The sequence below is a fragment of the Vibrio tetraodonis genome, from assembly GCF_003350295.1.
In the GTDB taxonomy this organism is placed as follows: domain Bacteria; phylum Pseudomonadota; class Gammaproteobacteria; order Enterobacterales; family Vibrionaceae; genus Vibrio; species Vibrio tetraodonis.
This window is the reverse complement of record NZ_QLYY01000010.1, coordinates 115,343-213,525: the sequence shown is the minus strand read 5'-3', so window position 1 is coordinate 213,525 and position 98,183 is coordinate 115,343. Positions and strand designations below refer to the sequence as shown.

At 41.5% G+C, this 98,183-nt stretch carries 91 protein-coding genes (1 of these 91 cut by a window edge); 31 read left to right on the top strand and 60 right to left on the bottom strand.

Annotation, left to right across the window (positions count from 1 at the left end; translation table 11 throughout):
* The 7 genes from DPF90_RS08130 to hutC all read right to left on the bottom strand — a co-directional run.
* Positions 1 to 213: transposase domain-containing protein (locus tag DPF90_RS08130; protein ID WP_205395177.1), on the bottom strand; the 213-nt coding region annotated here is incomplete at its 3' end.
* Positions 214 to 325: 112 nt separating this feature from the next.
* The gene (locus DPF90_RS08125) at positions 326 to 1,051 is read right to left on the bottom strand and encodes a DUF3581 domain-containing protein (protein ID WP_114785835.1); all 726 of its coding nucleotides are present in this window, start codon (positions 1,049 to 1,051) and stop codon (positions 326 to 328) included.
* 228 nt (positions 1,052 to 1,279) lie between these two features.
* The gene (hutH, locus tag DPF90_RS08120; RefSeq protein ID WP_114785834.1) at positions 1,280 to 2,812 is read right to left on the bottom strand and encodes a histidine ammonia-lyase; all 1,533 of its coding nucleotides are present in this window, start codon (positions 2,810 to 2,812) and stop codon (positions 1,280 to 1,282) included.
* 27 nt (positions 2,813 to 2,839) lie between these two features.
* The gene (gene hutU, locus DPF90_RS08115) at positions 2,840 to 4,537 is read right to left on the bottom strand and encodes a urocanate hydratase (protein WP_114785833.1); all 1,698 of its coding nucleotides are present in this window, start codon (positions 4,535 to 4,537) and stop codon (positions 2,840 to 2,842) included.
* A gap of 91 nt (positions 4,538 to 4,628) precedes the next feature.
* The gene (gene hutG / locus DPF90_RS08110) at positions 4,629 to 5,627 is read right to left on the bottom strand and encodes a formimidoylglutamase (RefSeq protein ID WP_114785832.1); all 999 of its coding nucleotides are present in this window, start codon (positions 5,625 to 5,627) and stop codon (positions 4,629 to 4,631) included.
* Positions 5,620 to 6,852, bottom strand: a complete 1,233-nt coding sequence (gene hutI / locus DPF90_RS08105; protein WP_114785831.1) for an imidazolonepropionase — start codon at positions 6,850 to 6,852, stop codon at positions 5,620 to 5,622. Before hutI ends, hutG begins: the two co-directional genes overlap by 8 nt.
* A gap of 103 nt (positions 6,853 to 6,955) precedes the next feature.
* Positions 6,956 to 7,669: a histidine utilization repressor gene (gene hutC, locus DPF90_RS08100; protein WP_114785830.1), complete on the bottom strand. Its 714-nt coding sequence runs from the start codon at positions 7,667 to 7,669 to the stop codon at positions 6,956 to 6,958.
* 201 nt (positions 7,670 to 7,870) lie between these two features.
* Here hutC and DPF90_RS08095 point away from each other — a divergent pair, with 201 nt between their 5' ends.
* Positions 7,871 to 8,614 (top strand): sporulation protein, encoded by a 744-nt coding sequence (locus DPF90_RS08095; RefSeq protein WP_114785829.1) that lies wholly within the window; start codon positions 7,871 to 7,873, stop codon positions 8,612 to 8,614.
* On the opposite strand, the gene DPF90_RS08090 is transcribed toward DPF90_RS08095, so the two are convergent.
* The 3 genes from DPF90_RS08090 to DPF90_RS08080 all read right to left on the bottom strand — a co-directional run bounded on the left by DPF90_RS08090 (position 8,611) and on the right by DPF90_RS08080 (position 11,046).
* On the bottom strand, positions 8,611 to 9,606 hold the full coding sequence (locus tag DPF90_RS08090) for a DUF3187 family protein (RefSeq protein WP_114785828.1): 996 nt from the start codon (positions 9,604 to 9,606) through the stop codon (positions 8,611 to 8,613). The two genes, DPF90_RS08095 and DPF90_RS08090, sit on opposite strands and share 4 nt — an antisense overlap.
* Positions 9,607 to 9,758: 152 nt before the next feature.
* The gene (locus DPF90_RS08085) at positions 9,759 to 10,226 is read right to left on the bottom strand and encodes an ASCH domain-containing protein (RefSeq protein WP_114785827.1); all 468 of its coding nucleotides are present in this window, start codon (positions 10,224 to 10,226) and stop codon (positions 9,759 to 9,761) included.
* 46 nt (positions 10,227 to 10,272) lie between these two features.
* Positions 10,273 to 11,046 (bottom strand): nucleotidyltransferase family protein, encoded by a 774-nt coding sequence (locus DPF90_RS08080; RefSeq protein WP_114785826.1) that lies wholly within the window; start codon positions 11,044 to 11,046, stop codon positions 10,273 to 10,275.
* A 316-nt stretch (positions 11,047 to 11,362) separates the two neighbouring features.
* Between DPF90_RS08080 and DPF90_RS08075 the strand changes: the two genes are divergently transcribed.
* From DPF90_RS08075 to DPF90_RS08065, 3 genes are all read left to right on the top strand, one after another.
* Positions 11,363 to 12,010 (top strand): thiopurine S-methyltransferase, encoded by a 648-nt coding sequence (locus DPF90_RS08075; RefSeq protein WP_114785825.1) that lies wholly within the window; start codon positions 11,363 to 11,365, stop codon positions 12,008 to 12,010.
* A 581-nt stretch (positions 12,011 to 12,591) separates the two neighbouring features.
* Complete coding sequence (locus DPF90_RS08070; protein WP_162813999.1) at positions 12,592 to 14,076, top strand: RICIN domain-containing protein; 1,485 nt, start codon at positions 12,592 to 12,594, stop codon at positions 14,074 to 14,076.
* 219 nt (positions 14,077 to 14,295) lie between these two features.
* On the top strand, positions 14,296 to 15,498 hold the full coding sequence (locus DPF90_RS08065; protein WP_114785823.1) for a cyclic di-GMP phosphodiesterase: 1,203 nt from the start codon (positions 14,296 to 14,298) through the stop codon (positions 15,496 to 15,498).
* 45 nt (positions 15,499 to 15,543) lie between these two features.
* On the opposite strand, the gene cdd is transcribed toward DPF90_RS08065, so the two are convergent.
* The 7 genes from cdd to DPF90_RS08030 all read right to left on the bottom strand — a co-directional run bounded on the left by cdd (position 15,544) and on the right by DPF90_RS08030 (position 22,547).
* Positions 15,544 to 16,431, bottom strand: a complete 888-nt coding sequence (gene cdd / locus DPF90_RS08060; RefSeq protein WP_114785822.1) for a cytidine deaminase — start codon at positions 16,429 to 16,431, stop codon at positions 15,544 to 15,546.
* Positions 16,432 to 16,678: 247 nt separating this feature from the next.
* On the bottom strand, positions 16,679 to 17,356 hold the full coding sequence (locus tag DPF90_RS08055) for a CidB/LrgB family autolysis modulator (RefSeq protein ID WP_114785821.1): 678 nt from the start codon (positions 17,354 to 17,356) through the stop codon (positions 16,679 to 16,681).
* Complete coding sequence (locus DPF90_RS08050; RefSeq protein WP_114785820.1) at positions 17,356 to 17,721, bottom strand: CidA/LrgA family protein; 366 nt, start codon at positions 17,719 to 17,721, stop codon at positions 17,356 to 17,358. Before DPF90_RS08050 ends, DPF90_RS08055 begins: the two co-directional genes overlap by 1 nt.
* Positions 17,722 to 17,867: 146 nt before the next feature.
* Complete coding sequence (gene sbcB / locus DPF90_RS08045; RefSeq protein ID WP_114785819.1) at positions 17,868 to 19,292, bottom strand: exodeoxyribonuclease I; 1,425 nt, start codon at positions 19,290 to 19,292, stop codon at positions 17,868 to 17,870.
* A 109-nt stretch (positions 19,293 to 19,401) separates the two neighbouring features.
* The gene (locus DPF90_RS08040; RefSeq protein ID WP_162813998.1) at positions 19,402 to 20,067 is read right to left on the bottom strand and encodes a substrate-binding periplasmic protein; all 666 of its coding nucleotides are present in this window, start codon (positions 20,065 to 20,067) and stop codon (positions 19,402 to 19,404) included.
* Positions 20,068 to 20,324: 257 nt separating this feature from the next.
* Complete coding sequence (locus DPF90_RS08035) at positions 20,325 to 21,698, bottom strand: L-cystine transporter (protein ID WP_114785817.1); 1,374 nt, start codon at positions 21,696 to 21,698, stop codon at positions 20,325 to 20,327.
* Between the two features lie 162 nt (positions 21,699 to 21,860).
* A complete protein-coding gene (locus DPF90_RS08030; RefSeq protein ID WP_114785816.1) occupies positions 21,861 to 22,547 on the bottom strand; it encodes an NAD(P)H-binding protein in 687 nt (228 codons plus the stop codon).
* Between the two features lie 672 nt (positions 22,548 to 23,219).
* Between DPF90_RS08030 and DPF90_RS08025 the strand changes: the two genes are divergently transcribed.
* The 3 genes from DPF90_RS08025 (at position 23,220) to btuD (ending at position 26,088) form a co-directional block, all read left to right on the top strand.
* Positions 23,220 to 24,248, top strand: coding sequence for a succinylglutamate desuccinylase (locus DPF90_RS08025; RefSeq protein WP_114785815.1), 1,029 nt, complete (start codon positions 23,220 to 23,222; stop codon positions 24,246 to 24,248).
* Between the two features lie 102 nt (positions 24,249 to 24,350).
* On the top strand, positions 24,351 to 25,346 hold the full coding sequence (gene btuC, locus DPF90_RS08020) for a vitamin B12 ABC transporter permease BtuC (RefSeq protein ID WP_114785814.1): 996 nt from the start codon (positions 24,351 to 24,353) through the stop codon (positions 25,344 to 25,346).
* Positions 25,333 to 26,088 carry a vitamin B12 ABC transporter ATP-binding protein BtuD gene (gene btuD, locus DPF90_RS08015; RefSeq protein ID WP_114785813.1) on the top strand — a complete coding sequence of 252 codons (756 nt, stop codon included), beginning with the start codon at positions 25,333 to 25,335 and terminating at the stop codon, positions 26,086 to 26,088. Before btuC ends, btuD begins: the two co-directional genes overlap by 14 nt.
* 61 nt (positions 26,089 to 26,149) lie before the next feature.
* On the opposite strand, the gene DPF90_RS08010 is transcribed toward btuD, so the two are convergent.
* Complete coding sequence (locus DPF90_RS08010) at positions 26,150 to 26,725, bottom strand: nucleoside triphosphate pyrophosphohydrolase family protein (RefSeq protein WP_114785812.1); 576 nt, start codon at positions 26,723 to 26,725, stop codon at positions 26,150 to 26,152.
* A gap of 169 nt (positions 26,726 to 26,894) precedes the next feature.
* Between DPF90_RS08010 and DPF90_RS08005 the strand changes: the two genes are divergently transcribed.
* Positions 26,895 to 27,944 (top strand): sensor domain-containing diguanylate cyclase, encoded by a 1,050-nt coding sequence (locus DPF90_RS08005; RefSeq protein ID WP_420855734.1) that lies wholly within the window; start codon positions 26,895 to 26,897, stop codon positions 27,942 to 27,944.
* A gap of 46 nt (positions 27,945 to 27,990) precedes the next feature.
* Here the strand turns inward: DPF90_RS08005 and DPF90_RS08000 are convergent, their stop codons facing one another.
* Together DPF90_RS08000 and DPF90_RS07995 are read right to left on the bottom strand one after the other, a co-directional pair.
* Entirely contained in the window at positions 27,991 to 28,557 is a 567-nt protein-coding gene (locus DPF90_RS08000; RefSeq protein ID WP_114785810.1) for a DUF1415 domain-containing protein, read from the bottom strand.
* Positions 28,558 to 28,602: 45 nt separating this feature from the next.
* Positions 28,603 to 29,817 (bottom strand): MFS transporter, encoded by a 1,215-nt coding sequence (locus tag DPF90_RS07995; RefSeq protein ID WP_114785809.1) that lies wholly within the window; start codon positions 29,815 to 29,817, stop codon positions 28,603 to 28,605.
* A gap of 115 nt (positions 29,818 to 29,932) precedes the next feature.
* Between DPF90_RS07995 and DPF90_RS07990 the strand changes: the two genes are divergently transcribed.
* The 6 genes from DPF90_RS07990 to DPF90_RS07965 all read left to right on the top strand — a co-directional run bounded on the left by DPF90_RS07990 (position 29,933) and on the right by DPF90_RS07965 (position 36,587).
* A complete protein-coding gene (locus DPF90_RS07990) occupies positions 29,933 to 30,802 on the top strand; it encodes a LysR family transcriptional regulator (RefSeq protein ID WP_114785808.1) in 870 nt (289 codons plus the stop codon).
* A gap of 125 nt (positions 30,803 to 30,927) precedes the next feature.
* Positions 30,928 to 32,142, top strand: coding sequence for an ABC transporter substrate-binding protein (locus DPF90_RS07985; RefSeq protein ID WP_114785807.1), 1,215 nt, complete (start codon positions 30,928 to 30,930; stop codon positions 32,140 to 32,142).
* Positions 32,143 to 32,165: 23 nt separating this feature from the next.
* On the top strand, positions 32,166 to 34,604 hold the full coding sequence (locus DPF90_RS07980) for a PAS domain-containing hybrid sensor histidine kinase/response regulator (protein WP_114785806.1): 2,439 nt from the start codon (positions 32,166 to 32,168) through the stop codon (positions 34,602 to 34,604).
* A gap of 339 nt (positions 34,605 to 34,943) precedes the next feature.
* A complete protein-coding gene (locus DPF90_RS07975; protein WP_114785805.1) occupies positions 34,944 to 35,279 on the top strand; it encodes a hypothetical protein in 336 nt (111 codons plus the stop codon).
* A complete protein-coding gene (locus DPF90_RS07970; RefSeq protein WP_114785804.1) occupies positions 35,245 to 35,619 on the top strand; it encodes a hypothetical protein in 375 nt (124 codons plus the stop codon). Before DPF90_RS07975 ends, DPF90_RS07970 begins: the two co-directional genes overlap by 35 nt.
* A gap of 11 nt (positions 35,620 to 35,630) precedes the next feature.
* Positions 35,631 to 36,587, top strand: coding sequence for an Imm49 family immunity protein (locus DPF90_RS07965; protein ID WP_114785803.1), 957 nt, complete (start codon positions 35,631 to 35,633; stop codon positions 36,585 to 36,587).
* Positions 36,588 to 36,660: 73 nt separating this feature from the next.
* Here the strand turns inward: DPF90_RS07965 and DPF90_RS07960 are convergent, their stop codons facing one another.
* Positions 36,661 to 36,888, bottom strand: coding sequence for a glutaredoxin family protein (locus DPF90_RS07960; protein ID WP_114785802.1), 228 nt, complete (start codon positions 36,886 to 36,888; stop codon positions 36,661 to 36,663).
* A gap of 112 nt (positions 36,889 to 37,000) precedes the next feature.
* On the opposite strand from DPF90_RS07960, the gene DPF90_RS07955 reads away from it, so the two are divergent.
* Positions 37,001 to 37,504, top strand: coding sequence for a M48 metallopeptidase family protein (locus DPF90_RS07955; protein ID WP_114785801.1), 504 nt, complete (start codon positions 37,001 to 37,003; stop codon positions 37,502 to 37,504).
* Positions 37,505 to 37,596: 92 nt separating this feature from the next.
* The gene (locus DPF90_RS07950; protein ID WP_114785800.1) at positions 37,597 to 37,797 is read left to right on the top strand and encodes a hypothetical protein; all 201 of its coding nucleotides are present in this window, start codon (positions 37,597 to 37,599) and stop codon (positions 37,795 to 37,797) included.
* Here DPF90_RS07950 and pilW read toward each other — a convergent pair.
* Positions 37,794 to 38,471 (bottom strand): type IV pilus biogenesis/stability protein PilW, encoded by a 678-nt coding sequence (gene pilW, locus DPF90_RS07945; protein WP_114785799.1) that lies wholly within the window; start codon positions 38,469 to 38,471, stop codon positions 37,794 to 37,796. The genes DPF90_RS07950 and pilW overlap by 4 nt on opposite strands.
* 121 nt (positions 38,472 to 38,592) lie before the next feature.
* On the opposite strand from pilW, the gene DPF90_RS07940 reads away from it, so the two are divergent.
* Entirely contained in the window at positions 38,593 to 39,399 is an 807-nt protein-coding gene (locus tag DPF90_RS07940) for an alpha/beta fold hydrolase (RefSeq protein WP_114785798.1), read from the top strand.
* A gap of 212 nt (positions 39,400 to 39,611) precedes the next feature.
* Here DPF90_RS07940 and metA read toward each other — a convergent pair whose 3' ends face one another.
* A complete protein-coding gene (metA, locus tag DPF90_RS07935; protein WP_114785797.1) occupies positions 39,612 to 40,553 on the bottom strand; it encodes a homoserine O-acetyltransferase MetA in 942 nt (313 codons plus the stop codon).
* 126 nt (positions 40,554 to 40,679) lie between these two features.
* On the opposite strand from metA, the gene DPF90_RS07930 reads away from it, so the two are divergent.
* Together DPF90_RS07930 and gad are read left to right on the top strand one after the other, a co-directional pair.
* Positions 40,680 to 41,057, top strand: a complete 378-nt coding sequence (locus DPF90_RS07930) for an ATP-binding protein (protein WP_114785796.1) — start codon at positions 40,680 to 40,682, stop codon at positions 41,055 to 41,057.
* A 95-nt stretch (positions 41,058 to 41,152) separates the two neighbouring features.
* Positions 41,153 to 42,883, top strand: a complete 1,731-nt coding sequence (gene gad, locus DPF90_RS07925) for a glutamate decarboxylase (RefSeq protein WP_114785795.1) — start codon at positions 41,153 to 41,155, stop codon at positions 42,881 to 42,883.
* 149 nt (positions 42,884 to 43,032) lie between these two features.
* On the opposite strand, the gene DPF90_RS07920 is transcribed toward gad, so the two are convergent.
* From DPF90_RS07920 to DPF90_RS07795, 26 genes are all read right to left on the bottom strand, one after another.
* On the bottom strand, positions 43,033 to 44,553 hold the full coding sequence (locus tag DPF90_RS07920; RefSeq protein ID WP_114785794.1) for a tripartite tricarboxylate transporter permease: 1,521 nt from the start codon (positions 44,551 to 44,553) through the stop codon (positions 43,033 to 43,035).
* Positions 44,554 to 44,564: 11 nt separating this feature from the next.
* Entirely contained in the window at positions 44,565 to 45,083 is a 519-nt protein-coding gene (locus DPF90_RS07915; protein ID WP_114785793.1) for a tripartite tricarboxylate transporter TctB family protein, read from the bottom strand.
* 149 nt (positions 45,084 to 45,232) lie between these two features.
* On the bottom strand, positions 45,233 to 46,207 hold the full coding sequence (locus DPF90_RS07910) for a tripartite tricarboxylate transporter substrate binding protein (RefSeq protein ID WP_114785792.1): 975 nt from the start codon (positions 46,205 to 46,207) through the stop codon (positions 45,233 to 45,235).
* A gap of 331 nt (positions 46,208 to 46,538) precedes the next feature.
* Positions 46,539 to 47,495, bottom strand: coding sequence for a glycerophosphodiester phosphodiesterase family protein (locus tag DPF90_RS07905; RefSeq protein WP_205395176.1), 957 nt, complete (start codon positions 47,493 to 47,495; stop codon positions 46,539 to 46,541).
* A 130-nt stretch (positions 47,496 to 47,625) separates the two neighbouring features.
* On the bottom strand, positions 47,626 to 48,366 hold the full coding sequence (locus DPF90_RS07900) for a protein kinase domain-containing protein (RefSeq protein ID WP_114785791.1): 741 nt from the start codon (positions 48,364 to 48,366) through the stop codon (positions 47,626 to 47,628).
* 1 nt (position 48,367) lies between these two features.
* Positions 48,368 to 51,751, bottom strand: coding sequence for a type VI secretion system membrane subunit TssM (tssM, locus tag DPF90_RS07895; RefSeq protein ID WP_114785790.1), 3,384 nt, complete (start codon positions 51,749 to 51,751; stop codon positions 48,368 to 48,370).
* A gap of 2 nt (positions 51,752 to 51,753) precedes the next feature.
* Complete coding sequence (gene icmH / locus DPF90_RS07890) at positions 51,754 to 52,959, bottom strand: type IVB secretion system protein IcmH/DotU (protein ID WP_114785789.1); 1,206 nt, start codon at positions 52,957 to 52,959, stop codon at positions 51,754 to 51,756.
* 5 nt (positions 52,960 to 52,964) lie between these two features.
* Positions 52,965 to 54,296, bottom strand: coding sequence for a type VI secretion system baseplate subunit TssK (tssK, locus tag DPF90_RS07885; RefSeq protein ID WP_114785788.1), 1,332 nt, complete (start codon positions 54,294 to 54,296; stop codon positions 52,965 to 52,967).
* Between the two features lie 20 nt (positions 54,297 to 54,316).
* Complete coding sequence (tssJ, locus tag DPF90_RS07880) at positions 54,317 to 54,799, bottom strand: type VI secretion system lipoprotein TssJ (protein ID WP_114785787.1); 483 nt, start codon at positions 54,797 to 54,799, stop codon at positions 54,317 to 54,319.
* A complete protein-coding gene (locus DPF90_RS07875) occupies positions 54,799 to 55,737 on the bottom strand; it encodes a type VI secretion system-associated FHA domain protein (RefSeq protein WP_114785786.1) in 939 nt (312 codons plus the stop codon). Before DPF90_RS07875 ends, tssJ begins: the two co-directional genes overlap by 1 nt.
* Before the next feature lie 4 nt (positions 55,738 to 55,741).
* Positions 55,742 to 56,410 (bottom strand): type 2 periplasmic-binding domain-containing protein, encoded by a 669-nt coding sequence (locus DPF90_RS07870; RefSeq protein ID WP_240314488.1) that lies wholly within the window; start codon positions 56,408 to 56,410, stop codon positions 55,742 to 55,744.
* A gap of 50 nt (positions 56,411 to 56,460) precedes the next feature.
* Positions 56,461 to 57,453 (bottom strand): ABC transporter substrate-binding protein, encoded by a 993-nt coding sequence (locus tag DPF90_RS07865; RefSeq protein WP_114785784.1) that lies wholly within the window; start codon positions 57,451 to 57,453, stop codon positions 56,461 to 56,463.
* A complete protein-coding gene (locus DPF90_RS07860; protein WP_114785783.1) occupies positions 57,450 to 59,999 on the bottom strand; it encodes an MFS transporter in 2,550 nt (849 codons plus the stop codon). The genes DPF90_RS07865 and DPF90_RS07860 overlap by 4 nt, the downstream gene beginning before the upstream one ends.
* 21 nt (positions 60,000 to 60,020) lie before the next feature.
* Positions 60,021 to 62,633: a type VI secretion system ATPase TssH gene (tssH, locus tag DPF90_RS07855; RefSeq protein WP_114785782.1), complete on the bottom strand. Its 2,613-nt coding sequence runs from the start codon at positions 62,631 to 62,633 to the stop codon at positions 60,021 to 60,023.
* Between the two features lie 61 nt (positions 62,634 to 62,694).
* Positions 62,695 to 63,624: a type VI secretion system baseplate subunit TssG gene (locus DPF90_RS07850; RefSeq protein WP_114785781.1), complete on the bottom strand. Its 930-nt coding sequence runs from the start codon at positions 63,622 to 63,624 to the stop codon at positions 62,695 to 62,697.
* An 18-nt stretch (positions 63,625 to 63,642) separates the two neighbouring features.
* The gene (gene tssF / locus DPF90_RS07845) at positions 63,643 to 65,394 is read right to left on the bottom strand and encodes a type VI secretion system baseplate subunit TssF (protein ID WP_114785780.1); all 1,752 of its coding nucleotides are present in this window, start codon (positions 65,392 to 65,394) and stop codon (positions 63,643 to 63,645) included.
* A complete protein-coding gene (gene tssE, locus DPF90_RS07840) occupies positions 65,387 to 65,809 on the bottom strand; it encodes a type VI secretion system baseplate subunit TssE (protein ID WP_114785779.1) in 423 nt (140 codons plus the stop codon). Before tssE ends, tssF begins: the two co-directional genes overlap by 8 nt.
* The gene (locus DPF90_RS07835) at positions 65,809 to 67,203 is read right to left on the bottom strand and encodes a type VI secretion system contractile sheath domain-containing protein (RefSeq protein WP_114785778.1); all 1,395 of its coding nucleotides are present in this window, start codon (positions 67,201 to 67,203) and stop codon (positions 65,809 to 65,811) included. The genes tssE and DPF90_RS07835 overlap by 1 nt, the downstream gene beginning before the upstream one ends.
* A 60-nt stretch (positions 67,204 to 67,263) precedes the next feature.
* Positions 67,264 to 68,742, bottom strand: coding sequence for a type VI secretion system contractile sheath large subunit (tssC, locus tag DPF90_RS07830; RefSeq protein WP_114785777.1), 1,479 nt, complete (start codon positions 68,740 to 68,742; stop codon positions 67,264 to 67,266).
* Positions 68,742 to 69,245 (bottom strand): type VI secretion system contractile sheath small subunit, encoded by a 504-nt coding sequence (gene tssB, locus DPF90_RS07825; RefSeq protein WP_114785776.1) that lies wholly within the window; start codon positions 69,243 to 69,245, stop codon positions 68,742 to 68,744. The genes tssC and tssB overlap by 1 nt, the downstream gene beginning before the upstream one ends.
* A 137-nt stretch (positions 69,246 to 69,382) precedes the next feature.
* Complete coding sequence (locus tag DPF90_RS07820; RefSeq protein ID WP_114785775.1) at positions 69,383 to 69,919, bottom strand: Hcp family type VI secretion system effector; 537 nt, start codon at positions 69,917 to 69,919, stop codon at positions 69,383 to 69,385.
* A gap of 33 nt (positions 69,920 to 69,952) precedes the next feature.
* Positions 69,953 to 71,341 carry a type VI secretion system protein TssA gene (locus tag DPF90_RS07815; RefSeq protein WP_114785774.1) on the bottom strand — a complete coding sequence of 463 codons (1,389 nt, stop codon included), beginning with the start codon at positions 71,339 to 71,341 and terminating at the stop codon, positions 69,953 to 69,955.
* Between the two features lie 290 nt (positions 71,342 to 71,631).
* Positions 71,632 to 71,934: a PAAR domain-containing protein gene (locus DPF90_RS07810; protein ID WP_114785773.1), complete on the bottom strand. Its 303-nt coding sequence runs from the start codon at positions 71,932 to 71,934 to the stop codon at positions 71,632 to 71,634.
* Positions 71,931 to 72,500 (bottom strand): DUF6931 family protein, encoded by a 570-nt coding sequence (locus tag DPF90_RS07805; protein WP_114785772.1) that lies wholly within the window; start codon positions 72,498 to 72,500, stop codon positions 71,931 to 71,933. Before DPF90_RS07805 ends, DPF90_RS07810 begins: the two co-directional genes overlap by 4 nt.
* Positions 72,501 to 72,504: 4 nt before the next feature.
* Positions 72,505 to 74,487: a type VI secretion system Vgr family protein gene (locus tag DPF90_RS07800; RefSeq protein WP_114785771.1), complete on the bottom strand. Its 1,983-nt coding sequence runs from the start codon at positions 74,485 to 74,487 to the stop codon at positions 72,505 to 72,507.
* A 172-nt stretch (positions 74,488 to 74,659) separates the two neighbouring features.
* Positions 74,660 to 75,457, bottom strand: coding sequence for a hypothetical protein (locus DPF90_RS07795; RefSeq protein WP_114785770.1), 798 nt, complete (start codon positions 75,455 to 75,457; stop codon positions 74,660 to 74,662).
* 269 nt (positions 75,458 to 75,726) lie between these two features.
* On the opposite strand from DPF90_RS07795, the gene DPF90_RS07790 reads away from it, so the two are divergent.
* The 9 genes from DPF90_RS07790 (at position 75,727) to queC (ending at position 86,593) form a co-directional block, all read left to right on the top strand.
* Positions 75,727 to 76,431: a GntR family transcriptional regulator gene (locus DPF90_RS07790; protein WP_114785769.1), complete on the top strand. Its 705-nt coding sequence runs from the start codon at positions 75,727 to 75,729 to the stop codon at positions 76,429 to 76,431.
* A gap of 12 nt (positions 76,432 to 76,443) precedes the next feature.
* Positions 76,444 to 77,331: a methylisocitrate lyase gene (gene prpB / locus DPF90_RS07785; protein ID WP_114785768.1), complete on the top strand. Its 888-nt coding sequence runs from the start codon at positions 76,444 to 76,446 to the stop codon at positions 77,329 to 77,331.
* A gap of 91 nt (positions 77,332 to 77,422) precedes the next feature.
* Positions 77,423 to 78,550, top strand: coding sequence for a bifunctional 2-methylcitrate synthase/citrate synthase (gene prpC / locus DPF90_RS07780; protein ID WP_114785767.1), 1,128 nt, complete (start codon positions 77,423 to 77,425; stop codon positions 78,548 to 78,550).
* Positions 78,551 to 78,766: 216 nt separating this feature from the next.
* Positions 78,767 to 81,358: a Fe/S-dependent 2-methylisocitrate dehydratase AcnD gene (gene acnD, locus DPF90_RS07775; RefSeq protein WP_114785766.1), complete on the top strand. Its 2,592-nt coding sequence runs from the start codon at positions 78,767 to 78,769 to the stop codon at positions 81,356 to 81,358.
* A gap of 8 nt (positions 81,359 to 81,366) precedes the next feature.
* On the top strand, positions 81,367 to 82,551 hold the full coding sequence (prpF, locus tag DPF90_RS07770) for a 2-methylaconitate cis-trans isomerase PrpF (RefSeq protein ID WP_114785765.1): 1,185 nt from the start codon (positions 81,367 to 81,369) through the stop codon (positions 82,549 to 82,551).
* A 60-nt stretch (positions 82,552 to 82,611) separates the two neighbouring features.
* A complete protein-coding gene (locus DPF90_RS07765) occupies positions 82,612 to 84,489 on the top strand; it encodes a propionyl-CoA synthetase (protein ID WP_114785764.1) in 1,878 nt (625 codons plus the stop codon).
* Between the two features lie 90 nt (positions 84,490 to 84,579).
* Positions 84,580 to 85,056, top strand: coding sequence for a GNAT family N-acetyltransferase (locus DPF90_RS07760; protein WP_114785763.1), 477 nt, complete (start codon positions 84,580 to 84,582; stop codon positions 85,054 to 85,056).
* Between the two features lie 161 nt (positions 85,057 to 85,217).
* The gene (gene queE / locus DPF90_RS07755; protein ID WP_114785762.1) at positions 85,218 to 85,886 is read left to right on the top strand and encodes a 7-carboxy-7-deazaguanine synthase QueE; all 669 of its coding nucleotides are present in this window, start codon (positions 85,218 to 85,220) and stop codon (positions 85,884 to 85,886) included.
* A 14-nt stretch (positions 85,887 to 85,900) separates the two neighbouring features.
* The gene (gene queC / locus DPF90_RS07750; protein WP_114785761.1) at positions 85,901 to 86,593 is read left to right on the top strand and encodes a 7-cyano-7-deazaguanine synthase QueC; all 693 of its coding nucleotides are present in this window, start codon (positions 85,901 to 85,903) and stop codon (positions 86,591 to 86,593) included.
* A 54-nt stretch (positions 86,594 to 86,647) separates the two neighbouring features.
* On the opposite strand, the gene DPF90_RS07745 is transcribed toward queC, so the two are convergent.
* Complete coding sequence (locus tag DPF90_RS07745) at positions 86,648 to 87,001, bottom strand: DUF2750 domain-containing protein (protein ID WP_114785760.1); 354 nt, start codon at positions 86,999 to 87,001, stop codon at positions 86,648 to 86,650.
* 80 nt (positions 87,002 to 87,081) lie between these two features.
* Positions 87,082 to 88,275 (bottom strand): class I SAM-dependent methyltransferase, encoded by a 1,194-nt coding sequence (locus DPF90_RS07740; protein ID WP_114785759.1) that lies wholly within the window; start codon positions 88,273 to 88,275, stop codon positions 87,082 to 87,084.
* Positions 88,276 to 88,450: 175 nt separating this feature from the next.
* Between DPF90_RS07740 and yccX the strand changes: the two genes are divergently transcribed.
* Entirely contained in the window at positions 88,451 to 88,723 is a 273-nt protein-coding gene (gene yccX / locus DPF90_RS07735; protein WP_114785758.1) for an acylphosphatase, read from the top strand.
* On the opposite strand, the gene DPF90_RS07730 is transcribed toward yccX, so the two are convergent.
* The 6 genes from DPF90_RS07730 to DPF90_RS07705 form a co-directional block, all read right to left on the bottom strand.
* A complete protein-coding gene (locus tag DPF90_RS07730; protein ID WP_114785757.1) occupies positions 88,718 to 89,047 on the bottom strand; it encodes a TusE/DsrC/DsvC family sulfur relay protein in 330 nt (109 codons plus the stop codon). The genes yccX and DPF90_RS07730 overlap by 6 nt on opposite strands.
* 128 nt (positions 89,048 to 89,175) lie before the next feature.
* On the bottom strand, positions 89,176 to 89,844 hold the full coding sequence (locus tag DPF90_RS07725) for a Bax inhibitor-1/YccA family protein (protein ID WP_114785756.1): 669 nt from the start codon (positions 89,842 to 89,844) through the stop codon (positions 89,176 to 89,178).
* Positions 89,845 to 90,041: 197 nt separating this feature from the next.
* Positions 90,042 to 90,788, bottom strand: a complete 747-nt coding sequence (locus DPF90_RS07720; RefSeq protein WP_114785755.1) for an amino acid ABC transporter ATP-binding protein — start codon at positions 90,786 to 90,788, stop codon at positions 90,042 to 90,044.
* Positions 90,789 to 90,809: 21 nt separating this feature from the next.
* Positions 90,810 to 91,907 (bottom strand): amino acid ABC transporter permease, encoded by a 1,098-nt coding sequence (locus DPF90_RS07715; RefSeq protein WP_114785754.1) that lies wholly within the window; start codon positions 91,905 to 91,907, stop codon positions 90,810 to 90,812.
* A gap of 1 nt (position 91,908) precedes the next feature.
* Entirely contained in the window at positions 91,909 to 93,111 is a 1,203-nt protein-coding gene (locus tag DPF90_RS07710; protein ID WP_114785753.1) for an amino acid ABC transporter permease, read from the bottom strand.
* Positions 93,112 to 93,175: 64 nt separating this feature from the next.
* Positions 93,176 to 94,204: an amino acid ABC transporter substrate-binding protein gene (locus DPF90_RS07705; protein ID WP_114785752.1), complete on the bottom strand. Its 1,029-nt coding sequence runs from the start codon at positions 94,202 to 94,204 to the stop codon at positions 93,176 to 93,178.
* 462 nt (positions 94,205 to 94,666) lie between these two features.
* On the opposite strand from DPF90_RS07705, the gene DPF90_RS07700 reads away from it, so the two are divergent.
* On the top strand, positions 94,667 to 95,602 hold the full coding sequence (locus DPF90_RS07700) for a precorrin-2 dehydrogenase/sirohydrochlorin ferrochelatase family protein (RefSeq protein ID WP_114785751.1): 936 nt from the start codon (positions 94,667 to 94,669) through the stop codon (positions 95,600 to 95,602).
* A 56-nt stretch (positions 95,603 to 95,658) separates the two neighbouring features.
* Here the strand turns inward: DPF90_RS07700 and DPF90_RS07695 are convergent, their stop codons facing one another.
* Together DPF90_RS07695 and DPF90_RS07690 are read right to left on the bottom strand one after the other, a co-directional pair.
* Positions 95,659 to 96,144, bottom strand: coding sequence for a YajQ family cyclic di-GMP-binding protein (locus DPF90_RS07695; RefSeq protein ID WP_114785750.1), 486 nt, complete (start codon positions 96,142 to 96,144; stop codon positions 95,659 to 95,661).
* Between the two features lie 17 nt (positions 96,145 to 96,161).
* Positions 96,162 to 97,214 carry a 3-deoxy-7-phosphoheptulonate synthase gene (locus DPF90_RS07690; RefSeq protein ID WP_114785749.1) on the bottom strand — a complete coding sequence of 351 codons (1,053 nt, stop codon included), beginning with the start codon at positions 97,212 to 97,214 and terminating at the stop codon, positions 96,162 to 96,164.
* Positions 97,215 to 97,428: 214 nt separating this feature from the next.
* Between DPF90_RS07690 and DPF90_RS07685 the strand changes: the two genes are divergently transcribed.
* Positions 97,429 to 97,908: a PaaI family thioesterase gene (locus tag DPF90_RS07685; RefSeq protein ID WP_114785748.1), complete on the top strand. Its 480-nt coding sequence runs from the start codon at positions 97,429 to 97,431 to the stop codon at positions 97,906 to 97,908.
* Here the strand turns inward: DPF90_RS07685 and DPF90_RS07680 are convergent.
* On the bottom strand, positions 97,877 to 98,183 hold the 3' end of the coding sequence (locus DPF90_RS07680) for a hypothetical protein (RefSeq protein ID WP_114785747.1). It continues 1,079 nt past the right edge of the window; the window shows 307 of its 1,386 coding nt (coding positions 1,080-1,386); the start codon falls outside the window, past its right edge; its stop codon occupies positions 97,877 to 97,879. The two genes, DPF90_RS07685 and DPF90_RS07680, sit on opposite strands and share 32 nt — an antisense overlap.

The window sequence follows — 98,183 nt, the reverse complement described above, 5'->3', positions numbered from 1 at the left end:
AACCTCTTTAATGGATTTATTTCTCTGCAATCCCATCCAAATGACGAGCCATACTGCTTGTTGGGCCGGTAGCCGACGCCTTCTGATACTCGCTTTAGATGTTTCATAGAGAGCTTGCTCTATCCATTCAAGTTGAATGGCATTAATTACAGACTCATAATTTTTGCCATCTTCAATAGTATCATGAGCTAGAACTAACTCTTCAGCCAACATAGAAAAATCCCCACTAACAAAGTTAGTGGGGATTATCATACGATCCCAGGATCGTTCAAGTCTCTAAACCGATCGGCATTACACATGTTTGTAGGACTTTTCTTTTGCTAGTTTAAGCTGCTTGGTTGAGCTGTGCTAGAAAGGTTTTTTTACGTTCGTTGAAACGAGATACTAGCCCATCGATATCGTCTTGATTGTATTCTTTTAGGCCGCTAGCGACCATTCTTTTGATGCCTTTCCCGACAACTTCGGTTTCTTGCTTAAAATCAAAGTTAAGCGTGACCACTCCACGCTTTCCTTCAACATCAAATGTTGCACCGTTAAACTCTACTTCTGGATTTGAGATATCTAAGCGGGAGAACTCTACTTCCATACTTTCGTAAATCACGAGTGGACGTTGGCAATTAATCATCATCTTTTGTTCTTGCATTAACGGAACCATGATGTGTGGAAAATTCATCCCCGAAAACTGGACGTAGTTTGTTACCACATGCTCGATGAATGCAGGATCACGATTGATATCGCCCTCGCGTGTCATTTGAAGGTACTCTTTACCATTGCAATCGACAACGCTCGCTTGCTTGTTGCATTTATTATCTATGTGGAGAGCAATGCCTTCACCGACCATACCTGAGAAATCAAACCGCATCTTCTGACTGACACCTTCTTTTTTTAGCAGGACAGCGAACAGAAGATCTCCGGGCACACAGAAGCGCTTGTTGTCTTCATCATGAATTGGATTGAAGTCACCAGCGACCACCTTAGCAAAGTGGCTTGCTTGCTGACGGGTGAATTCGAACTGTTTGTCGTTGCTTGAAAAGTAAGGTTTTAAAAACATGAGTTACGCTAATTTGCCAAAACTGAAGTGAATTATATATGAGGTTTTCAATTCAATGGTCCATCCAGTGACAGGTTGCATTTGTTACAATCTCATTTTACGTTGATTAAGGTCATACGTAATGAATTAAAGGTATTTCCGATTATTGTCTATCGAATTCAGGATTACGTTGTTTATAAACAAAATCGGCTGAGCAAATAGCTCAGCCGAAGATCCGTTTATTACTAGTTAAACGCTTGGTAAAATTTTTTCGGGTAGAAGGTGATTGTGAACAGCGAGTAAAAGGAGCTTGTTCGCTTGTTCGATATCTGGTGCAAAATAGCGATCCTTATCATAGAAAGACACTTTTTCCCGCAATATTTGCTTGGCTTCCTCTACTTTAGCTGATGATTTATTCGGCGCTCTAAAATCGAGCCCTTGAGCTGCTGCAAGATATTCAACGGCCAGTATACCACGAGTGTTTTCAGCCATATCACCTAAGCGTCTACTAGCAAAGGTAGCCATAGAAACATGATCTTCCTGATTGGCGGAAGTGGGTAGGCTATCCACAGACGCGGGGTGAGCAAGTGCTTTATTTTCGCTGGCTAAAGCAGCAGATGTGACTTGAGCAATCATAAAGCCAGAGTTAACGCCTCCATTATCGACGAGAAAAGGTGGTAGCTTGCTTAAAGCACTATCGATGAGCAGCGCCATACGTCTTTCAGATAAACTGCCCATCTCTGCGATTGCAAGAGCGAGGTTATCGGCAGCCATAGCTACAGGTTCTGCATGAAAGTTGCCTCCAGAAATAATATCACCGTCATCAGCAAAAACCAAAGGGTTGTCTGATACCGCATTGGCTTCAACTTCTAGAACGTCGGCAGCATTGCGGATCTGCTGTAGGCATGCTCCCATGACTTGTGGTTGACAACGAAGTGAATAGGGGTCTTGTACCTTCTCACAACCTGTATGTGAGTCACCAATTTCGCTACTGACATCTAATAACTCACGGTATGAAAGTGCAGCATCCATTTGGCCACGATGGCCGCGAACTCTATGAATACGTGGATCAAAAGGTCGACGGCTACCTAGCGCCGCTTCAACAGACATAGCACCACATGTGGTTGCAGATGCAAATAAATCTTCGGCAGCAAACAGTCCTTCTAATGCGAAAGCGGTAGAAGCTTGAGTCCCATTAAGTAATGCTAGCCCTTCCTTCGGTGCTAAGGTTATAGGTTCGAGGCCTGCAATTTTCATTGCCTCCAGCCCCGAAATAATTTTACCTTTATGACGAGCTTGACCTTCTCCTAGTAAAATTGTGCTCATATGAGCCAAAGGTGCAAGGTCGCCAGAAGCTCCGACAGATCCTTTTTGTGGTACACAAGGGTAGACTTCAGCATTGATTAGGTCTATCAAGGCTTGTATGACAGATAAACGTATCCCAGAGAACCCGCGTGCGAGACTATTGACTTTTAATACCATCATTAGACGGACTGTTTCATCCGACATTAATTCACCAATGCCAGCTGCGTGTGAAAGAACAATACTTTTTTGTAGGGTTTCAAGATCTTCTGGAGCAATACGAGTATTGGCAAGAAGCCCAAAACCAGTGTTTATTCCATAAACAGTGCGGTTTTCAGCAATGACTTGCTCTACGATTTTGGTGCTTTCTTCAATTGCGGGGATTGCTTCTGCATCGAGAGAAAGTTTTAGTGATGACCGACTTACATGGCGTAGTTGTTTTAAGCTAATGCTGCCTGGTTTTAGCGTTAAGTTAAACATTCTGATATTTCCTTGGTTCAACCTTTATTATTTGAGTTTGCTTAATTCTTCATTAAGCATCGGAAGGTCTAAACCTTGATCCGCTGCGCATTGTTTGGCAATGTCGTAACCTGCATCGGCATGGCGCATAACCCCTGTTGCCGGGTCATTATGTAAAACACGCGCGATGCGTTGAGAAGCATCTTCAGTGCCGTCACAGCAGATCACCATTCCTGAATGTTGTGAAAAGCCCATGCCTACGCCTCCGCCATGGTGGAGAGAAACCCATGTAGCGCCACCAGCAGTGTTAAGAAGAGCATTAAGTAGAGGCCAATCTGATACAGCATCTGAGCCATCCATCATGCCTTCGGTTTCTCTGTTAGGGCTTGCAACTGAACCAGAGTCTAGGTGGTCTCTACCTATCACGATAGGCGCTTTGAGCTCGCCGTTTTTTACCATTTCATTAAAGGCTTGGCCTAAACGTTCTCGGTCCTTTAAACCTACCCAACAAATTCGAGCGGGCAAGCCTTGGAATTGAATACGCTCTCTGGCCATATCTAGCCAATTGTGTAGGTGAGGGTTGTCGGGAATCAGTTCTTTTACCTTCTGATCAGTTTTGTAGATGTCCTCTGGATCTCCTGAAAGGGCAGCCCAGCGGAATGGCCCAATGCCTTCACAAAATAGAGGTCGGATGTAAGCGGGAACGAAACCGGGAAAGTCAAAGGCATTACCAACGCCTTCTTCAAGCGCCATTTGACGGATGTTATTACCATAATCAAGTGTCGCGGCTCCACGCTTTTGAAGCTCTAACATTGCTCTAACTTGGATGGCCATGGACTCTTTGGCTGCTTTGACCACAGTTGCTTGGTCTTTTAGGCGCATTTCTGCTGCGTGGTTCATCGACCAGCCAATGGGTAAGTATCCGTTCAATGGGTCATGAGCAGATGTCTGATCAGTAACAACATCTGGTGTGATGTTACGCTCAACAAGCTCTGGAAAGACATCGGCTGCATTGGCGTGTAAGCCGACGGAAATCGGGTGTTCCGACTCATAAATAATCGCAAGGGCTTCATCCAAACTTGTCGCCTTCTTATCGACGTAACCTGTACGCAAGCGGTAGTCTATGCGTGATTCATCACATTCTACGGCAATCATAGAAAAGCCCGCCATGGTAGCAGCTAGAGGTTGCGCTCCTCCCATACCCCCAAGGCCGCCTGTTAGGACCCAACGATTTTTTGCTTCGCCGCCAAAGTGCTTTTTCGCCACTGAAACAAAAGTTTCGTATGTGCCCTGGACAATGCCTTGTGAACCGATATAAATCCAGCTTCCTGCTGTCATTTGGCCATACATCATCAGGCCTTGTTTATCCAACTCATTAAAATGTTCCCAATTAGCCCAATGAGGAACGAGATTAGAGTTGGCTATTAATACTCTGGGTGCATTTTTATGAGTTGGAAAGACACCAACAGGTTTACCAGATTGAACTAGTAAGGTTTGATCTTCTTCGAGCCTTTCAAGCACTTCTACGATTTTATCGAAACACTCCCAATTGCGAGCTGCGCGTCCGATTCCACCATATACAACCAGCGCGTGAGGATGCTCTGCAACCTCAGGATCGAGATTGTTCATTAACATGCGAAGCGGTGCTTCAGTTAGCCATGACTTTGCTCTGAGTTTTGTCCCTTGTAGGGCTCGAATGGTACGGTTAGTATCGAGGCGTATATCTTCTGATTTACGTTCCGTCATAAGTTAATTCCTTGTGTTTCACTTTATTTATTTGTACGCGACTGACACAAAAGCAGTGCTTCTGTGTACATCAACCGCTAGTATCTATTGGTTATTTTTCAGAAAAAGCGTTAGCTATGTCCCAGCAAAGCCGTGCTGCAAGGCGAGCGGTTTGGCTGTCGACATCATAAGTAGGGTTATATTCAGCAATATCAGCAATCACTAATTTTTTTTTGTAGTGTAAGATTCGGTCAAGGAACAGAGCCATGGTATCCATACTTACGCCTCTGGCAGCCGGTGCACTAACCCCTGGCGCTGTTGCTGCTGGGAATACATCGAGATCGATAGTGAGGTAGATATAGTCACATTTGTCAATAAAGTGCTGCAACTGAGTAAGATGATAAATGTGGTTTAAGTGCGCTAGGTCTTTATCTTCGACAAACCATACTTTGAGGTCTTTAGCTCTTTCAAATAGGGCTTGAGTATTACTCGCACGGCTAACCCCTAAACATGCATAATGGAATGGCCAATTATTTTTGAGGCAATAATCATGGATCTGATTAAATGGAGTTCCTGAGCTAGGCTTGATGTCGGCGTTGTTACTTTCGAAGGCTCTCAAATCGAAGTGCGCGTCGAAGTTGATTATGCCAATTTTAGGCGCTTTGGTAGGGTTAAGGTATTCAAAGTAGCGAGCAAGTCCGAGAAACGATGCCCAAGCTACTTCATGGCCGCCCCCCAATGTAATGACAGGTGTGGAGTGTAAAGCTGCAGCAATGACATCAGCACATTCCGATTGATATTGTTCAAGTAAATCGTCTTCACACACTATGTTACCAAGGTCGATCACGGCACTCTCTTTGTGCCATGCCATATTGGCTAATGCTCGTCGAATTAAGTCTGGGGCTTTGCGGGCGCCAATGCGTCCTTTATTACGAGCAACACCGGCATCACACGCAAATCCTAATATACTCACAGCATTACGGTAGGGCTCTAAATCTTTGACTTGCAGCTGCTTAATAATGTGGTGAACACGTTTGCCTAAAGCACCATCTTCTTGGTCATGGCGACCTTGCCAATGAAACTCTTGATTTGTTATTGGTAGATTAGACATGATCAACTTCTCCATTAATGACTCGAGCTGACAGTCTTGCTATTCCCTGTTGATAGCTAAAATCTGCTGGATGTTCCACATCCCAAATGGTGAGGTCTGCGTCAAATCCATCACGGATCTGGCCTTTAACGTCTCCAAGCCCAAGTGCTTTTGCTGCATTACAGGTTACTCCGCGCAGCGTCTCTTCAGGTGTTAGCCCGAAAAGTGTACACCCCATATTCATCATCATAGTCAAATCTGAGAAAGGTGAGGTGCCAGGGTTCACATCAGTTGCAATCGCCATCGGAATCTTATGCTGACGCAGAAGTGAGATTGGAGGCAGTTGAGTTTCTCTTAAAAAGTAAAAAGCGCCAGGTAATAGAGTTGCTACGGTGTCGGAGTTGGCAAGAATTTCAACTCCTTCCTCGTCCAAGTATTCAATATGATCAGCCGATAGCCCTTTATATTGAGCTGTTAAAGCGGTTCCACCTAAGTTTGATAATTGTTCGGTATGACCTTTGACATCCAAACCATACTGTTTTGCTGCGATAAATACTTTTTCGGTTTGTTCTAAATTAAACCCAATAGATTCGCAGAAAACATCGACACAGGATGCAAGCTTCTCTTCTGCCACTAGCGGAATAATCTCTTGGCATATGAGTTGGATATAATCATCGGCCTTACCTTGATATTCGGGTGGAACAGCATGGGCAGCTAGCAAAGTAGTGACAATGTTAATCTTACGATGATTCTGTAATGTTTTTGCCGCTCTCAGCATTTTTATTTCATCTATTAAAGTCAGCCCATATCCGGATTTGACTTCAACGGTAGTCACTCCTGAACGAATAAGTCCATCAAGACGAGGCAATGCATACTCGACTAGTTCTTCTTGGGTAGCATTTCGAGTGGCTTTGACCGTAGAAAGAATTCCACCGCCTTTTTTTGCTATATCTGAGTAGGGAACACCGTTTAAGCGCATTTCAAACTCATTTGCACGATTTCCTGCGTAAACGAGGTGTGTGTGGCAATCGATAAAGCCAGGTGTAACGAGTTTGTTACCACAGTCGTAAGTTTTGATGTTGGGCGGGAGTCCGTTAGTTAACGCATTCAGTTTACCCGAGCTAATGTATAAATTTTGGGGTTGGGAAATAGAGTAGCCTTGCTCGCCCGGTATCATGGTAACTAGCCTAGCGTTAGTGAGTAACAGCTCTTGATGTTGCTTTTGAGATGTCGAGTTACCATGCATTTTGTTTTCATCCACAGAATTAAATGTATATACAAATATATTAAAAATATAAATTTGATCAACAAGGACATTGAAAAAGTGTGATCGAAAGATTTAAATTTTGTTAATTCAAGATGACTTTGGAACTCAACTTATAGCGAGTACCTGGATGATACAAAAGTGCTGAGCTGACAAGTCGGTTGTCACTCCAAGTTCTTCTGTTGAGTAATAAGCAGGGTTCATTAAGCCCTATTTTTAAAGCACTTCGGACATGATCACATGCAGCTATTGCTTCAACTGTGTGTTCTATTGCATTTAATGGACAGTTATCGGAAAGATATTCGTTGGGTGTGATTTGAGTAAAATCTTGATCAAGGTACCCAGGAGCATAGACGCTGTTGACCCAACGGAGCTCATATTGAATTGGTAAATCGTCTTCTAAATGAATAATCTCGCTATAGAAAACAGGACTGTTCAACATAACGCCAAGTTTTGTTGCAACGGAGTCATCCGCACGTAATGCGATTTGCTGAAGCACTTTACTGGAGTATGTTTTTCCTCGAACTTTGACTTCTTCTGCGATGTTTTGGATATCGAGTAAAGGTGACTCGACTTTATCGTCCGAGGTACAAACGAAGGTACCAAGTCTTGGTTTTCTCTGAAGTTTACCTTCTGCTACCAGATCACGTACTGCTTTGTTGACTGTCATACGACTCACTTTGAATTGCTCAGTCAGCTCTAATTCTGTTGGAATACGATGTCCTACGGGCCACTGTGAAGATTCAATTTTATCACTGATATACTGCTTTATTTGAAGGTATAAAGGTGACCGATTCATTATTTTATAGCTCAATTATATTTGACTATACAAATAGTGATTTATTTTTGAATAAATTGCAACTCTGTTGTTATTTATCCATTGATAGATTGATTATATGAATTGAATGTCTTTCTGATGTATCGATTAAATAAATCACTTGCGGTCAGTTTTCTAAACATGATAATCAAACATAACCATTATCATAAAAAAGGAAACATCATGTTTGGTCAGTTAAAAGCATCATTAGGTATTGGTGCTGCAAAGGTTGATACAGTTCTCGATAGTATGTCTTATGTGCAAGGAGATTCTTTGCATGGGACAGTATATATCCAAGGCGGAGATGTGGACCAACAGGTTGATGCTATTAATTTAAAGCTTTGTACGGAAGTAAAAGTAGAAAATGAAAATGGCACGAGCTACCAGAACTTTACCCTAGGAACTTTGCAGGCTGTACAGCCATTTACGATTCATGCTGGTGAAAATAAGCAAGTGCCATTTCAGTTCAATCTTGATCCTGAAACACCCATCACATCTCTTAATACGGTAAACAATCAATGCCATGTGTGGCTTGAAACCAGTCTTGATATTGACTTTGCTATTGACCCTAAAGATAGAGATTTTTTTGAAATCAACCCCTTACCTGTCGTTGCTAATCTCATTTCTGCAATTGAGAACTCGGGTTTTACCATGGTTAAAGCTGATGTTGAAAAAGGATATTTAAATGGAGGTAACTTTTCATCAAAATCGGGCTGTTATCAAGAGATTGAATTTAGAAATAGCGGCATGATTAACAAAAAAGAAATAGAACTGTCCTTTATATTGGATATGAATACTGTTCACTGTCTAGCAGAGGTTGATCGTTCTTTAAGTTTTCGTGGTGACCAGTATATTTCTTTTTCGCTAGATCGAAATGCAAGTGACTCAGAGATACTCTCAGCAGTAAATCAAATTCTGTCAGTTTAAGGGTGCTCTGATAAGCTGTCGTCTCGGGAACCAAAACGGTAGCGATATCCAATACCGAATGCGATATCGGTACTGTTGTCCGCATTGAACATGTTTTCAATCGCGGTCAATTCTAGTGAGGAGTTGTCCATTTGGTACCGATATCCAAAAGTAAACTCAGTTGAGGGTTTGGAAAATTCATCGTCGCCACTTGATATGCCTTCATGGACTGCCAATTGGCCAATCAGGTGGTGTTTCTCGAAAACCTTATATCGATAGCTGGCTCCAACAGTCCACGTGCTTGGCCGGTAGGGCATTTCTTTGAACACCGTCGGCGTGTTCCGGTATGTAAATGCAAATATGGCATCCAAGGAGTGTTTATTCCGGCGATATCCATAGTTCAACTGGACGGCTTGCTCAAACTCTGAAGACGAAAAAATACCGTGGTTGGTATTGTTGTAATATAGAGATACCCCCACAGACAGGCCATGATGCTCTTTTGTTGTAATTTGATATTGTACATAACTTGTTAAAGCGTGGCTTAAGCTCTCGCCGCGAAAGTCTTCAAGATTAATCCCATACTCTGGTATATCGATAGTGAACTGATCATTGTCTACATCTTCACGACCATTTTGGTCAATGTTAAACCAATCGTGAAACGAGATGGTAAGGCGATCCAGATGGTTATTTCCGGCATAGTTCCATCGGTAATTCATTTCAAACTGCCACTCTTGGTGAAGTTGCCACTTGCCACCAATCGCTATTTGATTTTGGTAATAATCGAGTTTGTACTCTGGTGTTACTGCCCAGATACTTGAGATGGTTCCAGTTCCGAACAACTCCACTTGGCTTTTGTCCATTGAAAAGCCCGATCGAATCTGAGGAGAGAGGCTGTTGGTATGAAATGGAGACTGGGTGTAACTTTGTATCGGACCGTAATCAATGTTTGACGCGTGTCCATAATATGCCAGTACTGCAAGAAGAAAAAAGCAAAACGTCTTTATGCCATTCATGTGACCTGTTCTAATTCTTATTCTACTTCTATAAGATTAGTGTAGCTTGCGGACGTTTGCTTATTTGATTGATTTATTATTAATGATTTTAATAGTCGAACTATAAGTAAAGTTAATTAACTTTGTGTTTTAACGATGGGAAGACTGTCTTTTCACAGCGGATATACTTTTTCAAATCGCTCTAATATAAGCACTGATTCTGGCGTAAAGCTAGCTCCCACTTCTTTTGCATAGCTTTTGAAAAACTCAATATGTGCATCATGCCACCATTGGTAACTCAGATCTCCTTCACCCTCTAGGCGCGCAAACTCTTCCGTCACTTGATTGAAAGGACAAATAGAAACGTCGGTTAGTTTGATAATGCAAACTGGCTCTTGGTGCCAATTTAACACAATACTCAATCTCCCGACTTCTGGTAAGGGCTCACCTTCGATATCGTATGCTTCTTTAAGGCCACATGATGCTGTTTTTATGCCTTGGTTGATGAGTTTTGCGCACTGATTTGCGTTGTACTCATCAGCACAAAAATGTTCAGCAATGGTATCGGTTCTTGTTTCACGTTGGTCGCTTGGAAGAGAGGCTAGATATTGATTAAGAAATGCTTCCTGTTGCGGTGTCATGTATTGTTCCTTTTTTTAACAACTAAAATCCAGTGTATTGGTTAAATTAAGCAGCACTTAGATGAGTAGTGATATACGGCTGCCAAGCATTTTGATAGAGTGCTTTGGATTCAGTTCTCATAGAGCGAATTTGCGCTAATTCGAATTCACTCAAGGTGCGATTTTGAAGTGTCACTTGACGTTCAATCGTTTGGATACTTTCATAAAGGTCATGTTCTGGCCCGTTCTTTACATCAGCAATCGCTTTTAGGTGCAATTGTACTTCTGCAATCAGATTGGTTTTAGGTAACTGAACGAGTATGTTTAAGTCGCGATACCCTGATGCAGTTGGATTTTTAAACCGGTTTTTAGTTTTGACTATGGTTGTTTCGCGGTTCAGTACCTCATAAAGAGAGATCAAACCTTCAATATCATCAGCCACTAAGGTGGCTCTGGCGAGATCTGTGATTCTGTCCACTTGCCCATCGAGTTCGAAGGCTATCTTTTCACTTGCACGATGAGAAGATTTAACCCCTGAAAAATAGGCTTGTGTAGAGGTCAGCATTGCCGCACTTTTACAGATCATTTCAAGTTCAGCTTGAGCTTGATGTGCTTTGCTATACAGAACATCGAAGTCACTGTAAGGTTGAGTTGGTGTGGTCGATGTAGTTTGAATGCTGTATAAACCACTTAGGTTGTGCTTGAACGCTTTTGAGCAAACTTGGTTTTGATCAGTTGAGCAATTTCCCTCTACATTGGATTCGGCTTGAACGGTGGCGAAGGCGGGTGCACGGCTGAGCATTAAAAGCATCAGTGCAGTTGTTCGCAGAAATAAGCTCATTGACTCTCCTTGGATTCATCGCTGCTTGGACATAAGAAAAAGAAAAAGGTTAACGTCTCCAAAAAAGCATTTATCCTATGTATCTAGATGTGGTGTCAGTGTGACAAAAACAATGAATACTCAAAGTATTAGTAAAATTAGTTGAAATAAATCACACTTAATATTAATTGCTTACATCAACACATTCCATTTAACGTACCACAAGTATAATTGTTCAACCTGAACCTAATCTGAACAGATGATGCAGCAAAAAAAGTACCGCTGTAAAAGAGTTTCAGATAGGCTAAGGAGGTTGAAAATCATGAGAGGGAAGGGGATGAAAGATCCAGAGTTTTGGCATAGTCGATGGGCGGCAAATAAAATTGGTTTTCATCTGCAAGATGTCAATCCGTTGCTTGTTGAGTTCTGGCCAGCGACTAACCCAAGTCGATCTGATCGAGTGTTTGTGCCTTTGTGTGGTAAAACTGAAGATTTAGTATGGCTTGCTACTAAACACACACATATTCAGGGCGTTGAATTAAGTGAAATTGCAGTCCGTTCTTTTTTTGCAGAGCACTTCTATACACCTATGGTGACGTCAGTCAATGGTCAGCACGATTTATATCAATTTGATGAGCTATCCATTTATACTGGCGACATTTTTACTGCCCCAATAGAGCCAGCGGATATCATTTACGATCGTGCAGCCTTGGTAGCATTACCTGAGTCAATGAGGCTTGAGTATGCAGAGCGGATAAAAGGTCTACTCAGAATCGGGGGCCGTCTACTACTGATTACTACCGAATACCAACAGGAAGAAATGTTGGGCCCACCATTTTCAGTCACGGAGCATGAGGTCAAAAGACTGTTTTCAGAATTTAAAATCTCAAAGCTTCACAGAGATGAAGCCGAATTATCACACCCAAGAGTTGTAAAACATGGACTTTCTAGGTTTGCTGAAGAAGTGTATTTTATAGAAAGTTAAAATATGAATTTTTATCAAATGAGTCATATAAGTCTATGGCTCACTTGATAGTTCATTCGTTAAAAAAGAAAAATATCGTTAAATTTAAAGATTAAACTATGAGTAGCAACTAATCTTATTTCTAATACAATAAAGTATATACAATTCCTTACACTGTTCATCGGAATGAATAATCTATATTTTTATAATAATATAGATTTGTTCGTATGTGACCTAAGATGTTAAATAATTGTTGATAGATGTTTTTTCCAAGTATATTTTGACTGAAACAGCAATGTATATTAGAGAAAACAGTGATGATTAAATATCTTAACCGACTTATTATACTAATTATGTTAGTGTTTTCTACTCAACAGGCCTATTCCAAAGACGATAAGAGTAGTCTTGATATAGATAGGTGTACTCTATTTGGATATGAAAATGAGTATCCAGATCAATGTAGTTATTATTTCCTCGATTTAGTTAACATTTCTTTTACTGAAAGACAAATATTTACGAAAAAGATATTAGGTATTGGCTTTAGCTCTCCGTATACCCTAATCACAAGCCCAAAAAACATAAGTCTTCGCCAAATATATATAATGGAAGAAAGAGATTTAGATTATATTGGTAGTATTGTTAATCAAAGGGTTCACAAGATATTAAAAGCAGAACGAGTAAGTACAAACGTTAACAATTCACAAATTATCGAATTTGCATTTCATCGAAGGTTTTCTATTGGTAGAGATAGTAAAGGACATACAAACTTAAAATTTAAAGTTAGATACTATAGAAAGTCTCCATACTTTTATAAGTTTGGTGATAAAGATAAATTTGTCGAAATTATACTAGATGAAGGTGCTGGGCTTAATATGGGAGATGAAGAGGATATCTATTCATCTTGGAAAAAAAATAGTCATACCAGTTATGTTTATCGAGAGTATATAGATTCAGCAAGTATTGACATTAGAGTTAATGAGAGTGAGCGATTAGATAATGGTGATATTTACCTGAATGATCTCGAGCCAAAGATGCAAGATCAGACAGATACTCGGATAGAAAAAGAAACGACCTCTTCCATAAAACTTGGGCTGGGTCTCGCTCCAAAGCTACCGATTCAAAACATTGAATATCGTCTTACTAACAAATATCAAATCAACAGTAGCAAACAATTTGGCTTAAAAACCGAAGCTCACAGAGATGGATACCAGCTTAAATATCTCAATAATACTTACGGATCGCATTTAAACCCTGAACAAGGATTTTGTAGTTTGGGTACAGCAGACGGTTGGTGTTGGGATTGGGCTACATCAATGGATAAGCCATGGGATTTCAGTAAGCTTAAGGACAGAAATCCACTTTCTTTACAGGGTTTACGTCCCGACTTTGTGGCTAAAATTGCGGCCAAACCTCAGGTGACAGGCTTTTCAACTATTAATATACGATCAAAAGTAAATACACTTGCTTTGTTTGGTCAAAATCGTATGTTTCTTGGTCGGAGATACATCATTTCTAATGAGTTATTTTCATCAGGTAGGCATCACAGTTGGAGAGAAGATCGTAATTTTGAACAACGAGAATACAGTGACGATTTCACTATATTGGTAGATTGGGATAGTCCATGGTTTCTTGGGAGTGACGCTGTAACAATTAAATCTGTCTACTTGAGTCAAGACGATGCTATGTGTCTGACGGTTGAACCAAATTACCAGCTGTCATTTAAACGATGTGTCGAAGGAAGTAAGTCGCAAGCCTTTGTTTATGATCAAGAGAAACGTTATCGTAGTGTCGCCGATCTTGGACTCTGTCTTGATACGTCAGATGAACAACTCAGTCTAAGTGATCAGTGCAGTGATGATTACGCTCCCAATACTCAGGTGTGGTATTGGCAAGAGCCTGATCGATTTACTAACGATGTCTTGTTTACCATCAATGCAGATCAGTCAATCAGCTTAATTGATGCATCCCAGGGTGAGCCTAGTGTACTCAAGGTAAATTATGATGAAGCTAAGCCTAACGGGACACAGTTCACCAGTCGATTTGCTGATTTTGGTACCGCTACTTGTTTGTGCAGCACCACTGAATAACAAATAGTAGGTGAGACAGCAAAAGCGATCGATTCAAACTCAATAGATAAGTATTTGTTGGGTTTGGATTTGACATGCATATAATTCGTGCCACCTCTGTCTGCGCCTTTGGTTTTCTTGTACCAATGGAATCACGTTAACTTTCCAGTGACTGAAATAAATTGAGTTTATAATTTAAATTATATTTATATCATTAATATCGACTGGTGAAGTGACTTAATGAAGTTTGACCCTGATAATTCGATAAAGATCCCCATTAAAACGCTTACTGTTGGGATGTTTGTTACCGCTATTGAAGATAGTGAGCGTGTGCATCTTGCCAATGCCGGAAGGGTGTCGTCAAAGAAAGCAATACAACAGTTAGAAAGTAGTGGGATTAAATTCGCTTGGGTGGATCAGAGCCTTTCTATTGAAGGCAGCGTATTTAAACCAGTTGGTGATGGTTTGTCCGATAATACTCCTCGCATGATAACAACGGCTAAACGCAAGTTATCGAGTCGTAAGGTAAGGCAGTCGACAGCGGCTAAGATAATCCGTGACGCAAAAGAATTAGCTAATAAGCTTTTGCATGATACTTTTGATGATACCGCGCTTATTGTACCTGATCTTGAACGTTGGGCTGAAGACTTGATTAGTGAAGCGCTCGACGATACGGATGCTCTTCATTGTGTGTCTGCGCTAAGAAACAAGGATGAGTATCTACTTGAGCACTCAGTTAATGTCGCTACCTTGCTGGTGACATTTGGTAAGTTCTTAGAGTTACCAAGTGATATGCTTAAGGAGATGGCCATAGGCGGTATTATTCATGATGTTGGTAAAATAAAAGTCGATGATAAGGTTTTACATAAGAAAGGAAAACTGACGCCGGAAGAGTTTGAGCATATGAAGCTCCACCAAGTGTATGCCGAACAAATTATTTCCGAAGTGTCAGGGATCAGCCCCATCAGTCGTGATGTTTGTTTGATGCATCATGAAAAGCTTGATGGAAAAGGCTATCCTAATGGGCTGAAAGGAGATGAAATCCCGTTGCATGGTCGCATGAGTTGCATTGTGGATATATATGATGCACTGACTGCAGATCGATGTTACAAAGAAGGCATGAGTTCGGCTGATGCATTCAAGGTTTTACTCTCTCTGACCCCTTTTCACCTCGACAAAGACTTGGTTTATAAGTTCATAAACTGCGTTGGTGTATATCCTGTTGGTGCAATTGTTGAGTTAAACGATGGAAAAGTAGGAATTGTTTGGACATCGAATGTGAGTGATCCTTTAAAACCGGAAGTGAAGTGCTTTTACTCGCGCAAGTATAAAAGATTTATTGATGTTAAGTTCATTGACTTAAAGGATAAACGTTACAAAATTGAAAAGGCAATCGCACCATGCGATTTGGAGATTGATGCCAGTTCATTCTTTGATGTTTGATTAATTAGACAAAGGTGGTTTTTATCCACCTCTATCCTTTATATATCAGAGGCCTAAATAGCTTAATGGAATGTCGGGATCGATACTGTCCAAAGTAGATTGTGTTGTATCTAAATGACTGCACGAGCCTTCCAGTTTTTCTGTCAATGCAACTGATTCTATCTGACTAAACGACTTTCCATCTAGTAGGAGCTGACAAAGTGCGACTTGAAGCGGGGGCAAGCTAGGATTGAAAGCGGCATTCTCAGCGTAGGCGCCTTGGTAAATTTTGCCATTTTTAATCTTGATGCTGACTCCACTATGATTCTTTGTGTATGGTGCGTAGCTTTTATTTAGCGCAGCAACAGCCGATGCAATCATTTCATCATTGTGTTCAGATACAAGTTGGTGATCAGTGTCAGCCATTAAACCAGAAGTCACTCCAAGATCTCCGGGGCCAAAAGAATCGGGCAAATAGCTTTGGAGTGGTTTCTCACTTAGAGCCGGTAGCTGAATCATAAGCCTATCAGCGGTGATTAGTTCATTCATAAACTGGCGGCAATGACCGCAAGGGCTATAGTTAATGGTGATATCTAAAATGCCTTTCTCACCCTTCATCCATGCATGGCTGATGGCAGACTGTTCAGCGTGTACGGTCTGGCCAAGTTGAGTTCCTGAAATTTCTAGGTTTGCGCCGAAATACAAGCGTCCAGATAAGCCTCGAGCAATCGCCCCAACATAAAAATTTGATATCGAAGCATGAGCATAGGCAGCGGCAAAAGGGAGTAAGGCGACTCTCAAATCTTGATCAGCAAGTCCCGATAAATCCAAAAGCTTACAATATTGTTCTTTTGATAGAGTGGCATCAAAGTTTTCAGCCAATAGAATAGGAGATAGGAAGTCTGCAATGCTTGCAGGTGTCTCTGCGAGTGCATGTTCAATGCGGCTTCTCATTATAAATCCTTGTGATGACATTGTTAAGCATCTCTGTGCCACACGCTCTTTATCAATGTGGCGAATTTTGATGCGGCAGACCATTTTATGCCAAGAGGAGAATTTTACTGTGATAAAGATCATCATTGTAAGTGTAATATATATGCAAAATTACACCATTTGGGTGATCTCACACAGGATAACGATTGCGCAAATATAAACAATGTTTGATTTGAGATTGATACAATTTAAAGATTCATAACCAAATCTATGCCGTTAGCCAGATCGCTAGTGCAAAAAATATTGGTGAGATAATAGATGTTATGACACCCGATAGAACCAAGGCTAGGGAACTAAAAGCGGCATCCTGACCATCTTTTTCAGCGCAGGTTGCGGTGCCAAGTGCATGGGATACCGTGCCCATTGTAAGTCCTTTCGCAATAGGGTGAGTAATGTTAAGCAGCCCATAGATTGGATATGCACAAATGGCTCCAAATAAACCCGCCAACATAACTAAGATAGCAGCGATAGATGGTTCTCCACCAAGATGACTTGAGATTTCCATTGCGATAGGAGTGGTGACTGATTTACCAAGTAGGCTGGCGACTAGACTCAGATCAGCTTTTAGATAGGAAGCGATAAGTGTAGTCGTAAACATAGACATAACGCTGCCTACAACACATGACAGCATAATAATACGCCAATTAGAACGTATCTGAGGTAGCTGCTCATATAAAGGGTAAGCGAGTGCGACTACAGCAGGTTGAAGTAGATAGTTAATCCATTGATTTCCCAAATAGTAAGTATCAAAAGACACATTGAAATAAATAAGGCAAGGTATGATGACAACAAGGCTGATCAATAGTGGGTTCATCAATGGATTTCTTACTTTTTGGCTAATCCATCGGGCTGATAAAAATACGGCCAAGGTTAAGATTAACCACATTATTTGTTGCCCTCTTTGAGCATGCGATCAAGCATCAAGCCCAATGTGATGAGTACAATGAAACTGCCGCCAATAACACTGGCAAGTACAGGAAATACATTGGCATAAAGCATATCGAAATGCTCCATTAAACCAACACTGACTGGGACAAATAGCAACACCATATAGCGAATGAACAAAGTGGCGCTAGGACGCACCCATTCAGAGGGAACGATTCCACTACTGAGAAGTACAAAAAGAATTAGCATGCCTATAATGCTACTGGGTATGGAAGTACCAAGCAGGGATTGAACCCCATTACCTATGAGCAAGCACAGAAAGATCAACCCCATGGAGACGACATATTTGAGAATTGTTGCTGTCATGATGAGTTCCGCCTAACAATTACAACTTAACTATAAACACAAATAGACTAGAGGCTATTGTCTAGTGTATTTGCTGATTTTGCATGCCTGAGTGATTGTAATAGTGTAGTGGCCTGCATTTCGTTAGGGTTCAGATAGTAAGTGCTTTAAGAGACTAACTTCTCAACGTACTTATAGATAGATTTTAAAATAACAAGTTTGCTTTCGTTATCTTCATATTCGTGAACTAAGTTTTCCAAATTGAGCATGTAGTCTTCAATGTGGTTGGCAAAATAATCTTGGCAGTGACTTGCCCATCGACGTTGTTCACTTTCACTCAGAGTTGAAGGGAAGTTTCTTGCTCGGTAGCGAAACAAGAGTGGGGCAATACGTTTATCGTTAAAAGAGATGTCTAACAAAGCCAATTTCTCTGCGTCTGCCTCTTTAATAATGTTCATTGAGCTGCGGTCTGCAGGCGAGAAAAACCCATCATATAGCTGTGAATCTACGTTGTGACTTGCTTCGTACTCTCGTTCTTCTGAATAAAGCGCAACCAGTTTCTCTCTAATCTCAGGATTTCGTTTGATAAGTTCAAGATTTTTCAGGCACTGCTCACGGTTGATACCTATGATTTCTGCGTTCTCAGCCGTCAGTGTTTTTGCTGGGGCAAGAATAGGGCATTTGTTTAGATGTATCAGTTTAATGGGTACAGGGAGCTCATCTGGGCCGAGCTCTGAGTGTTTAGTGTATAGTCGCTGATTTAACTGCCCGGTATCAAGCTCAAAAAGTGGCTGAGGATCTTTAGCTAAGTCGACTACAATCAGTGCATTTTGATTGGTTGGATGCCATGCTAATGGCACGACCCAACTTGTATATTGACACTCACGTCCAAACATACCAGAGACATGCATCAGTGGTGTCATATTAACAATGTCAACCAGTTCATTGAGCTTACGCTTATGGCGCATATTTAAAAAGTAATCAAACAGTTTAGGTTGGGCGGCTTTTATCTTTTTGGCCATTTCAATGGTCGCGATAACATCTGCCATTGCATCGTGGGCGTTTTCGTGTTCTATACCGTTAGCGACGGAAAGGTGTTCGAGTTTAAAGCTAGTAAAACCCTCTTCATTTTCTGGCCAGTTTATTCCTTCTGGCCGAAGTGCATGGCAGGCCCGCATAACATCAAGTAAGTCCCAACGTGAATTGCCGTTTTGCCAGCTCCAAGCATAAGGGTCGATGAAGTTACGGTAACAGGTATAGCGAGTGACTTCATCATCAAATCGGATATTGTTGTAACCTAGACTAGTGGTATTGGGAACCGATAGCTGACGGTGAATTTGAGCAATAAACTCTGGTTCAGGCAAACCTTGTTGAACTGCTGTTTGGGGCGTAATACCCGTGATTAGGGCTGCTTCCGGTGAAGGCAAATAATCTGAAGGAGGTTGACAGTAAATAACCAGAGGCTCACCAACAATATTGAAGTCCATATCAGTGCGAATGCCTGCAAACTGACATGGCCTATCGAGAGCAGGGCTGGTTCCCCATGTCTCATAATCGAAAAAGAAAAATGTTGGTTGTTCTTTGTTACTCATTGGCTTATCGCTCTATCTTTGTGATTTTTCACCATGAGCATTGTATATCAGTTCCTAAGCGAAGGAAGCTGTTTTCTCAGTAAGTGGAGGATTAATTGAATTTAGATAATTACTTAAACTTATCAACCAATGCTTGATATTCGGGTGTTTTTTTAAACTCATCCAGCGCCGCTTGCATCTGGTTGACAACCTCGATAGGTGTAGTTTTGTTAACCGCAAAATAGTTGTCATTAAATTTAAATTGATACACGGGTTCAACCAAGCTGATAGAAACGTTGAGATCGTTTAATAAAGTTTCAGCGCCTTTCAGGTTGGTGGCCCAGAGATCGATACGCCCTTTGACAAGCTGTTCAGCAAGCAGTGCAGGATCATGTGAACGTATGATATTATCTTCTGGGACTTTCAATTTTTCGACGCGCTTTTCTAAACTATCCCCCCTGATCACTCCGATACGATACTGGGTTAGATCGGTCTCTGAGATGATATTTATGTTACTGGTTTTTCTAGCAATGAGAAAAGAAGGTGTCCCTTTGGATATCGGGCCTACCCACAAGAATAAAGCTTCTCTCTCAGGCTTGCGTGATGTCGCAAATAGCACACTCCCTTTGCGTCTAAGTGTGTCTTTATAAGCCCTTGCCCAGGGAAGTATTAGGATGTCTTCTCTGCTAAGCCCAGATTTAGCGTATCTCGCTGTTCCCAGTAAAACCTCAACTGACAGACCAGTTAAACGTCCGTCATCATCAGTGAAATTTAGGGGAGGGTATTCTTCGGTCATGAACTTGAGTTCTCCCCAAGGATCATACAAGGGTAGACTAGCTCGCGAGACAAAGGACAGTAATACTAATGCTGTTACATAAAGTGTTCGGAGCATAATACACGGTATCGTTAGGGGCTAAGTTAAGGGTCCTTTATCGAGGATAGGTCAAAAATAGAAATTCGGCATTATATAGAGATGAAACAAGAGGTATTTGATTGAGCTGATTTTTTAAAACAAGCCCCAAACATTTAGGTTCGAGGCTTAGTAGGCTTTAGTCAGGCTTGTTGTACTTCTGGCTCTTTATCAGATGATTCGTCTCCAATCAGTCGACTGGTGATTGTGCCCGCTGTCATTGCACCAGAGACATTTAAAGCGGTGCGTGCCATATCGATGAGTGGTTCGATGGAAATGAGTAGTGCTGCGATGGTGACAGGAAGCCCCATGGCTGGTAATACTATCAGCGCTGCAAAAGTAGCGCCGCCGCCAACACCTGCTATCCCAAATGAACTGATTACGATGATCGCGATAAGAGATAAAATAAAGTGTATGTCTGTCGGGTCAATACCTACAGTTGGTGCGACCATCACAGCAAGCATGGCAGGGTAGATACCTGCACAACCATTTTGGCCTATGGTTGCACCGAATGATGCAGATAGGTTAGCAATTGCTGGTGGAACGTTCAGCTTGTTGATTTGCGCTTCGACATTTAGTGGGATAGTTGCTGCAGAGCTTCGCGAGGTGAAGGCAAAAGTAAGCACAGGCCATATTTTCTGAAAATAACTTTTAGGACTGACACCCACGAAAGAAACCAGAATTCCATGAACAACGAACATAAGTGCTATTGCAACGTAAGACGCTATGATAAAGCCAAGTAAGTTAAGAATGTCATTGGCACTAGACGTTGCAACGACTTTTGCCATCAATGCCGCAATCCCGTATGGCGTAAGTGCCATAATCATTTTTACGAGTCGCATAACGATAGACTGAGTGGCATCGACAAATACACTTATCGGTTTTTCAAGCTCTTGCTTTTCTATCATCACTTTACGAGCAGCAATACCAGTCAGAATACCAAATATCACGACCGCAATAATGGAAGTAGAACGTGCTCCTGTTAGATCGGCAAACGGGTTGGTGGGAATAAAGCTGATTAACATCTGTGGAATAGTAAGATCACTGACGGCGCCAGCTCTATTTTCCAAAACGGCAATACGAGCAGTTTCTCTGGCTCCTTCAACTAAACCTTGTGCTGTCAGCCCAAAAGCTTGAGTAATCATGATACCGACTAATGCAGAGATCGCAGTGGTAGCAAGCAATATTGAAATGGTTAGGCCAGAAATTTTTCCGAGTGAGCCGCCTTTTTCTAATTTTACAACAGCCGATATCATAGATACTAATACAAGTGGCATGACAACCATTTTCAATAAACTTACATAGCCGCTGCCGACAATATTTATCCACTCAAGAGTCTGATTGATGACATGAGTTTCTTGACTGAAAGTCAGCTGGAGTGTGAGCCCAAATAAGCTGCCAGCAATTAAACCGGTTAGAACCAATCGTGATAAACTGTTTTCTTTGTTTTGTTGCCGCATTATAAAAATAAGAAGTGCGACAAATACCGCCAAAGAAGCGATAGATGCGAATGACATAGGGGTAGCCTTTAGTAACGAAGTTTATGACAATATTTGATGCTGCAATCAACGATAGTGAATTGTCAGGTCGCAATGAAATGAATATTGGGTATTACATATAACAATAAGTTATTAACCAATCAGGAGAGCGTTTCTTTGTGCAAGTAAACCCGCTGTTATTTATTGATAACGATTGATGAGGTTTCTTATTTGAATACTATCAAGTGTTCTTATCCTATGCTCATAATCTGAAAACACACTATATTGCATTGCTTGTGCCACTTCACTCGCTTGAATTGGGATCAGTTTAGCCAGTTTGCCAAACATCAGCGGTCGTATTGATTTGAGAACTAATTGAATAACTGCTTCGTCTTTTCGTGGAGTGTCTCTTAGCCCAACGAGCGGGCCCGGCCTTACGAATGTGACATGCTCAAACCCCATAGATTCAATCGCCATTTCCATTTTACCTTTGCAACGTAAATAATGAGAAATAGCATGCGTAGAAGCACCATAACTGGAGGCAATAGCAATATGTGTTACGCCTAATTGCTTCATGGTTTGGGCAACGTCACAGACCAAATGGTAATCAATACGTTCCAGTTCTTTTTTCGAGCCAGCTTGCTTTATAGTTGTGCCCAGAGAAATGAACCCGTATTTGGGCGATGGATTTTCCGATGGCCAACCTTTTACTTGCAGCTGTGGATCTTTTATTACTTCAAGTTTTGGGTGATAAAAGGGCAGAGATCGTCGACTTAAGGCATAGATATGTGTGATTGGCTCTGCTTCTAGCATTTGTTTGACTAGTTCAGTGCCAATCAGGCCAGTTGCCCCAGCGATAATAATCACACGTGTTTTTTCTTCAGACAATGATGATGTCCTCAACAAACCTCTCGATGACTAGAGAATCTATCAACATTAGACAAAAATCTGTGATCTGTATTTGAGGTTTAAAGTTTTTAGGCCCCGACCATCGAGGCCTTTGTCTACTTTAATCGCTATGTTAGTGAGAATGGAATGCGTTTTGGCGCTTTAGAAGTTGGTTTAGGGAATTTATTTCTTTTCGATTTTTGATTGGCAAACATACAAACCTCCATGTACGAAAAAACTTTGCTCTGCGGATTAAGCAGGCTTTGTGCCATCAAACAAGTCGTATTTTAAATTTCAATAGGTTACAGCGCTTTGAGCTTGTATCCACCTCAAAAGATAGCAAAAAACTCAATAATGTCTTAATTTTGTCGTCAATTTGGTTATCATAATGATAATAATGTCCGTTTTTCTGTCTTTTAGTGTGTTTTTTAGACAGTTGTGCAGAGGTTAAGTTGAGATAATCTCAATCTTTTGTAGTGAGGTTTCATTCACCACAAATATGATATGATCGACCGTAAGCAGCCTAGACACTACCTCGTGCTGGCTGTTTACGGTGATGTAGCACAATTATTATTAACAAATATGACTTTTCTCGCTATAACTGAGATCATGTCAACATAATTTTCTTCAACAATTCATTAACATGCTCGCTGTGCAATAAAGGAGTAGCGCATGACGAAAAGCCTCTTTCGCCAATCTTTTCTTTTTGACAGCCTAGATCTAGATCAACCCATGTTAGCTGGTGAGATGACTGTTGCTAACGGCACCTTGTTTAAACTTCATGAGCGGGGAGTATTAGAGGTCATCCCATCGCAACTGGATCAAAGCAGTAAACATATTATTATATCTTGTGGGATTCATGGCAATGAAACGGCGCCTATGGAAATCGTCGATAAAATTGTTTCAGATATTCAAACAGGGTTTCAGCCAGTCAAAGAGCGTTTACTGTTCATTGTGGCTCATCCAGAGTCGACCAATAAACATACCCGCTTTATTGAAATGAATCTCAATCGTTTGTTCGATGACAAAGAACACTCAGCAACAAAAGAGCTCGTGATTGCTGAAAATTTGAAACGAGTGGTCTCTTCTTTTTATCAAGAGACACCGCAAGATAAACGTTGGCATTTGGATTTGCATTGCGCCATCCGCTCTTCCAAGCATTACACTTTCGGTGTGAGTCCTAAAACACGTCACTCAGTTCGAAGTAAAGCGCTGATTGATTTTTCAGCAAGTGCCCATTTGGAAGCTATGATGTTTTCAAATGCTCCTTCAAGTACTTTTAGTTGGTACAGCGCAGAGAATTATGCTGCACAGGCGCTAACGGTAGAGTTAGGAAAGGTGTCTCGTCTTGGCGATAATGACCTTAACAAACTGGCTGCATTTGAGTTAGCAACACGTGATTTGATTGCATCAACTGATTCAGAGCATCTTCCACGTCAACCAGTGATGTATCGAGTGAGTCGGACTATCGTTCGGCTTAATGAAGACTTTAATTTTCTCTTTGATGATGATGTGGCAAATTTCACGTCGTTTAAGCACGGAGAAGTGTTTGGTCATGACGGCGATAAGCCACTTATGGCTAAAAATGAAGGGGAAGCGATAGTTTTTCCTAATCGACATGTTGCTGTTGGCCAGAGAGCAGCTCTTATGGTTTGCCCAGTCAAAATACGCTTTGAATCTGGTCAGCTTGTCTACGATTGATGTCTAGGAAGTAACTCTTACTTTCTATTTTAGCTTCGTCAGGGTATGGTTGAGCGATTATTGTATATACTCAGCCATACTTGCTCTTAAAGCTTGAATCGAATGCACTTAAGCCAACTTCTTAATTATCAACATACTCGCTGGAAGCGCTTCGCTCTGGTGTCATTAGTCGTCCTTATTACTGTTTCTGCCGTCCACCTAATGGTTGGTGATATGTTTATCTCGCCATTTTCACATTTAACGACGATTCAAACGCAGCTCGTTACTGAATTGAGATTACCTAGGTTGCTTGCTGCAATGATTATTGGTAGTGCTCTCGCGGTTTCAGGAGGTGTTCTACAAGTACTTTTAGGTAATGTTCTTGCTGAACCGGGAGTATTAGGCGTATCTGGAGGGGCCAGTGTTGTCATGGTTCTTCTTCTTTTTCTTTGGCCTGCATGGGCCACACCGATTGGATTTATGATTGCCGCTATTATTGGCGCCTTGTTATTTACGATATTTTTGGTGTCTGTTGCAACAATGATGAAGCTTACCACAACCCGTTTGTTGTTGGTTGGAGTGACACTAGGGATTCTCACTGGCGCTATTGTTACTTGGGCGTTCTACTTCAGCGATGACTTAAGTTTACGTCAACTCATGTATTGGCTTATGGGCGGAATTGGGGGGGCTAGTTGGTTTCATCATGTGCTTACTTTGTTCCTATTACCCGTATTAGTTTGGTTATGTATTCAAGGTCACATGTTGGATAAACTTATGATGGGTGAACAGCATGCGAAACAGCTTGGGATTGATGTTTATGCTATTCGTTGGAAACTTATTCTCTCGGTCTCTGTACTGGTCGGTGGTGCGGTTGCCTTAGGGGGAGTTATCGGTTTCGTTGGCCTGATTGTTCCTCATATGGTTAGATTGGTACTGGGTGCACAAAATAGATACTTGTTACCTGTATCTGCAATCATGGGTGCAACATTAGTGGTGTGTGCCGATATTATCGCTCGAATCGCTTTACACTCAGCAGAGCTTCCTTTGGGGGTTGTCACTACAAGTATTGGTGCACCGATATTTATTTGGATGCTGGTAAAACATCATGATTCGCATTGATAATTTGTCGCTAGGTATTCGTCTTCTGCCCCTTTCTTTTAGCCTAAATAAGGGGGAAGTGCTTCATGTTATTGGTCCTAATGGAAGTGGGAAAAGCACGTTATTAGCTTGTGTCGCTGGACTATTAGACTTTCAAGGCAATGTCTTCATTGATGATATAAACGTAAAGGAAAGCTCACTAGAAACTTTGGCTATTAGCCGCGCATTTTTAAACCAAAATGATCGTCCAGCATTCAATCTCGACGTGTCATTTTATCTATCTTTGTCGCTTCCCGCTGCGTATCAGAAGCTCACAGTAGCGGCTGAGACTGTTGTTCAAGAGCTAACAGAGTTGCTTGAAATTACAGATAAATTACATCGTTCAATACACGAATTATCCGGTGGTGAGTGGCAACGCGTAAGGTTATGTGCAATATGTCTTCAAGTTTGGCCATCACTTAACCCAGATGCCAAACTACTCATTTTGGATGAACCTGCCGCTGCGCTTGATATTGGACAGGAAGTTTTCTTGTATAGATTAATTCGTAAGATAGCAGATATGGGAGTATCAGTCATTATGTCCAATCACGATCTCAATCGTACAATAAGAAATGCAGATTGTGCTTTGTTACTAGAGAAAGGAGTGATGCAAGTATATGGATCTGTCAAAGAAGTATGTGACCCAGATGAACTTTCTCGCGTATTTAAAACCAGAGTGGAAGTGGCACAAGTTAAGGGCGAGCCTGTGTTGGTTTTCACATAAGGTATTATAGCCACTCTAAGTATGGTTTTTTGGAGTCTCTTAGGGTGGCTATAAGTATGCTTTATACTGTTAGTGGCGCTAGGTCTGCGGGACGATAGTAAACAGACTTTAATACTTTGCCTTGTCGTATCGTTTTCGACTCGGACACAAAATCTTCGGCACATTTAGCAATGATATAATCGCCTTTTTGAACCGCCATTAGTTTAATACCTTGCTCGGCATAATGAGATTCGGTGTCAGCATATTCTTGTTCATTGCGACAAACCTTGCTCATATTGCTTGAATGAACTTCATCCCAGCATGGAATAAAATCAATACCACGATTTTCTGCGACGTTAAGTAATAAGTCGATGAGATATGTAATCGCAAGATTGGATTCTATCGCTGCATCGCCCAAATGTACTAAACGCCCCATGAGAACATAAACGCTATCGATAATGGCATCGGCTTGCTCGGTTTTATTGTCCGCTTCTGCTAGCTCAGTCATCTCTTCAATGGCAAGCGAGGTATGCAGTATGTCGGCTTGTGAATCTAGGGTGTCAGGGCTATCTACGGGTAAGTCAAAAGTAGTGCGAAACTCCGTAATATCACGATAGAGATGATCAAAAATATCTTGTGTAAGCTTGGATAAGCGCATGATTAAACCAAAATACGAAAAATTTCTTTTATAGTATCAAAACGCCACTCAAGGTGCCATCAAAGCCAAAAATAAATAAGGGTATGACCTCACTAAGAAAGGAAGTGTATGCTAATCTCTTGATAGTGAGGTTAATAAAAATACGCCACATCTAACTTAAAATATAGGGATTGAGATGGTAGCAACCAGCGAAACACTAATTCGACGTCTGTACCAGATCACTAATGATTACCAGAAAGGTTTCGATATCCAAATTACCCAACTCATTATGCTTGGTTTAGAACGTTTTAATCTAGATATTGGAATATTGTCGCGCGTTGAAAACGATGTTTACATCGTACTACACTGCGTAACGCCTGAGGGAGTGGAACTCAATCCTGGTGATACGTTTGATTACAATGCCACCTATTGCCAAATCACGTGTAGCTCATTTGTGCCTGTAGCGATTGAAAATATGGGCAAAGATGACAGATATGCCAAACATCCTGCCTATGAAGCGTTTGGTTTGGAGTCTTATATAGGGGTGCCAATTTTTATTGACGATGAGGTGTTTGGCACGTTAAATTTTTCATCTGCCACACCTTACGAGCGATCATTTGCTCAAGTTGATATTGATGCACTCAAGCTTATGGCGTCTTGGATCGAAGTCGAGCTCATAAGACGAAAGCAAGAAGAACGCTTGAGAGAACTCAACGCTAAGCTGGAGTACCAGGCGTTTAATGATGCGCTTACGGGGGTTTCCAATCGCCGATGCATGTTTAAAACCATTCATTCAGACATAGAACGGATGCTTTTGGCGGAAGGAAAAGGGTCTATCGCTGTGTTAGACATCGATCACTTTAAGCAGGTCAATGATAAATATGGTCACCAAGTGGGCGATGATGTATTGAAGAAAACCGCTCAAGCCCTCAAATCTAGGCTGACAGATATGGACTTCATTGCTCGTTTTGGTGGTGAAGAGTTTGTAGTTTGGCTTCCCGAGCGCAGCCTTGATGAGAGGGAACAAATATTCAGTAAGCTACATCAATCTGTGTCTGAAGTCGTGTTAGATAGAGACCCCATCACAATATCGATCGGCGTCTGCCATTTTGATTTCGCCCAAAAGAAAGACCTTGAATGTAAAAGAACGGTACTCGAGTATTTAATCGATCGCGCTGACAGCGCTTTGTATGAGGCAAAAAAGCAGGGTCGCGATCGCATTATAACAGTAACGAGTTAGTTAAAGCGTTTAAGATTGGAAAACATCAAAGCCAAACGCTCTTGTATTACTGGTTTCGTTGAAATAAATATGGGAATAATTTCACTTTTTCTGATTGAGAAAGGCTTTCCACTCGTTCAATATTGGTGTCAGGAATAGACTCTGGGTTGGGATAGTGTTTGAGTACTTTTTCCATACTGTCTTCCCGAATAAGGTGGAAAATTGGGTATGGCGATCGGTTGGTTAGGTTCTCTGCATCGTCCGGTTCTGTGCCAGCGAAGCAATAGTTAGGGTGAAACGTCGCGAGTTGAAAGACACCTTGCCATTTCTGCTGGCGTATCAGTGCTTCAACCCAATCAATGAACAAGTTGTACTCGTCAAAATCGCTAAGCATATTAGGGACGACAACAAGCGTTGTCTCTAACTTCTTGGATGGTTTTTTCTCCAGCTCCATTAATTGAGTCAGTATGTCTTCCAAAAGGTCTTGTTCTTCTCTTGCTTGGCTAATGAATATTTTAATTTGATTATTACGCTGTGGTTTAGCAGCAAATGGGCATAAGTTGAGGCCTATAACCACGTCACTGAGCCACTGATTTACTTGCTGAGCAATCTGAACTGAATCTTTATTTGTCATTGTATTACTTAATTTGTACTGGCAGCCAAGGATAGCAGATTAGCACTATTGCTGTAAGCGATTAAGTTGAACGGCTTTTGAGTCATCAATTGAATTCTGTTTTAGTTGATGACAAAGCAAAAGTATTGCAGTGTAAAGAAGTGAGCCTCCCCCCATGACCATTAACCAACCACCATGTTGCCAGCAATAGATAAGTAAGAAACCACCTAGACTGCCGCCAATATAGTAGTGGACTAGATATAAAGCGGTTGCTGTGGCCTTGGCATTTGTGGCTTTCTGACTTACCCATGAATAGGCTAAGGTGTGGGTGAAAAATGCTCCAAAACTAATCAAACACAGACCAAATACCATGAGCGGTATACTTTCAAAGTAGGCGATTGCCATGCCAGAGAAACTAACGAGCGTGCCAATCATTATGCCTTTAATCGGAGAATAATGGCGGCTCCAAATAGCGGTGAGTTTCGAGCTAATTGTCCCGGGAAGATAACAGAGGAAGATCAATGAAGCCATTCCAATAGGAAGAAAATGCGGAGCTTCTACCAAACGAAAGCCCATCACTGAGTATAAATTAACAAATAAAGCAAAATTAACACCACCAATCAGCATAGCAAGTACAATTGTTTTATTTTTTAGGTGCTTGATTAACGCTCGATTGTGATACCTCAGTAAACCATATTGAGGCGTAAAGTGCTTTTGCTTTGGGAGAAAAATCATAACAAGTAGAGCGCCAAAGAAGGTGATAATTGCCATAGTCATCACCGCTTGCTCCCAACCAAAAACCTCGGTGATTACTCCGCCTATCACTCGGCCACTTATTCCACCTAGAGAGTTTGCCGCAATGTATCCACCAATGGCTTGGTTGAATGCTGAACTGGACAATTCTTCAGCCATGTATGCAACCGCGACGGATGCAAATGCAGCAATCGCTATTCCCATCATCGCTCTTAAAACAACAAGACCTGTTAAGGATGGCAGTAGTAGCATACCGACAGATATAAGTGGCATCGAAAACAGCCCAATCAACATGACCTGCTTACGACCAATGGACTCTGATGCTACAGCCCAAGGTACCAAGCTAATAGATAGAACAAGTGTGGTGGCTGCAAACAGCCAATTAACTTGGGTTTCCGTGACTGAGAACTGCTCTGCCATATGAGGTAGCATCGGTTGGAACAGATAAAGGTTACAGAAAACAACGAAAGAACCTAGGGCAAGAGTGATCATTACCCGCCAATAATCATGAGTGCCGATAGCAATCATAGGGTTAACTACCTCATTAAAAACGCCTGTTACTGTGATCAAGATATCGGTGAAATGAGGATTAATAAAATATATTAACTATATAGAGTTAATAAGTAATGCTTATGGAGAGATGATGGATACGAGGCATCTAAAGCATTTTGTTGCAGTGGCTGAATTAAAACATTTCACCCAAGCTGCTCGTGAGCTTCATATTGCCCAACCAGCTTTGAGCATGTCGATAAAAAAATTCGAGCAGCAATTGGGAGTTGAGTTGTTTCGTCGACATGATCGACATGTTTCGTTAACGGAAGAAGGCAATGTACTGTATCAATATGCAAAGCGTGTGTTGCAACACATTGATGACGCTAAACTGGCTATTGATGAGTTGAGGGGGCTTGAAAAAGGAGAAGTACGGCTCGGAGCCCCAAGTATGATGGGTTCTTATTTTTTTCCACAAGTACTAATGGCTTTCAAAGCACATTATCCCAACCTGAAAATAACGTTGATTGATGCTGGTACTCGGTCTATTCGCCAGATGCTTTTGGATGGCGATTTGGATATAGGGGTCATTGATGACCATGACGTCCCTGATGATTTGGAGACAGATTACTTATCAGATGAAGAAATGGTGGCAGTAGTTGGTCCCGAGCATGATATAGCAAACCAAAAATGTATCAGTTTTGAAGAGTTTTTTAACCATGAACTGGTTATGTTTAAATCCGGCTATTTCCATCGAAATTTCGTTGAAGATAAAGCACGCTTATACAAGCGAGATATCAAACTTTCATTTGAAACCAATTTACTTCCACTGATTTTAAGCGTTGTAAAGCATGAGTTTGCCATCACCGCACTTCTTAAGCTGGTTACAGACAATGAGGCGGATGTTGTTGCCATACCTTTTGACGATCCTGTACACATTCGGCTCTCACTCGCATGGCGAAGGAATGGATACCTATCCATAGCAGACAGAACCTTTATTGACTTCGTTAAGCAGTACGTTTAGATGCGGTTTTTACCATCAAATACTTGCCTATTTTTATATTGGTAAGTCAATAAATTACTGGAAAAATGACCGTACTTTCCTAGTCTAGATAGAGAAGCTAAGAATGGAAGACGTGGACACAAGCTATGGTTAGACTGTTTTGGACCTTGATTTTCGTATTAACAGCATTTGCCGTACAGGCAAGTAAACCGGATGTTGTCAGGATCTATCTTGATGCTGATAGGACAGGGCATCTAGAGTCTGCACTCTCCATTGAGCATGGAATTAAGGTGGCTTTTTCTCAGAACGGTGATCAAATTGCAGGGGTGCCAGTAGAGTTTGTTACTACTGATCACAGGGGCAATGTGCTGAGAAGTAAAAAAAATATGCAACGCTTTTTAGAAGATAGTCAGGGCCTAGTTTATGTGGCAGGTTTACATTCGCCCCCTCTTATTAAGTATCGGGAATACATCAATAAATCCAAGATTCTTACTCTGGTCCCATGGGCTGCTGGAACGCCGATTACTCGTTATCCATCGGCTGAAGATAACTATGTCTTTCGCTTATCTGTTGATGACTCCAAAGTCGGGAAGATACTGGTTAACTATGCGTTAAGCAACCGGTGTAAACAGCCTCATTTAGTGCTTGAAAATACGGGTTGGGGAAAGTCCAACCACAAGGCGATGATGGCTGCACTGCCTGAAGAGCTTAGAAATAAGGTGAAAACCAGTTGGTTTGATTGGGGAATCAAGGACATTGATGCGAGAGTTCTTATCCGAGAAGCGCAGTCTAGTGGTGGTGATTGTGCACTATTGGTTGCCAACAGCCGTGAAGGAAAGCTCATTATTGAGAGTGTGTCAGAGACGGGAATTAACATGCCAGTTTATAGTCATTGGGGCATTACTGGTGGCCAGTTTGCGCAAAACGTACCTTATGAAATTAGAGAAAAAGCAAAACTACGCTTTATCCAATCTTGTTTTAACTTTTATAGTTCAGAAAGCAACAGCTTTAATCAAGCGGTATTTGAAAAAGCTAAGACCATGTTTCCCGCCTATTTTGAAACGACCAACATTAAGGCACCGGCTGGCTTTATTCATGGTTATGATATAGCAAGTGTGTTAATTGCGGCGACTAATAAGATCACACTTACCCAAGATGCTCAAGCTAACAGAACGGCAATAAAAGCCGCCTTAGAATCGATGAACAAGCCTGTTCAAGGTTTAGTAAAAACATACCAAAAACCCTATGCGCCATTTAGCGACGATAACTTTGATGCTCATGAAGCACTCGGCAGCAAAGATTATTGTATGGCCATGTATGACGAAAAAGACGCGGTCAAACTCTTACCTAACTCAATTTAACCTTCAAAAGGCACAAAAGGAGCATGTTTAAATTTGATAAGAAAAATGGAATGCACCTCTTTAGTGTATTCCTTATTGTTGGAGCCTCTGTATTTATGCTCGCCAGCTTTTTGTTTGTCCAACATCAGGCTCGTGAAACGGCTCAAATACTTATCAATGAGAGTTTGAAAGTAAAATTTGTTGCCATAGAACGTTATGTTTTTGAGTTCTTTAAGTTGCACGAGCAAAGGTTAGATCGTGTTACCTCTCACCCGGTAGTAAAGGGAGCAACGTTAGAAGGTGTGTCGAACAGTGAAGCTTTTTCTGACCAAGTTTCTCTGCTCAAAGGGGTAGGTGCAAGTGCCTACATCAATCTATATGATTTTTCTGGTGGTTTGGTTTACCAAGAGAACAAGCTTCCTAAGGTCGTCGAAGATTATGTTGTCTCTGGTGTTGAGGCCGAAACTCTCATGGAAGGCGCTTCCTACTCCTTCTTTAGCGGCAATGACATTGACTACTTACTACTTACATCACCTGTGCTATACAATGGCTATGCTGAAGGGTTGGTGACTTACACAACTCCGGTAGCTGAAAGCAATTTCTTTGAAAGCCTTGGTACCGATTCCATGCATTGGTTCGGTATTGCTCAGGACAGGCTTAATTGGCAGATGATTCCACCGAATGCTTGGCAGGTCGAGATGTTTCCTATCGAGGGAACCGAGCTTTCTTTGCTTTATTCTGTCTCACCGCAGCTAGTGAGTGATGCAGAATCAAACCTGACTCGAAGCCTTTTGGTGGGTATGGCCATTGCTGCAAGTCTCTCACTATTTGTTATGTTTGTGTTTGGCCGGAAGGTGTTGGTTTCACCATTTCGAGCTTTAGCAGAATCTGAACATCAACTATACGAACAGTCCATAGAATTAAAAGCGAAAGAAGCGGAGTCTGCCCAGCTTGCCCGTGTGGTTAAGTATATGCGCGATGCGGTAGTCTTTACTGACCTCGACACCAAAATCACTTGGGTGAATGGTGCGTTTGAAAGACTTACGGGCTACTCACAAGCTGAAATGATGGCCAAAAAGCCAGGCGATATCTTGCAAGGTGAAGGCACGGACAAAGAGACTACAAGGCAAATACGTGATGCCATCGATAGACGTGCTTCCGGTTTTTTTGAACTGCTGAATTATACCAAAAGTGGTCAACCTTATTGGATCGAAATCGCTTTGACGCCTCTATATACAAAAGATGGTCAGGTTGAGGGATTTATGGCGGTTGAACGTGATATTACCCAGCGGGTAGAATTGGAAGCTTCCTTGAAAGTAAAAGCGGTTGAAGCCGAAGCTGCTAATATCGCTAAGTCACAATTTCTAGCGGCGATGAGTCATGAGCTAAGGACGCCAATGAACGGGATATTAGGTGTGGGTGAATTGCTCAGTAATACTCCACTTAACGAGGAGCAGCATGAGTATGTCGATACGTTTGTGGCTTCAGGTAAGCACATGCTAAATGTGCTAAATGACATTCTCGACTTTTCGAAAATTGAAGCAGGCAAGCTTGAACTCGAACAAAGGGATTTTCATCTTAAAGAACTAGTGGAACGACTAGAAAGACTGTATCAGCCGCTTTGTTTAGACAAGGATCTAGAATTTTCATGTGAATATTTTCAACCTTGTGAGAAAGCCTTGAGAGCAGATGAGACGCGTCTCTCTCAAATTTTACAGAATTTATTAAGTAACGCAGTGAAGTTTACTCAGCAGGGGACGGTCGGTCTGTTCGTTTCGCTTATCGAGAAAGAAAGCCAAGGTGAGTTGACGATACAAGTGTCAGATACGGGTATTGGTATCAGCAAAGAAAAACATTCTGCGATATTTGACCCATTTTCGCAGGCAGAAGGCGACACGACGAGACGCTTTGGTGGCACTGGGCTTGGTCTCTCTATTACTAAAGATATAGTCAAGGCCATGAAGGGAACCATTGAGCTGAGCAGTGTCATGGGTGAAGGTAGTCAGTTTACGATTGTGTTACCTGTTGCTTTAACTGATATATCCGATGAGAATACGCATCAAGAGGTTATTCCAGAATTTGATGGTACTGGATTAAGCGCTCTTATTGCTGAAGACACGCGCGTAAATGCGGTGGTACTGGGTAAGTTTCTTGCTAACAAAGGCTTTGAATATGAAGTGGTTGAAAATGGTCAACTCGCCGTTGAGCGAGTTCAGCAGCGCCACTTTGACTGCGTGTTAATGGACAACCATATGCCAGAAATGGATGGGATAGAAGCGGCCAGAACCATATCGTCACTAAACTTAGATAATCCACCGATTATCATCGGGTGTACCGCCGACGCGTTCGAGCATACCCGTCATAAAATGATCTCAGAAGGCTGCACGGACGTTATTACCAAACCAGTCAGCTCAGAAAAACTGAATAAAGTCTTCCACGCCACGCTTACACCAAATAGCGCCAATTCAGCGAAGCAGGCTTAACTGTAAATCAGTATCTTAGTGCGACGACTAGATAATCTTTATTAAAGAAAGAAACTTCTCTCGCTAATTTTGTGATCTGGAACAATAAAACCATAATTATTACAAATATTTATTACCTTTCTCATAGCTCGGTGTTGTGTTAATTGATTTGTTAAATACCATTGCGCATTCCTAATAATTTTTATTAATAGACACTGACTATATTTTGGTTGTTCCAATACTATTTTGATTCTTGCTTTAACCTTGATTTATATCCAATAAGAAGAAAATCGGTTGCATCGAGAATTTCCTTAGTATTTCTGCCACTACATAGTGATTTAACCTTTCAGATGTAATTTTATGAAATCAATTTTAACAAAAGTCTCTTCAATACTGCCTATTGGAGGGGCAGTGGCGTTGTTGGCTATGTCATTCAACGTCGGCGCAGCGCCAGCAGGTTCACCTCCAGTCACCTGGCCTAATACTCAATGTGCTCTACCTAATGCCACCTTAGTTGATGGGGTATACCAAAGCACATTTAAGTTTGAGCCTCATTATACGTGCCCTGCCAATACCAGCTTAAATCACAGCAACGCTCAATGCTATGGCAGCGAAAATAAACCTCTGACCTTTTCATGTCCGAGTGGTTACAGCTTGGCCGATGGAAAAAAGGGAAAGGAATGTCAAAAGATTTGACCAAATATGGCAAGATGGGCAGGGCAACATCCATATCCTTGAAGCCAAAGGCGGTTCTTCTTCATTGGGGGCGGCCAAATTGGGCAGCGAAGTGGTGCAGCAAGGCTCACCAGCCTACACCACTAAGGTGATTGATGAGATGAAAGATTGGTTTGATAAGAACAGAAACAAGATTACTCGCCAGCAAAAACAAGACTACCAGTATACGCTGGACATGCTTGATGATCAGCGTGATACATTGCAATACAAAGTGGTGAGACAACATATTAATGATGGCGGTGAGCCAACTGGTGTGCAAGTAACGGGGTACGATGTAAAACCCAGCAGTCAAAGGCATTAAGGACTCTGTAAATGTTAAAAATCGAACATCATTATTGGGAAAAACCATCACGGAAAAACCAAGAATTTATTGATGAGGATAAGGAATTTGCGTATAGCGCTTATGAACGGGTCATTAAAGGGTTTGAAGCTGATAATACTAAATATTTAGCCGAAGATTTTTTCTTTGAGATATTTATCGAAAATCTGTTTCACCAACATGAAACCAATGCGGTCACCGCGCAGTATTTGTATGAATACTGCCAAGTGCTGAGTAGCCGAGTGCTGCTCTATTACTACCAAGGGGAAAAGCACTGTCAGCAGTTTCGTCACTACCAAATTCCGTATGGCCCATACCAAATGAATGTGGTGCTGACTATCGATGAATGGTTAGATGCCTTGATGATGAATGTGCTGCTTGGCGACCCATGCGGGTTCGGCCAAAAGCTGCTGCGTATTCCGGAAGAAAACATCCATGCCTTTATCCAAGAAACGGATGAGGTCAAAGACTTTCGCCGCGTGCTGTTTCGCTTAGTGCGAGCATTTTTTATTGACGATGACCCAGTGCCAATTGGTGAGCGGATCAATGATTTGGTGCGCTACTCCAGCCCCGAGTATGTTGGCGGAGAGCTAGTGCAAGATTACACCAATTATTTGCTCTTGCCCTTGGCGGAACTTTTGGTATCGATTCACCACCCAGATAGGGAAACGCGCTATCCAGCGAAGCTTAAGCAAGCGTTGGAGAGTCATATTCAGTATTACACCGATGTCGGCAAAGCAGATTCACCCAGCATTAAAGGTGATACAAAAGGCTGGTTTGCTATTTGGATCACGGCGCTGGCCGCGCACGCTTTCGAAGCGCGTGGCCTTGAGCCAACCATTGACAGTGAATATATGCCGCTGTGGCTGGTAAAAGGGGAGTTTCCAGGCTTTTATGCTCTAGACCCAGAGTATAAGCAGTTATTCCCTCACCAAGCCCAAGACGCCTAACAGGCCATAAACCCAAATCCCCTTAGCTTAAGTGCTAAGGGGCTTTTTTATTCACTCGGTTAACGCTCGCGCTTTAACTTTTATACATCTTCTCAAAATTGCTGGGGTTCCAGCCAATCATATAGCGGTCACCAATCTTTAATACCGGCAGAGAGCGCGCGCCAATGGCGTCGAGCTCTTTGCGGCCGCGCTGCATTTTGGCATTGGTTAAACGGTATTTATAGCCCTTGGCGTCAAGATAGCGCTGCGCTTCTTTGCAATGCGGGCATTTGTCTTTGACATACAGGACAAGTCGTTTCATGAGGTGTTCCTACTGATTGAGTAACCCAAGAGTGTAATCAATAACAGATGAATGGCAAGCTTGAATCGATTAGAATAGCGCTCACTCAATGATGCGCAAAGTGAGGATAAGTATGGAACCCGCGCTTCGCTATATCCAAGGCTACCCAGAACATATTATTACCCCAGTGACTAAAATGTACCAAGATGGGCACTTGGAAGCTTGGTTTAATCAGCGTTATCCTGACCATCACACGATTAAAAGTGAGAAAGCGCTATTTGATTACACCATGGCGATTAAAAATCGCTATATGAAAAAGACCGCGCCGCTTAGAAAAGTGACTTACGATAACAAAATACACCTGATCAATAATGCATTAGGGCTTCACACTTATGTGGCTAAAGTGCATGGTGGAAAAATCAAATCCAACAATGAAATCAAAATTGCCAGTGTGTTTAAACAAGCACCAGAGCCATTATTAAGAATGTTGGTTGTCCATGAGCTGGTTCACCTTAAAGAAAAAGAGCATAACAAGGCGTTCTATCAGCTCTGTTGTCATATGGAGCCTGATTACCACCAACTGGAGCTAGATGCACGTTTGTTTATGATAGTGAAAAATCTAACCGATTCGAAATAGGAAGGCGTATTGGCGGCTTAAATTAATTAATACGGCTATCCTGATCAGTAAATAGCGGCTTTACGGCATATAACAGAGAGGATGCTAGGCTGATGGAATTCGAAATCTATATGCCCTGTGAGCCCAAATGGCTATGCGATACTTTACTTGTGTTGTTTGCATTGCTTTTTTTGATTGGTTTGGTGGGCTTTGTTTTTGTTGTACGCAATGAATACCTGAAAATTCAGCGCGCTTCGCGGGTGAAAAAACGTCGCAATACACCCCTACAGCAACGAAATAAGCACCAACGCTAATTTGTCTGTTGATTTATCTGGGACTTTTTTTCTTCTAGGGCATTGAAAAGCGCTATCGAAAGCGGATGTTGACCAAATGTAGTCGTGAAGTGATTCAGATGTCTTAACGCCTGCTTAAGTTCCCCATGCTCTATTTCCAGTTTCGCCAGATTTAACAGAGTTTGTGGCCGATTAGGATCGCGGGCAAGGGTGTCACGAAAGTGAGTGATGGCTTGTTCTGGTTTCCCTTCTTTTAACCAACATAGAGCTGAGTTTTCATAAACATCGGCAACGCGATAATAGTCGTCTAGTGCCATCGCCTTTGTAAATTGGGTTTGGGCCAATATAAATTGCGAGCGTTTACAGAGAAAACTACCGTAATCATTAAGTACTTGGCCATTGTTTGGCTCACTGCGTAGCGCGCTTTTATACCACTTATGCGCTTTTTCATAATCCGAGACAGTTTCAAAATAACGTGCCATCGCAATGTGTGAGCGGTAATACTTGGGGGCATGCTCAAGCGCCATCTGAAAATTTTGCTTGGCCTTCACCATATGACTTAGCTGCATATAATTCATCCCAAGTGTAATTCTGGCATCGGCTTTAAGTCTTTGGAGCGAGTCTAGGCTATTGCTGCTTGACGAAGTGGCGCAGGAAGTGGAAAGCAAGCAAGCCAAGATAATAAAAATGCGCATTGTGATTTCAGTATTTTCTACATTAATTTGAATGTATTACGCTTATTCTCCGGTCTCATCATTATCGGCGCCTTTGTGCGAGTTGAATGACAAGAATGTAAGCAACATAAGGAAACAAAGTGTGAGAAAACAAGTGGTTTGTGCGACTATTGTTAGCTTTCTGGCTGGACTGTCGATTAAATCTTCTCTGGCTTCTGAGCTAGATACAGAAACGCACTATACCGATGAGGGCATTGCTTATGTTGAACTGGGCAATCCATCAAGTGACTATCGTTTGATTTTTATTCATGGCTCTCCTGGTAGTAAAGAAGGGTATCAAGACTACTTATCTGATCCTTGGCTTTTAGATCATGCGCAATTGATATCTGTAGACCGAATAGGCTATGGTCAATCTCCTAATCGTCTCGAAACGAAAATTAGTCAGCAGTCACAACATCTTCAACCACTGCTTGCGAGTGACAAAAAGAATATTGTGGTAGGGCATTCCCTTGGTGGACCAATAGCGCTTTCTTTAGCTTTGCAAATGCCCGATTTGGTGAATGGTTTGGTGTTTGTTGCCCCAGCTTTTGACCCAGAACTAGAAACGCCCAAATGGTATAACATACTCGCTGATACTTGGTTAATCGGTCTGTTTTTGAATCAAAACTGGTCTACGTCAAATGGTGAGATGATGACCCTTGCCGATGAATTATCACTATTGAGTACTAAAAACTGGCAAATTCTAAACAAAGTACCGGTTACTTTGATCCATGGTGAGCAAGATACCATCGCCGATCCCGATAACTCAATATTTGCCATGCGTCATTTATCAGGTCAGTTAAAAAAATTGGTTAAGGTTGAAGGTGAAGGGCACTTTATTCTGTGGAAGAACCCGTCCAAGATCATTGCTGAGATTAAGCATATGATAGAAATAATGCCAAAAACTTGAGTGCTCGGTATATTTGTATCTTTTACTTTTTCAGCGCCTCCCACTTCGACAGATGCCATATGAAAACCAAAGATGTCTGAGGTAAGCATACAGAGAGGAACATATTTGCACCTGAAATTAATACCTTTATTGATATCAAACGGCTGGAATAATCCAGCCGTTTCAAATGTTATTAATCTTCGGTAGTAATTTTAACACATGTCTAAGCAGCATTAATCGTCTTTAGTAAAGTTTTCTTCGCTAAACTGGTCCAAATCATAAGGTGTTTGTTGATATACACAATAATTGAGCCAGTTAGAAAATAGCAAATGTCCATGGCTTCTCCAACTGGCAACGGGTGGGTTGTCTGGATTATCGTTGGGGTAGTAATGCACAGGAATTGAAGGCTCCATTCCTTCGCCTAAATCACGAATATATTCATGGTGTAGCATTAATGCGTCGTATTCAGGGTGCCCAGTAACAAAGACATTACGCTTGTCCTTGGTTGATGCTAGATATACACCCGCCACATCGGATGTCGCTAAAATGTCGAGGTCAGTATGCTCTTGTAAATATTGCGGCGAAAAGTCGGCATATCTAGAATGTGGTGCCAGAAATGTATCATCAAATCCGCGCAGTAAAGGGTGAAAACAATGATGAATTTGATGATGGTAAACACCTGAAAGTTTTTCTTTGAGCGTACGTTTGGGGAGATCATAAAGAAGCTTTAACCCTGCTTGAGCAGCCCAACAAACATATAGGGTTGAGGTGACGTGCTCTTTTGCCCAAGCCATAATGGCTTGCAGATGCTCCCAGTAAATGACATTCTCAAACTGTACTAATCCAAGTGGAGCACCTGTGATGATCAATCCATCAAAGTTGCGGTTTTTTACCGCTTCAAACTGTCGATAAAAATTATTGAGATGTTCCGTGGGCGTATTTTTGCTGGGTCTATCGTCAATACGAAGCAGCTCAATGTCTATTTGCAGCGGGCTATTTGAAAGCAGACGAAGAAATTGAGTCTCAGTCTCTATTTTTTTTGGCATAAGGTTAAGAATGAGTACCTTAAGGGGCCGTATTCCTTGAGTTGAAGCCCTTGATTCTAGCATGACAAAAATGTTTTCCTGACGGAGGACATCACTCGCAGGTAGTTGATCGGGGATCTTAATTGGCACGGCTTACTTCCTTGGCTTTTTAGACGTCTATACTTCTAAATCTAACGTAAACCTTTCTTGATGTCGATAAGATTTTTATGACGTTTTAGGGTAAAATTAGAGCCTCGTTATTCGAATTGGTTACTTATGGTATTGAAACTAATCATTGTACGTGGATTACCAGGTTCAGGTAAAAGCACTTTAGCTAAGACTCTTGGCATAAACCATTATGAAGCTGACATGTATTTCATTAATGAACACAACGAGTATCAATTTAATCCTGATGATATCGCTAAAGCGCATTCTTGGTGCAAAAGAATGGTTCGTAAGAGCCTTAAAAACAAACAGAGTGTTGTGGTTGCTAATACTTTCGTTATGAAATGGGAGATTACCCCTTACTTTAAAATGGCTAGGCAATATGGAGCGCAGTTTGAAGTGATTGAATGCCAGGGCAATTACGACAATATCCACGGCGTTGATGCAAAGACGATTGCAGAGATGAAAGCGCGCTGGCAGAAATGGTGATTAGGTAGCTATTTTAAGTAAGATGTGAGCTTGAGTTCATAAAGTTTGCTTCCTATGCTCAATGAGTTTTAACCTAAAAAAGTCAGAGGGCAATAATGGGAAACATCAAAGATATTGATTTACAGACTGCAAGTACACCAACATATGGCCGAAGTCTTTTTCGTGAAGAGGTACCTACCGATAAAATGCCGGACATTGAACATGATCCGCAAGCAGTATATCGCTTCATACGTGATGAGCTTCAATTAGACGGTAATCCAACGCTTAACATGGCATCATTTGTGACCACAGTGATGGATGAAGAAGCAAATCGGCTGATTCGGGATAATTTAGGTAAAAACTACATTGATGGGGAAGTGTATAACCGTACTCTAGAAATAGAGCAACGCTGTGTAAGGATGCTGCTGGATCTTTTCAATGCGCCGCACAATATGAAAACGGCGCAAGAACTGGCTGATGGCAAAAATATAGAAAGCGGTTGGGGAACGGTAGCAATTGGTTCTTCTGAAGCTTTGATGCTTTGCGCACTCTCTCATAAAGAGCAATGGAAAAAGAAACGTAAAGCCCAAGGTAAACGTTTTGATAAACCAAATATTGTTATTGGCTCTGATGTTCATATCACCTGGGTCAAGTACGCTCAGTATTTTGATGTTGATATCAAATGGATTCCAATTAGTGAAGAAAACAGCTTCGTTATCTCAGCGAATCAAGTACGAGAAGCTGTCGATGAGAATACGACTTGTGTTGTTGCTGTTATGGGGACGTCATACACTGGGCAGAATGATCCCGTCGAAGCAATTAATGATGTGCTGGTCGATATAAAGAATGATTCTCAAAAGGGCTGGGATGTGCCACTCCATGTCGATGGTGCCAGTGGTGGTTTTATTGAACCCTTCAGAGATGACAATCAAGTACAGAGACTAAACTGGGATTTCAAGTTAGAGCAAGTGAAAACCATCAATGTGTCCGGCCATAAATTTGGTTTAGTTTACCCTGGAGTGGGCTGGGCATTATGGAAAAACTTTCATGAAATTCCAGATAAATTGTTTATTACAACGAATGTTCTTGGCTTTGATGAGTCTACCTATAGTCTTAATTTCTCGCGGGGTAGTGCAATGGTTTTGGCTCAGTACTATAACTTTTTACGATTAGGTAAAAGGGGGTATGGCTCTGTAGTACAAAATCTCATGTCATTAGCCCATGACTTGTCTAATGGGTTAGGCTCTTTGCGCTTAACGGTAACGGAGCATGATAAAAATGCTCAAGATGATGCTTCGGAAACGATAATTTTTAAAGACAAACCAATATTTTCAGTCGTTAATAACGCCGACTATTTTCCAGCATCTGTCGTAAGGCTTAATCTAAAATATGATGGTCAGGATAAACCTTTAACTAATGACGATACTGAAAACTATTTGTACTCAGTTCATGACATATCAGATAAACTTAAGCAGTCCAATTGGGTAGTACCTGCTTTCACTATGCCGCTTGAAAAAACACCCCCTATCAAAGATGAAAACGATCATATTATTAAACCTGCAAATCACGATGTGCCAGCCATTGCCGTGATGCGTATGGTAGTGAAAGAGGGTATCAGCAGAGATATGGTCAGTATATTGATTCAAAACTATGCTGATGCAGTGATAAAGCTTGAAGAGCAAGTGCGTGGTATTCAAAATCCAGATAAGAGTTATAAAGCAAGTATCTCTTTTGAGGAGGAAGTGGCTTGTGGCGCAAGCGATTTAGTTGAAATCGCTTGCTTGAAGCTAAAGCATATTCAGAAAAATCAAGCAAAAGCATCAAGAGTAGCTCTTGGAGCGAAATAAGCTGATAACTCGCTCTAACCTAGCTTAGAGCGAGTTTGTTTTTCAGTATATATATGAAAATCTAGTTTTTATGAATTAGATGACAGCGGTTTCCTAACCTAGAAAACCGAGCTGACTCATCAAACGTTCTATATACCTTTCTGTCTGATTTATAGTCTTCGAGTATTAGTAATCCAAGCACTTAAACTTTTAAGTAAAGGGTAGGTAATAACAAGGACCGCCAAAGTAGTGAAAGTGAGCGTAATTGGGCGCTCCCATAGGAAGTTTAACCCTCCATCACTTAGCATTAGGGCTCTGCGTAAATTTTCTTCCATTAGGCCACCCAGGATAAATCCCAGCAGCAGAGGTGCTAACGGATAGTTTGCCAACCGTAATAAAATGGCACCTAATGCTATAATTAGCATAATGAATATATCAAGAGTATTAAATGATACTAGGTAGACCCCCGTAATAGAGAAAAACAATATCATGGGTAATAATACGGTGCGTGGTACGGAAAGGAGTTTGGAAATATAAGGGATCATAGGTAGATTCAAGACTATCAATACAAAATTACCAAAGTACATAGAAATAATTACCGACCAGAATATATCGGGCCGATCAACAAATAATCTGGGGCCGGGCTGTATTCCGTATGCGAGTAATACACCTAGCATTATTGCTGTGGTGCCTGAACCAGGAATTCCAAGGGTCAGTAAAGGGACAAACGAACCACTGGATGCAGCATTATTTGCTGATTCGGGAGCGACCAATCCGCGCTTACTTCCTTGACCAAATTCCAGTTTTTTATCGGCGGGAGCCAAATTACGTTCCAGCCCATAACTAAGAAATGCTGCGATGGTTGCACCTGCTCCCGGTAAGATACCAGTAAAAAAACCTAAGATAGAAGAACGAAAGGATACAGGCGCTAATTCTTTGACTTCGTCTTTTGTTATCTTTAGATTGTTAATTGAATCTAATTGGCTTGAACTTTGGGTTGATGGGTCTTTTGATTCGGGCTTAAGTATGCCGATTAAAGTTTCACCCAGAGCAAAGGTTGCCATGGCTAACATTAAAAAGCTAAAGCCGTCCATAAGGTCCGTTATCCCATAGGTAAAGCGTTCTATTCCTGCACCTTTATCAATTCCGACTGTTGAAAGCATAAGTCCAAGTGTCGTCATCATCCAAGCTTTGATAACTTGCCCTTTGCCAGCAAATGCAGCGACGGCTGATAACCCAAGCAGCATTAGCGCGAAGTAATCCGGTGATTGAAAGCTGAGAGAGACACTGGCTAAAGCTGGAGCGGCCAATAGCAACATGACAGCAGATAAAGTACCCCCGGTAAATGAAGAATAGGCTGCTAGTGCTAGCGCCTTGCCAGCTTTACCTTTTTGAGCCATCGGGTAGCCATCAAACGCGGTAACGACTGTCGACGAGCAACCGGGAGCATTGATTAGGATAGAAGAGGTTGAGCCGCCAAAAACGGCGCCATAATATACGCCAGCCATAAGAATTAAGCCTGATGATGGCTCAAGGCTGTAACTAATTGGGATCATGAGAGCAATAGCTGAAATTGGGCCTAGTCCAGGGAGCATACCGACAAAAGTGCCTATGAAGCAGCCAACAACGACCATGATAATATTCATCGGCATGATTGCAGTTGAAAGCCCCTGTAATATTCCATCTATCATAGAGCGTTCCTTTATAAAAAATCAGTAAAAATAATGCCCGGTTCTAAATATATACCCAACCCTCTTGTTAGCAAAAGGTAGAAGGCCATTGCAAAGGGAAACGATGATCCAAATAATATCCACTTTCTCCTTTCTCCAAGTAAATAAAAGCTAATCAGAAGAAATGTGCCTGTGGCGAGAGCAAAGCCGATATAAGTAAGCCCAAGGCCATATAAAACCATTAATATTAAAAAACCAATCAGAAGCTTGTAATTTAACGTCTCGTTGGTCTTGCTCTTAATATTTGGGGTAGCTGTAACCAGCAGCAGTATGGATAACCCAATTCCTATAAAAGTTAATAGTGTAGGAAGTGTTCTGGCTGTGAAGGGCTCATATTCATCACTTGGCAAAAGAGGGATTTGTAATGTTTGATAACCGTAACTAAGACATAAAACAAGGAATATCACCGCACTAATTCGATCTCTACTTGGAAAGTGATTATTATCTTGGGCCCGATTGTTTTTAGAATGGTTTGATAACGACTTTAACATAGCAAACTCTTGTAAATTGTAGTTCGGATAACCCGTATATGAGAGCTCAAACGACGAACGATACTAGAATCAGACCTGATTACTTAAAAATTTAAAGTTGTGCTCTTAGCCTGCTACGCTCATATACGGAAAAATAATCGTGATCCCTACTATTTTAGAAAGCCAAGCTCGCTCATTAAATGTCCAATTTGCCTTTCTTGGCCTTCAAGAAAGTTATAGAAGTCTTTATCAGCTTTGTAGTTATCAATCCATCCATTTCGGTTTTTAACTATTTGCCATTCGTTTGTGCGGTACATTTTTTTTAGCGCATTGTTCCACTTATCGACTTGTTCTTGACTGGTTCCTGGAGCTGCAAAAAAACCTCTCCAGTTGGCAAAAACGGTGTTGTTACCATACTCAGTTAGAGTTGGGATATCAGGAGCGGCCTCGAGACGTTTTGGAGCTGTGATGGCAAGAATTTTTACTTGGCCGGACTGTGCCATCTCAAGCACTTCACTAAGCCCAGTTGACAAGAGTACTGTTTCCCCCGAGAGCATTGCTGTTGTTGCTTTAGCGCCTGCTCCATAAGAGATATAACGGACTTTATGTGGTTCAAATCCTTCGTTTTTAAACGCTGCGGCAATGACTAAATGGTCCATACTGCCTCGTGCAGAACCACCAGCAATTTTTATATTACTAGGGTTGCTATGAAAGTCTTTAACAACATCAGACCAACTGGTATATTTTGAGTTGGCAGGAGTTACTATAGCACCATAATCTGCGATGGTAGCAGCGACAGGAGTTAAGTCCCGAAAAGATTGGGGGAATATGCCGTTGAGCGATCGGACGACAATCGGAGTAGAGCTTACCATTAATGTGTTTTGTTGATGTTTTGCTGTCTCAATTAAATGTGAAATAGCTATACCACCACCACCACCAGGTAAGTTTTGAAATGATACCTGGTCAACAATATCCTCTTTGGCTAGCACGTTACCTATGCCTCTGGCGGTTCTATCCCAGCCTCCACCAGCCCATCCTGGTATAAGAAAATGTAATTTTTCAATTTCTTCTGCTGCAATAGATAGGCTAGTTAAAGGAGCTGCGATAAAAAAAGCGGCAAGATGTAACTTAAAGTTTTTAAACATAGTTCATGGTCCTTATGTCCTATTGGATCAAAACGTGAACAACCCTCCCCATATATTTGAAATGAGTTTGCTCATCATTATAATTTGATGCAACAATACGCATATGTTATGTGTTCGTCAATGGTATGTTTTTAAAGAGATCGGGCGTATTACTAAATTTGTAATGTTGAAGAGTAGGTGAGTAACTATGGTTTGTGTGGTTTAGGCTATTAGTTAGGGAGTCTCATTTTAAGAGACAAGAGGTTTGTAAATCTCTATTTTACAAACCTCTTAAAGTTATTACAGTATTCAAAAGTCACTATTTATTAGTGTGCTTGCGGGTATCTATCACCTATTCACATTCTTTGTGCTTTTCATAACACTGTGCTGTTTTCGGTGAGTCAACCATAACTGCGTAGGCACCTAGTGATTTTGCATATTGGTAGTCTTCTTGTGTGTTGACACCAATAAGAACGATGGTGTTGTCAGCAGTATCAAAGCAAGATAAATCGTCTTTCGACCATCTGAAGGTAGTTTTAGTTCGACCTTCACCTAACATAAAATGTTCAACTACTTCTACATTACGTGTTAATTCAAAAGCATGCCAACCAGGTTGGTCACTGGTAGCCTTACACTGGTTGGATAGTTTACTACCAAATAAAATATCTCTTGTTTCAGCTCGGCTTTTAAACACATTGAGGGACGAATATTTCTTGGCTGCGCCTATGTATGCTTCAGATGTAGAGTAAATTCTCGTGCGGTCAACAGAATCTGTTTGTTCAATAACATCTGCCACACTCTCTATATATTGCTTAGCTTCAGCATCGGGAGACTTTAAATCGATAAAAAACTCTGTGTGTGGGAATTTAACTAAAACGTCCTTTAGTGTTGGTATCTTGTATAAGTTCTCTGTGTCAGACGCTTGACCTTCGAAAAAACTGTAGCCCGCATCTAAAGTAGCTAGGTCTTTAACCGTCATTTCAGACACTTTGGTCTGTTTGGTTAATTCTGTTAGCGCCGAAAGATCACTTGGCCTATACAATACAGGAACACCATCTTTTGATAATTGAACCGTTATCCAAATAATATGAGCGCCGCGCTGTATCGATGACTGTATGGTTGGGATGGTATTTTCTGGGCCATCTGCGGTGCCTCCCCGGTGTGCAATAATCAGTGGATTACGGTTTTTGACTATGCCATTACCATCATCTAGCAATATGGGAGAAGTCTCATTAGGTAAGGTTTCTGAGAAGGCAAATCCTAGATGATTAAACATCAGCATAAACAATAAAATTTTAAATTTTTTCATATCTAACTCTATGAACAAAGAATATGGGCCTTAATAGCAAGTGGCGACCTACGACCCCAAAAAGCCTGCCTTTTCAATAGTAAATAACCTCTATTGATTGTTTTATCAGGTGTTAACCTGAGTTTTCATTTTAAAGATGAGGATAAGTTGACAGTTTGGCGTGTTTGATTTGTTTGGAAATCAATATTTGATAGCGACTAAAGAGGTCATCTATTTCAGGTTTGCCATTGGTTTTAGCAAAATCTAGCAAGGATAGATCGCCAAACGGATGTGCCTTCCACATAGTTTGTAACGATACTGCAAGTGAGAAAAAGTCGTGTTGAGGCGATGCATATCCAACTCGTAGATATGGATTTAGAGCGCAAAATTTAGGTGTTAAAGACGATGGAGTACAAAACTTATAGTCAGACTCAATCGGGACTATACTGCCTAAATCGATTAATCTCACCTCGTGATATAAGGTCACAATAAGATTAGAGGGCTTGATATCTCCATGTATGTAGCCTTTGCGATGGAGAGTATGTAGAGCTTGTTCCGCGCTTTTGGTAACTTTTTGTCTTTCCACAATGTTAAAGTTACGCATGCTGACACATAAGGTGTCAAAAAACTCTATTATAAGCCAGTCCATCCCCATAGTGGAGCCGTAGTCTATGTATTTAGGCCAACAGAGTTCATTATGATTGTGGAGAAATACAGCTTCGGTGTTGAGTTGTTGCTTGGTTGTGAGCGTGAAAGCAAACTTAACTACGCACGAACCATAACATGGATGAGTGGCTAAATATGTTTGCTGTCTAAGTAAAGAATACTGAGATATCCCCAGTACTCTAAATACTGTCGCTATTTTATCGCCTAACTCATTCTGTACCTTCATTCTAAATGCTCGATGGTAATGAAAAAGCAGAGAAAAAGTTGGGTACAAATGGGTTGTTTTGACCTTGTGTTTTGATGCTTAACTGAACTTGGCTATTACCATATTTAATTGCCACTTCTGTTTCTTGTGATGTCGCTGAAGCAACCCTTGGCTGGATAAATTTAAACCATGCCCAGTTGCCTTTATAACTTTCAGAAGCAATGCTACTTTGTTGGGCTTTTATCTGGAACCCAACAGAGTCTTGTTCTATCGCAGCCGCACTCCAGCTTTGTTTGATCCAAAGGCGAGGACCATGCTGGTATACAAAGAGTGGCTTTTCGCCTTGAATAATAAATTCGGTGACGTCAGAGCTCATTTCTTTAGCCCTTAACTGAAATTGGAGTGACATGTTTTGTGGGTCGGCCAAAAAAAGAGCATTGCGAATGTCACGTGCCTTCGAAATCATTTGCCAAACTGAAGGGTCCAAAGCAAATCCTGTGTTTGGTAGTAAACCGTAGAGGTAAGGAGAGCGCTCTTCCGTAGAGAAATTTTTCAATTTCGATTGGTAATATTGTTCTAAGGTCCCGTCAGATTTAAAGAAAGCGGCAACATCTGCGGTACTTGCATCTGAACTGGCTGTCTTATTAAACGGATAATAGCCAGCAATCGTTGTTTTATATGGCTGATAAACCTCGGAGCGCCAGGTATTGTTTAAATAATCATGTGCAAGGCTCATCACTAACTCATTTGATTGCCGTGTTAATTGGGTCAAAATTTGTTGTGATATTGAAGGTTGAGCAGCTTCTTGTTGAGCCAAAACAGATATAGGATTACTGGTTTTTATGGATGCGGTAAGCGCATGATAGGCGACTTTTTGTGGATCTTCGGCTTGGTAGAATTTATCTAGCCAAGTTTCCGCCTGAGTAACTTTACCCAATAATGAGTCAATGGGTTTATTTCCTTGTTCATCTGTAGAAACTTGATTGTGGAACTTCTCAAAGGCTAGCTGAATTTGCCTTGCGGATTCCTTTTTATCCATATCTTGTTGTTGTGGCTGAGTATCGTTATCTTTCGTCGGATCTTTTGGTAACTCAACGGATGTGTATTTACTTACCGTGTTATAAAGCATAGCAAGAGGATTGTTTGACGCATTGGTTAGTAATGCCATTGTTCTTTTAAGATCGTCAGCATTGCTAACATTAGCAACTTGAATTTGAGAAATAAAATCACGCCAATAATTAATGTAGTCATTTTGATATCTCTGCTTCAAATCTCGACTAATACGATACATTTCTGACGCGCTAGGTGAAGCTCCAGCTACACCTTCATACGCTCTTAGGGCTTCTTTTAAAATTGGTGAATTTATCGATAAATCGAGTTCATTAAATCCCGACGGCGTATACAAATACGGAACCATATAACCAGCATAGTTTGGAGAAAACGACATCAGTTTTCGGAAGTTACTTCCTAGTTCATGGCGTATGTCGATGCGGCTTGAATAGGTCTCTGAATTAAGAATATGTTGATACAGTAGCGTTTCAACGCCGGTTTGGCTGATGACTCTCTTAGCTAATTGTTCAAGCCCTAAATTGGCCTTAATAGGAACCAGCCCTTGTTCAAATACATCATCAAGCAATATGTCGAGTTGCGCAATATTGACGCTATCTGCTTCACCTTGCTCCTCCAAAGTTGTGATGAAATACCGTTTTAGTGCGCCAATGTTGCTACGGTCAATATTGAACAACAATCGATAATTGTTAAGCAAAGATAGTGTCTTGGCTTGATCTTCTAAATTAACATAAACAAATAAATCTTTTTCAAGAGTGTTCTCCATTGAAGGAATAAGCACTCGTTGTAATTCATCAAAATAGGCTGCTTCAACGTCACTGGAGATACTTGATGTTGGCATGAACGAAAAACTGTACCAAGGCTTTGGCTTTCGATACAGAGCATAAATTCGATTGAGAGAATATAGGTTAGGAATGTTATCCGCCATATTTTCGATATTGTATGGTTGGGCCGATATTGCTTCTTTGTAACGCTCTAACATAGTGTCGGCCTCTGCTTCTAGTTTACTTTGGTAGTCAAAATCGATCTTTATGTCGATGAGCACAAAGGCAAATAAGCTTAGCCAGAATAGAGTGTAAGCCACCTGCATCGTCAATAACAAATTTTCTTTGCGTCGATTAACCCCGACTAACTCATGTTCATTTAAAATGGTGTGAGTCATTAAATATTGAGCAAAAAGGGTTTGTTGTACAGGGATTTGCTGGTGCTGCTGAAATTGCTCGTATCCCAACGTTTGATTAACCATATTGGCCAACACGTCATGTTGCTTTTGGATCTGGCCGCTATGGGTAAAATAGAACCCACGAAAGTTAAGGCCATCATGTAATTGCTCACCACGGTACAAACGATAGAGGAATTCCCATAAACTCTCTTTGAGTAATGCGAATTGATAGGGCGCGGCGCAAATTGCATTGCGATAATCTTGATTGAGTTGTGAGGCTAATGCATTACTCATATTAGAGAGCAGTTGTGTAATGAGGTTATCGTATTCAGTGTTATACCAATCTGCATCTATTCCACCATGTTTCATTATTGGGGAAGTGACTCCAAATACATCGTTTCTTTTGGTTTCATCAAATGCAGAGAAAAACTGACAAAAGTCATTAATCTGACCCATTTGAGTAATGATGTTGTAAACAGGTAGATTAAGGCCAAAAATATGGTTGAAGCTTTTTATCTGTGATTTTATCTTGTCAGCTTTTTGGGTGACGGTTTCGGTTGATTTCAATAGTTCTTTGACATCAGTCGTCAGTATAATGCCATTGATTGCCTGACGAGAACGCCATTTGTTTAGGTTTTGACAAAGCGTTTTTACATAGTCTGGATGTTGCTCATCTCCTAGGCTAACAGAGATCAAAATAGAATGCTCACTTAGCCAAAATAAAATTGGAAACTCTATATCGTTGCCAAAATCGTCCACTTTGTATGCCTCATAGCCCATTTGGGTAATGATGCTTTTATCTTTAATTGGGTCATCGCTCAGAAGAACATAAAAAGGCAGATCGTATCGACTAGATAAGCGTTTTTTTCGTTTTTGTATGTTAAGCATCGCTTTGAAATGTTTGGTGAGTAGTTTGCAACGCTTATTGATGAGAAGCCTGTCTTGATTGGGTGTTTGAGGCTGAATTCGCCTTTTCGATAGTAACCAGAAGCAAAGTGAGCCGAGAATTAAAGCCACCAATAAAGTTAATAATAGGCCTGCTATCGTATGTATTGGGTAGGCGTATTTCCACGTTAACAATCCACCTAATACAAAAATAGCTATGACCAAAACGAATGTCCAAACTAGAGTGCTTAGCCTGTTAGCTTGTGGTTGAGATGAATTTTGTTCTGCCATTACTAAGGAGCCTCTGAAGTGTTCTTAGTGTGATTTCTTATGGTTTTACTCTGCACAACGATTGCTTTAATTGAGTCTTTTTCTAGATACCAGCTTTTTATTTGCTCTGCATGCTTGGGAGAAGTACTTCGAACAATAACACGATAGTAAGAGCGAATTTTCTCTACAGTTGGTGAGTAGGCTGATGGTGACAAACTTCTTATGAATGAATCTGCATTTTGTTGTGAGGAAAAGGTTGCCAGCTGCACTAACCAGCCAGATTTACTTGTTTTCAAGCTTGGTGGTGGAACTGTATCTACCATCTCCACTTTACTTGCTTTTTGGGGAGGTGACACTAAGTCTTCATCTTGGCTGATAAACACAATATCTTTCACCTCTCCGGATAGAATATAACGATCACTAAAAGTGGGTAGTGTGGTAAAATCACGTGATCTTGGAGGTAGTGTTTCTTTATACCAAAAGTGTGTGAGACCAATACTTAACGTTATTAACGTCCCGAAAAATAGTGTGGTTAGCAAATAGCGTTTACGCCTTGTCGGTTTGCGAGTTTTGGGTTGCTTTACTCGTGTTCTACAGTGGATATTATTACTCGGTCTATATTGAGCAATGGCTTGTTCAAGTTGATGAATGAACCCTTTTATCTGCTCGCTACCTGTTTCTCGATATTGGCCTTTGAAGCCAATGTTTAAGAAAATATAAATAACTTCCAGTAAATCAATTAGCTTATGGGGTTGTCGAATGGCTTTTTCCGCGACGGTAAAAAAGAGTTCACCGCCGTTACGCATACCGAAAAGCTCACTAAGTAAGGTTTTATTTTCCCAACAACGTTTCTCTCCCCATTCACTGTAGATAATGAGTTCGTCTAATACGACGGCATACAAAAAGCACAACTTATCTATGACCGCTACTGGGTAGGTAAGCTCTGAGCCTTTGGCTTTAATCTCGTTAATATTGTTAGCAAGTTGGTGTCTCAGAGTCGTCACGTCTTGCGGTTCAGGAAGCGTTGAGATTTTAAGTGTGATCGCCAACAATTCGCTACTAATGTTGAGCAGCTGATTTTCTGCTTTATTGAAATGATCGAGCAAGCCATGCTTATTTTGTGAGGCATTAACAGGTGTCCATTGCGAAGCACTATCGTCACTACTTTTTTCTGAGAATTCTGATTTTTCTGCGTTCCATACTAGCGTTTCTTCGTCTAAGTAATCCATTATTGTTACCTCAACGCATATAGCATAACATCTAATTCGTTAATGCGAGTATCAACATGCAAAGCAATAGCATCTCGATTTTCCAGCATTTCCAGCCACATTCGATCCGACGTGTCTACCTCGAAATAGGCGACGCCTTGCATCGGTTTTAATTCGCTCGGAGCTACAGGTAATGGTGAAAGAGCTATGCCTGAAAGGCTATTCCTGACAAGCTCGACAATTCTTGCATTGTTTCCAAGTTTTGCCGCGACGGGGAAGAGTTCATTGAGTTCCGCGCTACTTATGTTAGATTTGACCGCTAATACAAATCGGCGATTTGCGACGCTCGCTGTGTCTTTGATTAATGTTCGCAATAAGCGACGCCTTTCAAACAAGGACGAATCCCAACTGAATTCAACAACAGAATCTTGCTGTACCATAGTCAACATATTCCTGAGGTTGGCAAAAAGTGGATTGAAGCTTTCATACAGTTTTTGATATTGTAGGCTAGCGCAAGACTCTGGTATGGCTGGGGTTAACGCCATTATTTGAGCCTCAAATTTTCTGAGCTCCAAGTAGAGTTCGTGAGTTTGATATTTTGGGTTATTAATGGTCAGATCAAACCAGGGAAGCCAAGTGTTTAACGTCTGTAGCCATAAGTAATCTTGCATCATTGACTGAGGGCTTTTTTGTCCTTGTCCTGCCTCAATTCGTTTGAGAAGGCTATTGGCTCGGTTTGCAGAAAGTGCATGAATTTCCTTCATTCTTTCGGTTAACAGTGTAGATGCACCATAATGAAGACACGCAGGGATAAAAGAACGATCAAGGACCACCTCTCCTGATTCAATACTTTCTAACACTTTACTGATGGGGATTAAAGTGAAACCAGAGGTATCTTCTCCGTCAAGCTTAATTGAGACATTTAGTTGAGCAACGTCAATTTCAACACTGGCATTTTCTGATGTTGAAGTATCAAATACATTGATAGATTGTGTGACGTATCTGCTTTGCTCGGACTCATCAATGCCATAATCGTTATTGCCTTGTAAAGATATTGGCAGGGCTAAATATGCAATGGTTTCTATTGTTCCTTGTGGAATATCTCGAGCAATTTCTTCTTTTAACTCAAACTGGGTTCCATCTGGAAATATTCCAGCGGAGGAAGATACAGAGAGCTTACCAATTTTGAGCAAGCTATGATTAATGGTTAGCTCAGTCACACCATAAAATGGAGAAAAACCAGCTAATGTTTCGATATTTTGACGGACATAGTTTTGAACATAACGGTCTTGTTGCTGAAAATGCTGTGGGGCAATAAACATGCCTTCTTGCCATACCACTTTTTTGAATGCGTCCACGTATTTCCCCTCAAATATGATTAAAACAATTTCCACCAAGGTGAATCTGGTGTAATAACGATTAACTCGGCTTTATCGCCCGAAATACTTAATTGCAGGTATCCATCAGAGCTTGTGGGTAGTGGAGAGACTGCTTTAGGCTGGCTATGTTGATAGTCGATAAACTCAACCAATATTGCCACATACTGAGTTTGGCTGTTGATATCTAACGTGAGCTTCGTATCGCTATCGGGTATAACCACAGGCAATATCTGTTTGGATATTAGGTTGGCACTAAGTAATTGAACATCATTACTATATAAGTCAATAAATGGCTGCTGCTTAAACATCTGAGCATCAGTCAGTTGATATAATCTTACCACTACAGGGTTTGAAGTATTTGACTCTGAAGGGTTAGATGATTTGTCTGACTTTATCGCTAACGAGTATTGTGTAACGACAGGCGTAGGATCGGATGAACATCCAAGCATAAATAAAGCCCATACCAAACACCACTTAGCCATTATTTTTCCTCTCTATTTTTTTGCATATTTTCCATGAAGAGGGCTTTGAACTGACGTCTAAAGTCTCCGTTATCTTGACGATGCTGGAAGTGTTTTCGATAGATCCTCCAATACTTCTTTTGTTTACTGGTAAAAATCCCGCCTGAAATATAGTCGTCAAACTGTTTTTCTAATTGGTTTGGTGAAAAATCATTTAAGAACTGGTCAACGGTTTGATCGAGCGCTTTAAACAGTAGTTCATGGTGAAGAGTTGGGTTAGCTAAGTATTTTTGGTTCTTCTCTGTGATTGATAGTATTTTTTCCAACGATGTTTCTATTGGAGAGTCGTCCTTAGTACTAGCTGGTAACAACTCAGGGTCGCTGGTTTGATGAACCTGATTTGAGTCGGGTTCGTCTGTTTCAATATGTTGGGATATAAGAACATCTTCCAGATCTTCAAAAGGATCCGCTGCAAATGGGTCGTCCGTAAGAACGCCTTCTTGTGTAAAGTTCGCTTTTTTTTCATTCGATACAGAAGGAGTTGTCTCGTCAAGAAAATCAGTATCATCATTATCTATCTGTAATGAAAAAGGCTCTAAAAATATGGTGTTATCTTCATCTTGGTCCTGGGGTTGTTTGGTTGACACCAAAGTAGAAACCAACATGGTATAGCTTTCAACTTTAAGTATATCCCCATCATTAAGTGGGTAATCTTTATCTCTTACCATGGCTTTATCATTGAGAGAGGCCGCATTTTGGCCGGTACTTTTTACACTGTATCCTACTTCTGTACGCCGAATACTGCCATGAACTCTAGATATGCGTTTGCTTTGATCGGGCAGGGCGATATCGCATGACGCTGAGCGGCCAAACTCTCCTCCTGCTTCAGGTAAGTATATGACTCTGGAAGTGACCACTTCATCAGAGGGTACAGAGATCAAATGAATACTAATCGTCACTTGTTTACCCCTCACATTTTAAAATTGCTGAATTAAAGGCTTGTAAAAAACCAGTATACTTTTTAAGGAAATGATTGGAAAAGTAGACGCCCATAGGCTTGGAATCTTTAAGTTTGGACTGAAAGAAATTAGCAGGGAGTGCCGCATTCTCTAATTCTCGCTGAAATACCTTTTCGTCTTCCAGAACAACATCAATCTCTCTTTGCTTAAGGAGTTTTAATAGAATTTTTGCATCTCTTGGTTGTTTAACTACTCTGAAGCCATTGCGTTTTAGCCAAAACCATTTACTTGACCCAAACTTAGCTGAAAAATTGAGGTTGACCTTAGTTAGCTCGTTGATATTTGGCTTGACCCCAGGGCCGAAATACCAACGTAATTCTTGCTGGGCAACGGCTGTTGAAAGGGTGGCATATTCGTCTCTCTCTGCCGTTTGTGTCGCGACAAAAAATCCGTGTTGTAGGCCGCTTTGTACTCTCAACTGAGCATCTGACCATGCTGTCATCGTAATTTGGTAAGGCTGTCCCATTTTATTTAGTGCGCATTTTACTTTATCGATTGCCAAGCCTCGCATCTCCTCATCTACGTAATCTTGATATGGTGGCCAATTTTGAGTAGTAAGTTGAAGTCGAGCCGGACCAAATACTGGCTGAGCATATACCGCAGCGATGTTCATAATGCAGAAGAAAGATAGGATGACGAAAGTAACATACTTCGTGATAGTTATCATTCAGTTCCTCCAATTAATTCGGAAATTTTAAGGATAGAAACAGGAGGGTAATAGTCTAAAGCTCGGGCGGCACCAATGTTCACTATGTATGAATACTGGGTTAAAGACTCAATCGGGATCTCGCTAACAGGGAACTGCCCTGTAAGAATTTGTTCTGCTTTATAACCAGCGAACTGTCCTGCGTTATAATAGCGGCTTACAATCCCAAACAATGCGTCGTTGTTACGTATTGGCGATTCCGTAGCAGAAAATGTAGCAATTCCATGAGTATGTAAATTATCGACGATATTTTGGCCTTTACTAATGATGTATGAATCTGGTGGTAGATAGGCTAACTGAACTCCATCTTCTTGCATCATCTCAACAACTTTGTCTATTGAGCCTGTATCGGGCTTATCGTTTATTGTTCTCAAAGGGTAAAGAAAAACGTCTTTTTTGAACTCAGAAGAGAGAGCTTGAATATTTCTTGCTGTTACCACTGAATTATTCTCAAGAGGGTTAAAAATAATGCCGATTGTATCAAGTCCTTCTAGTTGGCTAATCGCTTTTAGCTGGACATTGTGGGGTACGATATGGCTTACTCCTGTAAAGTTACGATGCTGAGCTTGAAGTGAACTAACTATTTTTGAACCGACTGGGTCTGTAACTATGCTGAATACAACAGGAGTTTCACTTTCTTTCCTAAACGCGCTTGGGTAACTTTCAGTTCCGAGTAAGCCAAGTGTTATTGTTGTTCCGAAAGTATAAATTAAGTCTGGTTTTAACCTATCTACACTTTTTAAGTGGTTTGCTAGTAATTTTTTATCTCGTTTAGCATCCAGAATAGTATAGTGCGCCGAAATTTTACCAGACAGGTAATCCATAAACCCTCTTTCGGCCTCAGTGATACCTCTCCAAAGGACCATGACAATATGTTTATCTCCTTCAGACGGTTTTACTGATGCTTCAAATGGCAGGATCGCCAGTATAGCGAGAAGCCAAACTCTCATTTAACTACCTCCACTTGTCTTCTGTCTCGGCGAACAAATATGCTATAAAGGCTTAGAAAGCATATAGAACTTATCAGTAACACGACACCAAAAAGCATAATGGTGGTTTCGAAACTAACGATACTCAAACATAGTCCTGCAATTAAGGGGCCTGATATGTTGCCGATTCGTTCAATCAAACGGAATATCCCTATGGTTTTACCTTTATCTAAATTTGACTCGCCTAAACATTCAATCACAAGGGGTACTTGAGGTGAAACACCAATACCGTGAGCGATACCAACTATTACAACGATAAAAAGTAATCCCAGAGTACCAGGCAAAGCGGTAATATTGATCAATGCCACAGCAGATAAGATTCCTCCAGCAAAGATGAAAGTCATTTTATTATTCCATTTATCTATTAAAACTGCCGAAAGTGGAGCAATAAGCACGATGGCTAAACCATAAGTCATCATGATACGTCCTGATACCGCGTTGCTCTCACCTAAAGACTGCAGGTAAACAGGGCAAATGTAATAGAGGAAGCCAGTTAAAATAATCTTAGCAGGAATGGCGCTAAAGAAAGCGATAAGTGTAAAATACTTGTTTTTTAGCAGTAGTTTAAAGTCAGAGAGTTTTACTGGTTGACTGGTTAAATTTGTATTGCTGCGATCAAATACGCTAAAAATTAGTACAACTCCAATCAAAGCTAATATCGAAGATAAAGCAAATGTTGTCGTATAACCGAGTTTATCCGCTAGGATGCCTCCAATTGCTGCTCCGCAAAGTGAACCAGAGAAAAATGCAGAGAAAAAAGTCGACATTCCTTTCGTTCTGTTTTCAGAGGTGGTTGTGTCAGTGATGTATCCTTGAGCAGATATAAAGACTACACCATAACCAACGGCTGTTATCGCCCTAGTCAATAACAGAACTTCTAAGTTTGTGCTTGCTGATGTTGCGATAAGTCCTACTGAAATAACACTGCCACCGACAACAAGTGATTTTCTTCTGCCAACTTTGTCTGACCAATGTCCTGCGAAAGGTAGGGATAATGCCCAACAAGCCATAAACAATGAGATAGAAATGCCAGTGACTAAATTTTGTGGTATCAAATTGAAACTGCTTGGGATATTACTGACAAAATTGGGGAAAAAAGCCAAAGACATTGCCTCGGCAAAAATTAATATAAACAGTGGCAGTCTAACAAAGCGATAGTCTTGGATGTTTTTATTTGGAAATACTTTGTCATCAAACGTTCTTTGAACCAGCTGATTAAGTTTTTCTATCAAGGTGCCAAGCTCGTCCCTCGATTGAACTTGAACAAGGTGAGGGTCTTCTTGGTTTTCATCTATTGTGACTAGCTGCTTTATCTGTTTCCACGGTTTAATTATCATAGCGTTGCAAACAAATAATATGATTTCGATAACAAATAGGCTTGAGGCAATCAGTACCGTCAACATATCCATAATGCTGTCTTTAATCAGCTGTGGGATAATATTTATGTCTGCCATCATTTGAAGTTGGATTATGCCAGTCTCGTCAATTGGGATGGATAGTAAACTAGCATCTTTGTAATTAGGAAAAACCTCTGGATATTGGTAAATAGAGTCTTTATTTTTTTCTATGCGGATGGACAAGAGTTCGGGGTGATGGACGATATAGGAGGCGAACTCTTGCTCTATACCTGTTAACTTATCCAGCGGTACGCCCTCTTCAACTAGGCGACTGATCATAGTAGACAGAGTATCTCCGATTAGATTTGATTTCTGCTCTAATTGCTCTTGGTAAACGCTAGAAAAAGTGGTTAGTGAATGATGTGAACTCCCCATATTTGAAGCGATAGTTAAAAAGATAGCCAAAATAATGACCAACACTGGAAAGTACTTAGCACGCATCCGTTCCCAATTAGACCGAGCTTTATTAACGATAATGAGCTCTTTGATGGAATGGAGTGCTTGCCTATCAGGTAGCTCTCTATTATTGGTTAAATCAGTGGCAGATTGAATTTTGCTTAGAAGGAAGTCCAGTAAAAGGTTAACAATTAAATAACCTAAAACCGAGGTAACTAAGACCCAAAGCAATGTGTAAATAATTTGTTGTGCCAGCAGACCTTGTTTTGTTTTTTTTAGATATAGAGGAGAATAATAAAGCCTAAGCTCTCCCTGTTTGACATTAAAAGTATTAATAATGTCAGTTTTAATTAGCCGATCGGTGTCAAACTTAGCGACTCCGGTTGTAAACAATACTTCATCATCATTGTTGACTACTTGAATTTTATTTATTCCGTCAACGAGTTCAGAACGTCTTTCAATGAGAGATTGAATATTTGAAATTGAAGCTAAAGGTAAACCAAGACTTATGGCTTGTCGGATATCACTGTCTGTTTCGTCTACTACAACTTGATAGGTTGAATCGCTTGTTTGAGTCAGTCTCTTGTCAAAGTTTAGATAATTAAGCGTTGTGTTTAGTCCATTAGAGAACAGCAAAATAGCAACAATAGCTAAGATCAGTTTAAACCTTAGCGACAACAATCCCTTTGAATTATCTTTATTGTAAGTATCCATCTTGCTGTTCAATCCCATATATTACTGAATGGTCAGTTCGAAGCCCATCTCAGAATTTGCAGCTACAACAGAGACCTGGGATATAGGTTGTTGTTGGCTCAGCCTATTGATGCATTCTTCGGCTAGTTTGGGCATTAAAGAACGATTGATAATTTGCTCTACAGCTCGACCTCCTGTCGTTGGATCGGTATTTTTCGCTACGACATAATCAACAAAACCTTTGTCCCAAGTAAACGAAGCCTGATACTGTTCAGCCAGCTTTTTCTTGATGCGATTTAGAGATATCTCAGTAATTTTTGATAGTTCCTCATCATTAAGAGGATAGTAGGGGACAATAGTTGTTCGGCCTAAAAACGCTGGCTTAAAATAGTGTTGTAAATCAGGACGGATAGATTCAAGTAACTCTTCATTGCTCAAGCGCTCATTGCTATTAGAGCACGCGTCACAAATAGCTTGATCTGCAGCATTGGATGTCATGATTATAATCGTGTTTTTAAAGTCAACATTACGACCCTCACTGTCTTTTATATGTCCCTTATCAAAAATCTGATAGAACAGGTCGTGCACGCCCGGATGAGCTTTCTCCATTTCATCTAATAAAAGAACAGAGTATGGATTTCGACGGATAGCTTCGGTTAAAACACCGCCCTCTCCAAAGCCGACATAACCAGCAGGTGACCCAAGTAGCATTGAAATTTTATGCTCTTCTTTAAACTCGGTCATATTGATTATGGTTAGATCGTTGTTTCCACCATATAGTTGCTCTGCAAGAGCCATGGCCGTTTCGGTTTTTCCGACGCCACTTGGTCCACACATTAGGAACACGCCGATAGGTTTACGATTATCAGTTAATCCAGCACGTGATATACGAATTGCTTTCGCTAATTCCTGCTTAGCAACATTTTGACCAATTACTCGTTTATCTAGTTCCTCTTCAAGTGACAGTAAACGAGCGATCTCGTCACTCATCATATTTCCGACCGGAATTCCAGTCCAATTAGCGATAACCTGGGCTATGGTATTTTCATCAACCATTGCATTAACCAGAGGCTCTTCTCCCTGCAGCGCTGTCAGTTTGTCAATAAGATCATTCAGTCTGTCTTGTTTTGATTTATCGACTTTGTCACCAGTTTGTGCATCGCTGATTTCTTGCTGTAACTGCTTAATATCATCGACAAGTTCAATTTCTTGTTCCCAGCGCGACTGATAGTCACTGAGTTTCTTTTCATTGTCGGTAATTAGAGATGCTAATTGCTTAATTTCATCTTCAGAGGTAGCAAATAATGCATTTTCTTTTTCGAGTGCAGATTTTTCATTCTTCTGGTAGCGAATTGTTTGTTCAAGCGCTTCAATGACTTCTGGCTTTGCGCCTTGTGTTAGAGCAATTCGAGCACTTGCCGTATCTAAAAGGCTGATTGCTTTGTCAGGGAGTTGACGGCTGGGAAGGTAGCGAATAGACAAATGGACGGAGGCATCAATGGCTGACTCAGTGATAAAGGCGCCATGATGGCTCTGTAACGATGATGCAATTCCTCGTAACATTTGCTTTGCATCTTCCGCGTTAGGCTCTTCAATAGAGACGACTTGGAAGCGTCGAGTTAATGCGGGATCTTTTTCAAAGTATTTCTTGTATTCAGCCCAAGTAGTAGCAGCGATTGTCTTAAATTCCCCACGAGCTAAGGCTGGTTTAAGTAAGTTTGCTGCATCATTTTGGCCTGCAGCACCACCTGCTCCAATTAGGGTGTGAGCTTCATCGATGAATACGATAATAGGATGATCGCTATTTTTTACTTCATTAATGACGTCTTTTAGGCGGTTTTCAAACTCACCTTTCACACTGGCACCAGCTTGCAGTAACCCCAAATCTAAGGAATGTATTTGGACGCCTTGAAGGGCGCTAGGAACTTCATTGGCTGCAATTCGTAGCGCCAATCCTTCGACAACAGCTGTTTTACCAACACCGGGTTCACCAACCATTATTGGGTTGTTCTGTCTTTTTCGACACAGAATATCAATGGCTTTGCGAACTTCGCTATTACGCCCAGAGATAGGATCGATATTTCCATCAATAGCTTGTTGAGTAAGGTTAGTGGTGTATTTACTCAGTGCGTCATTACCCATAGGTGCTGCCCCATCTGCAGAACCACTATGAGCCGCCGTTTTGGTTTTCACAACGGCAGTTTTGTTTATAAGGCCTTGTAACGATTCTAGAGAAACGTTCTGTAAGCTTTCGAGCTCCAGTGTATTCATACCTAATACATTTTGCTGCAGCATAGCTTGGATAAGGTGTAGACTAATGATTTCACCATGGCCATAGTTAACAGAAGCTATCATCCACGCATCTTTTACGATTTCAGTTAGTGCTTGACTAAGAGTTGGTTGTCCCTCGTTACCTTTGGGAAAACGGGCTATCTTCGAAGATAACTCATTGATTAAGTTATCTTGGGACAAGTTTTGTGATTGAATGAGGCTAGCTAAATGCTGATCTTGCTGTGATATAAGTTGTAATATCCAGTGTTCGGTCTCAATAGAAGGAACATTCTGATTCATTGCCGCGCCAGCTGATACTTCTAGTGCTTGTTTTAGCTCGGGGGAAAGCTTAGCGACTAAATTTGTTAGTGTAACTTGCGTCATACCGTTTTCCTTTCATCTCAAAGGCTGTGATTACCTAGCTCATTATTTAATCTGAAGTCGTTCACTTCAGAAGGATACTTACTATGTGTTGAGGTTTTCGCTCTGGCGCAAGGCAGTCTACTTCGCCTAATTTTGCCGCGTTGTATCTATTACTCGAAAGTCTGGGGCGATTTAAATATTCTCTTTTCACATTCAGATAAACCGAGATTGGGGTATTATCGCCAAGATAATGCTGAATTAACTCTTTCATGTTTTTTGCGAGTAGGGGATCCGACTGTATAGTGATGAGTTCGTTTTCAGTCTTAGGCGTGATATAAACCAAAAGATGGCTGAAATGAGTCAAGCACGTGTTTCCTAGCAAAAAACCATGGCCCACTCTGCTGTTGTAATTTATATGCTTCCCCAATCGGGTTAGTGAGTCTCCAGGCAGCTGGCGTCTTTCGTTTATTTTTGTCGAAACCTTCATTCTAAAGGGAAAATAATCGTTGAGTATTTGTGATAGCGTCTGTAGGTTCCTTTGCCCTTGATTGAGTAACATGGAGTATTGGAAATACTTAGAATGCTTTCGGTCTAATGCCGCTAGATTGTTCAGTAAAGCAGTTTTCTCCGGTTGAATCTCATTTTGAATAACCAACCAGGCTCCAGTTTCTAAGTGACTGACTAATTCAAAATACCTTTGGTTAAATACATCAAGGAAATCCTTTAAGGCATGTTCATCGCGGTGTAAAGAAGATAACAGTTCTTCATATATGTAGTTTGGAATTACCCCTTTTACGCCAGACAAAGCTTGCTTCGCGAGACGCAACTTAAGCCGATTATTCTTTAAAGAAAAATACTGGATTTCACTGGCGTCGCCGGTTGGCATCGCTTCTGCTTTCAATTCAAGCGTTATTCTGTTTGGATTTTGGTTTGTCCAGTGCGTCAGTAACCTCATCGCTTGAGCAAAGTCGTATTGTTGTGGGTGTTGCCTAAGATCGTTTATCAATGACATTAATTTCCCAGTTAGCCGCTACATGGCTAACTGGCTCCCATGTATTTTAGGATATTGCTTTACGACACCATCTCTGCCGTAGATCCTGACCGATACTTGTATATATCTGTCGAAACTACAAAATTGCTGGAAAAATCGATTAAGCACATCACAAAAAGCAAGAAAGCTGTTTTGAGTATCAAGTGTCAGTTCTATCTCGCTACCAGGTGAAAATACGTTCTTGCCCATGATTCGTATGGCTGATACTTGCGATTTAACAGATACACTATGTATTGCCTGTATTTCCTCAGCAGAAAGTTGTTCTCTGCTGCATAGCTGAAGCATTTGTTTGAGTGTTTCGGTAGGATTATCTGCATGCAGTAGTGACGAAAAGTTACCATTTAGTAGACCAACAAATTGCCAGTGGAGATTCAAATTTTGCTCACGCTCAATGGGAGCGGTGGGGGGATATATGGCGCTGAACGTGCCCGGTATATCAATGTTTTCTGAGCATTCCATTTCCCCGTCGATTCCACAGGCTTGTTTACCATTAGTACAAAGTAGGTAGGTACCATACAATTTGCTAAATTCCAGTTCATGTGTTGGTTTGAGACTAATTGCTAGTCTAAATTGCCCAGATAAATCTCTAGAGCTTTGCCAGTAATCAGCATTGACGTCAGATTGATAACTATCACGAAACAAAGGTATTAATGGCTTTTCTCCTTGGGGAGTGATTTCAAATACCTCTTTTACCTCAACAACTTCTATATCGCTATCACTGTGTGCATCAGCGTTGACAGGTATAGTCAGAGACCTTTGATCATAACTGGTAGGTTCTCCAGTTTGCTCAAACAAATTTACCGCAGGTATTACATCAAGTTTAAATACATGGTTGTCGAACAGGCGCATGAACTCAGCGGGAATTGCATGCATAAACAGGTTCAGTTTGACCTCTGAACTATCGAATTCTTTAGCGGCTGATCCAAAATCTTTTAGGCGGAAAAATTGGCGCTTTTCTTTGAAAAAGAAAAACTCACTGATTAGCTGAAAGCCTGAAAACTGATTGCCTTTTTGGGGCAGAAACAAAAAATTTAAGTCGCTAATTCTATTTTTAAGTTTTTCTGCTGGCATTACGATATGTTTATTACAGCTCACATCAGAAACTGATACAGCTTTCGTTTGTCCCAACAGAAGCTCAACAATTGAGTCGGCATTATTTTCAAAACCTTGTACAAACAGATCTAGATCCTGATGATTAAGTTGGGAGAATTGAATACTAGGATCGCCTGTTGAGAGTGAAAGCTGAATGACGGCTGTCGATTGCTCTGTGCTGACGGGGCGGTTAAATTTAAACGGGGCGCTTGATGCTGCGGTATCTATTAGTTGAAATGGAGCTGTTACCAGTTTATCAACGGTCGTAAATTGACAGGTTCGACCTTTAGCATCTGAAGTAAAATGTGACCCTTTTGGAATGGTGGTTGACTCTGGAGTATCTCCTTGGGCAGACAAATGCATGTAAGCAACACTCGGTATGGTTTGGGTGTAGCTAGGATAAATGACATTTAGCAGCCCTTCGACAACTTGCGGTAACTGCTCAGATAATTGTTTCTCTACCGTCGCGTTTAATAGTGAAACTCCATCAAGAAGCCTGGCAAGGCTCGGGTCTTCAATTTTACCTTGGTGAATATTGAGGCGGTCAGCATATTCTGAATGTTGGTGTCCAAACTGTCCGAGTGCACGTCTTACAAATGTTAGCTCTTGTTCAAAGTAACGCATTAAAGGATCAGTCATAGCTATCCTCCGTCATAATTGTTGTAAGATCGTTGAGAGATATTTTTGAGTCAAAGATAAGTTCTTGCTCTCCTCTCGATGTATTGGCTCTAGCAATAATATTAAACACCAGAGCGTTTTCACTTTCGTTGCGCTCTAGCAGCTCCACTATGACTTGAGACAAACGTGGTTCAAAATGGCGAATGTAGCTTTCTAGGCGAATAGCTAGTTGAGCTTGATCTAAACTGGCACTTAACAGCTGAACATCTTCAATCCCAAACCTGAGGTTGGAGCGATGAAGTTCAATAAACCGATCGTCGATGCTCAGTAAAGAAGATTCTGACTCAAGTAGCTTGGTTAGGTGATACTTTATGTCTTCGACTTCTTCGGTTTGAGTTGAACCTTTTGAATCAATAAATGCTTTCCAAAATCCCATTAGCCAACCTCATCAAGCTCTGTGGTCAATACTACTTCACCAGTGAAGTGGTCATATTGATATTGAGGTACAATCCTAAGTGTGCAAATAAAGTTTCCCGCTTGAGTCTCCGACTCGGATACCGATATTTTCGCGAAACTAAGGGGGTACTTGGCTAGTGTTTCTTCATTTGCATAATTAACATTGCTAGAGAATTTTTCAATCCACTGTGTTAGAAAACGTTCACATTCGGAAGCGGTATTGAAGCTTCCCAGCATTTCTCGTACCTGTACTTTTAGGTAGTGTGCGATGCGGCAAGACATTAAGCTGGTTTGGATTTGTGTTAGCACTTTATCATTATCTGATGTTCCACTTTGCCAGATGGAATTATTACCGTTGAAAAAATATTTGTCTGTCAATGGACTTTTTGTGATAGGGATAAATCCGTGTTGGGCGTAAAATGTTGAGATTTTGCCAAATAAAACTACATTGGTTTGCGGTTCTCTGATAAATAAACACTCGTGCTGGTCGATATTAATGACGGCTCCCTGAGATTTATCATTCCAGCGAGATTTTAGAAAACCAAACCAGTTTACCCTATGGTATTCGCGCATTATTGTTGATACTAGGGCAAAGCCAGAATTCCCCCATAATCCACTACCGAGCTCATTATATATGAAACCTACCTTCATGTTTTTGTATTGATGTCTCATGCGTATCAAAGGCATTGCGAAACCTATAAAACGGCAACTTTGCTTGCTACGAAGTGATTGCCACGCATGAAAATCTGGTCCTGACAAGATTTTTTCTATTCTGTCAATATCAGAAAGCCAGTCTGCTCCAGACTCTACAAAAAAATTTTTATTAGGGGAAAAAATCATTGGGCATAATGTGGATTCACCAAGTTTACTTAGTAGTTCAACAGTAAATAGGTCGTCATAGTCAGCGTCGAAATCCATATCAACTGACACAGGGTGGGTAAACAATATGCAACCAAAAGGCTGGCCTCCTAGAGTGTTAAGCTCCTTGTTACCTATTTTATTAAACAAATTTGATGCTTTGATATTGTATGCTTGATTGACATCAGAAGAGACTTCATGCCAATGCATATCTAGGACTTTGACTTTCACCCTTTGATTATTGATGGGCAAGCTCACAAGCCCGTGTATCCCCAACCAACTGCCATGTAAGCTTTTAAATTCGTCATGATGAACTATCTTATCCATCTGGCGCGAGAGCTTCCTGTCTAGTTGAGAAATCATCTTGGCGATGAAATCGATGAGAGAAAACTTGTTATCTAGGGCACTTGGTTGAAGTTCAAACAATACAGACAGCGCCTTTCTGAGAAAGTCGCTGTCTGTATTGTCTATCTCCAAAAATTTTTTTTGCCAATCAAGATTTAAGTTCAGTTGCATATTATTCCTGAGTCATACAAACATATAAACAAGGCCGGGGTTAACCGGCCTGTAATTCGATTAGCCTGGTATTTTGGCAACCATACGAACTGAGGTAGTTAGCTCTTCAAGTTGTAACCAAGGTCTAAGGTGAGCCACCGCAGAATAAGAACCTGGGCGTCCAGGCTGCTCAACTACCTCTATTCTTGATTCACACAGTGGTGTTTTTGCACGTTGCTCGTTACCAATCGCGCCAGCATTGGTGTACTGATCGATCCAAAGCTGAAGTTCTCGTTGAATGTCCGAAGCCTCCAAATTTGAGCCGAGCTTGTCGCGTCCCATTACTTTTAGGTAATGAGCGATACGGCTACTGGCCATAATGTAGGGAAGACGCGCGGAAATTGCTGCGTTTGCTGTTGCATCTGGATCAGTGTACGTTTTTGGCTTTTGAGCTGTCTGACCACCAATAAATACACCGTAATTCGAGTTCTTGTAATGAACGAGAGGCAAGAAACCTAAATCGCTAAGTTCTTTTTCTCTTTCATCAGTAAGATTTACCTCTGTGGGACATTGTTGGACAAGATCTCCTGCGTCAGTTTTGTAGGTTAGGTTAGGAAGGTTCTCGACTTTTCCTCCATTGTCCAAGCCTCGTATTGATGTGCACCAGCCTGATGCTGTATAGGCTTGAGTCATCTTTAAACCGAGGTCATAGGCAGCGTTGGACCAGACCAATTGGTCGTTGCTTGATGGATTTGGATTACCATCCATATCAGTAGCAAGCTCTTCATAGTCGAACAATTCTGTGCCAAGGCCTTTATTACCATAAGGTAAGCGTGCCAAGGTTCGGGGCAAAGTAAGGGTTACATATCTTGCGTCGTCACTTTCACGAAATGCATTCCATGCCGCATAAGCAGGGGAGTCAAAACCTGCTGCAACGGGTTTGCCCTCATCAAATGTGGTGAAGTCATTAAATTCGAACATTTGTGCATTGGCTGCAGCAACAAATGGAGCATGACAGGCAGCCGCTACTTCACCCATATAGCGAAGGAGAGCCACATCCTCATCTTTAGCACTGAATTCGTAATCACCAATGAAAGTTCCATAAGGCTCACCACCAGCAGTACCAAACTCTCCTTGATAAACAGCGTTAAACAGTGGGCTGCGATCGATTGCAGGCGCATCTTCAAATTGGTCGAGCAGCTCTTCCTGAGTGAAATCAACCATTTTTATCTTTAAGTCTCGACCGAGCTCACTTTCTTTTACCAGTTTCTGTATGCCCCGCCAAGAACCTTCGAGCTTTTGAAAGTCCTCCTGCTGCATTACCTCAGATAATTGCTTGGAGAGCTTCTTATCAATTTCTAAAATCGCATTTTCAATAGTCTTAGTAACATTCTTATCCCATGTTACTGTCCCAGAAAGCGCTTGTTCAGCAAGAACTGAAAATAGCTCCTTAGTTGTGTCGGCGGGGGTTTGAGTTGTTGCTTCTATCGCTCGGTCAAGAAAACTCAGTGAGCCTTCTGCCGCTTCCGCTTGCGGTTGATTTTCAGCTTCTGTACTCATTATTCGCCTCCTTCTTTACTTACACCCAGTTCTTCAGATAACGCGTTGATCGTATCTGCACTCTGTAGGACTTCTTTAAGCAGCTTCTCTAAATCCCGCGAGCGATCTGCTTTGGAAAGAAGAACTTTTAGTTGGTTGCGGGTTTCAACTAGCTTTTTAAGAGGCTCTACCTGCTCTACAATCGCTTCAGGTTCAAAGTCTTTCATGGAGTTAAATTTGAGTGCAGCTTCGAACTGACTATCATCATCAGCAAGGACGTTGTCGACTTTTAAGGACAATTCTGGTCCCACACGTTTCATAACAGTATCGAAATTATCTTTATCAACATTGTAAAAAGTCCGGTCTTCAACGTCTTCTTTATCCTGCTTATGGCCTGAGTAGTCACCAATTACCCCAACCACAAATGGGAGTTCTTTGGTTTCTACGGCGCCATTAGTTTCCACATCGTAAGTAATACTCACTCGGTTTTTACTTACACGTTTGTGCTGGGAATTCAGTGCCACAGTAGGCCTCCTTACTTAATTGGCTTGCTTATGAGGTGACTCTGGTTACAACCCTATCGAAATCAACCCATTAGCTCTTGTCCATATTTCTATTTTTCTTTAATGTAGGTTGTCTTGAAAATGTTCCATCTACAATATTATGCGGATTTTGCCTTTGCTGTTGAGGTTACTTCAGCTTTAGTTGTATCGAAGCCTACCTCTGGACCTTTCTCTATTTTTCCTCCTTCGTCCTCTACGTAGTAAACCATGTTAATTATGGTGTAGGTCAAGGAGAAAGACTCATTGGGTAGACTACCGTCACTGCCAGCTAGGTTGTAACTTGATATCCGTGCAGCCTCGAGAGTCAATATAAGATAAGGATCCGCGCCATTCCCTTCACGGTTTGGTTTGGTCATGACTATTTCTACTTTATTGCCTTTAGGGCCAGGAGCGTATAAAAATGAGGTTATGTATGGGCTTGCCCCATCACATGAACGTGTTATGTTAACTTCTCCCAAAGCTACCATTCCTTGGTCAGCGTTATTGGCATTACCGACATCAATACCAACGCCTCGTACCGCGTTCCAAGAGAAACTATCAATAGCAAAGAACCCGTCTTTACCACCGATTTTTTCTATTGTAGCCGCTCCCTTAGGGACAGTATTACCATCAATCTTCATGAAAATAGAAGCCATTGTGTTCTCCTTTGCTAATTAGCATATAGTGTGTTACCACTCGAAATTACTAATCCCACTATCAGACTGAGTACTTGTGTCATTTGGAGAGGGACTTTTACTGTGTGCTACAGTCTCAGATGAGTCTGAATCTTTCGGTGGTTGTGTGTTTACATCTGTCTCTACAAGCCCAGACGGTTGGGTGAATGCTCTGTTTAGTGATGGGGGAATACTGCTAAGCTTTGTGGGTTCTAAGTTGTCCATACCAGAAACTTGATTGATATGGGTAATCGCTCCTGAGTTACCACCTGTCATCTCGTTTAATAATTCAGGTAAGCTCATGTGGCCCCAACGAATTGCACGTTCAAGTAAAAATGGAATAGGGCTGTGTGGCTCTGTTTTTTGAAAAAAACGTGAAATTTTACGTAGCTCGTGAAAGGCTTGGTCGCGACTTGAAATAACATGAACGACAGAGCCCGGTTGATTAGGTTGACCTTGTCCAACTGCTGCACTTTGATTATTTGCTAGGGGAGTCTGCGTCATGCTCGAAGTTACATCAGAAGGTTCTGAGCTTGAAGAGCTTTGTTCAACACTTGTCGCACCTTGTAATGATTCAAAGTTGATGAGTTTGAAATTAGTGTCTAGTGGCCAAGGAGCGAACCTATCACCAACAAGATATTGTATTGCATTGAGAAGATCAGAGAGATTTGCTTTAGCATACTTAAAGCTGACCGGAGAAACATTTACTTTCTGGCACGCCTGAGCGATGAGCTTTTCCGCTGTGTCGAAGTTCTGATAGGCACTAGCAAGATCACTGACGACAGTTTCCATTTCGTTGGAGTATAGTGAATAGGCAGACTCTTTTAGCTCTGATAGGGTTCCGCTTCGCTCTGCCCTCAAAAAATCACCAAATGTAACGTGTCCGATAAGGTCAGTCATTTGTAGTGGCATGAAAAGCGCAGTTGAATCTTGGGTTTCACCCACGAGTTGGAGAAGCGGTTTGATCCTAAATTCTGTTAGCTCTTTATTACGTCCATCTTCGTCATTACTTTTTAGTTTATCTGCAGGAGGCTGAGGGTGAAGGGTTTCCCAAAATTCTTCGATAATTTTTACCAAAACTTTTGTTACATCAGCGAGGTTAGTATAAGGGGAAGAAGTAAATAGTTGGCTGGTAATAAACCAACCTAGTAGTTCGGTATCTTTTGTTTGGGATGTTAACGCATCAAATGTGGTAGTACGCACCAAATTCCAATTAGTGTCGTTCGCTTCGATAAGTGCTTCATCACCTGAAGCGTCAGGTGTTTCAACTAACTGTCGAAATGATGATTGCGCTGTATTGTAGTGATTTCGCAGAGTACGGTAAGCACTTCTGTCCAACTTGAGATAGCTACCTGATGGTTGCTCTTCAGATATAGGTTTCAATAACGCATCAACATCTACCATATACAGTCCATCTTTAGCCTTTGACAAGAAAAATATAATCTATTCAGTTATTTGTTATTTGTAAGTAAGAACCTGCATATCAAATTCTAGATGGTTTTTCGCAAAAAACTTCATTGAATTCATTATTTTATTAAAATGGTGATCGGTTTCTAAAAAACTGATGTTGCATCCTGTTAATGTCGTTAATTTATTCAGTAATAATAATAGGTTACATATTCATGACACTCTAATATGAGTTATTTTAATAGCTCATAACTGGTTTTTTCTCATTACAGAGAATGCAGAAAAAGTTAACCTCCGATAAGAACTGTCGGCATTCCGAGAACAATTGAGCCACCATGTGCGGTGGTATCTCCCATTCTTGCTGCGGGCTTACTATTAATTAATACGGTAGCACTTCCCTTAACGATTGAATCTGGCGGGCCCACGCATACAACGATATCCCCAAGTGTAGCTGCTGGCATATTTCCTATTAGAACAGTCGGAGCTCCAGGTCCAGTAATTGGTCCACCAACGTGAGGGATAGGAGGAACCGCCGGTGTTTGCATTGGGCATACATGCATATCTGTAAGTCTGGCGGCAGGGAGAGTCATATCAGACCTCCGTTTCCACCTTGTGCAATATCAATTGCTGCTATAACGGCGTTTTCATAGTAGGTGGAGGTTTGATCCCACACTGGTAAGGCAGCGGCGTGATTAATGGCTCCCGCGACCGCTTTAGCGTACAAATATGGGTCAGGTAATACAGTCGGTAAGTCTGGCGCCACTATACTCCCAGAGCCGTTCCAAAATACCGCCTGGCTAACCCAAGATGGCCCACAATTGAGTTCTAATCGATTTGCAAATAACTCAGACTTTCTGCGCAGTTCTTCAGACGGAGATAATGCCCAGTGCTTTGTAGTATCCAATGCCATTTTTTGAGCATCATTCCAAACATCATTGCGAGAATATAGACAACATAGTGCCCACCAAATACTTTCTCTAACAGGTAACGCATGGGCGAGAAACTGTACTAGATCATTATAAAGTTCTGACTTTTGCAAACTCACTATCACTTGCTCTATCGGAAGTTCGTCATTGATACACTCCTTAGCTTCATCAGAAGCTTGAAACCTTGGCATAATTTGAGAACTGCTTTGATAGGGGATTTTTTTATACATAGTTTTAATTAACCTTAACAATCGCACCTTTCAACTCACCTAATACACCGCCGTCGAAAGTCCCTTTTAGACCTGACTTGAATTCAGCGCTTAATGAACCTTCAGCACTTAACGTGGTATCTGCTTTCATCTCTATGCTTAGTCCTTTTATACTATTTGAAGTGGTTGCTTCAAGTGCTGTAGTCGTGCCTGATATTTTATTTGCGGATGTCGCTTTACTGGTAACATTGGTGCCTTCTAAATCCAGCGCACTGCTTGCTTTTATGTCTATGTTGGTGGCTTCTATTGATATTGAAGAAGAAGACATCGATATTTTGCTGGACCCAACCTTCAAGTCAATGGTGTCATCAGCCTCTAGCGTAATGGTCTTTGCTGAGCCACTCATATCCTTAGTAACAGATAAAGTATAGCTATCTTCGGTTGTTATTGTCATAGCTTTGGTAACGGTTTGGCTCAACTCTCCTTTCACGGTTTCTGTATGATTATTTTCAATTTCTTGTGAGATATCTTTTGCTGCATGAAGGTAAATAAGCTCATTGTCCTTTTTATCATCGAAATAGAGTTCATTGGCTTCTGCGGTTAATTTAGTTTTTATACCGCTTTTGGTTGTATTCTCTTCTTTGTAAGGAGGAGCATTATCGCTGTTATAGACACTTCCAGTGATAATGGGCTGGTCGGGATCTCCATCAATGAACGAAACTAACACTTCTTGACCTACTCTAGGAATAAACTGTGCACCATAGCCACTACCAGCCATCATTTGGGCGACTCGTACATAGCAACTGGTTTTGTCACCACTGGCTTCTGTATCCCAGTGGAATTGAATTCTTACGCGTCCTTGATCGTCTTGGTTTATCTCTCCTGCTGTGTTTCCTGCAACAGTCGCGCTTTGTAATCCTTTTACAGACTGCTTTCCTTTGGGCTTTGGATAATTGGGTGTCGCTTTTGGTATCAGTCGAACTTCGGTGCTGCACTGAACATCGTCTTTGTAATGTGTGGCTATGCCAACGACGGAAAAATCACCTAGCTGTGATTTATCCAAGTGGCTACTTAGGGAAAACCAAGTAGCGATATCAAACATATCGTGTTTGGCATGAGCTATGACGGATTGATAGTCTTGTTCAACATATTCAATTCTTCTTTTAGCGAGGTTACTTGAAAGATCTGTCATGTTGCCGCTTACACCTAGCTCCGGATAGAGCACAGAAGTCAATTTAGTGTTATTTGCTACTGTATTACCGCTTTTTTTTGCTTTACTTGTTACCAACTTGGACTGCGAATAGTCATAAGCTGTCAATTCAATGCTGGCGCCATGGAAGTCCATAACAGGAACCCAAGATTCTATGAGTGGTAGGCTTCCTGATGGTGTTTCTTGCATATCAAACTTAGCCACATCTGCTTTGGTATACGGAGAAGTGGCGTCTTGAATCACCATTGTGTGCTCGCCGGATTGATGCTCAAAATAGAAGTGCAACCCCTCTTCTGCAAGCAATCGAATAACGAAGTCATAGTCTGATTCGTCGTACTGAAGGCAATATTCTCTCTTGGTGGAGGGCAAACTTGAAAGCTTATATTTGCCCTTAAAACCAGCATTATCAAAAATATCACTGATTATGTCTTTAGTTGTTTGGGTTTGATAAACACGGAAAGAGTGGGTATGTGTAAGTAGCCAAAACCAAGGCTTGAGTATGACGCGAAATTGCATGAACTGGAAATTGGCATCCAACCCCATTTGTTCAATGCGAGTTATAACACCATTGAATGTCCTTTGTAGTTTGTTGCTGCCAGATTCGTTGCTATATCGATTGATAGTTAGGAGCTGACCTAACTGGTCTTGAGCATCAAACGTTGAAGAGACGATCGTTGCAGTGATTTCAAATGGAATAGACAGGGCCTGAGTGACGATAAAATCGCTAATTAAGTGTTCTTGGCTTTTATAATCTTTCGCAGACATTAACCCTGCCGATGCTGAATACTTATCAGGCATAGAATATCCTTATCTTAAAAAGTCTTTATAAATTATATTGATATGCGTAAATCTAACCGGATTAATACAAAGTAGCAGTTAATTCATAGTTAATAAATCTCGCTTGCTGGGATACTCGATAACTCTCATTCAAAGTAAACTAATGTGTGAGCTATCTTTGTATTTTGCAAATTTATCTGCTGTCCACTACGAGCAAAACGGCTTTTTTGTAGGCAAAACTCATACTTTCGATTTCATTTTTACTTCGCCAAATAGACTCAACAGGTGGCAATATCACGAAAAACACTAACGGTTCATGGTGAAGAGAACGCCAACGCCGATCTAAGTCGTTTTTCTTGTGTATGTTCATATTGATGGTAAGAACAAGGCTATCTTGGGCTAGTTCTGAATTAGGGATTTTACCCAGTTCGTGCACCGCCCCCCAAAGTGTATCAAGTGATCTTTCTTGGACACTTCGCAAAAAGAGTTCAAATTCGAGACCAGCTGGATCATTGTGAATTGTAGTACTCAAGCGATGTTTTAACCTAATACCACCAATAAATGGAAGTGCATGCTCTGCACTCATAGTAGCGCTTTTTGACAGCGGGCAAAGCTGAATAGAACTGTTAGGGTGCTTGCTGGTAAAAACCTCACAAGTAAATTGTTTGATTATTGACTCTAGCGCATGATGAAACAGACTGGTTTGAACATCACTTATCGATACAGCAGAGCTTACTTCTGCTTCATTGAACACTATCTTAGCTACGTCATTTACGCCTTGGAAGTCTGAGACGCTGACATAGCGATTTGATTTGATCGCTTTGATAACAACATTGTTTGTCTCTATTAAAGTAAGGCTTTCATCTGAAAAAATACTATTTGATAACCGAGGATAATATGGTTCTCTTGTGGTTGAAGAAAAGTAAGAGCATGAACTAAGAATGGTACAAGCAACAGTTAGGATTACCGCTTCTATTATGTGGGTGCGCATTCGACTACCTTCTCCTTACTGCACTAATCAAAAGATATTAGCGACATGCTCATTTAAGTTCATATCACTTATTGTGCTAACCCAAGATTAAGTCACAAAAGTTTATGTAATGAACTTAAATCTTCTCTAGAAAATACGACCTATGATCGATATCTATCACTTTATGAGAAAGGTTGTCGACAATGATCTGGTTTTAGGCGTAATAGTTTGGAATTTTTGTTAATTAATCCATAACATTGTAGACAATGTAGCTAATCCACTCGTTAGTCATGAATGAAGACCTCGTTTCTCGAATTAAAATACAACTCGCAGAGAGAGAAAGCACTAAATCAGAAAATTTAACCGAGCTCTTAATAGATGTCATTGTCACCGGAGCAATCGAGTCCGGCAGCAAGATTTCTGAACCCGACTTAGCCAAGCGTTTAAACGTGAGCAGGGGGCCTTTGAGAGAAGCTTTAATGCGGATTGAAGGGTTAGGGCTAATCGAACGAATTCCCCATGTGGGGGCGAGAGTTGTCAAGCTGTCTGCTGAAAAATTAATTGAAGTGTACTCTGTTAGAGAGGCACTGGAAGGCATGGCTGCAAGGCTAGCTGCTAGGCACATCTCAGAGGACGAGATAGTCGGTTTGGATAAATTGCTTACAAAACACTCTGAACATATTGATGAAGTTGAGGGGAGCTCATATTTTCACCAGCAAGGTGATTTCGATTTTCACTATCGTGTAATATTAGCCAGTCGTAATAGTAAACTTATCTCCTTATTATGTGATGAGCTATACCATTTACTTCGTATGTACAGATATCAATCTCCGCGTTCTCAATCTAGGCCTAACGAAGCATTAAGTGAACACAAGCTGATACTCAAAGCGATAGAAAATCGTGACGAAGAATTGGCTGAACTTCTTATGAGACGGCACATTTCAGGCAGTAGAAAGTTAATAGAACAACAAATTATAGTGACTCAAAATGATTAGAAGGAAATAGTCATGGGTTTATCTCAAGGTGCAAAGTTTAGGGCAGCAGTAGAAAAAAATACTCCATTGCAAATTGTTGGAGCTATCAATCCTTACTGCGCAATGATGGCAAAAAATTTGGGGCATCAAGCCATTTACCTATCTGGTGGTGGTGTGGCCAATGCTTCTTATGGATTACCGGATCTCGGTATTACCACCCTTAACGATGTTTTAGTGGATGTAGAACGTATCAGCAACGCGTGTGACCTTCCTCTTTTGGTCGATATTGATACAGGATTTGGTGGTGCGTTTAATATTGCGCGCACAATAAAAGCAATGGAAAAAGCAGGTGCAGCTGCAATACATATGGAAGATCAAGTTGCACAAAAGCGTTGTGGTCACAGGCCTAATAAGGCGATAGTAAGCCAGCAAGAGATGGTTGATCGTATTAAAGCGGCGGTCGATGCCCGTGAAGATTCAAATTTTGTCATTATGGCCAGAACAGACGCGCTTGCCGTTGAAGGGATGGACAAAGCAATAGATAGATCTATAGCCTGCGTTGAAGCCGGGGCTGATATGGTGTTTCCTGAAGCAATGAACAAACTCAATCAGTATGCACAATTCTCCAAAGCTATAGGTAAAGATGTCCCAATATTGGCTAACATTACTGAATTTGGTCAAACCCCTCTATTCAACACCCAGCAGCTAGCAGAAGTAGGAGTTGATATGGTGTTGTATCCACTCAGTGCATTTCGTGCCATGAACAAGGCTGCAGAAACTGTCTATTCTCACCTTTTAAAAGAAGGTAATCAGGAAGAACTCATTGGTATGATGCAGACGCGCAGTGAGTTGTATGATCATCTCAATTATCATGATTATGAGCAAAAACTAGATACGCTTTTCTCGCAAGAAAGCAATTAGTATGGTGTAAAGGTTCTTATATTCAATAACGTTAAATGAGTTTGGTGATCAGTAAGTACGTTTAAATTGCCAAACAGGAAAGGAGTTCGATATGTCAACTAAACAGTTAGGTGGCGCAGGCTTGAGAGGCCAAAGTGCTGGAAGCACAGCGTTATGTACAGTAGGTAAAACAGGAACCGGCCTTACCTACCGAGGCTATGATATTCATGATCTCGCGAACAATGCACAGTTTGAGGAGGTCGCACATCTGTTATTGCGAGGGCACCTCCCTACTCAGCAAGAACTAGATGCTTATAAAACACGCCTGATCAGCCTTCGTGGTTTACCAGAAGAAGTTAAAAAAGCGCTTGAGCTTCTCCCACGCGACGCACATCCTATGGATGTGATGCGTACAGGGTGTTCTGTTTTAGGAAACATTGAACAAGAGTCTGACTTTTCTGGGCAACTTAATGCGACAGAGAGAATGTTAGCTTTGTTTCCTGCAATTATTTGTTACTGGTACCGGTTTAGTCATGATGGAGTGAAAATTGACACGCAAGATCAGTCACAAAACTGTATTGGTGGCTACTTTCTGAAAATGCTGACAGATAAAGAGCCGAGTGAGCTACACAAGCAAGTTATGCATTGCTCGCTGATTTTATATGCAGAACACGAGTTTAATGCGTCAACTTTTGCAGCGAGAGTATGCGCATCAACCCTTTCTGATATTCATTCATGTATTACGGCTGCAATTGGCACGTTAAGAGGGCCTTTGCATGGTGGTGCCAATGAAGCGGCAATGGATATGATCCAAGATTGGCAAACTCCCGAAGAAGCTGAGTCTAATATCATGCAAATGTTGGCCAACAAAGATAAAATTATGGGTTTTGGTCATGCTATTTATAGAGAAAGTGATCCAAGAAACGCATTAATTAAACGTTGGTCTAAAGAGTTGTCAGAGCAGGTAGGTGACAAACACCTATACGCTGTTTCTGAACGAGTAGAGGCCGTTATGAAACGTGAAAAAGGGTTATTCTGTAATGCTGACTTTTTCCATGCTTCAGCCTACCACTTTATGGATATCCCCACTAAATTGTTCACACCAATATTTGTCATGAGCCGATTAGCTGGCTGGGCTGCTCATGTATTTGAACAGCGGGCAAACAATCGCATTATTCGCCCTAGCGCGGATTATACAGGGCCAGACGCACAAGAATGGCTACCTATCGATAGAAGATAGGGAACATAACTGTTATGCCAAGGCTTGTGTTTCTGTATCAAGCCTTTTTACTTTTATGGGTTTATACCGAGTCATACATTCTGGGCTTAGGCCTTTTATCAGCTTGACCGTTTAACCTGTTCACAGCTGTTATCAAGATCACCCAACAACATAATTTCTATCACTTTGAGGCAATTATACGACTATCCAGAGTGATATTCAGATGGAAGTAATACAATGAGCTGTAATGTTAACGCTGATTATCGTAAACCGCTTTCGGGATTCGACTTGGATTTTTTTGATGCGCGCCAAGCCATCAACGATATTTCTCTCGGAGCTTATGACCGCTTGCCATATACCTCCCGCGTACTTGCCGAACAGTTAGTACGCCGGTGTAGTCCAACAACTTTAACCGAATCACTGAAACAGTTAATCGAACGCAAGAGAGATTTGGATTTTCCATGGTATCCTGCTCGAGTAGTGTGTCATGACATTCTTGGTCAAACCGCTTTAGTGGATTTAGCTGGGCTACGTGATGCGATAGCTGAGCAGGGCGGTGACCCTGCGAAAGTAAATCCTGTTGTCGAGACGCAATTGATCGTGGATCACTCATTGGCGGTGGAACATGGTGGTTTTGATCCTGATGCATTTGAGAAAAATCGAGCCATTGAAGAGCGCAGAAATGAGGACCGTTTTCATTTTATTGAGTGGTGCAAAACGGCGTTTGAAAATGTCAGCGTTATTCCTGCTGGCAACGGCATTATGCACCAAATAAATCTAGAAAAAATGTCACCCGTTATTCAAGCCAAAGATGGTGTCGCATTTCCCGACACGTGTGTTGGTACGGATAGCCATACTCCTCATGTTGACGCGCTTGGCGTGATCGCAATTGGTGTAGGGGGCCTAGAAGCAGAGACAGTCATGTTAGGTCGCCCTTCGATGATGAGGTTACCAGAGATAGTTGGTGTAAAACTGGTGGGTAAACGCAGCCCCGGAATTACCGCAACAGACATCGTTTTGGCCATTACAGAATTTTTGCGTGGCACTAAGGTGGTCTCATCTTACCTCGAATTTTTTGGCGAAGGTGCAAGCAGCTTAACAATCGGTGATAGGGCAACGATTTCTAATATGACGCCTGAATATGGCGCAACGGCTGGTATGTTTTATATTGACGAGCAAACACTCCAATATCTCAAACTAACAGGGCGTGACTCTCAGCAAGTCGAATTGGTTGAAAAATACGCTAAGCAAACTGGGCTGTGGGCCAGCGACTTGCAGGAAGCTGAATACGAACGTGTGTTGGAGTTTGATCTTTCTTCAGTGACCCGAAACTTAGCGGGTCCTTCAAACCCTCATCGCCGTTTACCGACTGCTGAACTTGGTTCAAAAGGTATTACTGGGAAGTGGGATGATTCAGAAGGTCGATTACCCGATGGAGCAATTATTATCGCTGCGATTACTTCGTGTACGAATACAAGTAATCCGAGAAATGTTGTCGCTGCTGGACTTGTCGCCAAAAAGGCAAATCAGTTAGGGCTTGAGCGCAAGCCTTGGGTAAAAACCTCTTTTGCTCCCGGATCAAAGGTGGCTAAAATCTTCCTTGAAGAAGCAGGGCTATTGCCCGAAATGGAGAAGTTGGGTTTCGGAATAGTCGGATACGCTTGTACAACCTGTAACGGTATGAGTGGTGCTTTGGACTCTGACATTCAGCAAGAGATTATCGACAGAGACTTATATTCCACCGCCGTTCTGTCTGGTAATCGAAATTTCGATGGCCGCATTCACCCGTACGCTAAACAAGCGTTTTTAGCTTCGCCCCCTTTAGTTGTTGCTTATGCCCTTGCGGGGACAATTCGATTTGACATTGAGCGCGATGCGCTGGGATATAGCTCTGACGGGCAACCAATTTATCTCAGTGACCTTTGGCCTAGTGATGAAGAAATTGACCAAACTGTCGCTGAATACGTTAAACCAGAGCAGTTTAAACAAGTTTACATACAGATGTTTAAACTTGATGAGCAACAAGCCAATAGTAATCCTTTGTATGATTGGCGCCCGATGAGTACCTACATACGTCGTCCTCCATATTGGGAAGGTGCGTTAGCGGGTAAACGAGCACTATCTTCAATGAGACCGTTAGCCATATTAGGGGATAACATCACTACAGATCATTTATCACCTTCCAATGCCATACTCGCTTCAAGTGCAGCTGGAGAGTACCTTTCAACCATGGGAGTCCCCGAGCAAGATTTTAACTCCTACGCAACACATAGAGGGGATCACCTTACTGCTCAGCGAGCTACGTTTGCTAACCCTAAACTTTTCAATGAGATGGTTTGCGAAAATGGTGAGGTGGTGCAAGGTTCTCTCACTCGTATTGAGCCTGAGGGTGAAATATCTCGTATGTGGGAAGCCATTGAAACTTATATGAGTCGCAAGCAACCTTTAATCATTATTGCTGGCGCAGACTATGGTCAAGGCTCTTCAAGGGACTGGGCTGCGAAAGGAGTTCGCTTAGCTGGCGTTGAGGTGATTGTTGCCGAAGGGTTTGAAAGGATTCACAGAACAAACCTTGTAGGGATGGGAGTGCTACCGCTTGAGTTTAAACAGGGAGAAAACCGAAAAACACTCAGACTTCATGGTAGTGAAGTTTACGACATAGTTGGAAATATTCAGGCAGGTGTAGATCTTAGTTTAATCATTACACGCAAAAACGGTGAACGCTTAGAGACTTTGGTAACATGTCGTTTGGATACACAAGATGAAGTCTCAGTATACGAGGCTGGTGGTGTGTTGCAGCGTTTTGCTCAAGATTTTCTTGCTCAGTAGGAGGAATAATGGCAAGTCATCAAACCAATCAAATAAAGGTTGCAGCAACTTATATGCGCGGTGGGACGAGCAAGGGCGTTTTTTTCAATATAAGCGACTTACCTCCTGAAGCGAAGGTGCCTGGAAAAGAGCGTGATGCATTTTTATTGCGGGTAATTGGCAGCCCTGACCCCTATGCAAAACATATTGACGGTATGGGAGGAGCAACGTCAAGTACTAGCAAAGTTGTCATTCTCTCCCCAAGTACTCAACCTGATCATGATGTAGATTACTTATTTGGCCAGATTTCGATTGATAAGGCATTGGTCGATTGGAGTGGCAATTGTGGAAATCTCTCTGCTGCGGTAGGCCCTTTTGCTATACACACTGGTTTAATGTCACCCGAACGCATCCCTGAAAACGGAACTTTAGCGGTCAGGGTCTGGCAAGCCAACATAAAAAAAACTATCGTCATTCATGTTCCTATTAGAGATGGAGTAGTACAAGAAACTGGCGACTTTGAGTTAGATGGAGTGACGTTTCCGGCGGCAGAAATTCCTGTTGATTTTATGTCACCTGCAGATGGCAAAAGTAATATGTTCCCGACAGGAAACTTAATCGATGATCTCGATGTTCCAGAGGTTGGTACATTCAATGCTACGTTTATAAACGCAGGCATACCAACCATATTTATGCAAGCCGACTCCCTTGGTTATACGGGGACCGAACTTCAAGATGACATCAACAATGACCTAAATGCGTTGGATAAGTTTGAGAAGATTCGTGCTTATGGGGCATTGAAGATGGGGCTCATAAGCAATATTGAGGAAGCCGAAAACCATCAGCACACACCTAAAATAGCGTTTGTTTCTAAGCCTAAAAGCTACCACGCATCAAATGGTAAATACATTTCTGAAAACGATGTGGATTTACTTGTTAGAGCTCTATCTATGGGGAAGTTGCACCACGCCATGATGGGGACGGCTGCAGTAGCCATTGCTTCAGCCTCATGTGTCCCAGGAACGCTTGTTAATCTGGCCGCTGGTGGCGGTGAAAAGCACTCAATCACATTTGGACACCCGTCTGGTGTACTAAAAGTTGGTGCTATTGCCAGTCACAAGGAAAAAGGTTGGGTGGTTGAAAAAGCAGTGATGAGTCGAAGTGCACGAATCATTATGGAAGGTTTTGTTCGTGTTCCTTCCGATACTTTTTAAAGTAAGCCTGTTAAATCGCTACAGGCCTTAATCCTATCTGGACATACGGGAGGATACGTTATGTCTGCCTATCAGAAAGAATATTTATTGGCCAAGGAAGATCCCAAACTGTTTTGGCAAAGCCAAGCGGACAATATTGATTGGTTTAAAAAACCGACCAAGATTTTAGAGCTTGATAATTATGGCATTGAACGCTGGTTTACCGATGGTGTCCTCAATACATGTTGGTTGGCACTAGATTATCACTGTGAGCAGGGGCGGGGTGACAATGTCGCTCTAATTTATGACTCTCCGGTTACAGGAAATAAAAGCCAATACACTTATCATGAGTTACGAGACCAAGTATCGAAAGTTGCTGGTATGCTTGCTAGTCAAGGGGTAGAAAAAGGCGATCGGGTGATTATTTATATGCCTATGATCCCTGAGGCCGCTATGGCTATGCTGGCATGCGCAAGACTAGGTGCTATCCACTCCGTGGTGTTTGGTGGCTTTGCTCCCCATGAACTTGCGGTTCGAATTGATGATGCGCAGCCCAAAACCATTATGACGGCTTCTTGTGGGATTGAATTCACGACAGTGATTCCATATAAGCCTCTTGTCGATAAAGCGATTGAACAAAGTCATTGGAAGCCTGAAAAAGTATTTGTGTTCCAGCGCCCTGAGTGTCAAGCCGAGTTAGCTCATCCTTATGATTTAGATTGGCAGCAAGAAGTTGAGAAAGCCCAACCTCACTCATGTGTTCCCGTTTCGGCTACTGACCCTTTATATATTCTCTATACATCCGGAACGACAGGTAAACCTAAAGGTGTTGTAAGGGACAATGGTGGTCATGCTGTTGCGCTCAAGTACTCTATGAGCGCGATTTATAATGTTGCTGAAGATGGCGTTTATTGGGCCGTCTCCGATGTTGGTTGGGTATTAGGCCATTCATATATTGTTTATGCACCTTTGATCCATGGTTGTAAAACTGTCCTATATGAGGGAAAACCAATAAAAACGCCGGATGCTGGTGCATTCTGGCGTGTCTGCGCAGAACATAAAGTCAATGTTTTGTTTGCTGCTCCCACCGCTTTTCGTGCTATAAAGAAAGAAGACTTTGATGGTGTCCATATTGAAAAATATGACTTATCCAAGTTACATACAATTTTCATGGCTGGTGAGAGGCTTGACCCTCCAACTTTAGCTTGGGCACAGGAAAAAGCAGGTAAACCCATCATTGATAATTGGTGGCAAACCGAGACGGGCTGGCCTATGGTCGCAAACCCTATCGGAATTGAGCCCATGACAGTTAAGGCTGGCTCATCAACCAAACCAGTACCCGGCTACAACATAGAAATACTCAATGAACAAGGGGAGGTTTTAGGGCCTAATCAGCAGGGCTTTATTGCTATTAAACGTCCTTTACCCCCCAGTTGTCTGCCCACGATATGGCGCAACCATGAAAGGTTCGAATCTGGCTATCTAAATGTATTCCCCGGTTACTATATATGTGGTGATGGTGGCTATTTCGATAGTGACGGATATTTGTACATTATGGGCCGGGTTGATGACGTAATTAATGTCGCAGGGCATAGGTTATCAACAGGGGAGATGGAGGAGGTCGTTGCTGCTCATCCAGCTATTGCCGAATGTGCCGTAGTGGGGATCAGTGATGAATTAAAAGGACAATTGCCTCTGGGTCTTGTTGTGCTCAAGGATGGGGTTAAGGTGGATGACAATCAACTAGAGGGCGAAATTGTTGATGTTGTACGAGAGCAAATTGGCGCGGTTGCCTGTTTCAAGCAAGCTCTCGTCGTCGAACGTTTGCCAAAGACTCGATCGGGTAAAATTTTGCGAAAGACCATTCGACAGATAGCCGACGGGGAAGAATATACCGTTCCTTCCACAATTGACGATCCAAGTAGTTTAAGGGAAATAGAGAAAATACTAGAGCGCTAGATTAACGTATTGAATAACCACCAAGTAGCCTCTAGTATGATAGGCTGCTTGGTGAATTAGGCTCTGTAATTATCTTATATAAGGTGTTCTATGAAAAACATCACGATTCGAGTTGCACAAACTCAGGATGTAGAGCAGCTCGATGAATTAATGTTCAGGCTACATGATGAGCATCATCACCAGTGCCCTGAACATTTCAAAACCGCTCAAGAGATAGAGCAGGAAAAAAGCATTACTCGTTATATCAACTCGCCAGATTGTTTAGTCTTGGTGGCTTGCGATGGCGATTACATCCTTGGCTTTATTACAGGACATTTTTGTGAGCTCATTTCAAGTGTGAGTAAGCCGGTTCAGATGGGAAGTGTAGATGAACTCTATGTCATGCCTGAAATGCGAAAGTTTGGTATTGCGACACAGCTATATCACGATTTGGAACATCGTTTTGATGAGTATGGTGTCAAACAAGTGTTTGTCGAGGTATGGGACTTTAACCACGTCGCACTCGATTTATATAAGGGTTTAGCGTTCCAAAATCATATTCACTGGTTACGAAAACCAATCAGTTAGCGTTGCTTTTTCTTGGCCAATCAGTTTGTTGGCGATACGAGACAAACACAACACAAAAAGATTGTGGTTTTTTCTCATTCTGATTTAGTTGACCTTCGTGTTGCAGTCATTTAAGGTCTCGGTCCGGCATTGCACAGATGATGATTTAGGCTGAGATAAAGTTGTACAAAATTAACGAAATGTTTGAAACCATACAGGGTGAAGGTGTCTTTACGGGGGTACCGTCTGTATTCATTCGCTTACAGGAATGCGCTGTTGGTTGCTCTTGGTGTGATACTAAGCATACCTGGGATGCAACCCCTCAAGACGAGCGCCCTTTAAATGAAATTCTGACTAAAACAAAGGACTCGTCCACATGGTGCAGTGCTGCCAGTTCTGACATTATCGATCAATATCATCAATTGGGTTACCAAGCTAAGCATATCGTAATTACAGGCGGAGAGCCGTGCATTTATGATTTACAACCACTCACTGAAGCCTTTGAAAATATTGGATGCAGTTGCCAAGTGGAGACCAGTGGCACATCCGAGGTATTAACCAGCGAGAAAACCTGGGTGACAGTGTCACCAAAAGTAGCGATGAAAGGAAAGCTTCCTGTGCTGGATAGTGCATTACTACGAGCCAATGAGATCAAACATCCGGTAGGGACAACCAAAGATATTGACCACTTAGATGAGCTAATAGTGCGAGCCAGCGTGCCAGAGACCACAGTGATCGCGCTGCAACCAATCAGCCAGAAACCCCGAGCAACTCAACTTTGTATTAACACCTGTATCGAGCGTAACTGGCGACTTTCAATTCAATCCCACAAATATTTGAACATTGCTTAAAGGACATAAGAAGAATGAAAAAAGCTGTAGTCGTATTCAGTGGAGGGCAAGATTCTACGACTTGCCTAGTTCAGGCACTCAATGAGTTCGATGAAGTTCATGCTATTACTTTCGATTACGGACAAAGGCATAGACTAGAGATCGAAGTCGCCCAAAGTTTAGCTAAAGAGTTGGGGGTCTCCGCCCATAAAGTTATGGATGTCGGTCTGCTTAATGAATTAGCGATTAGCTCTCTAACACGAGATGACATTCCAGTCTCTCATGAGCTGCAGGACAATGGTTTACCAAACTCCTTTGTACCCGGTCGTAATATTTTATTTTTAACACTTGCGGGTATTTATGCATACCAAATTGGTGCAAGCACTATCATTACAGGGGTATGTGAAACAGATTTTTCTGGCTATCCCGATTGTCGTGACAGTTTTGTTAAATCCATGAATACGGCTCTTGCACAAGGTATGGAATACCAGTTAACAATATCTACTCCTTTGATGTGGCTAAATAAAGCGGAAACTTGGGCGCTTGCAGATCAGTATCAGGCTCTCGATTTGGTGAAAGAGAAAACGTTAACTTGTTATAACGGTGTCATTGGTGACGGCTGTGGAGACTGCCCTGCGTGTGGGCTCAGAAAAGCAGGGTTAGAGGATTACATCAATAACCGAGAGGCCATGATGGCTTCTTTAGTTAAAAAGCAGCAGTCTGTCTAATAACAATATAAAAATGCCCTCATAAAGTCTGAGAGGGCATTTTCAAATGGCTTATCAACCCAGATACATTTTCGCTAATTCAGCAGGTTCTACTTCTTTACCTTCCAATTGTGTGTTCCAGTTGGTACCAACTAAAACACCATCTTCTGACAAAGTGAGTAACCAATCTTCGACGAAAATATCGAGTGGGATTTCTAATACCTCAAAATCGGCCCACTCTTCGACATTGTGCGCTTGCGCATCTTCTTTTGCTGACCAGAATGGCATAACTTCGCTATCCTCAAACTCAGTGGAGTCGCATGATAGCCATCCTTCTTCGTTACGAAGCCCCCAAACTAAATTGTTCTGCTTGGTGTCCGCTACAAAAAGCTCTAGGTTAGCTTGAATGTCAGAAGTTAAGTTGCTCATCGCGTTTTTCTCTTCATGGTAATTATGGATTAGGGTAGCACTGTTATCGTTAAAGCTAAATAAAAAACCAGATTTTCTGTCTAGATGACCTTGCAGGCAAAGCCTTTTAGATAAAACCCTTCTGGATAGGCTGTGTCTGTTGGGTGGTCGGCCGCTTGTTCAAAACGTTCAACAAACTTGACCTGACGACCTGCGTCAACGGCGGCATCGGCAATGATCTTTTGAAAAAGCACTTGGTCCATTAACCCAGAACAAGAATAAGTTAGCAGTGTTCCACCCGTTCTTAAGATTTGCATAGCCAGCATATTAATGTCTTTATAGCCTCGACATGCCCCATTGAGTTGTGCTTTGCTCTCGGCAAATTTGGGTGGGTCCATGATCACGATATCGAATTTTGTTCCCTGATCTCTATATTCACGCAGTAACTTAAATACGTCGGCGTTGAGAAAAACGGCACGCTTTTTCGAAATATCAAACTGGTTAATTTCGGCGTTTTTTTTTGCCGTATCCAGCGCGGGCTGGGATACATCAGCGTTGATAACGCGTTTTGCTTCACCTTTCAATGCATATAAACCAAAGCCACCTGTGTAAGAAAAGCAGTTGAGCACTTCTTTGTCTTTACAATATTTGATGGCCTGTTGGCGGCTATCGCGTTGGTCGAGGTAGAACCCTGTTTTATGGCCAGCCTTAATATTAACGCTTATCTTAATGCCATTTTCTTCAATAACAACGGACTCTGGCGGCTCTTCACCATGTAACACACCAATGCGTTCACTTAGTCCCTCTTTCTTTCTCACCGCAACATCTGAGCGTTCATATATGTTATGGTCCGGGAACACCTTTAATAGAGCGCGGGTCAGAGTGTCTTTTTGGTATTCGGCACCTGCACTCAATAGCTGACATACCAAGTAATCTTGGTACTTATCGACAGTAATGCCCGGCAATCCATCAGATTCAGCTGCAATTAAGCGATAGCCTGTAAGACCGTCGCGCTCAATAATATCCTGACGAAGTATTTGTGCTTGCTGGATCCGCTGAACAAAAAAATCTAAATCTATCTCTTGGTTCTCAAAGCTCCAAATTCTTGCACGAATTTGCGAGTGTGGAGAGTAGGCAGCTTTTGCCAGCCAAGTTCCATCATGAGCAAAAACATCCGCTGTTTCACCTAACGAAGGTTCACCCTCTATTTTTTTTATACCTCGAGAGAAAACCCAAGGATGTCTGCGCTTTAGCGACTTTTCTCGGCCTTTTTCTAGATAAATAGCTGGGGTCATGATGTTGCTCACTTGAATATTAAAGGTCGGGTATTGTCGTGGAAGTCTATAAGAAAATCAAACAAAACCGCCAGTTAGGATTGGAATATGCTTATTTGAATAAAGCCTTTTATACTTTTGCTAGAAAGTTACGAGGTCGATTTTCTATAACAATACGTTGTGTAGGTATATCATTATGGACTTTGAGTGCAAAAGGTTTCTCATAAGCGGTCGTGTACAGGGAGTCGGGTTTCGTTATCACACATCTCTGCAGGGTATGAAACTTGGCTTAACAGGCTATGCGAAAAACCTCCCCAATGGACAGGTTGAGGTGGTGATTTGTGGACATTGCCAAAAAATAGTTGAGATGGGACAATGGTTACAAAACGGGCCTAAAACTGCGTCGGTAGAATCCGTTGAGTCGGAATGTATACCTTATCAACTAATGACAGACTTTGATATTTTATAGGCACTTTGCGGGTTTTGGTAAGCCTGCCAATTTTGTTGCTTGTTTGGCTGGGCCTTGTTTAAAGAGTTTGAATAAATACTTACTGTTACCTTTCTCTGGCCCATGCGCTTTTTCCATTGCTTTAACCAACATCCTTACCGCAGGTGAAGTATTAAACTCTTCGTAAAAGGCACGGACAAAGTGAACCACTTCTAAATGCGCTTCAGTCAGTTCGATGCCTTCCTGCTCTGCAAGCAACGCAATCATGCCTTCTTCCCAATCGGTATGGTTAAGAAGGTATCCTTCGTTGTCGGTGTGAACGGTTTTGCCTTTGTACTCAAACATGTCATTCAATTCTTGGTGTTGTAGAGTCGATAGGGTAGCTCAGCTCAGCGGCGTTTCGCAACATGTAAAAAGAAAAAGCCCAGAAGATTCAATCTCTGGGCCTTGTTAAAGCATAATGTGTCTAGTAATTAGTCATCATTCATAATGCCAAGAATCGTTAGTAAGCTAGTGAACAAGTTCAAGATGTTAAGATACATAGAAATTGTTGCGCTTACATAGTTAGTCTCTTCACCACGAACAATACGGCTTGTGTCGTACAAAATAAAACCAGAGAAAACAAGTGCTGACATACTGCTGATAGCGAGCTGACCTAGAGTAGAGCCAACGAAGATATTAATGATTGCTGCTACGATGACAATAATCAGTCCTGCGATGAGAAAATTGCGCATGAAAGAAAAATCTTTCTTACTGCTGATTGTATAAGCAGACAACCCAAGGAATACCATCCCCGTTAGGCCTAGTGCTTGAGCAATGATTGATGGCCCATTAGGAATAGACGCATAGTGGTTCAGCATTGGGCCAAGAGCACCTCCCATCAATGTTGTAAACACGAATGTCCATACGATACCCATAGATGAGTTGATGCTTTTTGGTAGAGCGAAGAAAAGAATACCAATAGCTGCTACTTGCATAACAAGCGCTATCATAGGAGAAAGGCCCATCGCCATTGTTGCAAGCGCTGCAATAGCACTGGTCACCAAAGTCATGGAAAGAAGAAAATAAGTGTTCTTCAGGGTTTTATTGATCTCAAGTGTGTTAGTTGCACTTGTAGAACGTGTAAACATAGGGCTGTTCATAATAGTCCTCGTAAGGGTTATGTTTATAGCTACATTTATGGGGTTAAGCTATGAAAAGATCAAGCCTTAACTGTATATTCATTACAACAAATTCTATATGAATTACACAAAAATGTATCAAGAAAGATGTAACACAATATAACAGATTGATTTATATGAGAACCATACCAAGCTATGCTCTACTTTTTCAAACAACACTAATGACTTATAATCTGGGCCAAAAAGTTTTGAGTACGATCAGATTGAGGGTTCTCAAAGAAATCAACTGGGTTATTTTCTTCAATGATCTCACCTGCATCCATGAATATAACGCGATCAGCAACTTCTTTAGCAAACCCCATTTCATGAGTGACACATAGCATAGTCATACCTTCTTCTGCTAGTTCAACCATAACGTCAAGCACCTCGCGAACCATTTCTGGGTCGAGTGCCGAAGTGGGTTCGTCGAATAGCATAACTTGTGGGCTCATACATAATGATCGCGCAATCGCCACGCGCTGTTGCTGTCCACCGGAGAGCTGACCAGGGTATTTCTCTGCTTGATCTGGAATTTTTACTCGCTCGAGGTACTTCATAGCGACTTGTTTAGCCTCATCTTTTGGCATTTTTTTGACCCAGATAGGTGCTAAAGTACAGTTTTCGAGTACGGTGAGGTGAGGGAATAGATTGAAGTGTTGAAAACACATACCTACTTCTCTGCGTACGGCTTCAATATTTTTCAGGTCTTCGGTGAGTTCGTTTCCTGACACAATAATTTGGCCTTTCTGATGTTCTTCAAGTCGGTTGATGCACCGAATCATTGTAGATTTTCCTGACCCTGAGGGACCACATATCACGATTTTTTCGCCTTTTTTAACACTAAGATTAATGTTCTTGAGTACGTGAAACTCCCCGTACCACTTGTTCATGTCCTTAATCTCAATCATCAAATCCTGCTGTGTCATAACATATCCTTGAGCATTAAATTATCGTTTGTGGCCAGTATGGAGTTTGTTTTCCAGCCAAATGGAGTATCGAGACATGCCAAAACAAAATATCCAGAAAACCAATGCGACAAAAACATAACTTTCAGTCGCAAATCCTAACCATTGTGGATCAGTATTGGCTGCTTGTCCTATACCCAATACATCAAACATTCCAATAATGAGAACTAAACTTGTGTCTTTGAAGAGGCCAATAAAAGTGTTCACAATCGAGGGGATAGTGATTTTCAATGCTTGAGGCAATACAATCAAGCCCATTTTTTTCCAATAACTGAGTCCGAGGGCGTCAGCCGCTTCGTATTGGCCTTTCGGTATGGCTTGTAATCCACCTCTGACTACCTCTGCCATATACGCCGCACTAAACATAACTACCCCTATCAGCGCACGTATGAGTTTGTCTGTTTCTGAGCCCTGAGCAAGAAATAGTGGCAACATGACAGACGCCATGAAGAGTACTGTAATAAGAGGAACACCACGCCAAATTTCAATGTAAACGGTACAAATACTTCGAATGATAGGCATCTCTGAACGGCGTCCAAGAGCGAGAGCAACCCCAATGGGTAATGATACTACGATTCCGACTAAAGCAATGATTAATGTGACTAAAAGTCCTCCCCATTTGTGAGTATCAACGACCTCAAGTCCAAATACACCGCCATAAAGTAGAGCTGCAATAATAAAGGGATAAATGTTAACAAAAAATAACCATATCCACAGCCGTTTAGGTGTTTTTTCATAAGCGAGCAGAACGGTGAATATGGCCAATGTTGCGTAAAATAAACGCGGGCGCCATAATTCTTCTTGAGGATAGAAGCCATACATAAATTGCTCCCAACGCACGCTGATAAACACCCAGCAAGCACCTTCTCGAGAGCAGTCATCTCGAGTTGAACCTATCCAATCGGCTTGCAAAATTGCCCAATTGAAAATGTTCCAAATGAGGGAGAACGCGATGTAAGCGAGAATCAGAGTAACTATGGAATTCACCGGACCATTGAATAGATTTTTCCGCATCCACCCTATTGGTCCCACAGTATTGGAAGGGGGTGGTAAGTCGGGCTGAAACTGATGTATCTTCATATCATCTCTCCACCAAAGCAACTTTACGGTTATAAATATTCATCAGCGCAGATGTCAGTAGGCTGAGCGATAAATAGACTGCCATAGTCATTGCAATGATTTCTATCGCTTGTCCTGTCTGATTGAGGGTTGTCCCTGCGAATACCGAGACTAAATCGGGGTAGCCAATCGCCATCGCCAATGATGAGTTTTTGGTAAGGTTAAGGTATTGGCTGGTTAATGGCGGTATGATTATTCTCAGTGCTTGGGGCACGATGACGAGTTTAAGCGTTCTGGAACGGGGAAGGCCAAGAGACATGGCGGCTTCTGTCTGACCATGACTGACGGCATTAATTCCCGAACGAACTATTTCAGCGATAAACGAGGCGGTGTAAATACTTAAAGCTAGAAGAAGCGCGGCTAATTCAGGGATAATACTTATGCCCCCTTGAAAATTGAACCCTTGTAGCTTCGGATAATCTGCTGAAATAGGGGAGCCCATAAGAAAGTACACAGCGATGGGAAATACAAAAACTAACCCAAATACGATACGACCCATTGGGGTCTGTTGCCCAGTTAATTTTTGTTTGTTATTTGCCCAAACATTGATGAAACAGCAGCTAGCTATCCCTAGAGCAAAGCAGATTCCGACAATAGATGCACCTTGTTCGAACACAGGGCCTGGAAAATATAGGCCGCGTACATTTAAAAATATTGCTTCTCCAAGGCTGAGACTTTGTCTCGCGGAAGGTAGTGCTTGAAGTACTGCGAAATACCAAAAGAATATTTGTAACAGTAGTGGTACATTGCGAAAAATTTCTATGTAGACGGCCGCCAGACGGCTAACTAACCAATTAGAAGATAAGCGGGCAATGCCCATAATAAAGCCAATCACTGTGGCTAAAATGATTCCGAGTACAGAGACTAGCGCGGTATTCAAAAGCCCGACAACGAAAGTACGGCCGTATGAGAAAGTTTCGTTATACTCAATCAGTGACAAGCCGATCCCAAATCCAGCTTCCTGAGTTAGGAAGCCAAAGCCTGTCGCAATACCACGGGCTTCAAGATTGGTAAGAGCATTGTTAACGATTGTGTAAAAGAAAAAAAACAACGCGATGATGGCGATGATCTGAAAAACGACTGATCGAAATGTGGGGTTATAAAAAAGGCTAGTTTTCGAATTCTGGCTTTGTGCGCTAGGCTCATTGGCATTAGTATGTTTCATTTAGCTATGGCCTCAATCCCTTGGTTATAAAAAGGGCGGCAGCACCGCCCATTTTGGTTGCCTGCTAGCGAATTGGCGGTGCGTACATGAATCCACCTGCATTCCACAGCGCATTAACACCACGAGAAATTTGCAGTGGGGAGCCGCTACCAACAGTGCGCTCGAAGCTTTCACCGTAATTCCCAACTTGCTTAACTATCTGGTAACCCCAGTCATCACGTATACCGAGACCTTTTCCTTTTGGCCCTTCAATACCCAAGATCCTTTTAACGTTAGGGTCTTTTGACTTTAACATTTCTTCTGCATTCTTGGATGTGATACCGTACTCCTCAGCATTAACCATAGCTGCCAAAGTCCATTTACCAATGTTGAACCACTGGTCATCACCTTGGCGCACTACTGGACCTAGTGGTTCTTTCGAAATAATTTCGGGTAAAACCATCGCAGATGCTGGATCTTGAAGGTTTAGACGCAGCGCATAAAGCCCTGATTGGTCGGTCGTTAATACATCGCAACGACCAGCATCAAAACCCTTAGAAGTTTGTGCAGCGGTATCAAAAACAACTGGCTTATACGACATTCCACTATTTCTAAAATAGTCTGCTAGATTAAGCTCGGTTGTTGTACCGGATTGAACACACACTGACGCGCCATTGAGCTCTTTCGCACTTTTGATGCCCAGATCTTTTTTCACCATGAAACCCTGACCATCGTAGTAATTGACGCCAACAAAATTGAGGCCAAGCGCGGTATCTCGGTGTAATGTCCATGTGGTGTTGCGTGATAAAACATCAATCTCACCAGACTGAAGGGCAGTAAAGCGTTCCTTCGCGGTTAAAGGGACATATTTGACCTTTTTCTTGTCGCCAAGGACGGCGGCGGCTAATGCTTGACAGTATTCCACGTCAATACCTTCCCATTCGCCTTTTGAGTTAGGGTTAGAAAACCCAGGTAAACCTGTACTGACACCACAAGTTAGGAAACCCTGTTTCGTCACTTTGGCTAGGGTAGTATCTGCAGCAGAGACGCCCGTAGACATCAGAGCAGTCGAAGCCGCTACTAATGAAGCAATAAATGTGAGTTTGTTTGCCATTTGAATCCTTCCTATATGATCCATGTTAAATTAGGTACCACTTATCACAACGAATGAAAATGTGTTGTTTATCAATGGTTATTGTCAAATCATCCAAAAAAACGACTTGTATATAAATCAACCATTTATAAGAGTAGGTAAGGATTGGTAAATTCTCAAATATATCATTTAAAAGCAGTTATTCTGTGAAGTTACTTATCTCAGACCTAACCTAATGATTAAATATTAATCAATTCGGTGTAGTGTGAAACTTCACATTAATAGTTCAAAGGTAAACAATGTTGCTAATATACTTATCTAACAGTAATAAATTTTACCATACGAGGTACTGGTAATTAATCACGTTGCATTTTCGATTTTATCCAGCACTATCTATTGCACTGACAAGTAATCTCTGTATTTATGTATCACACTTTTGATAGTATCTTGTGTAATAGCTTGTAAGTTTGCCTAAGGATAGAAATGCAATATTTTCCACTGTTCATGAATCTTAGAGACAGACCAATTTTGGTCGTAGGGGGAGGTGAAGTAGCTTGTCGCAAGGTTGACAGTCTAATTCGTGCAGGTGCAAATGTATCCATTGTTTCTCCACAAATTGACCTATATTTACAACGTTTAGTTGAGCGTAATGAATGTCACTGGATTCAAAATTTCTACTCTAAAAAAATACTTGATAAAAAATACCTTCAAGTGTGGGCCACAACGGATAATCCTGAACTTAATCACCGAGTTTATGATGACGCGAAAGCGTTGGGGATTTTGGTTAACGTCGTCGATGATCAGCCTTATTGTGACTTTATTACACCTTCCATGATTACTCGTGGCAGGATTCAAATCGCAATATCAAGCGGAGGAGCATCACCTGTTCTTATTCGCAATATTAGAGAGCAGTTAGAATCAAGTTTGGCATTCAACCTCTCGTTGTTAGCAGACTTTGGCTTGTCGAAAAGAGGGGATATTAAACAGCGTCTGCCTTCAGTTGACCTCCGACGTAAATTCTGGGAAATGTTTTTTGCCCGTAACAATGTTCAAAATGCAACGGAACGTTGCCAATTAGAAGCTGAATATTCAAAACTCTTAGACAGTGAAATTCAACCTCAAGGGTCTATTACTTGGGTAGAGTTTGGCAATGATGTCGAGTTGCTGCCGATAAAAGCATTGCGCTTGATGCAGCAATCGGAACAAGTTCTGTATAGCTCTAAGTGTCCCGATGAGTTCCTAGAGCTGAGTCGAAGAGATGCTGAGAGACATATGTATGAAGACGAAGTTGATCTATCCGAGAGGCTAGTTATTGGACGAAAACAGAATATGCATGTTGTTGTACTTATTCCTTCTGAAGAAACTGAGTATAAACTTCTTATTAATGGGGATCTACATATTCGACCGGGTAGCGTATGAAGGCTAACACTCCAAGCACTTCGCTAGGCACTTGGAGTGTTCTCAACTGGTTATATTTAGTCTCTGAAATTTTCGTACTGAAAAGGTTGGCCGAGATCCGCGTCTCGAATCATAGCTATCGTAGCTTGAAGGTCGTCTCTTTTCTTTCCTGTAACACGTACTTTCTCACCTTGAATAGACGCTTGTACTTTAAGTTTGGCATCTTTAATCGCTTTAACGACTTTTTTGGCCATGGGAGCTTCGATTCCCTGTTTGAAAATAACAATTTGATGCCACTTTTTGCCCGACGCTTCTTCATCCTTGGCTTCCATAGCATTAACATCAACACCTCTTTTAGTAAGGTGAGAGCGTAAAATATCTCGCATCTGTTTAAGTTGAAAATCACCTTCGGCATTTAGCCTTACCGATTCATCTTTTTGCATTTCAAACGAGGCCTCAACACCTCGAAAGTCAAAACGTGTAGATAATTCGCGAGAGGCATTATCGACTGCATTTCTAAGCTCAACAGTGTCGATTTCAGATACGATATCAAAAGATGGCATTACTTATTCCTCTATGTTTACCCACGTGATTTAACGGCGTTAGCCAGCAAATCCAGCATCTTGGCTGTGTCTTCCCAGCTTAGACATGGATCGGTAATAGACTGGCCATATACCAAGTTATCTATGTCTTTCATGGATTGATTGCCTTCAACAATAAAGCTTTCGGCCATGATACCAGCAATTTGGTCTTTACCAGATAGAATCTGATCACAAATATCTTTTGCGACGTCTAATTGTCTCTTGTGTTGCTTTAGGCAGTTGGCGTGGCTGAAGTCAACGACAAGACGAGCTGGAAGATTGAAGCTTGCTAATTGTTGACATGCTGAGTTTACAGAATCGCTATCATAGTTAGGGCCGTCATCACCGCCTCTCAGAATTACATGCCCATATGGATTTCCACTGGTACGGTATACTGTCATACGCCCATTTTTATCCGGTGAGTAAAAGTAATGAGAGGCTTGAGATGCTCGGATAGCATCGATAGAAATTTTTACGTTGCCATTGGTCCCATTCTTAAACCCTACAGGGCAAGATAACGCGGAGGCCATTTCTCTGTGTATCTGAGACTCTGTGGTCCGCGCACCAATCGCTCCCCAAGAGATTAAATCAGCTATGTACTGGCCTGTAATCATATCAAGGAACTCAGTCGCAGTTGCTAAACCTAGCTTATTTATGTCAAGTAGAAGCTTACGTGCTTTGTTAAGCCCCGTCTCTAAAGCATAAGAGCCATCCAAGTTTGGATCTGTAATAAGACCTTTCCAGCCAACCACAGTGCGTGGCTTTTCAAAGTAAGTACGCATAACGATAAACAACTCGTTTTGGTACTTTTCTTTAACCTCCACTAAGCGCTCGGCATAGTCAAGAGCTGCATCTGTGTCGTGTACTGAACAAGGCCCCACAACGACCAATAATCGCTTGTCCTCACCTGTTAAAATCTGTTCGATTTGATGGCGAGACTTAGCAACGCGCTCTGCGACATCTCCGGTAATTGGATGTGCGCTTCCAAGCTCTGCTGGTGTTGGCATTGGGCCTAATGGTTGGGTTCTTAACTCATCGGTTTTAATTGGCATAAACTCGCCTGTTATTTTTATCGCGAAGGGTTAAAGATAACGGAAACAACAAGACTAATAAACCTTTAGCATAATATTCTTGAAGTTGTGCTGCTCTGCACAAGGCCTGCTGTGCTCTGTTTATCATTACGATACGTAATATTAACATTTTGTTGACATTGGTTCGGATTCGTTATCAACTAAGTGGAATACATGATGACATCGGACCAGTTTCATGATTTCTTCTCTCGATAAAGCCAATATCTATCTAAAAATGTTTGGGTTTTTCAAAGTTCCGCTCATATGGTTGTGTGGTCCAAAAATTTTGCAGCTCAATGAAAAAAGTGTAGAAATAAAAATACCGCTTAAGAGAAAAACGAGAAATCATCTCAACAGTATGTATTTTGGTGTCTTAGCCGTGGGAGCTGATGTTGCTGGCGGTTTTATGGCTATGAGCAAAGCGCAGTCAAGAGGGCATAAAGTTTCATTGGCATTCAAAGCTGTAGACGGACAGTTTCTGAAAAGGCCAGAAAGTGATGTCCACTTTTTATGTCATGATGGAGAGTTAATTGACGCAATGTTAGATGAGACAATTGCAACTGGTCAACGAGTCAATCAACAGGTTAAAATAACCGCCATTTGCCCAAAACTGCATGGTGATGAGCCTATGGCGGAATTTCTTCTTACTCTGTCGTTGAAGAAAGTGGCAGGGTAGATGTGTCGAGATCCACTTGCTCAATTGCGACAATTTTGTTTCTGTTTAAGACGATTTTCCACCGGTAATAAGTCGGTTCGTCGTTATGATTATCTTCTTTCGCAATTAGATTAATTAAATGCCGTTTTTCAACTGCTTCTTTACTAACTTGATTGTTGTTGAGGGTGTAAACTTTGTTTGAGCCTTTATCCATAAGTCGCATCAAAGGTCGCATGCTGAGCATCATGGACTCACGTGTTTCTTCGTAACCACTCATAAACTTGGACGTAGACATT

Excerpts from the sequence above, each read along its gene's own strand:
- DPF90_RS08095 (WP_114785829.1), top strand. The coding sequence starts at position 7,871 with ATGTTTGGTCAGTTAAAAGCATCATTAGGTATTGGTGCTGCAAAGGTT.
- queC (WP_114785761.1), top strand. The coding sequence starts at position 85,901 with ATGAAAAAAGCTGTAGTCGTATTCAGTGGAGGGCAAGATTCTACGACT.
- sbcB (WP_114785819.1), bottom strand. The coding sequence starts at position 19,292 with ATGAGTAACAAAGAACAACCAACATTTTTCTTTTTCGATTATGAGACA.
- DPF90_RS08040 (WP_162813998.1), bottom strand. The coding sequence starts at position 20,067 with ATGACCGAAGAATACCCTCCCCTAAATTTCACTGATGATGACGGACGT.
- DPF90_RS07955 (WP_114785801.1), top strand. The coding sequence starts at position 37,001 with ATGGAACCCGCGCTTCGCTATATCCAAGGCTACCCAGAACATATTATT.
- DPF90_RS07765 (WP_114785764.1), top strand. The coding sequence starts at position 82,612 with ATGTCTGCCTATCAGAAAGAATATTTATTGGCCAAGGAAGATCCCAAA.
- DPF90_RS07800 (WP_114785771.1), bottom strand. The coding sequence starts at position 74,487 with ATGCCTGATAAGTATTCAGCATCGGCAGGGTTAATGTCTGCGAAAGAT.
- DPF90_RS07950 (WP_114785800.1), top strand. The coding sequence starts at position 37,597 with ATGGAATTCGAAATCTATATGCCCTGTGAGCCCAAATGGCTATGCGAT.
- DPF90_RS08010 (WP_114785812.1), bottom strand. The coding sequence starts at position 26,725 with ATGCGCTTATCCAAGCTTACACAAGATATTTTTGATCATCTCTATCGT.
- hutG (WP_114785832.1), bottom strand. The coding sequence starts at position 5,627 with ATGTCTAATCTACCAATAACAAATCAAGAGTTTCATTGGCAAGGTCGC.
- DPF90_RS08075 (WP_114785825.1), top strand. The coding sequence starts at position 11,363 with ATGAAAGATCCAGAGTTTTGGCATAGTCGATGGGCGGCAAATAAAATT.
- DPF90_RS07810 (WP_114785773.1), bottom strand. The coding sequence starts at position 71,934 with ATGACTCTCCCTGCCGCCAGACTTACAGATATGCATGTATGCCCAATG.
- DPF90_RS07790 (WP_114785769.1), top strand. The coding sequence starts at position 75,727 with ATGAATGAAGACCTCGTTTCTCGAATTAAAATACAACTCGCAGAGAGA.
- hutH (WP_114785834.1), bottom strand. The coding sequence starts at position 2,812 with ATGTTTAACTTAACGCTAAAACCAGGCAGCATTAGCTTAAAACAACTA.
- DPF90_RS07745 (WP_114785760.1), bottom strand. The coding sequence starts at position 87,001 with ATGAGCAACTTAACTTCTGACATTCAAGCTAACCTAGAGCTTTTTGTA.
- DPF90_RS08085 (WP_114785827.1), bottom strand. The coding sequence starts at position 10,226 with ATGACACCGCAACAGGAAGCATTTCTTAATCAATATCTAGCCTCTCTT.
- DPF90_RS08035 (WP_114785817.1), bottom strand. The coding sequence starts at position 21,698 with ATGTCATTCGCATCTATCGCTTCTTTGGCGGTATTTGTCGCACTTCTT.
- DPF90_RS07740 (WP_114785759.1), bottom strand. The coding sequence starts at position 88,275 with ATGACCCCAGCTATTTATCTAGAAAAAGGCCGAGAAAAGTCGCTAAAG.
- DPF90_RS08025 (WP_114785815.1), top strand. The coding sequence starts at position 23,220 with ATGACGAAAAGCCTCTTTCGCCAATCTTTTCTTTTTGACAGCCTAGAT.
- tssF (WP_114785780.1), bottom strand. The coding sequence starts at position 65,394 with ATGACTGATCCTTTAATGCGTTACTTTGAACAAGAGCTAACATTTGTA.
- DPF90_RS07760 (WP_114785763.1), top strand. The coding sequence starts at position 84,580 with ATGAAAAACATCACGATTCGAGTTGCACAAACTCAGGATGTAGAGCAG.
- cdd (WP_114785822.1), bottom strand. The coding sequence starts at position 16,431 with ATGAGAAGCCGCATTGAACATGCACTCGCAGAGACACCTGCAAGCATT.
- DPF90_RS07715 (WP_114785754.1), bottom strand. The coding sequence starts at position 91,907 with ATGAAGATACATCAGTTTCAGCCCGACTTACCACCCCCTTCCAATACT.
- prpF (WP_114785765.1), top strand. The coding sequence starts at position 81,367 with ATGGCAAGTCATCAAACCAATCAAATAAAGGTTGCAGCAACTTATATG.
- DPF90_RS07710 (WP_114785753.1), bottom strand. The coding sequence starts at position 93,111 with ATGAAACATACTAATGCCAATGAGCCTAGCGCACAAAGCCAGAATTCG.
- DPF90_RS07720 (WP_114785755.1), bottom strand. The coding sequence starts at position 90,788 with ATGACACAGCAGGATTTGATGATTGAGATTAAGGACATGAACAAGTGG.
- hutU (WP_114785833.1), bottom strand. The coding sequence starts at position 4,537 with ATGACGGAACGTAAATCAGAAGATATACGCCTCGATACTAACCGTACC.
- btuC (WP_114785814.1), top strand. The coding sequence starts at position 24,351 with ATGCACTTAAGCCAACTTCTTAATTATCAACATACTCGCTGGAAGCGC.
- DPF90_RS08065 (WP_114785823.1), top strand. The coding sequence starts at position 14,296 with ATGAAGTTTGACCCTGATAATTCGATAAAGATCCCCATTAAAACGCTT.
- DPF90_RS07870 (WP_240314488.1), bottom strand. The coding sequence starts at position 56,410 with ATGAACATCGCTGCGGTATATGCTCAGCCAGTATTTGGTCCGGCTCGA.
- tssC (WP_114785777.1), bottom strand. The coding sequence starts at position 68,742 with ATGAGTACAGAAGCTGAAAATCAACCGCAAGCGGAAGCGGCAGAAGGC.
- DPF90_RS07815 (WP_114785774.1), bottom strand. The coding sequence starts at position 71,341 with ATGGTAGATGTTGATGCGTTATTGAAACCTATATCTGAAGAGCAACCA.
- DPF90_RS07995 (WP_114785809.1), bottom strand. The coding sequence starts at position 29,817 with ATGATTGCTATCGGCACTCATGATTATTGGCGGGTAATGATCACTCTT.
- DPF90_RS07990 (WP_114785808.1), top strand. The coding sequence starts at position 29,933 with ATGGATACGAGGCATCTAAAGCATTTTGTTGCAGTGGCTGAATTAAAA.
- DPF90_RS07915 (WP_114785793.1), bottom strand. The coding sequence starts at position 45,083 with ATGTTAAAGTCGTTATCAAACCATTCTAAAAACAATCGGGCCCAAGAT.
- DPF90_RS07695 (WP_114785750.1), bottom strand. The coding sequence starts at position 96,144 with ATGCCATCTTTTGATATCGTATCTGAAATCGACACTGTTGAGCTTAGA.
- DPF90_RS08090 (WP_114785828.1), bottom strand. The coding sequence starts at position 9,606 with ATGAATGGCATAAAGACGTTTTGCTTTTTTCTTCTTGCAGTACTGGCA.
- DPF90_RS07805 (WP_114785772.1), bottom strand. The coding sequence starts at position 72,500 with ATGTATAAAAAAATCCCCTATCAAAGCAGTTCTCAAATTATGCCAAGG.
- DPF90_RS08070 (WP_162813999.1), top strand. The coding sequence starts at position 12,592 with ATGGAAGAAAGAGATTTAGATTATATTGGTAGTATTGTTAATCAAAGG.
- DPF90_RS07930 (WP_114785796.1), top strand. The coding sequence starts at position 40,680 with ATGGTATTGAAACTAATCATTGTACGTGGATTACCAGGTTCAGGTAAA.
- icmH (WP_114785789.1), bottom strand. The coding sequence starts at position 52,959 with ATGGATTACTTAGACGAAGAAACGCTAGTATGGAACGCAGAAAAATCA.
- acnD (WP_114785766.1), top strand. The coding sequence starts at position 78,767 with ATGAGCTGTAATGTTAACGCTGATTATCGTAAACCGCTTTCGGGATTC.
- DPF90_RS07850 (WP_114785781.1), bottom strand. The coding sequence starts at position 63,624 with ATGTCATTGATAAACGATCTTAGGCAACACCCACAACAATACGACTTT.
- DPF90_RS07820 (WP_114785775.1), bottom strand. The coding sequence starts at position 69,919 with ATGGCTTCTATTTTCATGAAGATTGATGGTAATACTGTCCCTAAGGGA.
- DPF90_RS07975 (WP_114785805.1), top strand. The coding sequence starts at position 34,944 with ATGAAATCAATTTTAACAAAAGTCTCTTCAATACTGCCTATTGGAGGG.
- DPF90_RS07965 (WP_114785803.1), top strand. The coding sequence starts at position 35,631 with ATGTTAAAAATCGAACATCATTATTGGGAAAAACCATCACGGAAAAAC.
- DPF90_RS07910 (WP_114785792.1), bottom strand. The coding sequence starts at position 46,207 with ATGTTTAAAAACTTTAAGTTACATCTTGCCGCTTTTTTTATCGCAGCT.
- yccX (WP_114785758.1), top strand. The coding sequence starts at position 88,451 with ATGGACTTTGAGTGCAAAAGGTTTCTCATAAGCGGTCGTGTACAGGGA.
- prpB (WP_114785768.1), top strand. The coding sequence starts at position 76,444 with ATGGGTTTATCTCAAGGTGCAAAGTTTAGGGCAGCAGTAGAAAAAAAT.
- DPF90_RS07730 (WP_114785757.1), bottom strand. The coding sequence starts at position 89,047 with ATGTTTGAGTACAAAGGCAAAACCGTTCACACCGACAACGAAGGATAC.
- DPF90_RS08055 (WP_114785821.1), bottom strand. The coding sequence starts at position 17,356 with ATGTGGTTAATCTTAACCTTGGCCGTATTTTTATCAGCCCGATGGATT.
- gad (WP_114785795.1), top strand. The coding sequence starts at position 41,153 with ATGGGAAACATCAAAGATATTGATTTACAGACTGCAAGTACACCAACA.
- DPF90_RS07980 (WP_114785806.1), top strand. The coding sequence starts at position 32,166 with ATGTTTAAATTTGATAAGAAAAATGGAATGCACCTCTTTAGTGTATTC.
- DPF90_RS08050 (WP_114785820.1), bottom strand. The coding sequence starts at position 17,721 with ATGACAGCAACAATTCTCAAATATGTCGTCTCCATGGGGTTGATCTTT.
- DPF90_RS08000 (WP_114785810.1), bottom strand. The coding sequence starts at position 28,557 with ATGACAAATAAAGATTCAGTTCAGATTGCTCAGCAAGTAAATCAGTGG.
- DPF90_RS07705 (WP_114785752.1), bottom strand. The coding sequence starts at position 94,204 with ATGGCAAACAAACTCACATTTATTGCTTCATTAGTAGCGGCTTCGACT.
- pilW (WP_114785799.1), bottom strand. The coding sequence starts at position 38,471 with ATGCGCATTTTTATTATCTTGGCTTGCTTGCTTTCCACTTCCTGCGCC.
- DPF90_RS07690 (WP_114785749.1), bottom strand. The coding sequence starts at position 97,214 with ATGCCAATTAAAACCGATGAGTTAAGAACCCAACCATTAGGCCCAATG.
- tssM (WP_114785790.1), bottom strand. The coding sequence starts at position 51,751 with ATGGCAGAACAAAATTCATCTCAACCACAAGCTAACAGGCTAAGCACT.
- tssE (WP_114785779.1), bottom strand. The coding sequence starts at position 65,809 with ATGGGATTTTGGAAAGCATTTATTGATTCAAAAGGTTCAACTCAAACC.
- DPF90_RS07985 (WP_114785807.1), top strand. The coding sequence starts at position 30,928 with ATGGTTAGACTGTTTTGGACCTTGATTTTCGTATTAACAGCATTTGCC.
- prpC (WP_114785767.1), top strand. The coding sequence starts at position 77,423 with ATGTCAACTAAACAGTTAGGTGGCGCAGGCTTGAGAGGCCAAAGTGCT.
- tssH (WP_114785782.1), bottom strand. The coding sequence starts at position 62,633 with ATGACGCAAGTTACACTAACAAATTTAGTCGCTAAGCTTTCCCCCGAG.
- hutC (WP_114785830.1), bottom strand. The coding sequence starts at position 7,669 with ATGAATCGGTCACCTTTATACCTTCAAATAAAGCAGTATATCAGTGAT.
- DPF90_RS07920 (WP_114785794.1), bottom strand. The coding sequence starts at position 44,553 with ATGATAGATGGAATATTACAGGGGCTTTCAACTGCAATCATGCCGATG.
- DPF90_RS07960 (WP_114785802.1), bottom strand. The coding sequence starts at position 36,888 with ATGAAACGACTTGTCCTGTATGTCAAAGACAAATGCCCGCATTGCAAA.
- DPF90_RS07970 (WP_114785804.1), top strand. The coding sequence starts at position 35,245 with ATGGAAAAAAGGGAAAGGAATGTCAAAAGATTTGACCAAATATGGCAA.
- hutI (WP_114785831.1), bottom strand. The coding sequence starts at position 6,852 with ATGCATGGTAACTCGACATCTCAAAAGCAACATCAAGAGCTGTTACTC.
- DPF90_RS07865 (WP_114785784.1), bottom strand. The coding sequence starts at position 57,453 with ATGAGAGTTTGGCTTCTCGCTATACTGGCGATCCTGCCATTTGAAGCA.
- DPF90_RS07860 (WP_114785783.1), bottom strand. The coding sequence starts at position 59,999 with ATGGATACTTACAATAAAGATAATTCAAAGGGATTGTTGTCGCTAAGG.
- DPF90_RS07905 (WP_205395176.1), bottom strand. The coding sequence starts at position 47,495 with ATGAAAAAATTTAAAATTTTATTGTTTATGCTGATGTTTAATCATCTA.
- btuD (WP_114785813.1), top strand. The coding sequence starts at position 25,333 with ATGATTCGCATTGATAATTTGTCGCTAGGTATTCGTCTTCTGCCCCTT.
- tssJ (WP_114785787.1), bottom strand. The coding sequence starts at position 54,799 with ATGGCTAAGTGGTGTTTGGTATGGGCTTTATTTATGCTTGGATGTTCA.
- DPF90_RS07700 (WP_114785751.1), top strand. The coding sequence starts at position 94,667 with ATGCAATATTTTCCACTGTTCATGAATCTTAGAGACAGACCAATTTTG.
- DPF90_RS08080 (WP_114785826.1), bottom strand. The coding sequence starts at position 11,046 with ATGAGCTTATTTCTGCGAACAACTGCACTGATGCTTTTAATGCTCAGC.
- DPF90_RS07835 (WP_114785778.1), bottom strand. The coding sequence starts at position 67,203 with ATGCAACTGAACTTAAATCTTGATTGGCAAAAAAAATTTTTGGAGATA.
- DPF90_RS07725 (WP_114785756.1), bottom strand. The coding sequence starts at position 89,844 with ATGAACAGCCCTATGTTTACACGTTCTACAAGTGCAACTAACACACTT.
- DPF90_RS07795 (WP_114785770.1), bottom strand. The coding sequence starts at position 75,457 with ATGCGCACCCACATAATAGAAGCGGTAATCCTAACTGTTGCTTGTACC.
- DPF90_RS07685 (WP_114785748.1), top strand. The coding sequence starts at position 97,429 with ATGATTTCTTCTCTCGATAAAGCCAATATCTATCTAAAAATGTTTGGG.
- DPF90_RS07900 (WP_114785791.1), bottom strand. The coding sequence starts at position 48,366 with ATGAAGGTACAGAATGAGTTAGGCGATAAAATAGCGACAGTATTTAGA.
- DPF90_RS08125 (WP_114785835.1), bottom strand. The coding sequence starts at position 1,051 with ATGTTTTTAAAACCTTACTTTTCAAGCAACGACAAACAGTTCGAATTC.